General features: G+C 70.0%; 109 protein-coding genes (2 of these 109 only partly in view). 16 read left to right on the forward strand and 93 right to left on the reverse strand.

The window, feature by feature from the left end; all coding sequences use genetic code 11:
* The 3 genes from BM028_RS05805 to BM028_RS05815 all read right to left on the reverse strand — a co-directional run.
* On the reverse strand, positions 1–1,276 hold the 5' portion of the coding sequence (locus tag BM028_RS05805) for a pyridoxal phosphate-dependent decarboxylase family protein (protein ID WP_254789469.1). Its footprint begins 158 nt before the window's first position; 1,276 of the gene's 1,434 nt are visible here — the first part of the coding sequence; it begins with the start codon at positions 1,274–1,276; the stop codon falls past the left edge of the window.
* 113 nt (positions 1,277–1,389) lie between these two features.
* A complete protein-coding gene (locus tag BM028_RS05810; protein WP_070417725.1) occupies positions 1,390–3,855 on the reverse strand; it encodes an ATP-dependent helicase in 2,466 nt (821 codons plus the stop codon).
* A 12-nt stretch (positions 3,856–3,867) separates the two neighbouring features.
* Positions 3,868–4,878, reverse strand: a complete 1,011-nt coding sequence (locus BM028_RS05815) for a glycerophosphodiester phosphodiesterase family protein (protein WP_071294783.1) — start codon at positions 4,876–4,878, stop codon at positions 3,868–3,870.
* A 59-nt stretch (positions 4,879–4,937) separates the two neighbouring features.
* Between BM028_RS05815 and BM028_RS05820 the strand changes: the two genes are divergently transcribed.
* On the forward strand, positions 4,938–5,450 hold the full coding sequence (locus tag BM028_RS05820) for a hypothetical protein (RefSeq protein WP_092385235.1): 513 nt from the start codon (positions 4,938–4,940) through the stop codon (positions 5,448–5,450).
* A 209-nt stretch (positions 5,451–5,659) separates the two neighbouring features.
* Complete coding sequence (locus BM028_RS05825; protein WP_070417722.1) at positions 5,660–6,523, forward strand: Bax inhibitor-1/YccA family protein; 864 nt, start codon at positions 5,660–5,662, stop codon at positions 6,521–6,523.
* Between the two features lie 309 nt (positions 6,524–6,832).
* On the opposite strand, the gene guaA is transcribed toward BM028_RS05825, so the two are convergent.
* The 5 genes from guaA to BM028_RS05850 are packed head-to-tail and all read right to left on the reverse strand — an operon-like array spanning position 6,833 to position 11,640.
* Positions 6,833–8,425: a glutamine-hydrolyzing GMP synthase gene (gene guaA, locus BM028_RS05830; protein ID WP_092385237.1), complete on the reverse strand. Its 1,593-nt coding sequence runs from the start codon at positions 8,423–8,425 to the stop codon at positions 6,833–6,835.
* The gene (locus BM028_RS05835) at positions 8,422–8,868 is read right to left on the reverse strand and encodes a DUF3817 domain-containing protein (RefSeq protein ID WP_070417720.1); all 447 of its coding nucleotides are present in this window, start codon (positions 8,866–8,868) and stop codon (positions 8,422–8,424) included. Before BM028_RS05835 ends, guaA begins: the two co-directional genes overlap by 4 nt.
* A 10-nt stretch (positions 8,869–8,878) precedes the next feature.
* Positions 8,879–9,658, reverse strand: a complete 780-nt coding sequence (locus BM028_RS05840) for an SURF1 family cytochrome oxidase biogenesis protein (protein WP_071294786.1) — start codon at positions 9,656–9,658, stop codon at positions 8,879–8,881.
* Between the two features lie 5 nt (positions 9,659–9,663).
* Entirely contained in the window at positions 9,664–11,106 is a 1,443-nt protein-coding gene (locus BM028_RS05845; protein ID WP_092385239.1) for a cation:proton antiporter, read from the reverse strand.
* Positions 11,107–11,109: 3 nt separating this feature from the next.
* Positions 11,110–11,640 carry a cation:proton antiporter regulatory subunit gene (locus tag BM028_RS05850; RefSeq protein ID WP_022906983.1) on the reverse strand — a complete coding sequence of 177 codons (531 nt, stop codon included), beginning with the start codon at positions 11,638–11,640 and terminating at the stop codon, positions 11,110–11,112.
* A 99-nt stretch (positions 11,641–11,739) separates the two neighbouring features.
* Between BM028_RS05850 and BM028_RS05855 the strand changes: the two genes are divergently transcribed.
* Complete coding sequence (locus BM028_RS05855; RefSeq protein ID WP_092385241.1) at positions 11,740–12,252, forward strand: hypothetical protein; 513 nt, start codon at positions 11,740–11,742, stop codon at positions 12,250–12,252.
* 54 nt (positions 12,253–12,306) lie between these two features.
* Here the strand turns inward: BM028_RS05855 and BM028_RS05860 are convergent, their stop codons facing one another.
* The 7 genes from BM028_RS05860 to BM028_RS05885 all read right to left on the reverse strand — a co-directional run bounded on the left by BM028_RS05860 (position 12,307) and on the right by BM028_RS05885 (position 19,866).
* Positions 12,307–14,196 (reverse strand): glycerol-3-phosphate dehydrogenase/oxidase, encoded by a 1,890-nt coding sequence (locus BM028_RS05860; RefSeq protein WP_071294789.1) that lies wholly within the window; start codon positions 14,194–14,196, stop codon positions 12,307–12,309.
* A 60-nt stretch (positions 14,197–14,256) separates the two neighbouring features.
* Positions 14,257–15,378, reverse strand: coding sequence for a GuaB3 family IMP dehydrogenase-related protein (locus BM028_RS05865; protein WP_071294790.1), 1,122 nt, complete (start codon positions 15,376–15,378; stop codon positions 14,257–14,259).
* A gap of 66 nt (positions 15,379–15,444) precedes the next feature.
* On the reverse strand, positions 15,445–15,630 hold the full coding sequence (locus tag BM028_RS18185; protein ID WP_139199221.1) for a hypothetical protein: 186 nt from the start codon (positions 15,628–15,630) through the stop codon (positions 15,445–15,447).
* 187 nt (positions 15,631–15,817) lie between these two features.
* Positions 15,818–16,639 carry an ABC transporter ATP-binding protein gene (locus tag BM028_RS05870; protein WP_070417715.1) on the reverse strand — a complete coding sequence of 274 codons (822 nt, stop codon included), beginning with the start codon at positions 16,637–16,639 and terminating at the stop codon, positions 15,818–15,820.
* Positions 16,636–17,523 (reverse strand): ABC transporter ATP-binding protein, encoded by an 888-nt coding sequence (locus BM028_RS05875; RefSeq protein WP_092385243.1) that lies wholly within the window; start codon positions 17,521–17,523, stop codon positions 16,636–16,638. The genes BM028_RS05870 and BM028_RS05875 overlap by 4 nt, the downstream gene beginning before the upstream one ends.
* Positions 17,516–18,502: a branched-chain amino acid ABC transporter permease gene (locus tag BM028_RS05880; RefSeq protein WP_070417713.1), complete on the reverse strand. Its 987-nt coding sequence runs from the start codon at positions 18,500–18,502 to the stop codon at positions 17,516–17,518. The genes BM028_RS05875 and BM028_RS05880 overlap by 8 nt, the downstream gene beginning before the upstream one ends.
* A gap of 11 nt (positions 18,503–18,513) precedes the next feature.
* Positions 18,514–19,866, reverse strand: coding sequence for a branched-chain amino acid ABC transporter permease (locus tag BM028_RS05885; RefSeq protein ID WP_092385245.1), 1,353 nt, complete (start codon positions 19,864–19,866; stop codon positions 18,514–18,516).
* Positions 19,867–20,221: 355 nt separating this feature from the next.
* On the opposite strand from BM028_RS05885, the gene guaB reads away from it, so the two are divergent.
* The 3 genes from guaB (at position 20,222) to BM028_RS05900 (ending at position 23,754) form a co-directional block, all read left to right on the forward strand.
* Complete coding sequence (guaB, locus tag BM028_RS05890) at positions 20,222–21,724, forward strand: IMP dehydrogenase (RefSeq protein ID WP_070417711.1); 1,503 nt, start codon at positions 20,222–20,224, stop codon at positions 21,722–21,724.
* Positions 21,725–21,802: 78 nt separating this feature from the next.
* Entirely contained in the window at positions 21,803–22,186 is a 384-nt protein-coding gene (locus BM028_RS05895; protein WP_092385247.1) for a VOC family protein, read from the forward strand.
* A gap of 233 nt (positions 22,187–22,419) precedes the next feature.
* The gene (locus BM028_RS05900) at positions 22,420–23,754 is read left to right on the forward strand and encodes an ABC transporter substrate-binding protein (RefSeq protein WP_071294794.1); all 1,335 of its coding nucleotides are present in this window, start codon (positions 22,420–22,422) and stop codon (positions 23,752–23,754) included.
* 210 nt (positions 23,755–23,964) lie between these two features.
* Here BM028_RS05900 and rarD read toward each other — a convergent pair whose 3' ends face one another.
* The gene (gene rarD, locus BM028_RS05905; protein ID WP_092385249.1) at positions 23,965–24,927 is read right to left on the reverse strand and encodes an EamA family transporter RarD; all 963 of its coding nucleotides are present in this window, start codon (positions 24,925–24,927) and stop codon (positions 23,965–23,967) included.
* A gap of 133 nt (positions 24,928–25,060) precedes the next feature.
* The gene (gene groES / locus BM028_RS05910) at positions 25,061–25,357 is read right to left on the reverse strand and encodes a co-chaperone GroES (RefSeq protein WP_017885484.1); all 297 of its coding nucleotides are present in this window, start codon (positions 25,355–25,357) and stop codon (positions 25,061–25,063) included.
* 163 nt (positions 25,358–25,520) lie between these two features.
* Here groES and BM028_RS05915 point away from each other — a divergent pair, with 163 nt between their 5' ends.
* Entirely contained in the window at positions 25,521–26,723 is a 1,203-nt protein-coding gene (locus BM028_RS05915) for a class I SAM-dependent methyltransferase (protein WP_092385251.1), read from the forward strand.
* 126 nt (positions 26,724–26,849) lie between these two features.
* On the opposite strand, the gene BM028_RS05920 is transcribed toward BM028_RS05915, so the two are convergent.
* The 4 genes from BM028_RS05920 to tsaB form a co-directional block, all read right to left on the reverse strand.
* Positions 26,850–27,572 (reverse strand): DUF4190 domain-containing protein, encoded by a 723-nt coding sequence (locus BM028_RS05920; protein WP_071294739.1) that lies wholly within the window; start codon positions 27,570–27,572, stop codon positions 26,850–26,852.
* A gap of 123 nt (positions 27,573–27,695) precedes the next feature.
* The gene (gene tsaD / locus BM028_RS05925; RefSeq protein WP_092385255.1) at positions 27,696–28,745 is read right to left on the reverse strand and encodes a tRNA (adenosine(37)-N6)-threonylcarbamoyltransferase complex transferase subunit TsaD; all 1,050 of its coding nucleotides are present in this window, start codon (positions 28,743–28,745) and stop codon (positions 27,696–27,698) included.
* The gene (rimI, locus tag BM028_RS05930) at positions 28,738–29,304 is read right to left on the reverse strand and encodes a ribosomal protein S18-alanine N-acetyltransferase (RefSeq protein ID WP_254789420.1); all 567 of its coding nucleotides are present in this window, start codon (positions 29,302–29,304) and stop codon (positions 28,738–28,740) included. Before rimI ends, tsaD begins: the two co-directional genes overlap by 8 nt.
* Entirely contained in the window at positions 29,301–29,927 is a 627-nt protein-coding gene (gene tsaB / locus BM028_RS05935) for a tRNA (adenosine(37)-N6)-threonylcarbamoyltransferase complex dimerization subunit type 1 TsaB (protein WP_092385257.1), read from the reverse strand. The genes rimI and tsaB overlap by 4 nt, the downstream gene beginning before the upstream one ends.
* Positions 29,928–30,013: 86 nt before the next feature.
* Here tsaB and BM028_RS05940 point away from each other — a divergent pair, with 86 nt between their 5' ends.
* The gene (locus tag BM028_RS05940) at positions 30,014–32,203 is read left to right on the forward strand and encodes a hypothetical protein (protein ID WP_092385259.1); all 2,190 of its coding nucleotides are present in this window, start codon (positions 30,014–30,016) and stop codon (positions 32,201–32,203) included.
* An 88-nt stretch (positions 32,204–32,291) separates the two neighbouring features.
* Positions 32,292–33,236, forward strand: a complete 945-nt coding sequence (gene coaA, locus BM028_RS05945) for a type I pantothenate kinase (protein ID WP_092385261.1) — start codon at positions 32,292–32,294, stop codon at positions 33,234–33,236.
* Positions 33,237–33,539: 303 nt separating this feature from the next.
* On the opposite strand, the gene glmM is transcribed toward coaA, so the two are convergent.
* The 10 genes from glmM to truA form a co-directional block, all read right to left on the reverse strand.
* The gene (glmM, locus tag BM028_RS05950) at positions 33,540–34,913 is read right to left on the reverse strand and encodes a phosphoglucosamine mutase (RefSeq protein ID WP_070417698.1); all 1,374 of its coding nucleotides are present in this window, start codon (positions 34,911–34,913) and stop codon (positions 33,540–33,542) included.
* Positions 34,914–34,935: 22 nt separating this feature from the next.
* A complete protein-coding gene (gene rpsI, locus BM028_RS05955) occupies positions 34,936–35,421 on the reverse strand; it encodes a 30S ribosomal protein S9 (RefSeq protein ID WP_022906971.1) in 486 nt (161 codons plus the stop codon).
* Between the two features lie 38 nt (positions 35,422–35,459).
* Positions 35,460–35,906, reverse strand: coding sequence for a 50S ribosomal protein L13 (gene rplM, locus BM028_RS05960; RefSeq protein WP_022906970.1), 447 nt, complete (start codon positions 35,904–35,906; stop codon positions 35,460–35,462).
* Between the two features lie 237 nt (positions 35,907–36,143).
* Positions 36,144–38,849 carry an ExeM/NucH family extracellular endonuclease gene (locus BM028_RS05965; RefSeq protein WP_092385263.1) on the reverse strand — a complete coding sequence of 902 codons (2,706 nt, stop codon included), beginning with the start codon at positions 38,847–38,849 and terminating at the stop codon, positions 36,144–36,146.
* A 106-nt stretch (positions 38,850–38,955) separates the two neighbouring features.
* A complete protein-coding gene (locus BM028_RS05970) occupies positions 38,956–39,702 on the reverse strand; it encodes an MBL fold metallo-hydrolase (RefSeq protein ID WP_092385265.1) in 747 nt (248 codons plus the stop codon).
* A 39-nt stretch (positions 39,703–39,741) separates the two neighbouring features.
* Positions 39,742–40,005 carry a hypothetical protein gene (locus BM028_RS05975; RefSeq protein WP_092385267.1) on the reverse strand — a complete coding sequence of 88 codons (264 nt, stop codon included), beginning with the start codon at positions 40,003–40,005 and terminating at the stop codon, positions 39,742–39,744.
* The gene (locus BM028_RS05980) at positions 40,002–40,649 is read right to left on the reverse strand and encodes a hypothetical protein (protein WP_092385269.1); all 648 of its coding nucleotides are present in this window, start codon (positions 40,647–40,649) and stop codon (positions 40,002–40,004) included. Before BM028_RS05980 ends, BM028_RS05975 begins: the two co-directional genes overlap by 4 nt.
* A 59-nt stretch (positions 40,650–40,708) precedes the next feature.
* Entirely contained in the window at positions 40,709–41,578 is an 870-nt protein-coding gene (locus BM028_RS05985; RefSeq protein WP_092385271.1) for an ABC transporter ATP-binding protein, read from the reverse strand.
* A 16-nt stretch (positions 41,579–41,594) separates the two neighbouring features.
* The gene (locus BM028_RS05990) at positions 41,595–41,855 is read right to left on the reverse strand and encodes a hypothetical protein (RefSeq protein WP_092385273.1); all 261 of its coding nucleotides are present in this window, start codon (positions 41,853–41,855) and stop codon (positions 41,595–41,597) included.
* Positions 41,856–42,145: 290 nt separating this feature from the next.
* Positions 42,146–43,033: a tRNA pseudouridine(38-40) synthase TruA gene (gene truA / locus BM028_RS05995; protein ID WP_254789422.1), complete on the reverse strand. Its 888-nt coding sequence runs from the start codon at positions 43,031–43,033 to the stop codon at positions 42,146–42,148.
* A gap of 161 nt (positions 43,034–43,194) precedes the next feature.
* Between truA and BM028_RS06000 the strand changes: the two genes are divergently transcribed.
* The gene (locus tag BM028_RS06000) at positions 43,195–44,184 is read left to right on the forward strand and encodes an ATP-binding cassette domain-containing protein (RefSeq protein ID WP_092385275.1); all 990 of its coding nucleotides are present in this window, start codon (positions 43,195–43,197) and stop codon (positions 44,182–44,184) included.
* Entirely contained in the window at positions 44,181–45,011 is an 831-nt protein-coding gene (locus BM028_RS06005) for an ABC transporter permease (protein ID WP_092385277.1), read from the forward strand. The genes BM028_RS06000 and BM028_RS06005 overlap by 4 nt, the downstream gene beginning before the upstream one ends.
* On the opposite strand, the gene BM028_RS06010 is transcribed toward BM028_RS06005, so the two are convergent.
* The 10 genes from BM028_RS06010 to infA all read right to left on the reverse strand — a co-directional run bounded on the left by BM028_RS06010 (position 44,993) and on the right by infA (position 53,645).
* Positions 44,993–48,202 (reverse strand): AfsR/SARP family transcriptional regulator, encoded by a 3,210-nt coding sequence (locus BM028_RS06010; RefSeq protein WP_092385279.1) that lies wholly within the window; start codon positions 48,200–48,202, stop codon positions 44,993–44,995. The genes BM028_RS06005 and BM028_RS06010 overlap by 19 nt on opposite strands.
* A 40-nt stretch (positions 48,203–48,242) precedes the next feature.
* On the reverse strand, positions 48,243–48,731 hold the full coding sequence (locus tag BM028_RS06015; protein ID WP_092385281.1) for an SRPBCC family protein: 489 nt from the start codon (positions 48,729–48,731) through the stop codon (positions 48,243–48,245).
* Position 48,732: 1 nt separating this feature from the next.
* Complete coding sequence (locus BM028_RS06020; RefSeq protein WP_092385283.1) at positions 48,733–49,089, reverse strand: ArsR/SmtB family transcription factor; 357 nt, start codon at positions 49,087–49,089, stop codon at positions 48,733–48,735.
* 38 nt (positions 49,090–49,127) lie between these two features.
* Complete coding sequence (locus BM028_RS06025; RefSeq protein ID WP_092385285.1) at positions 49,128–50,246, reverse strand: FUSC family protein; 1,119 nt, start codon at positions 50,244–50,246, stop codon at positions 49,128–49,130.
* A 208-nt stretch (positions 50,247–50,454) separates the two neighbouring features.
* On the reverse strand, positions 50,455–51,021 hold the full coding sequence (rplQ, locus tag BM028_RS06030) for a 50S ribosomal protein L17 (RefSeq protein WP_070417691.1): 567 nt from the start codon (positions 51,019–51,021) through the stop codon (positions 50,455–50,457).
* Positions 51,022–51,087: 66 nt separating this feature from the next.
* Positions 51,088–52,083, reverse strand: a complete 996-nt coding sequence (locus BM028_RS06035) for a DNA-directed RNA polymerase subunit alpha (RefSeq protein WP_022906362.1) — start codon at positions 52,081–52,083, stop codon at positions 51,088–51,090.
* 208 nt (positions 52,084–52,291) lie between these two features.
* Positions 52,292–52,690, reverse strand: coding sequence for a 30S ribosomal protein S11 (rpsK, locus tag BM028_RS06040; RefSeq protein ID WP_017885507.1), 399 nt, complete (start codon positions 52,688–52,690; stop codon positions 52,292–52,294).
* A 9-nt stretch (positions 52,691–52,699) separates the two neighbouring features.
* Entirely contained in the window at positions 52,700–53,074 is a 375-nt protein-coding gene (rpsM, locus tag BM028_RS06045) for a 30S ribosomal protein S13 (protein ID WP_058728274.1), read from the reverse strand.
* Between the two features lie 162 nt (positions 53,075–53,236).
* Entirely contained in the window at positions 53,237–53,353 is a 117-nt protein-coding gene (gene rpmJ / locus BM028_RS06050; protein WP_022903266.1) for a 50S ribosomal protein L36, read from the reverse strand.
* A gap of 70 nt (positions 53,354–53,423) precedes the next feature.
* Positions 53,424–53,645 carry a translation initiation factor IF-1 gene (gene infA, locus BM028_RS06055; RefSeq protein WP_017885509.1) on the reverse strand — a complete coding sequence of 74 codons (222 nt, stop codon included), beginning with the start codon at positions 53,643–53,645 and terminating at the stop codon, positions 53,424–53,426.
* Between the two features lie 288 nt (positions 53,646–53,933).
* Here infA and BM028_RS06060 point away from each other — a divergent pair, with 288 nt between their 5' ends.
* Positions 53,934–55,250: an LCP family protein gene (locus BM028_RS06060; protein ID WP_092385287.1), complete on the forward strand. Its 1,317-nt coding sequence runs from the start codon at positions 53,934–53,936 to the stop codon at positions 55,248–55,250.
* 229 nt (positions 55,251–55,479) lie between these two features.
* Here BM028_RS06060 and map read toward each other — a convergent pair whose 3' ends face one another.
* The 26 genes from map to BM028_RS06190 form a co-directional block, all read right to left on the reverse strand.
* The gene (gene map, locus BM028_RS06065; RefSeq protein ID WP_070419353.1) at positions 55,480–56,259 is read right to left on the reverse strand and encodes a type I methionyl aminopeptidase; all 780 of its coding nucleotides are present in this window, start codon (positions 56,257–56,259) and stop codon (positions 55,480–55,482) included.
* Between the two features lie 61 nt (positions 56,260–56,320).
* Complete coding sequence (locus BM028_RS06070) at positions 56,321–56,911, reverse strand: adenylate kinase (protein ID WP_070417689.1); 591 nt, start codon at positions 56,909–56,911, stop codon at positions 56,321–56,323.
* Positions 56,908–58,230: a preprotein translocase subunit SecY gene (gene secY / locus BM028_RS06075; RefSeq protein ID WP_022906357.1), complete on the reverse strand. Its 1,323-nt coding sequence runs from the start codon at positions 58,228–58,230 to the stop codon at positions 56,908–56,910. The genes BM028_RS06070 and secY overlap by 4 nt, the downstream gene beginning before the upstream one ends.
* A 146-nt stretch (positions 58,231–58,376) precedes the next feature.
* Complete coding sequence (gene rplO, locus BM028_RS06080) at positions 58,377–58,841, reverse strand: 50S ribosomal protein L15 (protein ID WP_022906356.1); 465 nt, start codon at positions 58,839–58,841, stop codon at positions 58,377–58,379.
* The gene (rpmD, locus tag BM028_RS06085) at positions 58,838–59,023 is read right to left on the reverse strand and encodes a 50S ribosomal protein L30 (RefSeq protein ID WP_022906355.1); all 186 of its coding nucleotides are present in this window, start codon (positions 59,021–59,023) and stop codon (positions 58,838–58,840) included. The genes rplO and rpmD overlap by 4 nt, the downstream gene beginning before the upstream one ends.
* On the reverse strand, positions 59,023–59,823 hold the full coding sequence (rpsE, locus tag BM028_RS06090) for a 30S ribosomal protein S5 (RefSeq protein ID WP_070417687.1): 801 nt from the start codon (positions 59,821–59,823) through the stop codon (positions 59,023–59,025). The genes rpmD and rpsE overlap by 1 nt, the downstream gene beginning before the upstream one ends.
* Complete coding sequence (gene rplR / locus BM028_RS06095) at positions 59,820–60,194, reverse strand: 50S ribosomal protein L18 (RefSeq protein ID WP_031261773.1); 375 nt, start codon at positions 60,192–60,194, stop codon at positions 59,820–59,822. Before rplR ends, rpsE begins: the two co-directional genes overlap by 4 nt.
* Before the next feature lie 2 nt (positions 60,195–60,196).
* The gene (gene rplF / locus BM028_RS06100; RefSeq protein WP_031261772.1) at positions 60,197–60,733 is read right to left on the reverse strand and encodes a 50S ribosomal protein L6; all 537 of its coding nucleotides are present in this window, start codon (positions 60,731–60,733) and stop codon (positions 60,197–60,199) included.
* Between the two features lie 6 nt (positions 60,734–60,739).
* Complete coding sequence (rpsH, locus tag BM028_RS06105) at positions 60,740–61,138, reverse strand: 30S ribosomal protein S8 (protein WP_022906351.1); 399 nt, start codon at positions 61,136–61,138, stop codon at positions 60,740–60,742.
* A 153-nt stretch (positions 61,139–61,291) separates the two neighbouring features.
* Positions 61,292–61,882 (reverse strand): 50S ribosomal protein L5, encoded by a 591-nt coding sequence (rplE, locus tag BM028_RS06110; RefSeq protein WP_022906350.1) that lies wholly within the window; start codon positions 61,880–61,882, stop codon positions 61,292–61,294.
* Positions 61,882–62,241: a 50S ribosomal protein L24 gene (gene rplX, locus BM028_RS06115; protein ID WP_022906349.1), complete on the reverse strand. Its 360-nt coding sequence runs from the start codon at positions 62,239–62,241 to the stop codon at positions 61,882–61,884. Before rplX ends, rplE begins: the two co-directional genes overlap by 1 nt.
* A 3-nt stretch (positions 62,242–62,244) precedes the next feature.
* Positions 62,245–62,613: a 50S ribosomal protein L14 gene (gene rplN / locus BM028_RS06120; RefSeq protein ID WP_017885523.1), complete on the reverse strand. Its 369-nt coding sequence runs from the start codon at positions 62,611–62,613 to the stop codon at positions 62,245–62,247.
* Between the two features lie 31 nt (positions 62,614–62,644).
* Positions 62,645–62,929 (reverse strand): 30S ribosomal protein S17, encoded by a 285-nt coding sequence (gene rpsQ, locus BM028_RS06125; protein ID WP_022906348.1) that lies wholly within the window; start codon positions 62,927–62,929, stop codon positions 62,645–62,647.
* The gene (gene rpmC, locus BM028_RS18850; protein WP_022906347.1) at positions 62,929–63,249 is read right to left on the reverse strand and encodes a 50S ribosomal protein L29; all 321 of its coding nucleotides are present in this window, start codon (positions 63,247–63,249) and stop codon (positions 62,929–62,931) included. The genes rpsQ and rpmC overlap by 1 nt, the downstream gene beginning before the upstream one ends.
* Positions 63,249–63,668 (reverse strand): 50S ribosomal protein L16, encoded by a 420-nt coding sequence (gene rplP, locus BM028_RS06135; RefSeq protein ID WP_022906346.1) that lies wholly within the window; start codon positions 63,666–63,668, stop codon positions 63,249–63,251. Before rplP ends, rpmC begins: the two co-directional genes overlap by 1 nt.
* 2 nt (positions 63,669–63,670) lie before the next feature.
* Positions 63,671–64,468, reverse strand: coding sequence for a 30S ribosomal protein S3 (gene rpsC, locus BM028_RS06140; RefSeq protein WP_022906345.1), 798 nt, complete (start codon positions 64,466–64,468; stop codon positions 63,671–63,673).
* On the reverse strand, positions 64,468–64,860 hold the full coding sequence (gene rplV / locus BM028_RS06145; protein ID WP_022906344.1) for a 50S ribosomal protein L22: 393 nt from the start codon (positions 64,858–64,860) through the stop codon (positions 64,468–64,470). Before rplV ends, rpsC begins: the two co-directional genes overlap by 1 nt.
* 25 nt (positions 64,861–64,885) lie before the next feature.
* Positions 64,886–65,167 (reverse strand): 30S ribosomal protein S19, encoded by a 282-nt coding sequence (rpsS, locus tag BM028_RS06150; RefSeq protein ID WP_022906343.1) that lies wholly within the window; start codon positions 65,165–65,167, stop codon positions 64,886–64,888.
* 11 nt (positions 65,168–65,178) lie between these two features.
* The gene (rplB, locus tag BM028_RS06155) at positions 65,179–66,018 is read right to left on the reverse strand and encodes a 50S ribosomal protein L2 (RefSeq protein WP_070417686.1); all 840 of its coding nucleotides are present in this window, start codon (positions 66,016–66,018) and stop codon (positions 65,179–65,181) included.
* An 18-nt stretch (positions 66,019–66,036) separates the two neighbouring features.
* Positions 66,037–66,336: a 50S ribosomal protein L23 gene (rplW, locus tag BM028_RS06160; RefSeq protein ID WP_022903283.1), complete on the reverse strand. Its 300-nt coding sequence runs from the start codon at positions 66,334–66,336 to the stop codon at positions 66,037–66,039.
* A complete protein-coding gene (gene rplD, locus BM028_RS06165; protein WP_070417685.1) occupies positions 66,333–66,992 on the reverse strand; it encodes a 50S ribosomal protein L4 in 660 nt (219 codons plus the stop codon). Before rplD ends, rplW begins: the two co-directional genes overlap by 4 nt.
* Before the next feature lie 2 nt (positions 66,993–66,994).
* A complete protein-coding gene (gene rplC, locus BM028_RS06170) occupies positions 66,995–67,648 on the reverse strand; it encodes a 50S ribosomal protein L3 (protein ID WP_070417684.1) in 654 nt (217 codons plus the stop codon).
* Positions 67,649–67,661: 13 nt separating this feature from the next.
* Positions 67,662–67,970 (reverse strand): 30S ribosomal protein S10, encoded by a 309-nt coding sequence (gene rpsJ, locus BM028_RS06175; protein ID WP_022903286.1) that lies wholly within the window; start codon positions 67,968–67,970, stop codon positions 67,662–67,664.
* Between the two features lie 521 nt (positions 67,971–68,491).
* On the reverse strand, positions 68,492–69,304 hold the full coding sequence (locus BM028_RS06180; protein ID WP_070417683.1) for a DarT ssDNA thymidine ADP-ribosyltransferase family protein: 813 nt from the start codon (positions 69,302–69,304) through the stop codon (positions 68,492–68,494).
* 80 nt (positions 69,305–69,384) lie between these two features.
* Entirely contained in the window at positions 69,385–70,362 is a 978-nt protein-coding gene (locus tag BM028_RS06185; RefSeq protein WP_071295234.1) for a DNA topoisomerase IB, read from the reverse strand.
* Between the two features lie 95 nt (positions 70,363–70,457).
* Positions 70,458–79,064 carry an isopeptide-forming domain-containing fimbrial protein gene (locus tag BM028_RS06190; protein WP_139219761.1) on the reverse strand — a complete coding sequence of 2,869 codons (8,607 nt, stop codon included), beginning with the start codon at positions 79,062–79,064 and terminating at the stop codon, positions 70,458–70,460.
* A gap of 253 nt (positions 79,065–79,317) precedes the next feature.
* Here BM028_RS06190 and BM028_RS06195 point away from each other — a divergent pair, with 253 nt between their 5' ends.
* Complete coding sequence (locus BM028_RS06195; RefSeq protein WP_092385291.1) at positions 79,318–79,884, forward strand: GNAT family N-acetyltransferase; 567 nt, start codon at positions 79,318–79,320, stop codon at positions 79,882–79,884.
* A 98-nt stretch (positions 79,885–79,982) separates the two neighbouring features.
* On the opposite strand, the gene BM028_RS06200 is transcribed toward BM028_RS06195, so the two are convergent.
* From BM028_RS06200 to BM028_RS06295, 20 genes are all read right to left on the reverse strand, one after another.
* On the reverse strand, positions 79,983–80,240 hold the full coding sequence (locus BM028_RS06200) for a DUF6079 domain-containing protein (protein WP_071295208.1): 258 nt from the start codon (positions 80,238–80,240) through the stop codon (positions 79,983–79,985).
* Between the two features lie 178 nt (positions 80,241–80,418).
* Positions 80,419–81,606, reverse strand: a complete 1,188-nt coding sequence (gene tuf, locus BM028_RS06205) for an elongation factor Tu (protein WP_070417678.1) — start codon at positions 81,604–81,606, stop codon at positions 80,419–80,421.
* 134 nt (positions 81,607–81,740) lie between these two features.
* Positions 81,741–83,855 carry an elongation factor G gene (gene fusA, locus BM028_RS06210; protein WP_070417677.1) on the reverse strand — a complete coding sequence of 705 codons (2,115 nt, stop codon included), beginning with the start codon at positions 83,853–83,855 and terminating at the stop codon, positions 81,741–81,743.
* A gap of 87 nt (positions 83,856–83,942) precedes the next feature.
* Complete coding sequence (gene rpsG, locus BM028_RS06215; protein WP_022903294.1) at positions 83,943–84,413, reverse strand: 30S ribosomal protein S7; 471 nt, start codon at positions 84,411–84,413, stop codon at positions 83,943–83,945.
* Positions 84,414–84,417: 4 nt separating this feature from the next.
* The gene (rpsL, locus tag BM028_RS06220; RefSeq protein WP_017885540.1) at positions 84,418–84,786 is read right to left on the reverse strand and encodes a 30S ribosomal protein S12; all 369 of its coding nucleotides are present in this window, start codon (positions 84,784–84,786) and stop codon (positions 84,418–84,420) included.
* A gap of 418 nt (positions 84,787–85,204) precedes the next feature.
* Positions 85,205–86,341 (reverse strand): hypothetical protein, encoded by a 1,137-nt coding sequence (locus BM028_RS06225; protein WP_092385293.1) that lies wholly within the window; start codon positions 86,339–86,341, stop codon positions 85,205–85,207.
* Positions 86,342–86,375: 34 nt separating this feature from the next.
* Positions 86,376–86,834 (reverse strand): DUF6121 family protein, encoded by a 459-nt coding sequence (locus BM028_RS06230; RefSeq protein WP_092385295.1) that lies wholly within the window; start codon positions 86,832–86,834, stop codon positions 86,376–86,378.
* 25 nt (positions 86,835–86,859) lie between these two features.
* Positions 86,860–87,549 (reverse strand): CBU_0592 family membrane protein, encoded by a 690-nt coding sequence (locus tag BM028_RS06235; protein ID WP_139219762.1) that lies wholly within the window; start codon positions 87,547–87,549, stop codon positions 86,860–86,862.
* A gap of 176 nt (positions 87,550–87,725) precedes the next feature.
* Complete coding sequence (pilO, locus tag BM028_RS06240) at positions 87,726–88,418, reverse strand: type 4a pilus biogenesis protein PilO (protein WP_071295206.1); 693 nt, start codon at positions 88,416–88,418, stop codon at positions 87,726–87,728.
* The gene (locus tag BM028_RS06245) at positions 88,415–89,152 is read right to left on the reverse strand and encodes a hypothetical protein (RefSeq protein ID WP_083295164.1); all 738 of its coding nucleotides are present in this window, start codon (positions 89,150–89,152) and stop codon (positions 88,415–88,417) included. Before BM028_RS06245 ends, pilO begins: the two co-directional genes overlap by 4 nt.
* Positions 89,149–90,201, reverse strand: coding sequence for a type IV pilus assembly protein PilM (gene pilM, locus BM028_RS06250; protein ID WP_092385299.1), 1,053 nt, complete (start codon positions 90,199–90,201; stop codon positions 89,149–89,151). The genes BM028_RS06245 and pilM overlap by 4 nt, the downstream gene beginning before the upstream one ends.
* Before the next feature lie 39 nt (positions 90,202–90,240).
* Positions 90,241–91,116, reverse strand: coding sequence for a prepilin peptidase (locus BM028_RS06255; RefSeq protein ID WP_254789424.1), 876 nt, complete (start codon positions 91,114–91,116; stop codon positions 90,241–90,243).
* On the reverse strand, positions 91,083–92,912 hold the full coding sequence (locus BM028_RS06260; protein ID WP_139219763.1) for a hypothetical protein: 1,830 nt from the start codon (positions 92,910–92,912) through the stop codon (positions 91,083–91,085). Before BM028_RS06260 ends, BM028_RS06255 begins: the two co-directional genes overlap by 34 nt.
* 47 nt (positions 92,913–92,959) lie before the next feature.
* The gene (locus BM028_RS06265; RefSeq protein ID WP_071295204.1) at positions 92,960–93,664 is read right to left on the reverse strand and encodes a PulJ/GspJ family protein; all 705 of its coding nucleotides are present in this window, start codon (positions 93,662–93,664) and stop codon (positions 92,960–92,962) included.
* Positions 93,661–95,124: a prepilin-type N-terminal cleavage/methylation domain-containing protein gene (locus BM028_RS06270; protein WP_139219764.1), complete on the reverse strand. Its 1,464-nt coding sequence runs from the start codon at positions 95,122–95,124 to the stop codon at positions 93,661–93,663. Before BM028_RS06270 ends, BM028_RS06265 begins: the two co-directional genes overlap by 4 nt.
* A gap of 80 nt (positions 95,125–95,204) precedes the next feature.
* A complete protein-coding gene (locus BM028_RS18855) occupies positions 95,205–95,654 on the reverse strand; it encodes a type II secretion system protein (RefSeq protein ID WP_092385304.1) in 450 nt (149 codons plus the stop codon).
* Positions 95,655–95,846: 192 nt separating this feature from the next.
* Positions 95,847–97,070 (reverse strand): type II secretion system F family protein, encoded by a 1,224-nt coding sequence (locus tag BM028_RS06280; protein WP_083403275.1) that lies wholly within the window; start codon positions 97,068–97,070, stop codon positions 95,847–95,849.
* Positions 97,070–98,740, reverse strand: coding sequence for a PilT/PilU family type 4a pilus ATPase (locus tag BM028_RS06285; RefSeq protein WP_092385306.1), 1,671 nt, complete (start codon positions 98,738–98,740; stop codon positions 97,070–97,072). The genes BM028_RS06280 and BM028_RS06285 overlap by 1 nt, the downstream gene beginning before the upstream one ends.
* A gap of 16 nt (positions 98,741–98,756) precedes the next feature.
* Complete coding sequence (locus BM028_RS06290; protein WP_071295202.1) at positions 98,757–100,427, reverse strand: GspE/PulE family protein; 1,671 nt, start codon at positions 100,425–100,427, stop codon at positions 98,757–98,759.
* A gap of 208 nt (positions 100,428–100,635) precedes the next feature.
* Positions 100,636–101,658: a GNAT family N-acetyltransferase gene (locus BM028_RS06295; protein ID WP_139219765.1), complete on the reverse strand. Its 1,023-nt coding sequence runs from the start codon at positions 101,656–101,658 to the stop codon at positions 100,636–100,638.
* Between the two features lie 79 nt (positions 101,659–101,737).
* Here BM028_RS06295 and BM028_RS06300 point away from each other — a divergent pair, with 79 nt between their 5' ends.
* Positions 101,738–102,133 (forward strand): VOC family protein, encoded by a 396-nt coding sequence (locus BM028_RS06300; RefSeq protein WP_071295200.1) that lies wholly within the window; start codon positions 101,738–101,740, stop codon positions 102,131–102,133.
* Positions 102,134–102,203: 70 nt separating this feature from the next.
* Here the strand turns inward: BM028_RS06300 and rpoC are convergent, their stop codons facing one another.
* From rpoC to BM028_RS06330, 6 genes are all read right to left on the reverse strand, one after another.
* A complete protein-coding gene (gene rpoC, locus BM028_RS06305; RefSeq protein ID WP_070417663.1) occupies positions 102,204–106,085 on the reverse strand; it encodes a DNA-directed RNA polymerase subunit beta' in 3,882 nt (1,293 codons plus the stop codon).
* A gap of 42 nt (positions 106,086–106,127) precedes the next feature.
* Positions 106,128–109,616 (reverse strand): DNA-directed RNA polymerase subunit beta, encoded by a 3,489-nt coding sequence (gene rpoB / locus BM028_RS06310; RefSeq protein ID WP_070417662.1) that lies wholly within the window; start codon positions 109,614–109,616, stop codon positions 106,128–106,130.
* A 390-nt stretch (positions 109,617–110,006) separates the two neighbouring features.
* Entirely contained in the window at positions 110,007–110,534 is a 528-nt protein-coding gene (locus BM028_RS06315; RefSeq protein WP_092385312.1) for a hypothetical protein, read from the reverse strand.
* 349 nt (positions 110,535–110,883) lie between these two features.
* Entirely contained in the window at positions 110,884–111,543 is a 660-nt protein-coding gene (locus BM028_RS06320; protein ID WP_070417660.1) for a response regulator transcription factor, read from the reverse strand.
* Positions 111,540–112,745 (reverse strand): sensor histidine kinase, encoded by a 1,206-nt coding sequence (locus BM028_RS06325; RefSeq protein WP_092385314.1) that lies wholly within the window; start codon positions 112,743–112,745, stop codon positions 111,540–111,542. The genes BM028_RS06320 and BM028_RS06325 overlap by 4 nt, the downstream gene beginning before the upstream one ends.
* A complete protein-coding gene (locus BM028_RS06330; protein ID WP_092385316.1) occupies positions 112,742–113,251 on the reverse strand; it encodes a hypothetical protein in 510 nt (169 codons plus the stop codon). Before BM028_RS06330 ends, BM028_RS06325 begins: the two co-directional genes overlap by 4 nt.
* A 133-nt stretch (positions 113,252–113,384) precedes the next feature.
* Here BM028_RS06330 and BM028_RS06335 point away from each other — a divergent pair, with 133 nt between their 5' ends.
* Together BM028_RS06335 and BM028_RS06340 are read left to right on the forward strand one after the other, a co-directional pair.
* The gene (locus BM028_RS06335) at positions 113,385–114,227 is read left to right on the forward strand and encodes a spermidine synthase (protein ID WP_092385318.1); all 843 of its coding nucleotides are present in this window, start codon (positions 113,385–113,387) and stop codon (positions 114,225–114,227) included.
* A 126-nt stretch (positions 114,228–114,353) separates the two neighbouring features.
* Positions 114,354–114,895, forward strand: partial view of a hypothetical protein gene (locus tag BM028_RS06340; protein WP_092385320.1) — the 5' portion only. 214 nt of this gene lie beyond the right edge of the window; the window shows 542 of its 756 coding nt (coding positions 1–542); it begins with the start codon at positions 114,354–114,356; its stop codon lies beyond the right edge, outside the window.

A 114,895-nucleotide genomic window follows, 5' to 3' on the forward strand; every position in this document is an offset into this window, starting at 1 on the left:
TGAGCACCCGCCCCTCGGCGAGGAGGGCCGCCCGGATCGGAGCCACCAGTGCGTCGGCGTCCGCGTCGGTCACGCCGGCGGGCTGCCACCGGAACAGCACGGTGCTGAGCTGCGTCGGCGCGACGAGCACGAGGTCCGGGTGCTCGTCGACGATCGCGTGCGTCGCCGCCGCGAGGTCGATCACCGCGTCGAACGCCCGCCCGACGGCCTCGGCGCCGGACGCTCGGAGGGTCGCCCAGAGCTTCAACGCGTCGAACCGCCTGGTGGTCTGCAGGGACTTGTCGACCTGGTTCGGCTCGGCGGCGTCCTCGGGGTTGAGGTAGTCCGCGTACCAGGCCGTGCGGCGGAGGTCGGCGGGGTCGCGGACGACCAGGGCGCTCGACGACACCGGCTGGAAGAACGACTTGTGCAGGTCGGCGGTCACGCTCCGCGCACGCTCGATCCCGTCGAGCAGGTGCCGACGGGTCGGGGACACGAGCAGGCCGCAGCCGTACGCGGCGTCGACGTGGAGCCAGACGTCCTCGAGGTCGCACACGTCGGCGATCGGCTCGAGCGGGTCGATCACGCCGCGGTCGGTGGTGCCCGCCGTGGCGACGACGGCCATCGGGGTGCGGCCGGCCGTGCGGGCCGCGGCGATCGCCTCGGCGAGGGCCGCGGGACGCATCCGGCCGGCCTGGTCGGTGGGGACGTCGACGACCGCGTCGTCGGGGAGGCCGAGGAGCCGGGCGGACTTGCGGACGCTGAAGTGGGACTCGGCGGTGGCGAAGACGGTGAGCATCGGGGCCGTCGCGGCCGTCGCAGCCGTCGCTGCCTCTCGCGCCAGCAGCAGCGCCTGCAGGTTCGACTGGGACCCGCCCGAGGTGAACACCCCGTCACCGCCCGCGAACCCGATGCGCCCGGCGAGCCACGCCACCACGTGCCGCTCGATGTCGGTCCCGATCCGCGACTGGTCCCAGGTGTCCACCGAGGTGTTCACGGCGGCGAGCACCGACTCCGCCGCGACCGCGGGCAGCGCGACGGGGCAGTTGAGGTGGGCGAGGTACGCCGGGTCGTGGAACCAGACGGCCTCGCGGACGAACAGGTCGTCGAGCTCGGCGAGCGCCCGGTCCGTCCCGAGGGGTTCCGCGTCGAGGTCGACGGCGGCGACACGGGCCCGGAGTTCGTCCGCGGCGGTGTCGGTCGTCGGTCGGTCGACGTCGGAGATGCGGTCCGCGAGCCGGTCGACCGTCGTGGTGACGGTGGTCCGGTAGCGCTCGGCGTTGGCAGAGGTCAACAATTCGATGAGGGCTGTCACGTTAGGTAAGGCTAACCTCACCTCGCGGCGATTGTCACGCACGACAGCGCGCCGCCCGACATGGCCGGGCGCGTCGGCGTCAGGGGCTCAGCGCCTCAGAGCTTCTCGATGGGCGCGATCTTGATGAGGAGCTTCTTGCGGCCCGCGGAGTCGAACGCGATCTCGGCGATGCGCTTGGCTCCGATGCCGGTCACGGCCGAGACCGTCCCCTCGCCGAAGTCGACGTGCTTGATGCGGTCGCCGGCCACGAGCTCCATGTCGCCGTTGTCGCGGACCTGCCCGGACACGCGGTTCGCCCATTCGGTCTTCGGACGGGTCTTCTGCGCTGCGGCCGCCCGGTCGTACGAGCCACCGCCCCAGCCGCCACCGCCGCGGTACCCGCCGCCAGCGCCGCCGCCCGAGCCGCCGATCCCGCCGCCCCGTCGGGCGTTGAGGGCCCGGGGTTCGGTCCCGCCGCGGCTGTTCGCCATGCCGGGAGACTGCTTCCACTCGATGAGCCCCTCGGGGATCTCCTGCAGGAAGCGGGACGGCATCGCCACGTTGACGTCACCGAACTGCGCGCGGGTCATCGCGAGCGACAGGAAGAGGGACTTCTTGGCGCGGGTGATCCCCACGTAGAAGAGCCGGCGTTCCTCGGACGGGCCACCCGGCTCGTTCGCCGACATCCGGTGCGGCAGCAGGTCTTCCTCGACGCCGGTGAGGAACACCGCGTCGTACTCGAGCCCCTTCGCCGTGTGCAGGGTCATGAGCGACACCGTTCCCGACGAGTCGTCGAGCTCGTCCGCCGCGGCGACGAGGGAGACCTCGGTCAGGAAGTCGGACAGCGTGCCCTCGGGGTTGTTCTTCTGGAACTCCCGCGTCACCGCGACGAGCTCGTCGATGTTGTCCGCACGGGCGGCGTCCTGCGCGTCGGGCGACTTCCGGAGGTTCTCGAGCAGCCCCGAGCCGTCGAGCAGCTGCGTGAGGGTGTCCACGACCGGCTGGGTACCGGCGCGGGACGAGACGTCGTCGAGCAGGGCGGCGAAGGCCGTGATCGCGTTGCGCACCTTCGGCCCGAACCCGAGTTCGTCGGCGTGCCGGAGGGCGTCCCGCATCGTCGTCTCGTGCTCGTCGGCGTAGCGCTGCAGGGTGGTCTCGGTGACCGCGCCGATGCCGCGCTTCGGGACGTTGAGGACCCGTCGGAGTGCCATCGGGTCGGCCGGGTTGGCGACGGTGATCAGGTACGCCATGGCGTCCTTGATCTCGGCGCGCTCGTAGAACTTCGTGCCGCCGAGGACCCGGTACGGGATCGCCGCCCGGATGAAGATCTCCTCCAGCGCACGGGTCTGCGAGTTCGTCCGGTAGAAGACGGCCATGTCGCGGTAGGACATGCCGTCCTCGTGCAGGCGCTGGATCTCGTCGGCGACGAACTGGGCCTCGTCGTGCCCGGTGTAGCCCGTGAACCCGACGATCTTGTCGCCCGCGCCGACGTCCGTGAACAGGTTCTTCGCCTGCCGGTCGAAGTTGTTCGCGATGACGGCGTTCGCGGCGTCGAGGATGTTCTGCGTCGACCGGTAGTTCTGCTCGAGCAGGACGACCTTCGAGTTCGGGAAGTCCCGCTCGAACTCGACGATGTTGCGGATGTCCGCCCCGCGGAAGGCGTAGATGGACTGGTCGGAGTCGCCGACGACGGTCAGCGACGCCGGGGCGATCGACCCGTCGGCCTCGCGCATGCGGGCCACGTGCTGCCCGGCGTCCTCGAGCTTGTCCACCTGCTCGACCGGGACCGGCCGCGTGAGCTCGCGGATGAGGGCGTACTGCGCGTGGTTGGTGTCCTGGTACTCGTCGACGAGGATGAACCGGAACCGGCGCTGGTAGAGCGCGGCGACCTCGGGGAAGGCGCGGAAGAGGAACACCGTCTGGCCGATGAGGTCGTCGAAGTCGAACGCGTTCGCCCGGCGCAGCTCGTTCGTGTACCGCCGGAAGACCTCGGTGAACATGACCTCTTGCGGGTCGTTCGCGTTGATGTTCCGGGCGTAGGAGTCGATGTCCTGCAGCTCGTTCTTGAGCTTCGAGATCTTCGAGGCCGCAGCGCCGACGGTCAGCCCGAGCGAGTCCGCCTCGAGCTCCTTGATGATCCGCTTGAGCAGGGCCTTCGAGTCGGCGGAGTCGTAGATCGTGAACGACTGCGCGAAGCCGAAGCGCTCGGCCTCGCGCCGGAGGATCCGCACGCACGCCGAGTGGAAGGTGGAGATCCACATCCCCTCGGACGCCTGCCCGACCAGCGCCCGCACGCGCTCGCGCATCTCGGCCGCGGCCTTGTTCGTGAAGGTGATCGCCAGGATCTGCGACGGCCAGGCTTCTCGGTTGGCGAGCAGCAGGGCGATGCGGCGGGTCAGCACGCTCGTCTTGCCGGAGCCCGCGCCCGCCACGATGAGCAGGGACTCGCCGCGGTACTCGACGGCTTCCTTCTGCTGGGGGTTCAGACCCGCGGTGAAGGGGTCGTCGTAGGCGCGGTCACCGGCGCCGGAACCGTCAGCACGGCCGGGCGTCGAGTCGAAGGGGTCGAGCACGATCGTCATGTCCGGGACAGTCTAGGCCGGGCCTCCGACAGCCGAGCGGGCGAGCACGGCCAGGTCGGTGTGGTCGGCGAAGACCCCGTCGACGCCGGTGCGGACGACCGAGGTGAACCACCGCTCCCAGTCGCCGAACGCCGCGACCTCGCCGCCGCGACGCAACGGCGCCGGCAGGAACCGGTTCTCCGGCCGCAGCGTCCACGTGTACACGGCGAGCCCGGCTTCGTGCGCGCGGTCGACGACGGCGCTCCGCACGGGTGCCGGATCCTCGAGCGCGACGCTGTCCACCCCGGCCATCAGCGTCCCCAGGTCGACGCTGATGCCGTGGAACTCCGTCGCGAACGCCGTGAGCGCGTCGTCGGACCGCTCGGCCGCGTACGTGGGAGCCAACGACCCGTGGGACGCGACCTCGTCCGCCGCGCTGCCCCGCGCCTCCTGGAGGTAGACGAGCCGCCCGCCGGTCCCGCGCTCCCGGAGGTCCCGCAGCACGCCCTTCTCGAAGCTCTCGACGGTGAGGCGCTCGTCCCCGCGCCACCCGGTCTCGGCGAGGACCCCGTCGAGGAGCTGCCCCATCGGGAAGCCGGCGCGGTCGAAGAAGTCGGCGTGCTTGACCTCCGCGACGAGTCCGACCGGCCGTGGAGCCGCGTCGAGGATCGCGAGCAGGTCCTCGAGGCGGAGGACCGGCTCCTCGCCGTCGTGCTCCGCCGACCCCGGTCGCAGGGCGGGGAGGCGCTCGCGGGTCCGCAGCGTCCGCAGCTCGGCCCACGTGAAGTCCTCGGTGAACCAGCCCGTCGTCTTCTGCCCGTCGACCGTCTTCGTCGTGCGCAGGTGCCGGAACTCGGGGTGGTCTGCGACGTCGGTCGTGCCGGAGACCTCGTTCTCGTGCCGCAGCACCAGCACGCCGTCCTTCGTGGGCACGAGGTCCGGCTCGATCGCGTCGGCACCGAGTTCGATCGCGAGCTCGTAGGCGCTCCGCGAGTGCTCGGGACGGTAGCCGGACGCGCCGCGGTGGGCGATCACCAGGGTCATGGCCCCGACACTACGGCCACATCCGGCGCGCGGCGTCCCGGGGCCGGTAGGTTCACGGCATGGGGCTCGCCCGGGGGTGGAAGCGGAGCAGCGTCGCCGCGGCGACGGTGCTGGTCGGCGTCGCGGCGTGGGTCGTGCCGGCCTCCGGATCGGCGCCCCTGCACCTCGCCGAGGGCGGGGGCGAGGTCTGCACGGAGGGTCGCACGGACGCCACCGTCGGCATCGCGATGCTCGACCACCCGACGGGCGACCCGATCGTCGTCAGCGCGGTGTCCGGCCCGGGGGACGGCGTGCGCATCGTCGACGCGTTCGTGGTCCGGTACCCGAACGGTGCGTCGGACCCGCTCCGGTACGGGACGGACGAGTGGCCGGTCCCCGCACGCTGGGGCGAGCCGGAACCGGCGCTCGGCGCGTCGGTCGCCGCGGGCGATGCCGCCGACCTCGTCGTGCACGTCCGCCGCGATGCGCGCGACGGCGGCACGGTGGGTCCGGTGCGGGTCGCGTACACGCAGGGCGCGCGGCTGTGGTCGGAGACGACCGGTACCGAGGTCTCGCTGCGCGCGCACTGCTGATCCAGGAGGCGCGGTGCCGGTCCACCCCGACCCTCGCCGTGAGCGGTCGGCGGGCTCCGGGCCGGTTCGGGGCGCGCACGCAGCGCACGACCGTAGGCTGCGCTCGTCGGGTCCCCACGGGGCCGCTTCCGCTCGCCGCGAATCCTCAGCCTTCCGCGACCGAGCCCACCTAGGCTGAGAGGACTCGAATCTCCAAGGAAGAGGACACCATGGCCTTCAAGCCCGGTTTCGACCAGTCCCCCGCCTTCAACAACCAGGGGCCCAACACCTGGGGTGGGCGCGGCGCTGGTCAGCAGCAGGCCGGCTGGGGACAGACCCCGCAGCAGGCACAGGGCGGGATGACCCCCGAGCAGCTGCAGTACATGTACGACCGCCCGGCGGCGAGCACGGTCGACACGGACCGCATGTCGTACGAGGACACCATCGTCAAGACGCTGCTCGCGTTCGGCGTGCTCGTCGTGGGTGCCGTGGCCGGCTGGAACGCACCGATGATCGTCTGGATCATCGGCGCCGTCGCCGGGTTCGTGCTGGCGCTCGTCAACATGTTCAAGAAGAAGCCGTCGCCCGGGCTCGTCCTGGCGTACTCCTTCGCCCAGGGACTGTTCGTCGGTGGCATCTCGCACTACTACCAGAACGCGTTCGGCGGCATCGTCGTGCAGGCCGTGTTCGGCACGCTCGGTGTCTTCGCCGTGACGCTCGCGCTGTTCGCCTCCGGCAAGGTCCGCGCGACGCCGAAGGCCACGCGCTTCTTCCTCGTCGCGATGGTCGGGTACCTGGTGTTCTCGCTCATCAACCTGGTCCTCATGTGGACCGGCGTGACGCAGACCGCGTTCGGTGCCCTCGGGTTCGAGATCTTCGGCATCCCGCTCGGCGTGATCATCGGCATCCTCGTCGTGGTCATGGCGGCGTACTCGCTGATCCTCGACTTCGACCAGATCCAGACCGGCGTCCGTCGTGGCGCTCCCCGGATCTACGCGTGGACGGCGGCGTTCGGGCTCATCGTCACGATCGTGTGGCTGTACCTCGAGATCCTGCGCATCCTCGCCATCGTCGCGAGCAGCCAGCGCAACTAGTACTCGGCACGACCCGAAGGGCCCCGGCGAACACGCCGGGGCCCTTCGTCGTTCCCGGGCCTTCCGATCCTGCTCCCGGTCCTGGCCCCGCTCGGCCGCCTGGTGTGGTCGCCGAGCGTCGTCGCCGATCGTCGTCGCCGAGCGTCGTCACCGAGCGGGCAGGACACGCCGCGGGTGGTGCGCCGAGCGGGCGGAACGCGTCGGTCGGTGGCGCCGAGCGGGACGGAAACGGCCCGTTCGCGAGCAGGGCCCCCGGACGCAGGACGGCCCGGCACGCAGGACGCGTGCCGGGCCGTCAGCGCGGGAGGACTACTCCCACTCGATCGTCCCCGGCGGCTTCGACGTGACGTCGAGCACGACCCGGTTCACGTCGGGCACCTCGTTCGTGATGCGGTTCGAGATCTTCGCGAGGGTGTCGTACGGCAGGCGCGTCCAGTCGGCGGTCATGGCGTCTTCCGACGAGACCGGACGGAGCACGATGGGGTGGCCGTACGTGCGACCGTCGCCCTGGACGCCCACGGAACGGACATCGGCGAGCAGGACGACCGGGCACTGCCAGATCTCCTCGTCCAGGCCGGCCGCGGTGAGCTCTTCGCGGGCGATCTTGTCGGCCGCGCGGAGCAGCTCGAGGCGGTCCTTCGTGACCTCGCCGACGATGCGGATGCCGAGGCCCGGACCGGGGAACGGCTGGCGACCGACGATGACCTCGGGCAGACCGAGCTCGCGACCGACCGCGCGGACCTCGTCCTTGAACAGGGTGCGGAGCGGCTCGACGAGCTCGAACGTCATGTCGTCGGGGAGACCGCCGACGTTGTGGTGCGACTTGATGTTCGCCGTACCCGAGCCACCGCCGGACTCGACGACGTCCGGGTAGAGCGTGCCCTGCACGAGGAACTTGACCTCGCCGGCGTCCGATCCCTCGGCCGACTCGGCGCGGGCCTCGAGCACGAGGGCCTCGGCCGCGGCCTCGAAGGTGCGGATGAACTCGCGCCCGATGATCTTGCGCTTCTGCTCCGGGTCGCTCACGCCGGCGAGGGCGTCGAGGAACTGCTGCTCGGCGTCGATCGTGATGAGCCGCACACCGGTGGAGGCGACGTAGTCCTCTTCCACCTGCTTGCGCTCGTCGGCGCGGAGGAGCCCGTGGTCGACGAAGACGCACGTGAGCTGGTCGCCGACGGCCTTGTGCACGAGCGCCGCGGCGACGGCGGAGTCGACGCCGCCGGAGAGTCCGGCGATGACCCGGGCGGAACCGACCTGAGCGCGGATGCGTTCGACCTGCTCCTCGATCACGTTCGCGGAGTTCCAGTCGCCGGGGAGCCCGGCGGCACGGTGCAGGAAGTTCTCGAGCACGGCCTGGCCGTACACCGAGTGCTTGACCTCGGGGTGCCACTGCACGCCGTAGAGCTTGCGCTCGTCGGAGGCGAACGCGGCGACGGGGGTCGAGGCGCTGGACGCGAGGACCTCGAAGCCCTCGGGTGCCTTCGCCACGGAGTCGCCGTGCGACATCCAGGTCACCTGGGACTCCGGCTGATCGCCGAGGAGCGTGCTCGTGCCGGGCGAGAGCGTGACGTCGGTCGCGCCGTACTCGCGCAGCCCGGTGTTCGCCACCTCGCCACCGAGCGCGGTCGCCATGGCCTGGAAGCCGTAGCAGATGCCGAGCACGGGGACGCCGAGGTCGAGGATGTCGCCGTCGAGCGCGGGCGCTCCGGTCTCGTACACGGACGACGGGCCGCCGGACAGCACGATGGCCGCGGGGTCCTTCGCACGGACCTCGTCCGCCGTGATCGAGTGCGGGACGATCTCGCTGTAGACGTTCGCTTCACGGACCCGACGCGCGATGAGCTGCGCGTACTGGGCACCGAAGTCGACGACGAGGACGGGACGCTGTTCGGTCTCGCTCACCGAGCGGCCTCCTTCTCACGCTGCTGGGCAGCGGTCAGCTCGTGGTAGGTGTCCATGGCGATCTTCTGCATGCGGTGCTCGACCACGAACGACATGAACGGGATGATGCCCCCGAGGGCGATGAGCAGGAAGCGGATCGGCTTCCAGCGCATGATGCTCCACAGACGGAAGTCGGTGAAGAGGTAGAGCACGTACAGCCAGCCGTGGGCGATGAGGATGCCGATCGACAGGTTGAAGGTGCCGGGCTCCTTGCCCGCCGTGCCCTCCGGCACGAAGAACGCACCGCCGCCGAGCTGCATCTCGAGGTGCAGCGGCGTGTACTTGATGACCATCTCGACCACCAGGGCGAGCAGCAGCACGCCGGTGATGTACGCCGAGACGCGGTACCACTTCACCGCGCCCGGGATCTTCGGGATGTCGCGGGTACGGACGGTCAGAGCCATATCGGCCATCCTACCGTCGGTCGACGAGGGCACCGTCGACGCTGAGTGCGGCCTCACGCCGCTCTTCTTCCTCACGCTCCCAGGCGTCCTTCACGAACCGGTACCAGAGGAAGACGGCGAACCCGGCGAACACGACCCACTCGATCGCGTAGAACAGGTTGAGCCAGTCGAACTGGACCTCGCGCGAGGGCGCCCGGTCGGCGATGGTGCCGAGGTCGGCCGCCTTCGCCGTGGTGCCGTCGGCGACGACGTACCCGAGGTACATCCGGTCGTCGAACGCCTTCCACGTGTTCACGAACCGGGCCGGCGCGACCGCCGAGTACTCGCCCTTGTCGTAGGTGTCCTGGTCGGGCGATTCGGCCGGGTAGTAGCGCCCCTCGACCGTGAGCCGCGTGCCGTCCGCCAGACGGTCACCACCGGCGACGGCGGCGGACCGCTGGTCGGACCATCCGATCACCACCGGGAGGCTCGCCCCGCTCGTGTCGTCCACCAGGTGTCCGACGGTCTGGTACGTCCCGCCACCGGTCCGGCCGGTCAGGACGGTGGTGTCACCGGCGACGAACGTCCCCGTGACCGTCACCTTCTGCCCGGCCATCTTCTCGGTCGCGGGCTGCATCGGCCCGGTCACGGCGTCGAGGCTCTTCCGGTTCTCGGTCGTCGCGGGGAGGGGTGTGCCGTTGGCGATGCTCCGCTCGAGCTGCCACTTGCCCAGCCCGGCGAACACCGCCGCGAGCACGAGCGCCAGCAACAGCAGCGCGATCCACCTCGGTCGTCGGGCTACGGCCCACATCTGTATCAGTACTCCGGATCGCGCTGGCGGACCGGGCGCTCGGGGCGCTCGGCGGGGGTCTCGACCGACGACGTCCGGGGCTCGGACACCGTCTCCGGAGACTCATTCTCCCGCTCTTGGCTGCCAGCGGCCTCCACCAGGGCGAACTCCTCGGCGAACTGGCGGTCGCGCTCCGCCCGACGAGCGGCAGCGGCGGCGTCCGACTCGGCCTCTGCCGCCTCGGCCGCGGCAGCCGCTGCGACCGCTCGACGGCCGCCGAGACGGGTCCGCAGGCGTGCCAGACGGGCCGGGCGGATCACGAGCCGACCGATGCGGTCCGAATTGACCGCGAGCAACGGCCCGAGGATCGCCATGACGAGGACGTACAGGCCCGCGAAGGCGGTGATGCGGGCTTCGAGCCCTGCAGCGGCCGAGAGCGTCGCGAGGATCAGCGCGAACTCGCCGCGGTTCACCAGGATGACGGCGGTGTTGATCCCCTGCTGGACATTGAAGCCGTTCATGCGCGCGACGAGCTGTCCCGCGATGGCGTTCAGCGCGACGGTCATGCCGATCGCACCGAGCACCGGCCAGAGCACCTCGCCGAAGGTCGACAGGTCGAGCCCGAGGCCGAAGTTCACGAAGAAGAACGCCGCGAACACGTCGCGCATCGGCAGGGCGAGCTGCTCGATGCGGTCGCGGTAGCGCGTGGCGCCGCAGAGCAGGCCGATCACGAACGCCCCGATCGCGTCCGTGACACCGAGCAGGTCGCCGATGCCGCCGAACATGACCGCGAGGCCGAAGAACAGCACGGTGAACAGCTCGTCGTCACGGGTCGCGAAGATCCGGGACACCCACTTGCCGGCGAACCGGGCCAGCGTGAACATCACGATGAGGAACCCGAACGCGAGCGCGAGCTTGCCGACGACACCCCACACGTTCGTGTCGCCGGAGAGGACCACCGAGACGATCGCGAGGTAGATCGCGATGAAGACGTCCTCGATCACGGTGACGCCGAGGATCATCGGGGTCTCGTCGTTCGCCAGGCGACGGAGCTCGATGAGGAGCTTCGTCACGATCGCGCTCGACGAGGTCGCCGTCATGCCGGCGATGATGAGGGCTTCGCGGGTGCCCCACCCGAGCGAGAACCCGAAGGCGAACCCGACGCCCATGTTGATGGCGACGTACGTGCCACCGGACACCAGGAGCTTGCCGGCGTTGCCGTAGAACTCTTCCTGGTCGAACTCCAACCCGAGGTTGAACAGCAGCAGGATGAGCCCGAACGTCGCGATCAGCTCGATCGTGTGCGACTCGACGTTCAGCCCGATCCACGGGGTGTGGGGACTCGCGATGAGCCCCACGACCATGTAGATCGGGATCGCGGGCAGTCCGATCGTCTTGCCGAGTCGTCCGAGGACGTAGGCGATGATGAAGAGGATGCCGATGGTGAGGAGCTCACCACCCAGGTGCACGGGCTAGCTCCTCGGCGGGGCCTCGGCCGCAGCGGCCGCAAGCTCTCCGCTGCGGTAGAACGAGAACGCCTTCGCGACCTTCTCGGGTGCACCGGCGACGACGATGGTGTCGCCCGGGAACACGACGAAGTCGGACGACGGGGCCGGGTTGGCGCTGTCACCACGGACGACCGCCACGACGGTCAGGCCGATGAAGCCCGAGTCATGCAGGTCGCCGAGGGGCTTGCCGGCGATGGCGTCGTCGTAGTCGACCGAGAACCAGTCGATGCTGAGGCCCGGGATCTCGTCGAGCTTGTCGAGACCCTCGGTGATGCGCGTGCCGCCGAGGAGTTCGGCGAGCGTGTGCGCCTCGTCCTCACTGAGGCGCAGCGACACCTTCTCCGACTTGTCGGCGCCGTCCGAGACGTCGGCGAAGGAGATGAGGTCGGAGTGACCCGACCGGTGCGTGATGACACCGCACTTGCCACCGTCGTCGGTGTAGAAGCTGTGCAGCACGCCGACTCCGGGGAGTTTGACGCGATGGACGTCGACCATGATGGCTCCCTTTTCGAGTACCCCGATGATAACCACCGCGATGGTCCGTCCATTCCGTTCCGCTACAGTCCGGTGGACGGGGACGACAGGGGGAACGCTGTGGACGAGCAGGACAGGACCAACCGGCTGGTGGCCGGCACCGGGATCGCGGTGGTGGCACTCTACGCCGCACTGCTCGCCGTCCAGGCACTCGTGCTCGATCCACTCGCGGCCGTGCCGGGCGCCTCGCTCGGCGAGGTCCACGGGCACCTGGAGCGCCAGGGCTTCGCGGTCGGCACCGACATCGCCGTCGTCGTCGGGATCGCCGTCGTCGGCGTCGCCCTGGCGATCGGCCTCGCCACCTCGCTCGTCGTCACCCGCGCACGGCCGTACGTCACGGCCGCGGTCCTGCTCGGGGTGGTCGCGCTCGGCGGTCCGATGACCTGGTGGAGCGGCTTCTGGCTCGGCATGGACGTCGCCGACGCGTACGGCGTCGGCGGTGGAGCGCACACCGCCTGGGCCGGTGTCCTCCTCGTCACCAGCGCGATCGCGCTGGCCGCGATCCCGTTCGTCCTCGTGGTCGGCCAGGCGATCAGTGCTCGCCGGACCACGCACCGGTCGCGCGCTGCCTGACGGAGCCGACCCGCGCCTCCAGGCAGTCGAGAGCCAGGAGGCACGGGGCGCGTCCTACTCGGGCTCGCTCGTCTTCTCGCCGACCACCTGCTCGTCGGACGCCTTGGCGCCCTCCGCGCCGCTCGACCGGCCACCGCCGACCACCACGTCGTCCTCGTCGAAGCCGAACGCGATGTCCGGCGCCTCGAGCCGCACGCGGTCCGCCGAGGCGTCGTCGGGCTGCAGCTGCGACTCGCGTTCCGCGGCGACGCGCTTGAGGTAGTTCGAGACCTCGTTCTCGGTGGTCTCCTGGTCCCAGCCGAGCACGTCCGCCATGAGCTTCGCGGCGACGGGGGCCGCCGACTCACCGCGGTCCCACGCCTCGATCGAGATGCGGGTGCGGCGGGCGAGGACGTCCTCGAGGTGCAGGGCGCCCTCGTGCGAGGCCGCGTAGACGACCTCGGCGCCGATGTAGTCGTCGGCACCGGGGAGCGGCTCGGCGAGGGACGGGTCCTGCTTCACGAGCCGGAGCACCTCGGTCGCGAGCGTGCCGTAGCGGTTCAGCAGGTGCTCGATGCGGACCTTGTGCACGCCGAAGCTCCGCGCGGTGCGGCCGCGACGGTTCCAGGCGGCCGGGTAGCCCTCGGCACCGAGCAGCGGGATGTCCTCGGTGGTCGAGCCCGGGATCTTCCCGTCCATCGCCGCGACGGCCTCGTCGATGGCGTCCTTGCCCATCACGCGGTACGTGGTCCACTTGCCGCCGGCGACGACCACGAGCCCGGGGACCGTGTGCGCGACGACGTGCTCGCGGCTGAGCTTCGACGTCTGGTCGGACTCCCCCGCGAGCAGCGGCCGGAGTCCGGCGTACACGCCCTCGACGTCCTCACGCGTGAGCGGGACCGCGAGGACCTTGTTGACGTGCTCGAGGATGTAGTCGATGTCCGCCGCGGTCGCCGCCGGGTGCGCCTTGTCGAGGTACCAGTCGGTGTCCGTCGTGCCGACCAGCCAGTGCCGGCCCCACGGGATCACGAAGAGCACGCTCTTCTCGGTGCGGAGGATCATGCCCGTGTTCGACTGGAAGCGGTCGCGTGGGATGACCAGGTGCACGCCCTTCGACGCCCGCACCTTGAACTGCCCACGGGTCCCGACCATCGCCTGGGTGTCGTCCGTCCAGACGCCCGTCGCGTTGACGACCTGCTTGGCCCGGATGTCGAACTTCTCGCCCGTCTGGATGTCGTGCGCGTGCGCCCCCACGACCCGCTCGCCGACCTTGATGAAGCCCTCGATGCGCACGCGGCTCGCGGCGGAGGCGCCGTACGACGCCGCCGTGCGCACGAGCGACGCGACGTACCGGGCGTCGTCGACCTGGGCGTCGTAGTACGTCATGCCGCCGACGAAGGCGTCCTTCTTGAGGCCGGGCATGTTCTTGAGGACCTGGCTCCGGCTGAGGTGCCGGTGGTGCGGGACCCCCGGCGGCCGACCACCGGACCAGCTGAAGACGTCGTACATCGCCATGCCGATGCCGATGTAGAAGCGCTCCCACACGCGGTGGTTGAGCGGGTAGAGGAAGCGGACGGGCTTCACGAGGTGCGGGGCGATGCGCTGCAGCAGGAGGCCGCGTTCGATCAGTGCCTCGCGGACGAGCGCGAAGTTCAGCTGCTCGAGGTAGCGGATGCCGCCGTGGACGAGCTTCGACGAGCGGCTCGAGGTCCCCGAGCCCCAGTCGCGGGCCTCGACGATGCCGACGCTGAGGCCACGGGTGACGGCGTCGAGTGCGCTGCCGCCACCGACGATGCCACCGCCGACGACCAGGACGTCGAGCTCCTTGGTCTTCAGGGTCTCGATGGCGGCCGCGCGTTCGTCGGGGCCGAGCTTCGCCGACGGGTCGAACCCCACCCCCGGGGCGGCGGTCTCGGGCCGGGCGGGCCGGGTCGCGCTGGACGTGCTCGTGCTGGTCTTCGCCATCGTCGCCTCCGTGTCACGGTGACGCCGGGCGTCACCCGCGCCGGAGTGCGGGTGCCACCGTCAGTTCCGGTGGTACGGCGCCACGACCACTTCTACTCGCTGGAACTCCTTGACGTCGGAGTATCCGGTCGTGGCCATCGATCGACGCAGGGCGCCGACGATGTTCGCGCGGCCGTCCCACGTCGGGGTGGGGCCGTTCAGGACGTTCTCGAGCGGGGCGATCGTGCCGACCTCGACCCGGCGGCCGCGCGGCAGCTCAGGGTGGTGCGCCTCGGCGCCCCAGTGGAACCCGCCGCCGGGGGCCTCGGTCGCGCGGGCCAGTGCGGTGCCGAGCATCACGGCGTCGGCGCCCATCGCGATGGCCTTGACGACGTCGCCGGCGGTGTCGAGCCCGCCGTCGGCGATGACGTGCACGTAGCGGCCGCCGGACTCGTCCATGTAGTCACGGCGAGCGCCCGCGATGTCCGCGACCGCCGTGGCCATCGGGGCGTGGATGCCGAGGGCGGCCCGCGTGGTCGATGCCGCGCCGCCACCGAAGCCGACGAGCACACCAGCGGCACCGGTGCGCATGAGGTGCAGGGCCGCCGTGTAGGTCGAGGCGCCGCCCACGATCACCGGGACGTCGAGCTCGTAGATGAACTTCTTGAGGTTGAGCGGCTCGGTGTTCTGCGAGACGTGCTCGGCCGAGACCGTCGTGCCGCGGATGACGAAGAGGTCGACACCGGCGTCGACGACGGTCTGCGAGAACTCCTGCGTGCGCTGGGGGCTGAGCGACCCGGCGACCGGGACACCGGCGGCGCGGATCTCGGCCAGGCGCGCGGTGATCAGCTCGGCCTTGACCGGCTCGGAGTAGATCTCCTGCATGCGCTTCGTGACGTTGCCGTCGGTGAGCGCCTTGATCTCGTCGAAGTAGGGCGTCGGGTCCTCGTAGCGGGTCCAGAGGCCCTCGAGGTCGAGGACGCCGAGCATGCCGAGCCGGCCCATCTGGATGACCGTCGCGGGCGAGGCGACGGAGTCCATCGGGGCCGAGAGGATCGGCGACTCGAACGTGAACGCGTCGATCGACCACTGCACGCTCACGTCACGCGGGTCACGCGTGCGCCGCGAGGGGACCACCGCGATGTCGTCGAACGCGTACGCCCGACGTCCGCGCTTGCCAGCACCGATCTCGACTTCACTCACCCGGCAAGCCTAGCGGTCGTGTCCCCCGGGTGACACGGGCGCGACGGGCAGGGCGCGCGGCGGACGTCAGCGCGTCCGGCGTGCGCGGCGCCTGCGGAGCGTCCGCAGGACGAGCCCGAGCAGCAGCGCGAGCACCACCAGCACGCCGACCAGCGCCGCGGCGACCTTCACGAGCAGCGCCGCCCCGACGAAGAGCACGGCGAACACCAGCCACACGAGGGCGTCGAGCACGAGGGGGCCGGGAGTCCGCACGCGACCGACGATAGCGACCCGGCGGGGGCGGGTCGCGCCTCCTGGCCGACGACGCGCCGTCCCGGCGACGTGGGCCGCGCACCGGTCCGCATGAGGAGCGGGGCCGTGCGGCGCTGAGCGTCCACGCACGACCCCACTCGGTGCGGGTACCGCCCCCACAGCGGCACCCACGGTCGACACCGCTCGCTCAGCGCGCGGAGTCGACGTCCTTGGCGAGCGTCCCCAGGTACAGCTCGATGACCTTCGGGTCGTCGGCGAGCTCCTTCCCGGTGCCCGAGTACGCGTTCTTCCCCTGGTCGAGCACGTACCCACGATCGCAGATCTGCAGACAGCGTCGCGCGTTCTGCTCCACCATGACGATCGACACACCGGCCTTGTTGATCCGACGTGTGCGGATGAACGTCTCGTCCTGGCGCACGGGCGACAGCCCCGCGGAGGGTTCGTCGAGCAGCAGCACCTTCGGGTCCATCATGAGCGCCCGGGCCATCGCGACCGACTGCCGCTCACCGCCGGACAGCGATCCGGCACGCTGGCCCTTCCGCTGGCCGAGGACGGGGAACAGGTCGTAGATGACCTCGAGCCGCTCGGCGAACTTCCGGGGCCGCAGGTACAGCCCCATCTGCAGGTTCTCCTCGATCGAGAGCGAGGGGAAGACGTTGTTCGTCTGCGGGACGAAGCCCACGCCGGCCTGCACGAGCTTGTTCGCCTTGAGGTTGGTGATGTCCTCGCCCTGCAGGGTGACCGAGCCCTCGCGGATGGACACGAGGCCGAACAGGGCCTTGAGGAGCGTCGACTTGCCGGCACCGTTCGGCCCGATGATCCCGATGAGCTCGCCCGGGTAGCAGTCGAGGTCGCAGCCGTTCAGGATGTTCACCCCCGGCAGGTAGCCGGCGACGAGGTTCTTCGCGCTGAGCACGGGCTCGCGTTCCAGCGTGGCCGCCGGAGCGGCGGTCGCCGGCGACGGACTGGAGGCGCTGCTCGCGTTCGTGGGCTCGCTTGCGTCGGTCATCGGGTCGCCTCCTGCTCGTCTTCTTCCGCTACTTCCTCGGCGAGTTCCTCGTAGGTCTCCTCGTTGAGGAGCGAGTCGTCACCGAGGTCGGTGTCGTGGTGCGCACCGAGGTACGCGTCGATGACCGCACGGTCGTCCATCACCGTGTCGGCCGGGCCCTCGGCGACGACCTTGCCCTCGGCCATCACGACGACCCAGTCCGAGATGTGGCGGACCATGTGCATGTCGTGCTCGACGAAGAGCACGGTCATGCCGTCGTCGCGCAGGGACTGAATGTGCCCGAGCAGCGACTGGGTCAGCGCCGGGTTCACGCCGGCCATCGGCTCGTCGAGCATGATCATCGTCGGGTCGGACATGAGCGCCCGAGCCATCTCGAGGAGCTTGCGCTGCCCGCCGGACAGCGAGCCCGCGTAGTCGTCGGCCTTCGTGTCGAGCTTGAAGCGGGCGAGGAGGTCCTCGGCCTTCGCCGTGATCTCGCGCTCCCGCTTCCGCCAGAGCGCCGGGACGAGGCCGACGAAGAAGTTCTCGCCGGGCTGGTCGCGGGCGCCGAGGAGCATGTTCTGCATCACGGTGAGGCGGCTGAGCGCCTTCGTGAGCTGGAACGTGCGGACCATGCCCTTGTTCGCGATGTGGGTGGCGCTGGTCTTCTGCAGGGTGTTGCCGTCGAACCGGGTCGTCGCGCCGGGGCTCGGCTTGTCGAACCCGGTGAGCAGGTTGAAGAACGTCGTCTTGCCGGCGCCGTTCGGGCCGATGAGGGCGGTGATGGATCCCCGCTGGACCTCGAGGTGGTCGACGTCGACCGCGGTCATGCCGCCGAAGCGACGGGTGACGTCGTCGACGACCAGGATCGGGTCGTTCTTGGGGTGGGCGTACGGCTCAGACACTGAACGTCAACTCCTTCTTGTTGCCCAGGAGGCCCTGTGGACGGAACACGATGAGGAGCATGAGCGCGACGCCGACGAGCACGTAGGAGAACTGCTCGGCCTGCTGCGCGTTCATGATCGAGTTCGGGATGAAGTCACCGGCGAGGGTGCGGATCGCGAGTCGGACGACGAAGAAGAGCACGGCGCCGAGCACCGGTCCGAACACCGTCGCCGCACCGCCGAGGATGAGCGCCGTCCAGATGAAGAACGTCATCGAGCGACCCATCGCGTCCGGTTGCACCGAACTCGGCAGGACGTAGATGATCCCGGCCAGGGCCCCGAGCGCACCGCCGAACACGAGCGCCTGCATCTTGTACGAGTAGACGTTCTTGCCGAGGGAGCGGACGGCGTCCTCGTCCTCGCGGATGGCCTTCACGACACGGCCCCAGGGGCTCCGCATGAGCAGGAACAGCACGAGCGTGAACAGGGCGACGAGCCCCCACGCCGCGATCCGGATCCACCAGCCGTTGACGCCGTTGTTCGAGTACGTGAACCACAGGATCGTGGTGGTGCCGTCGGGGAGCGGGCTGAGCGCGTTGAACGGGTCGCGGTAGCTCGACCCGGTGATGCCGTTCGAGCCGCCGGTCGTCGTGGTGAGCAGGCTCGACCGTCCCACCATGCGGATGATCTCGGCGCCGGAGATCGTCACGATCGCCAGGTAGTCGCCGCGCAGCCGCAGGGTCGGGATGCCGAGGATGATCGCGAACACGATCGACACGAGCAACGCGACCAGGACGGCCATCACGAACGGCAGTCCGTTGGTGATCGAGATCGCGAAGCCGTAGGCGCCGAGCAGCAGGAACGCCGCCTGGCCCATGTTGACCAGTCCGGTGAGTCCGAAGTGGACGTTGAGGCCGATCGCGGCGAGCGCGAACGCCGCCGTGGTCGGGGCGAGTGCTTCCTGCGTGAGGGAGGACAGCAGGTTGAGGATGTAGTCCATGGCGGCGCTCCTTAGCCGATCCGCTCGGCGCGGCCGAAGATGCCCTGCGGCCGGAACAGCAGGATGAGGATGAGGATCACGAGGGCGGTGGCGTACTTGAAGTCACCGGGCAGCACGAGGTTCGTGAGCTCCACGACGACGCCGATGATCATCGAGCCGACGAGTGCGCCGTAGGCGGTCCCGAGGCCACCGAGCGTGACCGAGGCGAACATGAGCAGCAGCAGCTGCAGGCCGGTCTGCCAGTTCACGCCGTTGAGCACGAGGCCGAGCATCACGCCGGAGAGCCCCGCGAGGCCGGCGGCGAGCGTCCACACGAACCGGATGACCCGGTCGACGTCGATGCCGGACGCGCTGGCCAGTGCCGGGTTGTCCGACACCGCGCGGGTCGCACGGCCGAAGCGCGTCTTCGCGAGGAACAGACCGGTCGCGACGAGGACGACGAGCGCGATGCCCATCGCCACGTACGACTGCACCGTGAGCGTGACCCCGGCGAACCGGACCGTCTCGGGGTTGCCCTGCTGGATGCGGACGGTCGAGGCGCCGAAGAAGTACTGGAACGCGTACTGCGCGGCGATCGACAACCCGATCGTCACGATCATGAGCTGCGTCAGGCTGATGCGCTTGCGCCGCAACGGCCGCCAGATGCCGGCGTCCTGCAGGTACCCGGTCGCCGCGCACAGCAGCGTGACCACCACCCCCGTCAGCCAGATGTTCCACCCGAGCTGGTTCGCGAAGAGGTAGGCGAGCAACCCGCCGAGGGTGACCTGCTCACCGTGCGAGAAGCTCGACAGGCCGGTCGTGCCGTAGATGAGCGAGAGGCCCACCGACGCCAGCGCGATGAGGAGCCCGAGCCGGATGCCGGACGCGAACTGCTGCCAGGCGCGCTGGGGCGTGACGCTCGTCGCGTCGTCGTTCGTGACGACGCCCTGCTGGTCGGACAGCTGGAAGATCTGCCCGACGTTCGCGTTGAGGCTCGCCGACACGGTGCGCTTCGCGTCCGCCGCGTTCGTCAGGTACTGGCCCTTGGGCAGCGTGTCCTGGTCGACGCTCACGGTGTAGCTGCCCGCCTCGGTCACGCTCACCGACCAGCGCCCGGCGTCGGACGTCGTCGCGGTCTGCGCGAAGCCACCCGGCCCGGCGACGTCGACGTCGACGCCCGGGACCGGTTCGCGGTCCGAGTCGGTGATCGTGCCCTGGATGCAGCCGTTCGTCGGGCTGACCGTGCACGGCTGGGTGCTGGCGGGTGCGGTGCTCGCGGACGCGGATGCGCTCGCGGTCGGGGCCGAGGTGGCGCCGATCGCCGGCAGCGTCACCGCCCAGTCGATCAGGAAGGTCGCCATGAACGCGAGCACGAGGACGGCCATGATGACCGGTCGCTTTCGTCCAGGGCGGAGGCGGAACCTGCGCAGCAGTGCAGGTCCCGGCGGAGTGATGGATCCCACGGAAGAGCCTCTCGTTCGGATGACGAGGACGCTAGGGGGATTGTGTGACACCCGTGTTTCCATCACGTTCCCTGTGTGATTCGTGCCGCAACTGTGACGTTGTGGAGGAAGGACGGACGGAGGTCCCGGGACGGGGCCGCACCGCGCCTCCTGGCTGCTCACGGGTGTCCACGGGGCGGAATGCGGAAGAGCGCCTGCGCGTTACCATGGTCTATCCGGAACCCGCCGCAGCGTTCCCGGTGTCTCGACCACTTCACCTCGCCCACGAAGGGGACCCATGGACCAGCCGGATCCGTTCGGATTCATCGGACTCACGTACGACGACGTCATGCTCCTGCCGGGGTACACCGACGTCATCCCGAGCGAGGCGTCGACCGCGTCCCGGCTCACCAAGCGCATCACGGTCAACGTCCCGCTGCTCTCCGCGGCGATGGACACCGTGACCGAGGCACGCATGGCGATCGCCATGGCCCGACAGGGCGGCATCGGGATCCTGCACCGCAACATGTCGATCGCCGACCAGGCGGCCGCGGTCGACAAGGTCAAGCGCAGCGAGTCGGGCATGATCACCAACCCGGTGACCACCAGCCCGGACGCCACCGTGGCCGAGGTCGACGCGCTCTGCGGACAGTTCCGCGTCTCCGGCCTGCCGGTGGTCGAGGGTGACGGCACCCTCGTCGGCATCATCACCAACCGCGACATGCGGTTCGTGGCGCCGTTCGAGCAGCAGACCACGCTCGTGCGCGACGTCATGACGAAGGCCCCGCTCATCACGGCCCCGGTCGGCATCGACCCGGACGACGCCGTCGCGATCTTCGCCGAGCACAAGATCGAGAAGCTCCCCCTCGTCGACGAGGACGGCAAGCTCCGCGGTCTCATCACCGTCAAGGACTTCGACAAGAGCGAGAAGTACCCGGACGCCACGAAGGACGACGCCGGACGCCTGCGCGTCGGCGCCGCGATCGGCTTCTTCGGCGACGCCTGGGAGCGCGCGACCGCGCTGCGCGAGGCCGGCGTGGACGTCCTCGTCGTCGACACCGCCAACGGCCACAGCGCCGGCGTGCTCGACATGGTCCGCCGTCTCAAGGCTGACCCGGCGTTCGCCGCGGTGGACGTCATCGGCGGGCAGGCCGCCACGCGCGAGGGCGCCCAGGCGCTCATCGACGCGGGTGTCGACGCCGTGAAGGTCGGCGTCGGCCCGGGATCGATCTGCACGACGCGCGTCGTCGCGGGTGTCGGCGTCCCGCAGGTCACCGCCGTGTACGAGGCCTCCCTCGCCGCGCGTGAGGCCGGCGTGCCGGTCATCGCCGACGGCGGGCTGCAGTACTCGGGCGACATCGCGAAGGCCCTCGTGGCCGGCGCCGACACCGTGATGCTCGGCTCGCTCCTCGCCGGCACCGACGAGTCGCCCGGTGACCTGGTGTTCGTCAACGGCAAGCAGTTCAAGGCCTACCGCGGGATGGGCTCCCTCGGCGCCCTGCAGACCCGCGGCAAGAAGACCTCGTACTCGAAGGACCGCTACTTCCAGGCCGACGTCCCCTCGGACGACAAGCTCGTGCCGGAGGGCATCGAGGGCCAGGTCCCGTACCGCGGCTCGGTGGCGAACGTCGTCTACCAGCTCGTCGGCGGCCTGCGGCAGTCGATGTTCTACGTCGGCGGCCGGACCGTCCCGGAGCTCAAGGCCCGCGGCAAGTTCGTCCGGATCACCCCGGCCGGGCTCAAGGAGTCGCACCCGCACGACGTGCAGATGGTCGTCGAGGCGCCGAACTACAGCCGCTGACCCGACCAGCACCCTCGAACGCCCCTGCTCCCGGACGGAGCGGGGGCGTTCGTCGTCGGTCGGCAGTAGGGTCGCGGCATGGTCAGCGCCGTGTCCCACACCTCGATCGACTGCCGTGACGCCTACACGCTCGCAGAGTGGTGGAAGCAGGTCCTCGGCTACGTCGACGTCGCCGACGACCCGAACGCGCCCGGGCACGAGGAGTGCATGATCGTCGCTCCCGACGGCTCGCACCACGTGCTCTTCATCGAGGTGCCGGAAGCGAAGGCCGTGAAGAACCGCATCCACTTCGACCTGCGGCCGACCGACCGGACCCGCGACGAAGAAGTCGTCCGGCTGCGGGGCATCGGCGCGCTCGAACTGGCCGACCGACGCACGGCGACCGGCGGCTGGGTGGTGTTCGCCGATCCCGAGGGGAACGAGTTCTGCGTCCTCCGGTCCCAGGCCGAGCTCGACGCCTGACTCCGGCCAGCCCCCACCCGGGCGGCCGGCGTCCCTGTCCGGACTGCGCGGGTCCGGTCGACCGCGCCCGGGCGCCCGGCTCGAGACCCGCGGGTTTCCGCAGACCTCGCGTCACGGCTGGGTAACGAAACACTTTGCGTACCGCCCCGTCACGCGGCTGAAACACCGTGACCCTACGTTCTCTCACATCCCCAGCGGGACCTGAGGTTCCGCGCAGAGAAAGGGCTCCACGGATGATCAGAACCACCCGTGCCACCACGGCACTGGCAGTGGCAGGAGCGGCGGCGCTCCTCCTCGCCGCCTGTTCCACCACCAGCGGCGGCACCTCACCGTCCTCCTCCGCGTCGGGAGGCGCGAAGAAGGACCCCGCCGCGAGCTGCAAGGCCCCCGACACCCCGGGCACCGACGCGCTGAAGATCGGCACGATCCTCCCGCTCACCGGTTCGCTCGCCTACCTGAACCCGCCCGCGGAGTCCGGTGTGGGACTCGCGGTGCAGGACATCAACGCGGCCGGCGGTGTGCTCGACAAGGACGTCACCATCGACCCCGCCACCGACTCCGGTGACAGCAACGACATGACGGTGTCGAGCTCCGCGGCGACGAAGCTCGTGAACGCGAAGGTCCCGGTCGCGATCGGCGCCGAGTCCTCCAGCGTCACGCTCAACGTCATCGACCAGCTCACGAGCAACTGCATCGTGGAGATCTCCCCCGCGAACACCGCCTCGGACCTGTCCGGCTACTCGTCGTACTACTACCGGACCGCTCCGCCGGACTCGGTGCAGGGTTCGGCGCTCGGCCAGCTCGTCACGGGTGACGGCAACGCCAAGGTCGCGTTCCTCGTCTTCAACGACACCTACGGCACCGGCCTCCGCAACACCGTGCAGAAGGCGATCGAGGACTCGGGCGGATCCGTCGTCTACGGCGGCAAGGGCAAGGGCCAGGAGTTCCCGCCCGGCCAGACGACCTTCTCCTCCGAGGTGACCGCTGCGCTCGCCACGAAGCCGGACGCCATCGTCGTCCTGGCCTTCGACGAGACGAAGTCGATCATCCCGGAGCTGAAGTCGCAGGACGCCGACATGTCGAAGATCTACATGTCCGACGGCAACACCGCGGACTACTCGAAGGACTTCGACAAGGGCACGCTGACCGGCGCGCAGGGCACCATCCCCGGTGCCTCGCCGAAGGACGAGTTCAAGGCCCAGCTGTCCGCCTACTACAAGAAGTCGTCGGGCAAGGACCTCGCCGACTACTCGTACGCGGCTGAGTCGTACGACGCCACCGTCCTCGCCGCGCTGGCCGCGGTGAAGGGCAAGGGCACGGACTCCGGCACCATCCAGGCCAACATGGCCGCGGTGTCCGGTGCCGACGGCGGCACGGAGTGCTCGACGTTCAAGGACTGCGTCGCCCTGCTCGACAAGGGTGAGGACATCCACTACACGGGTCCGTCGGGCATCGGTCCGTTCGACGACAACAACGACCCGTCGAGCGCCTACATCGGCATCTACAAGTTCGACGGCGACAACAAGCCCGTCTACCAGAGCGCGATCCAGGGCTCGGTCAAGAAGTAGTCGGCAGCACCAGATCGACAGCGCCTCGCGGCCCGGCCGCGGGGCGCTGTCGCGTGCGGCGGCGGCGACGACGGCGTGCCGAGACTCGGCTGCGCGGACAGTTCCGTGGCGGACACGGCGCGAAACTGTCCGCCGGGCCGAGACTCGGGGCCCGGCGGGCGGGCCGGCAGGCGGACAGGACACGGGCCCTGGAGGCGCGGCTCGGCCCGGTCAGACCGGCTCGGCCGCGGTGGGCGCCACCGCCCGGCGCCGCGATGCCCGAGCGGCCAGGAACGAGTCGGCCGTCAGGATGACCAGGGCGAGCCAGACGATCCCGAAGCCGAACCACCGGGCACCCGACATCGGCTCGTGCTGCACGACCACCCCGACGAGCAGCTGCATCACCGGCGCGAGGTACTGCGTCAGCCCGAGCGTGGACAGACTCACCCGACGGGCGGACGACGCGAACAGCAGCAGTGGCACGGCCGTCGCGGGCCCGGTCAGCACCGTCACGAGGACGTGCACCCAGCCCTCGCTCGTGAACGTCACCCCGCCGCCGAGGCCGGTCGTGCCGAGGACCACCAGGGCGACCACGGCGATCGGCAGCAGCCACACGGTCTCGATCGTCAGGCCGCTCAGGGCGTCCACCGTGCCACCGACCCGCTTCTTCACGAGCCCGTACAGGCCGAACGAGAACGCCAGCACGAGGGAAATCCACGGCATCTGTCCGTAGCCCACCGCGATCACGACGACGGCCACGATGCTGATGCCGACGGCGGTCCACTGCAGCGGACGCAGGCGTTCGCGGAGCACCACGACACCGAGCGCGATCGTCACGAGCGGGTTGATGAAGTACCCGAGCGCCGCCTCGACCGTGTGGCCCGTGGTCGTCGCCGCGACGTACACGGTCCAGTTCACCAGGATGAGCACGGCCGCGAGGCCCATCACGAGCATCACCCGACGCTGGGCCATCAGGGTGCGGGTCCGGAGCCAGGAGCGGGTGACGGCGATCGCGATCGCGCAGAACACCAGCCCGAAGACGATCCGCCAGGCGACGATCTCGAACGCGCCGGCGGGGGCCATCGCCGCGAAGAGCAACGGCATGAGTCCCCACAGCCCGTACGCGATGATCGCCTGCACGACGCCGACGGATGCCTCGCTGCGGGCCGGGCGCGCCGGGGACGGTTCACTCACGGAACCATCCTAGGAACGGGCACCGACGGTGCGGGGCCGAGCCGCGCCTCCTGGGCCCGCCGACCCCGGCGCGGAACGCGAGAACGCCCCGCCCGGCCGGAGCCGAACGGGGCGTTCGCGATGTGTACTGGACTCAGTGCACGATGACCGCGAGGACATCGCGCGCCGAGAGGACGAGGAGGTCCTCGCCCGAGTACTTGACCTCGGTGCCGCCGTACTTCGAGTAGATGACCTTGTCACCCACGGCGACGTCCAGCGGGACGCGGTTGCCGTTGTCGTCGATACGACCCGGGCCCACGGCGACGACCTCGCCCTCCTGGGGCTTCTCCTTCGCGGTGTCCGGGATGACCAGACCGGAAGCGGTGGTCTGCTCCGCCTCGACCTGGCGGATGACGATGCGATCCTCGAGCGGCTTGATGCTGACGGCCACGGTGACCTCTTCTTTCTCGGTACTGACTCGGTACAGATGAAAACCGTGTTGGCACTACGCACAGGAGAGTGCCAACCGCCCCAACTCTAGGGCGTCGTTGGCACTCGGTCAATCCGAGTGCCAACGTCCGACCGGGCTCTCGGCGACCTGGGAGGATCGTCGGGTGGAAGCCGCCGATCTCGCCCAGTTGCTGACCCCCGAGGGGATGGCCCTGCTCGACCGTACCCCGGCCGTGTCCGACGGTGGTGAGATCGTCCGGGTCGTCTCACGACTGCGCTCCGAAGGACACGATCCGGGCCTCGTCGCGGCGGTCCTGACGCAGGCGAAGCTCCGGCAGAAGGCCCGTGGGAAATTCGGCGACTTCGCCTCCCGCATGCTCTTCACCGAGGCCGGCCTCGAGCAGGCGACCCGTCTGCAGGTCGCCGCGCAGCACGCCGGACGCTTCGCCGCCGCGGGGCTCACCCGGGTCGCCGACCTCGGGTGCGGCATCGGCGGGGACGCGATGGCGATGGCGGCGCTCGACCTCGAGGTCACCGCGGTCGACCGTGACGAGGTCACCGCGGCCGTCGCGACGCACAACCTCTCGCTCTGGGACTCCGCCCGGGTGGAGCTCGGCGACGCCGCTTCGTTCGACCTGTCCCGCGTCGACGGGGTCTGGATGGACCCGGCGCGCCGGACCTCCGGCCACGCGAACACGAAGCGCCTCGGCGACCCGGACGACTGGTCCCCCTCGCTCGACACCGTGTTCGCCGCCGCCACGACGACCCCGACGGGTGTGAAGCTCGGGCCGGGGGTCGACCGCGACCTCATCCCGGACACGGCCGAGGCGCAGTGGACCTCCGTGGACCGCGAGGTCGTCGAGCTCGCCCTCTGGTTCGGCCCCCTCGCCCGTCCCGGTGTCCGCCGTGCCGCGACCGTCATCGGGGCGCACGGGATCGCTGAGCTCACGGGCGACGCCGACGCCGCGGACGTCGAGGTCGGCGCGCTCGGCGCGTACCTGTACGAGCCGGACGGGGCGGTCATCCGTGCGCGGCTCATCGGCGACCTCGCCCGGTCGCTCGACGGCCGGATGCTCTCCGACGGCATCGCGTACGTCACCTCGGACCGGGCCGTCACGACACCGTTCGCGCAGGGCTTCCGGGTGCTCGACACGATGCCGCTCGACGTGAAGCAGCTCGCCGCGCGGCTCGCGGCGGACGACATCGGGACCGTCGAGATCAAGAAGCGCGGGGTCGACGTGGACCCGGCGCAGTTCCGGAAGCGGTTGCGCTTGCGCGGACGGGGGCGCGTCACGCTCGTGCTCACCCGTCTGGAGGGACGGCACACCGCGATCCTGTGCGAGCGGCTGGGGGACGTGGCCGGCTAGGCCGCGGGGCGGGCGCGCGGGCGGCGCGGGCGCGCTCGCGCTCTGCACAACGAAAGTCACCCCGAACCGCGGCGATCCGTGGTTCGGGGTGACTTTCGTTGTGCGAGCGGGTCGCCGGGGTTCCGGTCAGCCGATGAAGGCGCCGGACCCGTAGTCGTCGTAGTTCGAGTACGAGCTCCCCATCGAGGCGAACGCGAACAGCCCGATGATCCAGAGGATCCAGACACCGGTCATCACCCAGCCGGCGATGACACCGGTGAGCGCCAGGGCGCGCCCGCTCTCACCGGTCTGCTTGATGCGGCCGAGTGCGAGGTGGCCGAGGATCGCGCCGGCGGGACCGAGCAAGATCGCCATGAAGAACAGCGGGATCGCGCCGAGGCCGAACACGATGGACAGGATCGCCAGCGTGTTGGTCTTCGGACGCTGCGCGTAGGGCTGGTAGCCCGCGGCCGCGTAGGGGTTCTGCTGGCCCGGAGCGGCGTACGGGTTCTGCTGGCCGGGGGCCGCGTACGGGTTCTGCGGCGCGGCGTAGGGGTTCTGCTGCTGCTGCGCGCCGTAGGGGTTCTGCGGCTGCTGCGCGGCGTACGGGTTCTGCGGCTGCTGCGGCGCCGCGTACGGGTTCTGCGGTGCGGCGTAGGGGTTCGAACCCTGCGGGGCGCCGTAACCCGGGTGCGCCTGCTGTCCGGACTGCCCCCACGGGTCGTTCGGCGCTGCCGCCGGTGCCTCGGGAGCGGACGCGCCGTACTGCTGCGGCTGCCCGGACTCGGGCTGGGCCGCACTCGACGGCACCGACGATGCGTTGCTGTCCGGCGTCTCGCCCGGCTTCGGCCACTGGTTCTGATCGGACACCGTCCACCCCTCTCGGCGCCACGGTCGTCGGCGCCTCACGTGAATCCTCCCACAGACACTCCCCTGCGGGCCGGACGCGAGCACGGCGCAGACCGGACGCGGAACGGCGTCGGCCCGCGAGCGTCAGACCTGGACGGTCGTCACCGGCAGCGTCGAGTCCGCCGCGATCCCGAGGTCGCTCGGCGCGTGCCCCTCGGCGACGAGCCGGGCGCCGATCGCCGCGATCATCGCCCCGTTGTCCGTGCAGAGGTCGAACGGCGGGATCCGGAGCTCGACACCGGCCGCAGCACAGCGCTCCTCGGCGACGGCCCGCAGCCGGGCGTTCGCCACGACGCCGCCGCCGAGCAGGAGCCGGTGCACCCCGGTGTCCTCGCACGCACGCAGCGCCTTCGTCAGGAGTACGTCGACCACGGCCTCGCGGAAGCTGGCGGCGACGTCGGCCACGGGGACCTCGCGCCCCTCGTCACGGCAGCGCTCGACCCACCGGGCGACGGCGGTCTTCAGTCCGGAGAACGAGAAGTCGTAGCGGTGCGCGGCCATGTCCTTCGGCAGTGTCAAGCCGCGGGGGAAACGGATCGCGGTGGGGTCGCCGTCCGCCGCGGCCTTGTCGATCTGCGGGCCGCCCGGGTACGGCAGCCCCAGGAGCCGCGCGACCTTGTCGAACGCCTCGCCCGCGGCGTCGTCGATCGTCTCGCCGAGCAGTTCCACGTCGCCGACGAGGTCCTGCACGAGCAGCAGCGACGTGTGCCCGCCGGACACCAGGAGCGCCACCGTCGGCAGGTCGATCTCGGACCCGTCCGACCGGAGGACATCGGCGCCGACGTGCCCGACCAGGTGGTTCACGCCGTACAACGGCTTACCCGTCGCCACTGCGAGGGCCTTCGCGGCGCCGACCCCGACCATGAGCGCCCCGGCGAGGCCCGGCCCCGCGGTCACCGCGACGGCGTCGAGCTCGTCGAGGGTGACGCCGGCCTGCTCGAGCGCAGCGGTCAGCGTCGGGGTCATCGCCTCGAGGTGGGCCCGTGCGGCGACCTCGGGGACGACCCCGCCGTACCGCGCGTGCTCCTCCATGCTCGACGCGATGACGTTCGCGAGCAGGGTGTTGCCGCGCACGATCCCGACGCCGGTCTCGTCGCAGCTCGTCTCGATGCCGAGCACGAGTGGTTCAGCCATCGAGGGCCTCCTGTCCGATGGGGCCGACGCCGGACGGGCCGACGCCGGACGGACCGACGCCGGACGGCCCGATGCCGGGAGCCGTCGCGAGCGCCGCCCGCATCACCCACGCGTCCACACCGTCGGGCTGGTAGTAGCGGGGGCGGACGGCGATCCGCTCGAACCCGAACGCCGTGTACATCGCCTGGGCCACGGGGTTGTCGGCCCGCACCTCGAGGAAGACCTCGTGCACGCCACGCCGCCGCGCCTCGTCGAGGAGCTCGGTGAAGAGCACCCGACCGAGGCCCTTCCCCCGCTGCTCTGCCGCGACCGCGATCGTCTGGACGTCCGCCACGGGGTTGCCCGCCAACGAGGAGAGCCCGGCGTACCCGACGATCGTCGGCGCCCCGCCCTCGGTCGTCTCGACGACGACGTAGTACCCGTGCGGCGAGTACAGCTCGCCGGACATCTGCGACGCCGACCAGGCATCGGTCGGGAACGACGCGTGCTCCAGCCACATCACGTCGTCGAGGTCCTGCGGGTGGGCGCGCCGCAGGCGCAGCCCGTCAGGCAGCGTCACTGCTTCACCCGCTTGGGCGCACCCGGCATCGTGACGTCCGGATCGCGGAGGTAGAGAGGCGCGTCCTCGGCGAAGGGCGCGCCGGAGGTGAGCCGGTCTGCGGCGAGCGCGCCGAGCCTCCAGGCCGGGATGGACAGGGCCGTCACGCGGTCCCAGCCCACGGCGTCGGGCCAGGAGGCGCGGATCGCCTCGTCGAGGTCCGCCGGCTTGGCGAGTCCGGGACCCGCGACGCGCGTGCCGGTCTGGTCGTACGCGCTCCAGTAGACCTCGCGCCGACGCGCGTCCGTCAGGACGACGAACGGACCGGGTCCGTCCTGGTCGGCCGCGACCGCGTCGTGGCTGACCAGCGGGAAGAAGGGGACGCCGCGTGCCGCGGCGAAGGTGCGGGCTGCGGCGATGCCGACGCGGAGGCCGGTGAACGGCCCCGGCCCCATGCCGGCGACGACGCCCGAGACGTCGGCGGGGGTGATGCCGGCCTCGTCGAGGACCTCGGCGAGGAACGGGCCGATGACCTCGGCGTGGCGGCGGCTGTCCTCGGTGCTGCGGGTCGCGAGGGCCTGACCACTGCCCGGGTCGACGACGGCGACCGAGGTTCCGGCGGAGGTGTCGATCGCGAGCAGCACGGTCCCATCGTATGACTCACAGCAGTGCTGTCTCAGCATGAGCGATCTAGCATATGTTGCATTTCAGTTAATTGCGAAGGATGTTCATGAAGAAGCGCTCCACCCTCACCGCCTGCGTCATCGCAACCCTCGGCACGTCGATCGCGATCGCTCCCGCCACCGTGGCGATGGCCGCTCCGGCTTCCACGTCGTCGTCCTCGACCGCGGCGTTCGGCAACGGGTTCCGCATCACCTCGTCCACCGACTACGAACGAGGGACGGACCTGACCATCACCGGGACGGGTGCCAAGGCGCACCAGGACGTCTCGCTGTGGGTCGACGGCAACCTCGAGCTCTCCGTGGCCGCGGACGACGAAGGCGACTGGGAGTTCACCGTCCCCGGTCGGTTCACCACCGTGGACAGTCTGACCTACCAGTTCCGCAGCGGCCTCCAGAACCCGATCACCGAGACCTTCACGGCAGCCGACGGTCCGGTCCTCGGAGGGTTCAAGCTCACCTCCGCGACCACCTACGAGCGCGGGGAAGACCTGGTCATCGCCGGCCGGGGCGCGATCCCCCACCAGAGCGTCACGATGTTCGAGAACGGCAACCTCGCGCTCTCCGTCGCCGCGGGTGCCGAGGGCGAGTGGGCGTTCACCGTCCCCGGTCGACTCACCACGGCGGACAGCCTGACGTACGAGTTCCGCGCTGGGTACGACAAGTCGTTCACGCAGAAGTTCACCGCGGAGGACGGCCAGATCATCCCGTCGTTCGCCCTGACCTCGGGCACGACCTACGAGCGCGGCGAGGACCTGGTCATCACCGGCAAGGGCGCCAGCGCCCACCGAGACGTCACGCTGTGGGCCGGCAAGAACCCGGCCTTCTCCGGGCAGGCCGACGCGGACGGGAACTGGCAGGTCACCGTTCCGGGCCGCGTCACCGGTGCGGACGAGCTCGAGTTCGAGTTCCGCAGCAATCTCCAGGAGCCCTTCACCCAGAAGTTCACCGCGTCCGACGGCATCGTCACGCCGCACATCACGATCACCTCGGCGACCGAGTACGAGCGCGGCAAGGCGTTCACCATCGCCGGGACAACCACGCAGCAGGTCACCGCGATCCAGGTGCGGGCCGGCTCGGACATCCCGTTCTCCCCCCTGGTGGACGCTGCGGGCAACTGGTCCTTCACCATCCCCGCGGGCGCGCCGATCCTCGACGAAGACTCGTTCGACTTCCGCTTCGTCGCCCGTGACAAGTCCCTCGAGCAGACGTTCACCGCGGCCGACGGGCTCATCACGCCGAAGATCACCATCACCTCGGCCACCGAGTACGAGCGTGGCGAGCAGTTCACCGTGACCGGCACGACCACCCGCCGCGTGAACAGCATCCTCGTCCGCTCGGAGGGCAAGGTCATCGGCGGACCGGTCGTCGACGAGGCCGGCGAGTGGTCCTTCACCACCCCGGAGAAGTTCAACGGTGTCGACGAGGACTCGTTCGACCTCACGTTCGTCGCCGGCAAGGACGAGCTGACCGAGACGTTCACGGCCGCCCAGGCTGCGGCGAATGAGGTCACGGTGGCGACCAAGACGTTCGTGCAGGGTGAGAAGCAGCGCATCGAGGGCACGGCGGCACCGAAGGCCCGCGTCGACGTCTACTCCGGGTCGAAGTACCTCATGAACGTCGTAGCCGGCGAGGACGGCACGTGGTCGTACACGACCGGTGGCGCGATCACCGGTGACTCGTTCACGCGGACGCTCAAGTCCGCGGGCGCGAAGGACCTCACGTTCACGCTGACCGCGGCCGAGCAGATCTCGGTCACCACGAAGACGTTCGTGCAGGGGCAGAAGCAGCGCATCGAGGGCACGGCAGCGCCGAAGGCCCGCGTCGACGTCTACTCCGGGTCGAAGTACCTGATGCACGTGACTGCCGGTGAGGACGGCACGTGGTCGTACACGACCGGCGCAGCGATCACCGGTGACACGTTCACGCGGACGCTCAAGTCCGCGGGCGCGAAGGACCTCACGTTCACCCTGAACGCCGCCGAGCAGGAGCAGACGACGCCGATCACGGTCGCGACCACGACCTTCGTGCAGGGTCAGAAGCAGCTGATCGAGGGCACCGCGGAGCCGAAGGCCCGCGTCGACATCTACTCCGGGTCGAAGTACCTCATGAACGTGACCGCCGACGAGGCGGGGAAGTGGTCCTACACGACCGGCGCCGCCATCACCGGCGACACGTTCACGCGGACCCTCAAGTCCGCGGGAGCGAAGGACGTCACCTTCACCCTGAACGCGCAGTAGGCGCGCCGACAGCACGGATCGGGAGGCGCGGATCACGCGAGCCGGTCGGCTCACGTGATCCGCGCCTCCCGTCTGTACGCTCGTTCCCATGCCGATCCCGGAGACCACCGTCGCGCACCCGACCCCCTTCGTGGAGATCCCGCGTGGCGAGTGGTCGCAGCTCGCTCCGAAGGAGCACCTGTCCCTCACCGAGACCGAGATCGTGCAGCTGCGCGGTCTCGGTGACCGCCTCGACATGCAGGAGGTGCAGGAGGTCTACCTGCCGCTGTCCCGCCTGCTGACGCTCTACGCGGCGGGCGCACGGAACCTGCACGCGTCGACGTCGGCCTTCCTGGGTGACCGAGCCGGGCGGACGCCGTTCGTGATCGGTGTCGCCGGGTCGGTCGCCGTCGGCAAGTCGACCGTCGCACGACTGCTCCGCGAGCTGACGAAGCGCTGGCCGGACACCCCGCGCGTGGAGCTCGTGACCACCGACGGGTTCCTCTACTCCAACGCCGAGCTCGAGCGGCGCGGGATCATGGACCGCAAGGGCTTCCCGGAGTCCTACGACCGCCGGGCCCTGCTGCGCTTCGTCAGCCAGGTGAAGAGCGGCGCGACCGAGGTCCGAGCGCCGTACTACTCGCACCTCGTGTACGACATCGTGCCCGACGCCGAGATCGTGGTGCGACAGCCGGACATCCTCATCGTCGAGGGCCTGAACGTGCTCGCGCCGCCGGTGCACGGGCGGCTGGCGCTGTCCGACCTCTTCGACTTCACGATCTACGTCGACGCGAAGACGAAGGACATCGAGGCCTGGTACGTCGACCGGTTCCTCGCGCTGCAGGAAGAGGCCTTCGCGAGCCCGGACTCGTTCTTCCACCGGTTCGCCTCGCTCTCCCGGTCGGATGCCGTGCGGACGGCGACCGAGGTGTGGCGGGCGATCAACGAGCCGAACCTCATCGAGAACGTGCTGCCGACGCGCTCCCGGGCGACCCTCGTGTTGAAGAAGGCGGCGGACCACAAGGTGTCGTCGGTGTTGCTCCGCAAGATCTGACGCGCGGGGCGCCGCGGGGCGCGGGGCGGGGCGGCCGACGCCGCGGCGCCGCGGGGCGCCGCCGGCGGCGGGCGGGAACGACGAACCACGAATCCGACGTGGAACCGGGCGCGGGGGCTGGTGCGATGTCGCATCCGTGGTTCGACGCGGCTCGGCCGGTGCGGCCGACGCCGCGGCCGCCGCCGCGGGGCGGCTCGAGCTGCCGCCGCACAAGCAAAGTCCGTCGGAACCACGCATCTGCGTGGTTCCGACGGACTTTGGTTGTGCGAGCGCGCCGAGCGCGCGCCAGCGCGCGCCGCGCGCCTAGGCCGCGTCGAGCGCCAGGCGCTCGCGCACCACGGCCGCGAGCTCCTCGGCGATCCGCTCGGCATCGGCCTGGGAGGCCGCCTCGACCATGACCCGCACGACGGGCTCGGTACCGGACGGCCGGAGCAGCACGCGCCCCGCGTCGCCGAGTGCGGCGGTCGCAGCGGCGACAGCGTCCTGCACGCCCTGGTCGGCCAGGCCGTGCCGGTCCACCCCGCGCACGTTCACGAGCACCTGCGGGAACACCGTCATGCACGACGCGAGCTGCTCGAGCGTCTTGCCCGTCCGGGCCATCTCGGCGACGAGGTGCAACCCGGTGAGGATGCCGTCGCCGGTGGTCGCGAACTCGTTGAAGATGATGTGGCCGGACTGCTCGCCACCGAGCGAGTACCCGCCCTCGGTCATCTTCTCGAGGACGTAGCGGTCGCCGACACCGGTCTCGAGCATCGTGATGCCCGCGTCCGCCATGGCCCGCTTCAGCCCGAGGTTCGACATGACCGTCGCGACGAGGGTGTCGGACGCCAGGCGCCCGCGCTCCTGCAGCGACAGCGCGAGGATCGCCATGATCTGGTCGCCGTCGATCGCGTTGCCGGCGGCGTCGACCGCGAGGCAGCGGTCCGCGTCACCGTCGTGGGCGATGCCGACGTCCGCACCGTGCGAGAGCACCGCGCGGGCGAGGTTGTCGATGTGGGTGGAACCGACACCGTCGTTGATGTTCATGCCGTCCGGGTCGGCACCGATCAGGGTCACGCGGGCCCCGGCGTTGACGAACACCTCGGGCGAGACACCCGCGGCGGCGCCGTTCGCGCAGTCGAGCACGACGTGGATGCCGTCGAGCCGGTGCGGCAGCGTGCCGAGCAGGTGGACGACGTAGCGGTCCTCGGCGTCGGCGAACCGGGTGATCCGGCCGACGTCGCCACCGGTGGGGGTCGGTGCGGAGTGGTCGTGCATGGCCGCTTCGATGCGGTCCTCGACCTCGTCCGGGAGCTTCCGGCCGCCCGTGGCGAAGAACTTGATCCCGTTGTCGGGAGCGGGGTTGTGCGACGCGGAGATCATCACGCCGAAGTCGGCGTCGATGTCCGCGACGAGGAACGCCGCAGCGGGGGTGGGGATGACCCCGGCGTCGAGTACGTCGACGCCGGCGGAGGCGAGCCCGGCCGCGACCGCGGCACCGAGGAACTCGCCGGAGACGCGCGGGTCGCGCGCGAGGACCGCACGAGGGCGCGGTCGACCGGACGCCCGGCGGGCGTCCGCGTGGTGTCCGTGTGTGAGGACGGCCGCGCTCGCCTGGGCAAGACCCAGTGCGAGCGCGGCCGTCAGCTCGCCGTTGGCGAGACCACGAACCCCGTCGGTACCGAACAGACGCGGCATTGCGATCTTCAGCCGGTGACGACTAGCGCTTCGAGAACTGCGAAGCCTTGCGGGCCTTCTTGAGACCGGCCTTCTTGCGCTCGATGACGCGGGCGTCACGGGTGAGGAAGCCGGCCTTCTTGAGGGTGGCGCGGTTGTTCTCGCGGTCGATCTCGTTCAGCGAACGGGCGATGGCGAGACGGAGCGCACCAGCCTGACCCGAGGGGCCACCACCGGTGATGCGGGCGACGACGTCGTAGGCGCCGAGCAGCTCGAGCACCTTGAACGGGTCGTTGATGAGCTGCTGGTGCAGCTTGTTCGGGAAGTAGTCCTCGAGCGAACGGCCGTTCACGACGAACGAGCCGGAGCCCGGGACGAGACGGACGCGTGCGATGGCCTCCTTGCGGCGCCCGACGGCACCGCCCGAGACGTTGAGGATCTGACGGGGAGCGGCCTCGGAAGCGGCGGGTGCGCTCTCCGTGGTGAAGCTCTCCGGGGTCTGGTCGAGGGAGTCAGCGATCTGAGCCATGAGTTTTACCTAGTCCTTGGAAGTCGTCGTGGCCGGAACTACTGTGCGACCTGGTCGAAGGTGTACGCCTTGGGCTGCTGCGCCGAGTGCGGGTGCTCCGCGCCGGCGTAGACCTTCAGCTTCTTGAGCTGCTCGCGACCGAGGGTGTTCTTCGGGAGCATGCCGCGGATCGCCTTCTCGACGGCGCGGGTCGGGTGCTTCTCGAGCATCTCCGGGTAGGAGGTCGCCGTGAGGCCGCCCGGGTACCCCGAGTGGCGGTAGTAGACCTTCTTCGCGAGCTTCGAACCGGTCAGGGCGACCTTGTCGGCGTTCACGATGATGACGTAGTCACCCATGTCCATGTGCTGGGCGAAGGTGGCCTTGTGCTTGCCGCGCAGGAGCGCCGCGGCGTGGGTGGCGAGGCGGCCGAGGACGACGTCGGTCGCGTCGATGACGATCCAGTCGTGCTGGACGTCTGCCGGCTTCGGGGAGAACGTACGAGTCACAGTGGTGCTGCTTTCGTGTCGAGGTGAGGAGTCCGTGAATCCCGCTCCGGTGGGTGTTCACGAGGGAGAACCCGTGTGAACGGCCCGGTGGAGGGCTCATCTGACTGTCCGGCGCACAGAGCGCGCAGACCAAGGTGAGAGCCTACCCGACGCACGTGACGGCGGTCAAACGGAGACAGGACGGACGGGAGGCGCGGTGCCGGCCGGCACCGCGCCTCCCTTCCGGTGCAGCGAACGTCAGCCGAAGAGGCTCCGCAACCACGCGAGCAGGGCGGCGAGCGCCGCCAGCGCGTCCGCGACCGGACCGCCGTGACCCGGGTTCCCGCCGTGTCCGGGGTCGCCGCCGTGGCCGGGGTTCCCGCCTCCCGGGGTGCCGACGCCCGGCAGGTCGATGCCCACCACGACCGGGTCGTGGTCGCTCGCCCGGTACACGTCGTCCTGGTACAGGTCCGTGACGTTGTAGTCGTACCGGCTGTACTCGAGGCCCACCGACTCGACCGAGTTGATGTTCCAGATGTCCACGCCGGTGACGGTCTCCAGCGCAGCATGGGACGCGAACACGTGGTCGAGCGACCCGCTCAGTCCGCTGAAGACGTACGACCACTCGGACGCGTCCTCGGTCGGGCCGAGGTCCGTGTAGCCGGCGTCCTCGAGGGCGACGACCGGGTCCTCCTCGCTGTAGGCGTTGAAGTCGCCGAGCATGAACACCTTGTCGGTCCGCGCCTGGCGCTGCATCGAGGTCGAGAACGTCACGAGCGCCTTCGCCTGCTCGACGCGCGAGTGGTTCGACGCACCCTGCCCGTCGCCCTGGTCGGCGTCGACGCCCTCGCCGGAGCCCTTCGACTTGAAGTGGTTCGCGATGACCAGGAAGGTGTCCTTCGCCGAGGGCTTCTGCGCACCCGTGCCCTTGCCGGGCTTCGCGACGACCGGGGCGAAGGCCTGCGCGAGCGGCTGGCGGGCGTTCGTGAACGCCGTCGAGTCGGTGAGGATCGTCGACGAGCCGACGGGCTGCACGCGGTCCTTCTTGTAGATGAGCGCGAGGCGGATGACGTCCTCGCTCGACGGGAGCTTCGACGGGGACTTCGCGTACGCCCAGGTGTCCTTGCCGGTCGCGGCGTTCACCGCGGCCACGAGGGTCGCCACGGCCGCGTCACGGTCCTGGCCGAAGCGCGCCGAGTTCTCGATCTCCTCGAGGGAGACGACGTCGGCGCCGAGGCCGTTGATCGCCTTGACGATCTTCACCTGCTGGCGGGCGAGGTCGTCGGCGTTCGCGGCACCGCGGGCGTCGCAGCCGCCCCGGACGGTCACGGGGTCGCCGTCGCGGTCGGTGTAGTAGGTGCAGCCGGTGAGCTGGTCGCCGGTCGTCGGGAAGTAGTTCAGGACGTTGAACCCGGCGAGGCGGATGTCACCGCCGACGTTCTCCGGGGCTGCGGTGCGGACGTCCGAGAACGACGCCGGCAGGTCGGCAGCCGGGGTGGCGCCGGTGATCGGCGACGTCGGCTGGAACTTCCACGAGTCGTTCCGGTAGTCGAGGACGACCGGCTCGCGGAAGGTCGCCGCGGCACCGACCGTGACCGGGCCCTGCGTGAGCCACGACACCGGGATCGACTGGTTCGCCGCGCTGAGGAAGTTCGTGCTCGCACCGTCGTCGAGGACGACCTTGCGCGCCGCGTTGTCCGCGGTCACGGCGGCGGCCTCGGCACTGCCCGGACGGGCGACCTCGGTCGGCTGGAGCAGGCGCTGCTTCCCCGATGCCAGCACGACCTCGCCGTACTGGTTCGTCGTGTAGTTGTCCGCGACGGTGTAGTCGCCCTGCGGCGCCACGAGCATGCTCTCGAGCGACTCACGCTGTGCGTCGGTGCGCGGGAAGGTCAGCGTGGCCGGGACCGGCTGGACGACCCCCGCGGCGGGGAGCTTCGTCAGGCCGGACGCGGTGGGCACGGTCAGCTCGGTCAGGCCGTTGAACTCGGACACCGTGCCGGTGAGGCGCACCGCGTCCCCGATCGCCACGCTGCCGACGGTCGCCGACGAGTAGACGAAGACGGCGTCGGAGGCGGTGTGCTTCCCGAGGTCGAGCGCGCCGCCGGTGCCGGCGGTCTGGACCGTGTAGCCGTTGAAGCCGCCGGTGGCGTACACCGCGGTGACGACGCCGTCGGTCGTGACGGTCTTCCCGGCGTACGGCGAGGCGTCGCCGGTGCCCTGGAGCTGCGCGATCGTGACCCGTTCGGCCGGGGTCGTGCCGCCGTCACCGGGGTCGGTGGGGTCCGTGGGGTCGGTCGGGTCCGTCGGCTGCGTGGTCTCGCCCGCGGCGTTCTCCGGCGTGACGGTCGTCGTCACCCGGAAGTCGGCGGCGTTCGAGTCGGTGTCGGTCGTGCCCTGACGGGTGAGCGCGTCCGGGACGGCGTTCGCCGTGCCGGTCGGTGCGACCGCGGTCTCGAAGGTGTTCGACGTGCCGTAGCCGAGCAGGTCGACGACGCCGGGGGTGCCCGTCGTCACGGCGCCGGCGGGGAGCGTCAGCGCCGTCGCCTGGTCGGCGAGGACGAGGGTGCCGGTCGACCCGGAGGGGTTCAGCCCGGTGACGGCGTCCGGCTCGGGCAGGGCCTCGCCGTTCGTGCCGTTCGAGCCCATCTGCACGAGGTAGGTGCCGTGCGCCGGCACGGAGCCGGCGAGCTTGCCGACCGAGGGCGCTCCGGTACCGGTCGCCGCGCGGTACTGCACCGACCAGCCGTCGACGCTGACGGGGCTGTCGGTGGGGTTGCCGAGTTCGACGAACTTGTTCGTGAAGGGCTGGTTCGCGCTGCCGCCCTTGAGGTAGGCCTCGGCGATGACGAGCCCGGTGCCCTGGGCGTTCGCGCTGGCCGAGGAGACGGAGACGAGCGGAGCGGCGACGAGCGCGGCTGCAGCGGTGGCGCACAGCAGAGTGCGCCCGACGGATCTGTGCATGGTCGCACGCTACCGATCTGCGGGGCCCCTCAGGTTTCCGGCGGGTGAACGATCCGTTCCACCCCTGATCGGGGTGCAGCCGACGGCGGTGCGGGATGCCCGGGGATCAGGACCCGATCGGCCGCCAGGCGGACCCGACGCGGTGCACGGCCGGCCCGTGTCCGGGGAGCAGGACGTCCGGGATCGGCAGCGCCCGCGCGGACTCGAGCGCTCGTTCCTGGTCGGCCGTGAAGAACGATGTGATCATGCGCGGCCGCGGCTCCCACGACGACGGCTGCGTGTCGTGCCGGCTGACGACGGCGTCCCCGGTGACGATCGCGTTCGCGGCGGGCAGCAGGTAGGCCGTGGACCCGTCGGTGTGCCCGGTGGCCGGCAGCGGTGCGATCGCCCGGCCGACGAAGTCCGCACCGGTGAACGCGCGGGCGGTCGGCACCGCGGTGGGTCGCAGCGCGTCGGAGCGCACTGCGCGGGCGAGCCACCGGAGGACCCGGGGCGCGGCCAGTCGTCCACCGATCTCGGCCGGCGTCACCTGCTGCCGCGCGGGCCCGCGCACGTTGTCGAGCTCGTCGGCGTGGGCGAGCACCTCGACGTGCGGGTACCGCTCGAGGATGCCGGGGATGCCGCCGACGTGGTCGACGTGCCCGTGCGTGACGTACACCCGGCGCAGGTCGTCGAGCTCGTGGCCGGCGTACCGCACGGTGTCGAGCACGAGGTCGGTGTCGGCCGGGTAGCCGGCGTCGATCAGTGCGACACCGTCCTCCTCGGCGAGGACCACCCAGTTCGAGACGGGCCCCTCGACGAACACCACCCCGGGTGCGACGGACACGACGGAGCGGGGTTCGCGGGAGGTCATCCCCCGACGGTACCGCCGAGCGGGCGTGCTCCTGGTCGATCAGCCTGCGACGAGTTCCTTGACGAGTCGGAAGAGGAGCACGCCGCCGGTCGCCGCGTACCACCCGATCAGCGAGTTCCGCTTGGCGGCCAACGCCAGTGATCCCCCTGCCGCACCGACCCCGAGCAGCAGGGCCGGCCAGCGGATCCACGGGTCCTGGTGCGAGACACCGGCGACCAGAGCTCCGATCGTCGCGAGGATCACCAGCACGATGATCGCGGTTCGTCGACGACCGGCGGCCTTCGCCGGGCGCTCCTGGGTCATGCTTCCACCGTGCGTGTTCTGAGGTATCCGCCGACGCACGGGACTGCGATCCAGACGAGACCGGAGGTGACCGCCGGCAGTACGCGTGACTCGCCGAGAACGCCGCCCTGCACCGCGCTGAAACGAATCCATGCGGTCCACGCGCCGGCGAATGACAATGCCACGTCCGCCACGAGCACGATGAGCACGACGCTCACCAGCGCCAGGGGGAGCGAGCGCACGGAGGCCCCGATCCCGAACGCCATGGCCGCGGACGACAGTGTCAGCGCTGCCACCTGCCCGATCGGCGCTCCGATCGAGGCCGAGTTCAGGTGGCCCCCGAGGGACACCGCTGCGACCACGCCGACCGCGGCTACGACGAGCGACAGGAGCACGACGCCGGCCACCAGGCAGGCGCAGGCCGCGGCTCGCGCTCCGTAGATCGTGCCGCGAGGGAGCCCGGTGAGGATCCCGTCGCGCTCTCCTCCGGCGCGTCCGTCTCCGACACCGCACACTGCCCCGATGACGGCCGAGACGAGGGCCCCTGGCAAGCTCACCGTGATGATGACCTCTCCGGCATCGAACGAGCCGTTCCGGAGCACGAGCGAGACGCTCGAGATCGCGCACAGGACGACGAGGAGCACGATGGCGCCGTAGCCGATCATGGCTCCTCGAGTGTCCAAGCGTTTGCGCAGTTCGAGGCGGACGTGCTGGGAAGCGCTGATCATCGACCGACCTCCGCGATGTGCTCTCCCGCTGAGGCTTCTGCGTAGATCATCTCGAGATCCACAGAGGCCGGGACGATCGAGCGGACGTCGATGTCGTGACGGACCGCCACTCGCACTCCCTCGGCGACCGCGCAGCCAGCAAGGATCCGGTCGCCGCGGCGTTCCGCCGTCTCTCCGGTCGCGGTCAGCGCGTCGATCATCCTCGTCGTGTCGGACACTTCGATGATGCATCCGCTGGACGCCTGGAGGTTCATCGACTGCACGCAAGCGATGCGACCACTGCTCATGACGACGGCGACGTCGATCATGGACTCGAGTTCGGTCAGCAGATGGCTCGAGATCACCACGACAGCGCCGCGCGCGCGCAGGCGGCGCACGGTCTCACGCACCCAGACGATCCCGTTCGGATCGAGGCCGTTCATCGGCTCGTCGAGCAGCACGACGACTGGATCCCCGAGGAGCGCAACCGCGATCCCGAGGCGCATCTTCATCCCGAGGGACAACGCCCCGACGCGCCTTCGCGCCACCCGTTCGAGCCCGGAGGACTGCAGCGCTGCTGCGACGTCGCTCCGCGGCGCTCCCACGTAGGCGGCCCGCAGACACAGTGTCTCCCGGACGGTGCGGCCAGGATGGAGCCCGTTCTCGGCAAGGACGGCGCCGATGACGACCGACTGCCCTCCGGCAACGCTGATGGTCCCCGTCGACGGTCTCACGAGCCCCGCGATCGCGGCCATCAGCGACGTCTTCCCCGCACCGTTCGGACCGACGAGGCCGTACGTCATGGCAGGAGCGAACTGGATCGTGATGTCGTCGAGCCGCGGCCGTCCGCGACCGCGCACCCCCACGTTGCACAGATCGATCGTCATGATGCCTTCCTGCAGCTCAGAAGAAGTAGTTCCAGAGAGCGTCGAAGAGCTGCTGGATCGTCATCGTCGCGATCGCGTTGATCGCGGCCTTGATCCAACCGGCGACCCCCGCCCACCACCTCTTGAACGCGGCCGAGCCCTTCTTCACGGCGTTCTTCATCGGGGTGATCAACGACGGTGCGTTCCGCTTGACCCAGTTGATGATCGGACCGATCGGGACCCCGTTGGTGGAGGCCCCATCCGTGCCGATGGGCGCGCCGGTCGTCGGGCCACCCACGGGTCCACCTGTCGTGGTGCCCCCGGTCGCGCTGACGAAGCTTGCCGAACTGACACTCGAACTGGACGCCGTCACGGGCGCTGCCGACGCAGCTGTCGCTCCGGCGGTTCCCATCAGCGTGCCGACGACGATCGCCCCGATCACCCTTGCTGTACCGATCCGATTCACTGCCATCCCCTTGTGTGGTGCGGCGCGGGCATCGTTGCCGCGCGGTGCCACTCTGGCAGTCAGGATGTCAACGTTCAAATTTCAGTGTGCGATATCAATTCGGCGAGCGAGCATGGATCCGCTCACTCGCGTCGCGCGCGGGTCTGCGACGCCCGCGCCGCGAGGTCGTCGTCCGCCGGGTACCCGACCTCGGTCAGGGTGAGGCCCTTCGCCGGCGCGACCGTGAACTCGCTCGTCCGGGCCTCGGCGACCCGCAGCTCCTCGAGCCGGTCGGCGCCGAACCGGCCCTCTCCGACGGCGATCGTCGCCCCCACCATCGCGCGCACCATCGAGTGGCAGAAGGCGTCGGCCTGGAGGCGCGCCACCAGCACGCCGTCCGGCTCGCGGTCCCAGCGGAACTCCTGCAACGTCCGGATGGTCGTCGCCCCCTCGCGCGGCTTGCAGAACGTCGCGAAGTCGTGCAGCCCCAGCAGCCGCAGCGCACCGCGCTCCATCGCCGCCGGGTCCAACCGCGTCGGGTGCCAGACCGTGTGCCCCCGTCGACGTGGATCGCGCGGGGCGTCGGCGTCCGCGATCCGGTACGAGTAGCGGCGCCACAGCGGCGAGAACCGGGCGTCGAACCCCTCCGGCGCGACCGAGGCCCGGGTGACGACGACGTCCCCCTCCGGCGCCGCGATGCCGTTCACGCGCTTGACGAGCCCGTCCAGCGGCGAGCGCCCCGACCCCCGCTTGGCGGCCAGCGCGTCCCACTGCGCCGACGTGAGGTCGAGGTGGGCGACCTGCCCGGTGGCGTGCACGCCCGCGTCGGTGCGCCCGGCGACGGTGAGCAGCGGCGGCTCGCCCCACCGGGTGAAGACGGTGGCGAGCGCGGCCTCGAGCGCGCCCTGCACGGTCCGGAGACCCGGCTGCCGGGCCCACCCGGAGAACGCGGCACCGTCGTACGCGATGTCCAACCGCAGCCGCACGCCGCCACCGTCACCGCCGCCCTGCGGGCCCGCCGTCTCGTCCACCAGGCCACCGTACCGGGGCCGGACCGCGCCTCCTGGCCCCCGTGCTGACACGCGCCCCGCCCCGGTGTCAGTGCCACGTCAGTGGCGCGTGAGCGGGCCGCGGCACCATCGTCCTCGACATCGACGAACCACGTCGGGTCACCACGAAAGGACCTGCGCGAATGACCACCACACCGCTCGCGGTCGAGGCCACCGGCCTCGTGAAGACCTTCGGGACGAACCGCGCAGTGGACGGTGTCGACCTCCGCGTGGAGGCCGGCACGGTCTACGGCGTGCTCGGCCCCAACGGCGCCGGCAAGACCACCACCATCTCCATGCTCGCGACGCTGCTCAAGGCGGACGCCGGCGAGGCCCGCATCTTCGGGCGGGACGTCCGCCGTGAGGCGCAGGCCGTCCGCTCCCTCATCGGCGTGACCGGCCAGTACGCGAGCGTCGACGAGACGCTCAGCGCGACCGAGAACCTCGTCATCTTCTCGCGACTGCTCGGCCTGGGCCGCGCCGAGTCGAAGCGGAAGGCCGCCGAGCTGCTCGAGCGCTTCGGGCTGACCGAGGCTGCGTCGCGTCCGTTGAAGAACTTCTCCGGCGGCATGCGTCGGCGTCTCGACCTCGCCGCGAGCCTCATCGCACAGCCGCCGCTACTGTTCCTCGACGAGCCCACGACGGGTCTCGACCCGCGCACCCGCGCCCAGATGTGGGACACGATCCGGGAGCTCGTCGCGACCGGCTCCACGGTCCTGCTGACGACGCAGTACCTCGACGAGGCCGACCAGCTGGCCGACCGCATCGCCGTGATCGACCACGGCCGCGTCGTCGCCGAGGGCACGGGCGACGAGCTGAAGGCGTCCATCGGGTCGAGCTCGCTCCAGCTCCGGCTGGCCGACCCGCTCCGACTCGACGCCGCCCGCGCCATCGTGCGGAACAGCCTCGGCGTCGACGCGGTGGCCAGCCCCGAGGGCTCGCGCCTCACCGCGCCGATGTCCGATCCGGACCGCGTGACCGACCTGCTCGTGTCGTTCCGTGACGCCGGCATCTCCCTCGCCGAGATGAGCGTGCAGAAGCCGACGCTCGACGAGGTGTTCCTGACCATCACGGGTGCCCCGGCCTCCACCGACGACGACACCACGCGCGAGCTCGAAGGGAGCATCGCATGACCACCATCGCCCCCACCCCCACCTCGGCGCCGCGGGTCGCCCCTCGCCCCGGCATCGGCGGCTCCGGACTCGGCGCGACCGTCCGACAGTCCTTCACGATGGCGTACCGCGGCCTGGTGAAGGTCCGTCGCACGCCCGAGCAGCTGTTCGACGTGACGCTCATGCCGATCGTCTTCACCGTGATGTTCACGTACATCTTCGGCGGCGCGATCGCCGGCGACGTGTCCAGCTACCTGCCCGTCATCATCCCCGGCATCCTCGTGCAGACGAACATCACGTCCTCGATCGTCACCGGTGTCCAGCTCCGCGAGGACATGGACAAGGGCGTGTTCGACCGCTTCAAGTCCCTGCCGATCGCCCGCATCGCGCCGCTCGCCGGTGCGCTGCTCGCCGACACGGTCCGGTACGCGATCGCCACCGCCATCACGTTCACGGTCGGCATCATCATGGGCCTCCGTCCCGAGGGCGGTGCCGCGGCGGTCGTGCTGGCCGGCGTGCTCGTCATCGTCGTCGCCTGGTCGATCAGCTGGATCTTCGCCTACTTCGGCGTGATCGCCCGCACCGCGTCGAGCGTCTCCGGCATCGCCAACCTGGTGCTCTTCCCGCTGACGTTCCTGTCGAACGCGTTCGTCCCCACGGACACCCTGCCCGGCTGGCTGCGCTGGTTCACCGAGGTCAACCCGATCTCGCACCTCATCACCGCGGTCCGCGAGCTGATCAACCACGGCGCCGTCACCGGTGACCTCTGGATCAGCCTGCTCGGTGCCGCCGTGGTGGTCGCCGTGTTCGCGCCGCTGACGGTCCGCGCCTACATGCGGAAGGCGTAGCGGAGGTCCTCCAGCAGCGTCCTCGCCCGCGCGACGGCCTCGGTCCGGTCCCATCCGGCCGAGGCCGTCTCGGCATCCGCGACGCGGGCCGCGCCGAGCGCGTCGACGAGGAGCGGCCGGAGCCGTCCGTGGGCGAGCACCGCGAAGTCCTGCCGTGTGCCGAACCGCATCGCGGCGCCCCAGCACCGGGCCGCCTCGGCCGGACGGTCGCTGCGCGCCGCCGCGACCGCGAGTCCCGCCAGCGTCGTGCCGATGACGGGCAGGTCGAGCCACCACGGGTGGACGCGGATCATCACGAGTGCGGCCTTCCGGATGCGGCGAGCGACCGCGCGCTCGTCGGCCTGGAGGCGCGGTGCGGCTCCGTCGGGCGCGCCGAGCGCCGCCTCGTCGACCGCTGCGATCCGCGCCGCGCCCGCCATCACGGTCCAGTGCGGTGTCGCCTTCCGGTGCGGCAACACCCAGTCCCACGCCGCCGTGTACTGCGCTGCAGCGGCGTCGAGGTCGCCCTCGAACCGGAGGCACTCCGCGCCGATCGCGACGGCGAGCACGCCGATCTGGGAGCGGTCGCCGTCGAAGCCGCCGCGCCCCGAGACCGGTCGGTGCTGCAGCTCGGCGGCGATCGACCGGGCGGTGTCCACGGCGCCGGTCGCGGCCGAGCAGAGCCCGACGGTCCAGCCGATCTCGTACAGGTCGTCCTCGGCGCCGAAGCGCTCGAGCTGCTCACGGGCGCGGTCGGCGTTCGCGAGGGCGTCCGCGTACCGGCCGGTCTGGGCGAGGAGCTGCGTCATGGTGACGGCCACGGTGCCGATCGTCCACGCGTCGGCGGCGCGCTCCGCGAGGGTCTGCGCCCGGGTGGCGTACCGGAGGGCCGCCGCGAACTCGCCGTCGTTCTCGGCGAGGGGCGCGCTGAGCATGTTGGCGGTGCCGGCCACGCCCTCGTCGGGGTCGTCGCGGAGGCGCGCGAGGAGCGCGGTGCCCGCCGCCGGACGCCCGAGCGTCAGGAGCAGGGCCGCCTGTGCGTCGAGCACCGGGAACCCCGTCGTCCCGACGCGGCGGAGGCGCCGGAGCGTGGAGATCGCCCACGCGGCGGTCCGGCGGTCGTCGAACGCCGAGGACGCCCCGGCGACGACGAGTCCGACGTGCACCGCGGCGACGTCCTCGGCCGCGGGCGGACCCGAGCGCAGCACCGCGACCACGTCGGACGCGATCGCGGTGACCTCGCCGTGGGCACCCCGGAGCGTCCAGTAGGCCCCGAGGGCGGCGAAGACGTGCGCGGTCGCCGAGGCGTCGTCGGCGCGGAGGCTCCAGCGGAGCAGGGTCACGAGATTGTCGGCCTCGCGCTGGACCTCGTGGAAGCGGTCGAGCTGCTCCGGGCCGGTGAGCGTGAAGAGGTTCCTGGCGGCGGCGAAGTCCCGCCCCCAGCGGATCATCGCCGTGCGCACCGCCTCGGTGGTGCCGCGTTCGTCGAGCCGTGCGGCCCCGAACTCGCGGACGGTCTCGAGCAGGCGGTAGCGGACCGGCTCCCCCTCGACCTCGACGAGCTGCACGAGGGACTGCTCGACGAGTTCGGCGAGGTCGTCGAGCGCATCGTCCCGGCGGTCCGGCGCGGCCACGGCCTCGACGGCGTCGACCGCCAGGCCGTCCGGGAACAGTGCCAGGCGGGTCAGGAGGTCCTGCGCGCCCGCGTCGAGCAGGCGCCAGCTCCACTCGATGACCGCCAGGAGCGTGCGGTGCCGCTCCGGGGCGCTGCGGTCGCCGCCGCGGAGCAGCGCGAACCGGTCGTCGAGCCGGCGCTCGATCTCGTCGATGCTCATCCCCCGGATCCGCGCCGCGGCCAGCTCGATCGCGAGCGGCGACCCGTCGAGCCGCGTGCAGATGCGGCGGACGGTGTCCACGGGCAGCACGGCCCCGGGTCGGGCGGCCCGGGCGCGCTCGGTGAACAGCCGGACCGCGGCGCCGTCGGCCTCGACCGGGAGGGGCGCGAGGGGCGCCACGACCTCGCCGGCGATCGCGAGCGGTGCGCGCGAGGTCGTGAGGATCCGGAGGTCGGGGATGCTCGCGAGCAGGTCGGCGGCGAACCCGGCGACGTCACCGACGAGGTGCTCGCAGTTGTCCAGGACGAGGACCGTCGGGGCCTCCCCGAGCGCCCGCCCCACCCGCGCGCGCAGGTCGGCGACGACGACCTCCCGCAGCGCCCGGGCGGAGCGGAACTCGGCCACCCCGAGCAGGGCACCGAGCGCGGGGACGACGTCCTCGGCGGTGGCGATCGGCGCGAGCTCGAACACCACCACGCCGGTGGTCGGCGGCACACCGGCGGCGACGGCCTGCGCGAGGCGGGTCTTGCCGAGCCCACCCGCACCGAGGATCGTGACCAGCCGGTTGCGGGACAGGAGGTCCGTGACGGCGGCGAGGTCCTCCTGCCGCCCGACGAGCGTGTTCGGCGCGGCCCGCAGCCCGACCCGACGAGCACGACCGGAGTCGGCGGCGGACCGGCGGAGCAGATCGGCGTTCAGCCGCACCAGGTCGGCCGAGGGGTCCGCGCCGAGCTCGTCCGCGAGGCGGTCGCGATGCGTCGCGAACGCGGCGAGCGCCTCGGCGTTCCGGCCGGCGGCGACCAGCGCGCGCATGCACCCGGCGACGGCGACCTCGTCGAACGGGTTCGCCTCGGACTCGGCGAGCCACAGCGCTGCCGCTCCCGCCGCGTCCCCGCGGTCGAGGAGGAGTTCGCCCAGCCGGCGTCGGAGCGCACGGCGGGCAGTGGCCGCGCGGTCGGCGAGCGCGGCGCCGAGGTCCCCGTCGACGTCTGCGCCGGGGTCGCCCCGCCAGCCGTCGAGCGCTGCCCGGACCACCGCGACGTCCTCGCTGGCGGCCGCGCGCTCGGCGGCCGTCAGGTCGACCGAGCCGGGGTCGACCCCGAGTGCGTACCCGGTGCTGGTCGACACGACGACGCCGTCGGCCGTGCTGCGCCGGAGCCGGGAGACGAGGGTCTGCAGCGCCGCCCGGGCACCCCGCGGCTGGTCGTCGCCCCAGAGCTCGTCGATGAGCGCCTCGGTCGTCACGGCGTGTCCGCGCGCGAGCACCAGCGCGACGAGGAACGACCGCGAAAGGGCACCGGGCACCGCCGTCGGCGCTCCCGTCGGATCCGCGACGGTCACTGGCCCGAGGACGGCGACGCGCGGCAGTTCAGACACGGTACGAGTCTACGGACGACCGCACGCGTCCGGCCCGGGATCACGTGACCGGGTACCGCCGCCGGAGTTCGGCGTAGCGCGCGTCCCAGTCGAAGGCCGCGATGCCGTCGAGGTCCCCGGCGAGGTCGAGTTCGAGCAGCTCGAGGTACGTGTGCCACCCCGGTGCGTAGTCCCGGCCGCCGACACGGTCGTGCTCGAGCCGGAGGGCGGCACCGTCCTCGACCGGCTCGACCGTGACGGTGATCGTCGTCTCGTGCTCGTCGCGGGCGTGCCAGGTGGTCGTGAACGTGCGCGGAGCGTCGCACGCCGTGACGGTCCCCTCGGTGAAGACCGTGCCGTCGTCGTACCGCGCGAGCCAGCGGCCGCCGAGGTGGAAGTCGCCCTCGTACGGGGCCATCCAGCGCGACAGCCGTTCGGGGTCGGTGATCGCGTCCCAGAGGTCCTCGACGGTCGTCGGGTAGGTCTGGGCGAAGCGGATGAGGTACCCGCCGGAGGGCGAGTCCTCGACGGTGCCGTCGGTGGTGCGCATGTCAGTGCTCCTCGTGGTGGACGTCGGCGGGGGCACCCGGAGCACGTCGGGCCCGGGCGATCTCGGTCGTGAGGGCGTCGAGGCGCTGCCGCCAGAGGGCGCGGTACCGTTCGACGGCGCGGTCGAGTTCCTCGACGGCGCGGGGTTCCAGTCGGTAGACGCGTGCGGTCCCCCGTGGTGCCGCCGTGGCGAACCCGGCGTCGCGCAGGACGCGCAGGTGCCTGGAGACCGCGGGTTGGGAGATGCCGAACTCGGCCCTGATGACGTCGGTCAGCGCACCGGCCGTCCGGTCCCCCTCGGCGAGGAGTTCCGTGAGCCGGCGTCGGACGGGGTCACCGAGGACGTCGAACGCGTGCACGTCGACACTCTATAACTGCAGTGTTATGAAGTCGAGGGTCAGCCGCGGGCGTTCCGGAAGGCGGACGGCCCCGTGCGGGTGTCCAGGTCGTTCGTCGCCCGGCGCTCGGACTCCACGATGCCGCGCATCGCCACGAGTGCGGCGGACGTGACCGCGACGTGCGACGGGTTCTCGCGCGATGCGTCCAGCGCCCGCTCGACCTCGGCGATCGCGTCGTCGCCCGCCTCTTCGGGGCACTCGCCGCGGACCATGCACGCGAGCTCGCGGAGGGCCGTCGCGAGCGGCTCGGCGAACTCGGGGTCCGGTCGCCCGAGCCCCTCCGACACCGGACCCGACCGGGCGACGAGCTCGGTGAGGTCCGTCGTGTACCAGGCGACCCGCTCGAGGGCACGGAAGCGGGCACCGTCCTGCTCGAGCCGTGCCCGGGACCCACGGAGTGCTCCGCGCGGGTTCAGCCGGCGGCTCTCGTGCGCGATCGACACCCGGGAGCGGACGTCGGCGATGGCACGGTCCAGTCGGTCCTGCTGACGGTCCCAGGCCTTCTCGTCGCGCTCGCCCCCTGCGAGGACCTCGGCGAGCCCGTCCAGGTGGTCCGCGAGCACCTGGTTGACCGCGTCGATCCGGTGCTCGGCGTCCCAGAAGCGCAGGGGCGGGAAGACGAGGAAGTTCACCAGCAGGCCCACCACGACCCCGACGGCCATCTGCACGAGGTACCCGAGCGAGTACCCCTCGGCGTGGGCGCCACCGACGAGCAGGACGAAGAGCGCGGCGGTGGACACCCAGGAGCTGCCCTCGCCGAGGACGCGGAACCCGCCCACGAGCACCCCGATGCCCACCGCCAGCGCGATCGCCAGGAAACCAGGGTCACCGACCCACATCGTGAACCCGGCGATGACGATGCCGAGCGCGATGCCGACGAGCGTCTGGACCCCGCTCCGGATGCCCGCGAACACCGTCGTCTGCATCGCCACGACGGCACCGAGCGGTGCGTAGTACGGGTACTCCGCCGCGACCCCGGGCATGTGTCGCGCGATGAACCACGCGAGCACGGCTGCGACGGCCGCCTTCCCGGCGTGGAGCAGGCGCGGTTGCGTCCCGGAGGTCCGGCTCCACCGCCAGACCCGGGTCCCCACACCCGCGATGTGCTCGAACTGCATCGGTCCCTCTCGTCGTGTCGGCCGGTCACGATACGGTGCCGCGCCTGTGAGACGGAGCCGGTCCGCGTTCTGCGGCTCGGCCGCCTGCGGGCCAGGAGGAACGTGGCGGGCCCGCACCGCGCCTCCAGGCCGCCGTCCGGTCACCCCCAGGACGCGACGAAGCCCCCGCAACGCGTGTTGCGGGGGCTTCGTCGTGGTGGGGCTGTGACTACTTGTCGTCCGACTTCTCGGCGGCGTCGGCCTCGACCTCGGCAGCTGCCTCGGTCTCGGTCTCCTCGGCGACGGGAGCGGACTCCTCGGTGGTCTCGGTCTCTTCGACCGGGGCCTCGTCGGTGGTGTCCTCGGCGGCGGGCTCCTCGACCGGAGCAGCAGCGGCCGGGGCCGCGTCGCGCTTGACCGGGGCCGGCGTGCTCGACACCGGCTCGAGGACGAGCTCGATCGACGCGAGGGGAGCGTTGTCGCCCTTGCGGAAACCGAGCTTCGTGATGCGGGTGTAGCCGCCCTGACGGTCCTCGACCTGCGGGGCGATCTCGGTGAACAGCGTGTGCACGACGGACTTGTCGCGCAGGATGCTGATCACGCGACGACGCGCGTGCAGGTCGCCACGCTTCGCGAACGTGATGAGACGCTCGGCGACGGGACGGAGGCGCTTGGCCTTCGTCTCGGTGGTCGTGATGCGACCGTGCGTGAAGAGGGCGTTGGCGAGGTTGCTCAGGAGCAGGCGCTCGTGGGCGGGGCCGCCACCGAGGCGGGGGCCCTTGGTGGGCTTCGGCATGTCAGTTCTCCAGTGGTGAAAGTGTTGCGCGCTGCGTCAGCTGCGCGCGTGCGCGTCAGCGCGAGGTCAGTTGTTGGACTCGTCCTCGTCGTACCCGCTGTAGAAGTGGGCGCCGTCGAATCCGGGGACGGTGTCCTTGAGGGACAGGCCGAGCTCGGTGAGCTTGTCCTTGACCTCGTCCACCGACTTCTGACCGAAGTTGCGGATGTTCATGAGCTGCGTCTCCGACAGGGCGACGAGCTCGGACACCGTGTTGATGCCCTCCCGCTTGAGGCAGTTGTAGCTGCGGACCGACAGGTCCAGGTCCTCGATCGGGGTCTGCAGCTCGTTCGAGAGCACAGCGTCGACCGGCGCGGGGCCGATCTCGATGCCCTCGGCCGCGGTGTTGAGCTCGCGGGCGAGCCCGAACAGCTCGACGAGCGTCCGACCGGCCGACGCGATGGCGTCGCGCGGCGTGATGGCCGGCTTCGACTCGACGTCGACGACCAGGCGGTCGAAGTCCGTGCGCTCACCGGCACGCGTCGCCTCGACGCGGTAGGTGACCTTGAGGACCGGCGAGTAGATCGAGTCGATCGGGATCTGACCGGCCTCGCTGAACTCCGAACGGTTCTGCGTCGCCGAGACGTAGCCACGGCCACGCTCGATCGTCAGCTCGAGCTCGAAGCGCGCGGTGTCGTTCAGGGTCGCGATGACGAGGTCCGGGTTGTGGATCTCGACGCCGGCCGGAGCGGAGATGTCCGCTGCGGTGACCTGACCGGCACCCTGCTTGCGCAGGTACGCCGTGATCGGCTCGTCGTGCTCGCTGGAGACGACCAGGCTCTTGATGTTGAGGATGATCTCGGTGACGTCTTCCTTGACACCGGGAACGGTGCTGAACTCGTGGAGGACGCCGTCGATGCGGATGCTGGTGACAGCCGCGCCGGGGATCGAGGAGAGGAGCGTGCGGCGCAGCGAGTTGCCGAGGGTGTAACCGAAGCCCGGCTCGAGCGGCTCGATGACGAAGCGCGAGCGGAACTCGGAGATCGTCTCCTCGGTCAGGGTGGGGCGCTGTGCAATGAGCACTGTGGGATTCCTTTCGGCGGAGTGTCCGCTATATGACACTCGGCGGTACGACGGGGCCGACCGGGCCCCGACGGGTCTGTTGAGTTGTGATCACGCGCACGCGCTTGCCAGGACGGCACGGCCTGCGCGATCGAACGACCAGGAATGGCCGCGGGCCCTGCTCGCTCCCGTCAGGGGACGAGCAGGGCGCGGCCGGTTGCTCCTCGCGTCAGACGCGACGGCGCTTGGGCGGGCGGCACCCGTTGTGCGCCTGCGGCGTGACGTCGTTGATCGAACCCACCTCGAGGCCAGCGGCCTGGAGCGAGCGGATCGCGGTCTCGCGGCCCGAACCCGGACCCTTCACGAAGACGTCGACCTTCTTGACGCCGTGCTCCTGCGCCTGACGCGCAGCGGACTCGGCGGCGAGCTGCGCCGCGAACGGCGTCGACTTGCGCGAACCCTTGAAGCCCACGGCACCCGAGGACGCCCAGCTGAGGACGGCACCCGACGGGTCGGTGATGCTGACGATCGTGTTGTTGAACGTGCTCTTGATGTGGGCCTGGCCCACGGCGACGTTCTTCTTCTCCTTGCGGCGCGGCTTGCGCGCGGCAGTCTTGGGGGTAGCCATCGGGGTCTCCTATCGAGCCTTCTTCTTGCCTGCCACGGTGCGCTTCGGTCCCTTGCGGGTACGCGCGTTGGTCTTGGTGCGCTGACCGCGCACCGGGAGACCACGACGGTGGCGAAGACCCTCGTAGCTACCGATCTCGACCTTGCGGCGGATGTCGGCTGCGACCTCACGGCGGAGGTCACCCTCCACCTTGAAGTTGCCCTCGATGAAGTCACGGAGGGCGACGAGCTGGTCGTCGGTCAGGTCCTTGACGCGGATGTCACCGGAGATACCGGTCTCGGCGAGGGCCTGGACCGCGCGGGTACGGCCGACGCCGTAGATGTACGTGAGTGCGATCTCCACGCGCTTCTCGCGCGGGATGTCGACGCCTGCTAGACGTGCCATGTGATGGCTGCTCCTGTTGTCGATGGAGGTGTGGAGCAGTACCGGTGCTCGGGCCTCCGACCCGAGGTGTCCCCGCTCGCGCGGATCTTGGTACTGCGTTCGATGTTGAGTTGTGGATCCTGCTCGCAGCCGCCCGAGGGCGATCGCGTCAGGCAGCCGGGACTAGCCCTGGCGCTGCTTGTGACGCGGGTTGCTCTTGCAGATCACCATGACGCGGCCCTTGCGGCGAATGACACGGCAGTGCTCGCAGATGGGCTTGACGCTGGGGTTGACCTTCATTGTTCTTTCCTCGTGCTCGCTGGCTTCGTGCTCGGCAGGGTTGCCGGGCCGTTCCTTTCCAGCTCGCGGATCACTTGTAGCGGTAGACGATCCGGCCGCGGGTCAGGTCGTACGGGCTCAGCTCCACGATCACGCGGTCCTCGGGGAGGATGCGGATGTAGTGCTGGCGCATCTTCCCGGAGATGTGCGCAAGGACCTTGTGTCCGTTGGTCAGCTCAACGCGGAACATCGCGTTGGGCAGAGCTTCGAGCACCGAGCCCTCGATCTCGATGACGCCGTCTTTCTTGGCCATAGCCTCACTGTCGCTTGGTTGGATTACCGGTGTGATCCCCGAGCCGGTCTGCGGGTCGGGCGCCACGCCCAATGGGCATGACACACCAAAGATCGATCCTATGTGGTAAACCCAGGATTGCCAAGTGGAGACGGCGAAGTCCCCACGTCTGGGGCTTCACAGCGCTGTCTGAGCGTTCCACAGTGGTTTGACGGCGCGCTCCGGGGTCCCGTTGGTCACCGGCCCCTAGCGTGGCCGTCGCCCCCGCCCGTGCAGACCGCGCCGCACGGACCACCGAACGGAGACCACGTGCCCGACGCCACCCGACGCCCGTTCGCCCGCCACGGCCGCCTCCCCCGCCGCCGCGGATGGGGCACGCTCGCGTCGATCGTGGCGTCCACCCTCGCCGTCGTCCTCGTGAGCGGGACGAGCGTCGCCGCCATCGCGGGTGCGCAGCTCGCCACGGCGCCGAGGACGGTCAAGCTCAGCACGGACGACCAGAGCACCGCGCAGACGGCCGACATCACGGCCATCAAGGGCGGTGCGAACATCCTGCTCATCGGCAGCGACACCCGCATCGGACAGTTCGACTCGGACGAGGACGTCGAGGGCGCCCGCAACGACGTCACGATGCTCATCCACATCTCGCAGGACCACACCCAGCTGACCGCGGTGAGCTTCCCGCGCGACCTGATGGTGCCGATCCCGGCGTGCACGAACCCCGAGAGCGGGACCACGTACCCGGCGGCCACGTCCGCGCAGTTCAACACGGCACTCGGGAACGGCGGTGTCTCGTGCGTCGTCGACACCGTCGAGAACCTCACCGGCCTGAGCATCCCGTACGCCGGGCTCATCACGTTCGACGGCGTCATCGAGATGTCGAACGCCCTCGGCGGCGTGGACGTGTGCGTCGCGGACCCGATCAACGACTCCTACACGAACCTGCACCTGACGGCCGGCTCGCACAAGCTCGAGGGCACGGACGCGCTCGCGTTCCTCCGCACCCGGCACGGCGTCGGCGACGGGAGCGACCTCGCGCGCATCAGCTCGCAGCAGGTGTTCCTGTCGGCCCTGCTGCGCAAGGTCACCTCGGACGGGACGCTCTCGAACCCGATCACGCTCTACAAGCTCGCCGGCGCCGCGCTGTCGAACATGACGCTGTCCGACGGCCTCGCCCAGGCGCGCACGCTCGTCGGACTGGCCGGGGCCCTGCGCGGGATGAGCACGGCGAACATGCTGTTCGTGCAGTACCCGGTCGCGGACGACCCCGAGGACAGCGCACGCGTGATCGTCGACCAGGACGCCGCACACACCCTCAACGTCGCGCTGCAGAACGACCAGAAGACCTCGCTGAGCGACTCGAGCACGGGGCGTGCGTCGGAGGAGTCCTCCGGGTCGAGCGGGACGGCGACCGCTGCTCCGTCCACGGGGACCTCGACCGGGACATCGTCGGCCGGTGGGTCCTCGGCCGAGACGTCCTCGGGGACCGCGGCCGGCACCGGCACGGCGTCCGGATCGGCGTCCGGCACCGCCACGAGCGCCGCGACCGGTTCGGCGACGCCGCTGCCCTCGTCGATCACCGGACAGAGCGCGTCTGAGGAGACCTGCTCCGTCGGCAACGACTGAGACCGGCGCGCTGCGCCCGTCGCACGGCGTGCGCGGGTGCGCACGCTGACGACGAGTGCACGTGGTCCACACGGCGCAGACGTCGTGGACGTGCGCAGGTGCGGACCGGAGGCGCGTGGCGGGGCCGCACCGCGCCTCCTGGCCGTCCGACGGGACCGGACGCGACGGCGCTCACGCGCCGGGTCAGGCAGTGCCGCCTGCGGGAGACGCGACCGACGGGAGGCGCGACCTACGGGATCGGGACCGGCGTCACACCCAGCGGGGCGAGGCCCGCAGCACCGCCGTCGGCCGCCGTCAGCACCCAGATGCCGTCGGCGTGCACCGCGATGCTGTGCTCCCAGTGCGCCGCGTCGGAACCGTCGAGCGTGCGGACGGTCCAGTCGTCGTCGTCCGTCGAGCTGTCGATCGTGCCGGCCGTGACCATCGGCTCGATCGCGACCACGAGTCCGGGCTTGACCGCCGGACCGGCACCGCGGACGCGGTAGTTGAAGACGGGCGGGTCCTCGTGCATCGAGCGGCCGATGCCGTGGCCGGTGTAGTCCTCGACGATGCCCCACGCGCCGGTCTCGTCGATGGCGTCCTCGATGACGGCGCCGACCTCGTGCAGGTGCTTCGCGTGCGCGAGCGCAGCGATGCCGTGCCAGAGCGCGCGCTCGGTGGTGTCCGAGAGCGTCTGCCGGGCCGCACTGACACCGGCGTCACCACCCGGGACGACGACCGTGAAGGCACTGTCACCGTTCCAGCCGTCGACCTCGGCACCGGCGTCGACCGACACGACGTCACCGGGCTGGAGCACACGCTCCCCCGGGATCCCGTGCACGATCTCGTCGTTCACCGACACGCAGAGCGTGTGCCGGTAGCCCGGGACGAGCTGGAAGTTCGGGATGCCGCCGCCGTCACGGATGACCCGCTCGGCGATCGCGTCGAGCTCGCCCGTGGTGATGCCCGGACGGATCGCGTCGCGGACCGCCGCCAGTGCGTCGTGGGTCAGCAGACCCGGACGCACCATGGCGCGGAGCTCGTCCGGCGTCTTGTAGATCGAGGGCTTGCGGAACCGCACCACGCTGGCGTCAGACGCCCGCGGTCAGCCCACGCGACGACAGCGCGGCCTGGATCCGGTCGCCGACCTCGTCGATGCCACCGAGGCCGTCGACGTCGACGACGAGCCCACGCTCGCCGTACGCCGCCACGATCGGAGCGGTCTGCTCGGTGTAGACCTGCTGCCGACGACGGATGGTCTCCTCGTTGTCGTCGCTGCGGCCCTGTTCCTCGGCGCGCTTCAGGAGGCGGCCGACGAGCTCGTCCTGGTCAGCGACGAGCTGCACGACCGCGTCGATGCCGGTGCCCTGCTCGGCGAGGAGCGCGTCGAGGTACTCGACCTGCCCGACCGTGCGGGGGTAGCCGTCGAGCAGGAAGCCGTTCTCGGCGTCGGCCTCGTGCAGGCGCGACTTCACGAGCTCGTTCGTGAGCGAGTCGGGGACGTAGTCGCCCGCGTCCATGATCGCCTTCGCCTGGACGCCGAGCGGGGTGCCCTCTGCGACGTTCTTGCGGAAGATGTCACCCGTCGAGACGGCGGGGATCCCGAACGCGTCGGCGATGCGACCGGCCTGGGTGCCCTTCCCGGCTCCGGGAGGTCCGACGATGATGAGACGTGCGCTCAACGGAGAAGCCCTTCGTAGTGACGCTGCTGCAGCTGCGAGTCGATCTGCTTCACGGTCTCGAGGCCGACACCCACGATGATGAGGATGCTCGCGCCGCCGAACGGGAAGTTCTGGTTCGCACCGAAGAACGCCAGCGCCGCCAGCGGGATCAGGGCGATGAGACCGAGGTACAGGGAGCCGGGCAACGTCACCCGGGTGAGAACGTAGTCGAGGTACTCGGCCGTCGGACGACCGGCCCGGATGCCCGGGATGAAGCCGCCGTACTTCTTCATGTTGTCGGCGACCTCTTCGGGGTTGAAGGTGATCGCGACGTAGAAGTACGTGAATCCGACGATGAGCAGGAAGTACAGGACCATGTAGAACCAGTTGTCACCCGAGGTCAGGTTGTTCTGGATCCAGGTCACCCACGCCGCCGGCTCGCTGCCGTCGGAGGGCTGGTTGAACTGCGCGACCAGGGCCGGCAGGTACAGCAGCGACGAGGCGAAGATGACGGGCACGACGCCGGCCATGTTCACCTTGATCGGGATGTACGTGTTGTTGCCGCCGTAGGTGCGGCGACCGACCATGCGCTTGGCGTACTGCACGGGGATGCGCCGCTGCGACTGCTCGACGAACACGACGGCCATCATGATGACCAGGCCGACGAGGATGACGAACAGGAACAGCTCGAAGCCGTTCGACTGCTCGATCGCCCAGAGCGCCGAGGGGAACTGCGCCGCGATGGACGTGAAGATGAGGAGCGACATGCCGTTGCCGATGCCGCGCTCGGTGACGAGCTCGCCCATCCACATGATGAGGCCGGTACCGGCGGTCAGGGTGACGACCATGAGCATGATCGCGTACCAGCTGTCGTTCGAGATGATCGACGAGCAGGAGGCCGAGGCGTTGGTGCCGAACAGGGCACCGGAGCGGGCGACCGTGATCAGAGTGGTGGACTGCAGCACGCCGAGCGCGATGGTGAGGTAGCGCGTGTACTGCGTCAGCTTCGCCTGACCGGACTGCCCCTCCTTGTAGAGGGCGTCGAAGTGCGGGATGACCACGCGGAGCAGCTGCACGATGATCGACGACGTGATGTACGGCATGATGCCGAGCGCGAAGACCGAGAGCTTCAGCAGCGCGCCGCCGGAGAACAGGTTGATCAGGTCGTACAGACCCTGCTGCGACGAAGCGCTGGCGAGACAGGTCTGCACGGATGCGTAGTCGACGAACGGCGCGGGGATGTACGACCCCAGGCGGAACAGCGCGATGATCGCGAGGGTGAAGCCGATCTTCTTGCGAAGATCTGGGGTGCGCATGATGCGCGCGACCGCTCTGAACACGAGGACTCCGAACTTCTGGGACCGGCGGCCCGTCGAGGGGCCGTCACCGGTGTGGTCGGCAGGACCGACCTGGCCGGCGGACGCCGACCACTGTCAAGGAAACCGTAACGGCGGCCCGTGCGCAAACGCACGGGCCGCCGACGGGGTTACTGGGAGACGGTGCCGCCAGCAGCCGCGATCTTCTCGGCGGCGGACGCCGAGACCTTGTCGACCGAGACCGTGAGCTTCACGCTGATGTCACCCTGACCGAGAACCTTGACCTTCTCGTTCTTGCGGACGGCGCCCTTGGCGACCAGGTCCGCGACGGTGACGTCGCCACCGTTGGGGTAGAGCTCCGCGATCTTGTCCAGGTTCACGACCTGGTACTCGACGCGGAACGGGTTCTTGAACCCGCGGAGCTTCGGGGTGCGCATGTGCAGCGGCATCTGCCCACCCTCGAAGCCGACCTTGACCTGGTAACGAGCCTTCTGGCCCTTGGTACCACGGCCGGCGGTCTTGCCCTTGGAGCCCTCACCACGACCGACGCGGGTGCGAGCCTTCTTGGCGCCCTCTGCCGGACGGAGGTGGTGCAGCTTCAGGACCTGCACGCGCTCGTTCTTCTCGTCGCTCATGCGTCGACCTCCTCGACCTTCACGAGGTGCGCGACCGTTGCGACGTACCCGCGGTTCTGGGCGTTGTCCTCACGCAGGACCGTACGGCCGATGCGCTTGAGACCCAGGCTGCGGAGCGTGTCGCGCTGGTACTGCTTCTCGCTGATAACGGACTTCGTCTGCGTGATCTTCAGCATCGCCATCACGCACCTGCCTTCTCGGACGCGGCACGCAGAGCAGCGGCCTCGGCCTGGAGCAGACGGTCCGGGACGACCCGGTCGACGGGGAGACCGCGACGGCTTGCGACCGCACGGGGCTCCTCGAGCTGCTGCAGCGCCGTGACGGTCGCGTGCACGATGTTGATGGTGTTCGACGAACCGAGCGACTTGCTCAGGACGTCGTGGATACCGGCGCACTCGAGGACGGCGCGGACCGGACCACCGGCGATGACACCGGTACCGGCAGCGGCCGGACGGAGGAGCACGACGCCGGCAGCGGCCTCGCCCTGCACCGGGTGCGGGATCGTGTTGCCGACGCGCGGGACGCGGAAGAAGTTCTTCTTCGCTTCCTCGACGCCCTTCGAGATGGCGGTCGGGACCTCGCGGGCCTTGCCGTAGCCGACACCCACGAGACCGTTGCCGTCACCGACGACGACGAGCGCGGTGAAGCTGAAGCGACGACCACCCTTGACGACCTTGGAGACGCGGTTGATGGTCACGACGCGCTCGAGGAACTGGCTGTCGCCACCCCGACCGTTGCGGTCGTTGCCACGGCCGCCACCCTGCTGACGGTCGCGACCGCCACCACGGCGGCCACGGTTGTCGGCGGAGTCGCGGTTGTTCGATGCCGAACCGGCTGCGGTCTCGACGGGGCGCTCGACGACGGGGACCTCGGGCTCCTTGGCCGCGGGGGCCGTGGTGCTCGTGGCCTCGGCCTCGGTCGCCTCAGCGGCCTCGGTCGTTTCGACGTTGGCGTCTTCGTTCGTGTTCGCGATGTCGCTCACAGGTTCAGCCCTCCTTCACGGGCACCATCGGCGATCGCGGCGACGCGACCGGCGTACTTGCTACCACCGCGGTCGAAGACCACGGCCTCGACGCCAGCGGCCTTCGCGCGCTCGGCGAGGAGTTCGCCGACACGACGGGCCTTGGCGGTCTTGTCGCCGTCGAACGTACGGAGGTCGGCCTCCATCGTCGACGCGCTGGCCAGCGTGTGGCCCTTGGCGTCGTCGATGACCTGGACGAACACGTGACGCGCCGAACGGGTGACAGCGAGACGCGGACGGGCCTCGGTGCCGGTGATCTTCTTGCGGAGGCGGTTGTGACGGCGCGCCTTGGCGGCCGACTTGCTCTTGCCTCGTGTCTTGAGGAGACCCATGATCACTTACCTGACTTTCCGGCCTTGCGGCGCACGATCTCGCCGGCGTAGCGGACACCCTTGCCCTTGTAGGGCTCGGGCTTGCGCAGCTTGCGGATGTTTGCAGCGACCTCGCCGACGGACTGCTTGTCGATGCCGTTGACGGTCAGCTTGTTGTTGCCCTCGACGGCGAAGCTGATGCCCGCGGGCGGCTCGACCGTGATCGGGTGGGAGTAGCCGAGCGCGAACTCGACGTTGTTGCCCTTCGCCTGCACGCGGTAACCGGTGCCGACGACCTCGAGGCCCTTGGAGTAGCCCTGGGTCACGCCGACGATGTTGTTCGCGATGAGGGTGCGGGTCAGGCCGTGCAGCGCACGCGAGCTGCGCTCGTCGTCCGGACGGGTGACGAGGACCTGGTTCTCCTCGACCTTGGCCTGGATGGGCTCCGCGACGACGAGCGCGAGCTCGCCCTTCGGGCCCTTGACCGCGACGTTCTGACCATCGATGGAGACGGTCACGCCAGCGGGGATGTCAATGGGAAGACGTCCGATACGAGACATTGTCGATCACCACACGTAGGCGAGGACTTCCCCACCCACGCCCTTCTGCTCGGCTTCACGGTCGGTGAGCAGTCCCGACGAGGTCGAGAGGATCGCCACGCCGAGGCCACCGAGGACCTGGGGGATCTCCGTCGACTTCGCGTAGACCCGGAGACCGGGCTTCGAGACGCGCTTGATGCCGGCGATCGAACGCTCGCGCTCGGGGCCGTACTTCAGGTCGATCGTGAGGGTCTCGCCCACGCGGGCGTCCTCGATCTTCCACTCGCTGATGTACCCCTCGCGCTTGAGGATCTCAGCGATGTTCTTCTTCAGCTTGGAGCTGGGAAGCGAGACGGCGTCGTGGTGCGCCGAGTTCGCGTTCCGCAATCTGGTCAGCATGTCTGCGACCGGATCGGTCATCGTCATGATGGTCGTCCATTCTTCGCCTGGTTTCGACACCCGTTCCACGAATGCCGACCTGAGCGATCGGGTGATCCTGGGGCGATTCCCCTGGATCGGTGTGTTCGTGCGTGCGGGCCGGAGGACGTGAATCCTCCGGCCCGCACCGCCCGAAGTATCTTAGACCGTCTGCTCGGCGGAACGGAACGGGAACCCGAGCTGGCGGAGCAGCGCGCGGCCCTCGTCGTCCGACTTCGCGGTGGTCACGACGGTGATGTCGAAGCCACGCACGCGGTCGATGCGGTCCTGGTCGATCTCGTGGAACACGGACTGCTCCGTGAGACCGAACGTGTAGTTGCCGTTGCCGTCGAACTGCTTGTCGCTGAGACCGCGGAAGTCGCGGATGCGGGGCAGTGCGAGGGTCACGAGACGGTCGATGAACTCCCACGCGCGGTCACCACGGAGGGTGACGTGCGCGCCGATGGCCTGGCCCTCACGCAGCTTGAACTGCGCGATGGACTTGCGGGCCTTCGTGACCTGGGGCTTCTGACCCGTGATCGCCGTGAGGTCCTTGATGGCCCCCTCGATGATCTTCGAGTCGCGAGCGGCCTCACCGACACCGGTGTTCACGACGACCTTGACCAGGCCGGGGACCTGGTTGACGTTCGCGTACCCGAACTGCTCGGTGAGGGCAGCCTTGATCTCGTTCTTGTACTTCTGCTTGAGGCGCGGCTCGACCTTGGTCGCCGGCGCGGCAGTCGTGTCGGTCATCAGAGCTTCTCACCCGACTTCTTGGCGTAGCGGACTCGGACGGTCTTCTTGACGCCGTCCTTCTCCACCTCTTCGTTGCGGAAACCGACGCGGGTCGGCTTCTTGGTCTTCGGGTCGACGATGGCGACGTTCGACACGTGGATCGGAGCCTCGTGCTGCTCGATGCCACCGGTCTTCGAGCCGCGCTGCGTCTGGCCGACGCGGACGTGCTTCGTGACGAAGTTCACGCCCTCGACGACGACGCGGTTCTTGTCCTTGAGGACCTCGATGACCTTGCCCTGCTTGCCACGGTCACCGCCGCGCTCCTGCTTGGCACCCGTGATGACCTGGACCAGGTCACCCTTCTTGATGTTCGCCATGGCTTACAGCACCTCCGGCGCGAGCGAGATGATCTTCATGAACTTCTTGTCACGGAGCTCGCGACCGACCGGACCGAAGATGCGCGTGCCGCGCGGGTCGCCGTCAGCCTTGAGGATCACTGCCGCGTTCTCGTCGAACTTGATGTAGGAGCCGTCCTGACGACGGGTCTCCTTCTTGGTGCGAACGATGACCGCCTTGACGACGTCACCCTTCTTCACGTTGCCGCCGGGGATGGCGTCCTTCACCGTGGCGACGATGACGTCACCGAGACCGGCGTAGCGACGACCCGAGCCACCGAGCACGCGGATGGTCAAGATCTCCTTGGCACCCGTGTTGTCGGCGACCTTGAGGCGGGATTCCTGCTGAATCACTGCTGTCTCCTATTCCGAAGCAGGCCGGGGCCTACTTGGCCTTCTCGAGGATCTCGACCAGGCGCCAGCGCTTGGAAGCGCTGAGGGGACGGGTCTCGCTGATCACGACGAGGTCGCCGACACCAGCGGTGCCGAGCTCGTCGTGGGCCTTCACCTTGGACGTGCGACGGATGATCTTGCCGTAGAGCGCGTGCTTCACGCGGTCCTCAACCTCGACCACGATGGTCTTGTCCATCTTGTCGCTCGTGACGTAGCCACGACGCGTCTTGCGGTAGCCGCGAGCGGAGGCGGCGGAGGTCTTCTCTTCGTTCGCCATTACTTCTCCTCGGCGGTCTCGGCCTCGGCCGACTCAGCCGGCTTCTCAGCCTTCTTGGTCGTCTTCTTGGCCTTGGGGGCGGTCTCGACGGGCGCGGGAGTGGCACGGATGCCGAGCTCGCGCTCGCGGAGGACGGTGTAGATGCGAGCGATGTCGCGCTTGACGGCACGGAGACGACCGTGGCTCTCCAGCTGGCCGGTGGCCGACTGGAAGCGGAGGTTGAAGAGCTCCTCCTTGGCCTTCTTCAGTTCGTCAGCAAGACGCTCGTTCTCGAACGTGTCGAGCTCCGTCGGACGGAGCTCCTTGGAACCGATCGCCATTATGCGTCGCCCTCCTCGCGCTTGATGATGCGTGCCTTGAGGGGCAGCTTGTGGATTGCACGGGTCAGCGCCTCACGGGCGATGTCCTCGTTGACGCCGGAGAGCTCGAAGAGCACACGGCCCGGCTTGACGTTGGCGACCCACCACTCGGGGGAACCCTTACCGGAACCCATGCGGGTCTCGGCGGGCTTCTTCGTGAGCGGACGGTCCGGGTAGATGTTGATCCACACCTTGCCGCCACGCTTGATGTGACGCGTCATGGCGATACGAGCGGACTCGATCTGACGGTTGGTCACGTAAGCGGGCGTCAGCGCCTGGATGCCGTAGTCACCGAACGACACCTTGGTGCCACCGGTGGCCTGGCCCGAACGCTTCGGGTGGTGCTGCTTGCGGTGCTTGACTCGACGGGGAATAAGCATGGTTACGCCTCAACTCCTGCGCCGGCCGGCGCGTCCTGCGGGGCCTGCTGCTGACGGCCGCCACGGTCGCCGCCACGGCGGTCGCCGCGCTCGCCACGGGGGCCGCCACGACGCTCCGGGCGCGACGAACGCTGGTTCGCCTGCTCGCGAGCGAGCTCCTTGTTCGTGATGTCGCCCTTGTAGATCCAGACCTTCACGCCGATGCGGCCGAACGTGGTCCGGGCCTCGTAGAAGCCGTAGTCGATGTTCGCGCGGAGCGTGTGCAGGGGCACGCGGCCCTCGCGGTAGAACTCCGAGCGCGACATCTCGGCGCCGCCGAGACGACCCGACACCTGGATGCGGACACCCTTGGCGCCGGCGCGCTGTGCACCCTGCAGGCCCTTGCGCATGGCGCGACGGAACGCGACACGAGCGGAGAGCTGCTCGGCGATGCCCTGCGCGACGAGCTGGGCCTCGGTCTCGGGGTTCTTGACCTCGAGGATGTTGAGCTGGATTTGCTTCTTGGTGAGCTTCTCGAGCTCGCCACGGACGCGCTCCGCCTCGGCGCCACGGCGACCGATGACGATGCCCGGACGCGCGGTGTGGATGTCCACGCGGACGCGGTCACGGGTGCGCTCGAGCTCGATGCGGGCGACGCCGGCGCGGTCGAGGGTCTTCTTCAGGTACTCGCGCACCTTGATGTCCTCGGCCACGTAGTCGGCGTAGCGCTGACCCGGCTTCGTGCTGTCGGTGAACCAGTGCGAGACGTGGTCCGTCGTGATCCCGAGACGGAAGCCGTACGGGTTGACCTTCTGGCCCATTACTTGCTCGCCTTCTTGCTCGTCGCGGCAGCCTCGACCTCATCCGGCGTCGCGAGGACGACCGTGATGTGGCTGGTGCGCTTGTTGATGCGGAAGGCGCGGCCCTGGGCGCGCGGCTGGAACCGCTTCAGGGTCGTACCTTCGTCGACGAAGACGCGGCTCACGTAGAGGTCGCGCTCGTCGAGGAAGCTGTTCGTCGAGTCCGCCTTGACCCGTGCGTTCGCGATCGCCGAGGCGACCAGCTTGTACACGGGCTCCGAAGCGCCCTGGGGGGCGAACTTCAGGATGGCGAGGGCCTCGTGGGCCTGCTTGCCGCGGATCAGCTCGATGACGCGACGGGCCTTCTGAGGCGTGACGCGGATGTGTCGCACGCGTGCGATCGACTCCACCATTTCGTTCCTCCTCTGCGTCGCCGCCTTAGCGGCGACGGCCCTTCTTGTCGTCCTTCACGTGACCACGGAAGGTGCGGGTCGGCGCGAACTCGCCGAGCTTGTGACCGACCATCGACTCGGTGACGAACACCGGGATGTGCTTGCGGCCGTCGTGCACGGCGATCGTGTGCCCGAGCATGTTCGGGATGATCATCGAGCGACGCGACCAGGTGCGGATCACGTTCTTGGTGTTGGCCTCGTTCTGCGTGACGACCTTGCGGAGCAGGTGCTCGTCGACGAAGGGGCCCTTCTTCAGACTGCGTGGCATCTTCTGAACTCCTACTTGCGCTTCTTGCCGGCGTTACGGCGACGGACGATGAGCTTGTCGCTCGGCTTGTTCGGCTTGCGCGTGCGACCCTCGGCCTGACCCCACGGGCTGACCGGGTGACGGCCACCGGAGGTCTTGCCCTCGCCACCACCGTGCGGGTGGTCGACCGGGTTCATCGCGACACCACGCACGGTCGGGCGGACGCCCTTCCAGCGCATGCGGCCGGCCTTGCCCCAGTTGATGTTCGACTGCTCGGCGTTGCCGACCTCGCCGATCGTGGCGCGGCAGCGTGCGTCGACGTTGCGGACCTCGCCCGACGGCAGACGGAGCTGCGCGTAGGGGCCGTCCTTGGCGACGAGACGCACCGAGGCGCCGGCGGAACGCGCGAGCTTGGCGCCGCCACCGGGGCGGAGCTCGATCGCGTGCACGACGGTACCCACGGGGATGTTGCGCAGCGGCAGGTTGTTGCCCGGCTTGATGTCCGCGCCGGCGCCCTGCTCGATGACGTCGCCCTGCTTGAGCTTGTTCGGCGCGATGATGTAGCGCTTCGTGCCGTCCACGTAGTGCAGGAGCGCGATGCGCGCCGTGCGGTTCGGGTCGTACTCGATGTGCGCGACCTTGGCGTCGATGCCGTCCTTGTCGTGACGACGGAAGTCGATCACGCGGTACTGACGCTTGTGGCCACCACCGATGTGACGGGTGGTGATGCGGCCGGAGCTGTTGCGGCCACCGGTCTTCGGCAGCGGACGAAGCAGCGACTTCTCCGGCGTCGAACGGGTGATCTCAGCGAAGTCGGCGACCGACGAGCCGCGACGACCGGGGGTCGTCGGCTTGTAGTTACGAATAGCCATGATTTATCCCTCTGGTCCTCAGCCGACAGCCGTGAAGATGTCGATCGAACCGGACTTGAGCGTCACGATGGCACGCTTGGTGTCCTTGCGCTTGCCCATGCCGAAGCGCGTGCGACGGGTCTTGCCCGGACGGTTCAGCGTGTTGATGCTCGCGACCTTGACGTCGAAGATCTTCTCGATGGCGAGCTTGATCTCGGTCTTGTTCGAACGGGGGTCCACGATGAACGTGTACTTGCCCTGGTCGATCAGGCCGTAGCTCTTCTCCGAGACGACCGGCGAGATGATGATGTCGCGCGGGTCCTTGTTGAAGCCGCTCATGCGGAGATCTCCTTCGCGGTCTTCGACGCGATGAAGGCGTCGAGTGCGCTCTTGCTGAAGACGAGCGCGTCGGCCTTGAGCACGTCGTAGGCGTTGAGCTGGCCGTACGAGAGCGCGTGGACGTTCGGCAGGTTGCGGATCGACTTGAGCGTGAGCTCGTCGTCCTGCTCGAGCACGACGAGCACGTGCTTGACGGGCGCGACCTTCTCGATGAGCGTGCGGGCGGTCTTGGTCGACGGCACCTCGGCCGCGACGAAGCCCTCCACAGCGGAGATGCGGCCACCGCGGGCGCGGTCCGAGAGCGAGCCGAGCAGAGCAGCGGCGATCATCTTCTTCGGGGTGCGCTGCGAGTAGTCGCGCGGGGTCGGTCCGTGGACGACGCCACCGCCGGTGTGCTCCGGAGCGCGGACCGAACCCTGACGGGAGCGGCCGGTGCCCTTCTGCTTGAACGGCTTGCGACCAGCACCGCGGACCTCGCCGCGGTTCTTGGTCTTGTGGGTGCCCTGACGCGCGGCTGCGAGCTGCGCGGTGACGACCTGGTGGATCAGCGGGACGTTGGTCTCGACGTCGAAGAGCTCGGCGGGGAGCTCGACGGTGCCGGACTTGACGCCCGATGCGTCGAGGACGTCGATCGTGGTTGCGGTCGTGGTGGCCATGATCACTTACCCTTCACGGCGGTGCGGACGAAGACGGAGCGACCGCGAGCACCGGGGATCGCGCCCTTGACGAGCAGCAGACCCTTCTCGGCGTCGACGGCGTGCACCGTGAGGTTGAGGACGGTCACACGCTCGCCACCCATGCGACCCGCCATGCGCATGCCCTTGAAGACACGCGACGGGGTCGACGAAGCACCGATCGAACCGGGCTTGCGGTGGTTGCGGTGGGCACCGTGCGAAGCGGACACACCGGCGAAGCCGTGGCGCTTCATGACACCGGCGAAGCCCTTGCCCTTGGAGGTGCCGACGACGTCGACCTTCTGGCCCGCCTCGAACGTGTCGACGGTGAGCTCCTGGCCGAGCGTGTACTCAGCGGAGTCGTTGGTGCGGATCTCCGTGAGGGTGCGGCGCGGGGTGACCCCGGCTGCCTCGAAGTGGCCGGCGGCCGGCTTGTTGACCTTGCGCGGGTCGATGGCGCCGGCGGCGATCTGGATCGCCTCGTAGCCGTCGCGCTCGACGTTGCGGATCTGGGTGACCACGTTCGGGCCGACCTCGATCACGGTGACGGGGATGAACTTGTTGTTCTCGTCCCACACCTGGGTCATCCCGAGCTTCTTGCCGAGGAGGCCCTTGACGGTCTTGGTTGAGTTCGCCATCAGTCCAGCCCCCTTACAGCTTGATCTCGATGTTGACGTCGGCCGGGAGGTCGAGTCGCATGAGCGAGTCGACGGCCTTCGGCGTCGGGTCGACGATGTCGATGACCCGCTTGTGCGTGCGCTTCTCGAAGTGCTCGCGCGAGTCCTTGTACTTGTGGGGAGAACGGATCACGGTGACCACGTTCTTCTCGGTGGGGAGCGGCACCGGGCCGACCACGGTCGCACCGGCACGGGTCACCGTGTCGACGATCTTCCGGGCCGACGTGTCGATGACCTCGTGGTCGTACGACTTGAGCCGGATGCGGATCTTCTGTCCCGCCATGTGTCTCTTTGTCCTCTCTGCGCCGCGCACCCTCGGGCCGCCTGACGCCGCCGCCACCGTGCATTCCTGCAGGGCTTGGCTGTTTTCTGTGAACCAACCGGCCGCATCCGCTGGGGATGACCGCTGTTCTCGTGTCAACCGCGCGGAGCGACCTGGGCCGTTCAGCGTGGGCATGTCGTCTCCCGCACGCTCTGGGCACAGCAGTGCCCGTCACGCTTGGTGGGGAGTCGATCGTGTTCTGCTGCCTGCGGCCCAACCCAGCCCTGCTGGACAGGGGGGTTGTGCACTGCCAGAGCAGTGATCCTGCGCACGCGAACGCGCGCGGAATTTCGGAACCGGACAAGTCTCGCATAGGCACGGCATCCGTGCAACCCGGGCGTGTCGCGGATCACGGGCGTGTCGGGATCGGCCCGCTTCCCCGGATCCACGCGGATCGAGGGCCAGGAGGCGCGGGTCGCCCCCGACGCACGACGTGCCCTCCGGAGCCGGTCCGGAGGGCACGTCGCAGGGGTCGGTCGGGGCTACTCCGCGACGACCGGGGGGACGAACCACGGGGGGAAGACCGCGACCCGGGGAGCGTGTCCGCCGTGGTCCTTGAGCACGGCCTTGACCGTCTGGCGGACGCGGTCGTTGGGGACGCCGATGACCGCGACGGCGGAGAACGGCACGCTCGGGCCGGCGAGCAGCTCGAGGCCGAGCATCTCCGGGTCGGTGAAGTCCGTGCGACGGATGAGGTTCGTCGCGGCCTCGGGCCCGACCGCGAACCGGACGTCCTCGGCGTCGGCGTCCTGGTCGGCGACGATGACCGACGCCCCGAATGCCGACACCGGCACGACGAGCATGATGTACTCCGTCGCCCGGGTCCGGCGGGCCGCGTCGGACCACCGCTCGCCCTCGGCGCCGGTGCGCAGCTCGTCCCAGCGGGTCGCGTCGGGCGACAGCGTGAACGGGACGTGCGCGGCGACCGGGGAGCCGTCGGGGGCGTGTGCCTCGGCGCGGGCGGCCCGGGCAGCGGCGGAGGCGACGTCGACGACCGGCGTCACGGCGTCCGACGCGAGGATCGCACCGGACCCCACGATGTCGTCGAGGTTGTCCACGTGCGTCACGTGGTGCGCGCGGAGCGAGGCGAAGTCACGCGCCTCGGGCAGGTCGGGCACCGGGGACCGCAGCGAGGACGCCGGGGTCGCCGCCTGGCCGGGCACGGTCCGGAGCGAGGTGGTGATCCGGGTGCGGCGCGGGGTCGGGGTGGTGGGGAGTTCTGCGGCCTCGCGCTGCCGTGGCGCGCAGATGTCGCAGAGTTCGGTGGGGAATCCGTGGATGCACTCGTCAGTCACGACTGGTGGGGTCCTTCCGTGCCCGGGTGGGGGTGTTCGGGCACGAGGTCCAACGGTACGTCATCCCGGCCCCTTCCCGGTCACTGTCGGTAGAGCAGTGCGCGGACCTCCGACTCGGCCGCGTGCGTGCGGTCGGGGTCGATGGTCTCGCCGTGGTCGTAGGCGTCGAGCAGGCGCGGGTCGATGTAGCTCTGACGGCACACCGTCGGGGTGTTGCCGAGTTCCTCGCTCGCGACCTTCACCGCGTGCGACACCGCCTTCTTCCGTTTCGCCACGGACGACTGCGGTCCCGTCGCCGCGAGGTCGACCGCGGCGGCGACAGTGCCGTGCAGGGTGCGGAAGTCCTTCGCGGTGAACTCGTCACCGGCCCGTTCCTTCACGTACTCGTTGATGTCCTCGGCGGAGAGGGGCTCCCACTCGGCGCCCCGGCGCGCACGGAACGAGAGCAGCCGGGCGTTCGGTCCGCGCCGCTTCATGCCCGCGATGACGGTCGCGAGGTCGGGATCGTGGATCGAGGAGGACCACTCCTGGCCGCTCTTGCCCGGGAAGTCGAGCTCGATGTCGTCGCCGGAGACGTGGGCGTGCGCGCACAGCAGAGTGGACAGGCCACGGCTGCCGTGCTCGGTCGCGTACCGCTCCGACCCGACCCGCAGGGAACCCTGGTCGAGCATCCGGAAGGCCGCCGCGAGGGCACGCTGCCGGTCGGGCTCCGGCCGCCGGAGGTCCATGGTGACCCCGCGTCGTGCGACCGGCAGGGATTCGGCGAGCGCCAGCGCACGGTCGTACTTGATGCGGTCCATCCGTTCGCGCCAGGACGGGTGGTACATGTACTGCCGCCGACCGGCGCCGTCGACGCCGGTCGCGAGCACGTGCCCGTTGTCGTACGGCGAGATCCACACGTCGTCCCACGCGGGCGGGATGACGAGGTCCTCGAGACGCTGACGGACAGCGGCGTCGGTGACGGTGGTGCCGTCCGGGTCGCGGTAGGAGAAGCCACGCCCGCTGCGGACGCGGTGGTAGCCGCGACCGTTGGTCGCGGAGCGGCGGAGACGGGTCACGCTCTCGATGCAACTCGCCACCGCCTGTGACCCGGCCCGGCGACGGACGGGAGGGACGGTGCCAGCCGGCACCGCGCCTCCCGTCCGTCAGGTGGTCACGCTCGGCGACGTCGGCGCGTCACCAGCAGGACGCCACCGGCCGCCATCGCGAGGAGCGCGATCAGCGCACCGATGCCGAGTCCGGCCGCACCCGTGAAGGCGAGCTCGCTCGCCGACTCCGGTGCGTCGCGCACCGGGGCCGGGTCGCTGGCGCGCATCGGGTCCGTCGGGCTGGCGGAACCCGCGACCGGCACCACCTGCGTCGTCGGCGACTCGACCGTGGCGACGTTCGTGATGCGGTCCGGTGCGTCCGTCGCGACCTTCGCCGTGACCTGGAACGCGACCTTCCCGTCCACCGCGAGCGGACCCGTCAGGGTGCAGGTGACGGTCTGCCCGGTGGTGCAGGTCGCCGCCTTCGCGTCGTTCACGCTCACCAGGGTGAGGCCGGCCGGTAGACGGTCCGTGACGACCACGGGGCCCGGGTCCTCGGTGGGGCCGTCGTTGCGCACCGTGATGGTGTACCCGACGGTCTCCCCGCGGACCAGCTGCCCGGTGTGCGTCTTCGTGACCGCCAGGCTCGACGCGGGGTCGACGGCCAGCTCGTCCGAGTCGTCGTTGTCGGCGAGCGTCGTCTCGGTCGTGCTCGTCGCCACGGTCGCGCTCGGCTGCACGCCCGGGTAGGCGGCGGCCGTCGGCGTCTGGTGCACCGTGATCGCCGGGGCGAGCGAGCCCGCCGGCAGCGTGCCCGCGAGGGCGAACGACACCGTGGTCGAGCCGTCGGCGTTCTTCGTGACGGACGTGACGGTCCACGCGGGGTCGGCCTCGGCCCCGACGTACGTCAGGCCCTTCGGCAGCGTGTAGGCCGCGGTGACCGCCGCGGCGTCGGAGAGGCCGACGTTCCGGACCCGGATCGTCTCCGGCAGGTCCTTGCCGATCACCGCGGTGCCGTCGTGCCCGATCGTGATGGCCACGTTCGCCACCTCGTCGACGTCGAGGGGGCTCGTCACCGGCTCGTCGTTCGTCCCGACCGGCGGGGTGGTGCCCTGGCCGGTGATCACCGCGCGGTTCTCGATCGTGCCGGCGGTGTGGCCGGACGCGAGCTTCGTGGTGATCCACAGGCCGGGGGCGTCCGTCCCGGCGACGATCGTCGTCGGGAGCGAGCACGTCACCAGGGTCGGGTCGGTCGTGCCGTCGCAGGTCCACACCGCTCCGTCGCTCGAGGCGCCGGTGAACGTCAGCCCCTCGGGCAGCTGGTCGGTGACGACCGTGGTGGGCTGCTCGTCCGACGGACCCTCGTTGCTGACCTGGAGCAACCAGGTCTGCTCGGCGCCGGCCGTGACGCGCTTCGCGGCCGTCGTCGACCCGGGCTTCTCGACCGGGGTCTTGGTCAGGCGGAGCGCAGCGTGCGTCGTCACCGTGACGTCGTCACCGGCGGTGTCGTTCGTCGGGTCCGTGTCGGGCGTCGCACTCGACACGACCGCGGTGTTGCGGAGCGTGCCGGCCGGAGTGCCGGACGCGATCGAGGCGGTCACGTGGAACACCGTGGTCGCACCGTTCGCGACCACGTCGGTCGACCAGGTGCTCGGATCCGCGCCCTGTTCCCAGGCCGTGTCGTTTGTCGTGACCTTCGTGACCGTCATCCCCGCGGGCGGGGTGTCGGTCCACGTGACGTCCTGCGCGTCCGAGGGGCCGTCGTTCGTCACGGTGACGTCGTAGGTGACGGTCGTGCCGGCGTCGGCGCTCGGGGCGCTCGTGCGCTCCTTCGTGATCGACAGGTCGGCGTGCGTGGTGACGTCGACGGTCGCCTCGTCGTGCGCGGTCGGGCCGGTGGCCGTGACGGGCGCCGCGGTCGCGGTGTTGACGATCGACGACCCGCGGAAGGACGCCGGCACGTGCACGGTCAGGACGATCGTGTTCGGGTCGGTCGCGCCCGCCGCGATCCCGTCGGCGGTCGACAGGGTGAGCACGCCGTCCTGGTTCGACTCGAGCGTCCAGTGCTGCTGGGTCGCCGCGGTCAGCCCGCGGAACTCCACGCCGGCCGGGAGGGTGTCCTGGACGCGGACGCTCGGCGAGGTGCCGTCACCGGCGGGCAGGTCGGACGGGCCGGTCGGGTTCGCGACCGTGATCGTGTAGGTGACGTCCTTCCCGGCGTCGACCGTCTCGACGTCCGCGGTCTTCGTCACCGACAGGCCGGCGGTCTGGGTGGCGTCGCTGCGGCCCTGCGCCTCGGCGGGCGCCGCGTTGTCGGCGGTCACCACGGCCGTGTTCAGCAGGGTGCCGGACATCGACGACGGGGTCGTCACCGTGATGGTGAACGTCGTGCTCTTCCCGGCGGCCAGGGTGCCGTCGAGCGCACAGGTCACGTCGTTCCCGTCGGCGGCGGGTGCGGTGCAGGTCCAGGCGCCGTCCGTCTGGGTGATCGTGTCGGTCGCCTCGTCGACCGGCCCGTCGGCGCTGAGCCGCGTGCCGGACTCGAGCGTGTCCGAGACCCGGACCGTGCGTGCGTCGGCCGTGCCGGTGTTGGTGACCCGGATGGTCCAGTCCGCGGACTCGCCCGCGACCAGGGCCGCGCGGTCGGTCGCGTCCGGCGCGGTCTGCGCCGTCGAGCCGAACGCCTTGGCGATCGTCAGCGAGGTCGTGTCGTCCACGCCGGTGGTCGCCTCCGCGTCGTCGTTCGACGAGGTCGGGTCCGTCGTGCGCGTCGGGTCGACCGCGACGGCCGCGGTGTTCACGATCGACTGCGAGGCGGTGACGTCCGGGTGCACGGTCGCGGTGACGGTGATCGCGCCGGCGGTGGTGCCGTTCGCGAGGCCGTCGCGCGTGCAGGTCACGGTGTCGTCGTCCGTGGCGCAGGTCCACGCGGGGTCGTCCGAGGTCGCACCCACGAGGGTCACCGTGTCGGGCAGCGTGTCCGTGACGGTCACCGTGCCGCGTGCGTCCGAGACGCTCTGGGTCGTCGGGTCGGTGCGGTTCTCGACGGAGAGGTTCCACGAGATCGTCCGGCCGGCCTGCACCGTCCCGGAGGGACCGGTCTTCGTGATCGCGAGGTCGGCGATCGCGACCGGGGTCACGCTCGCGGTGTCGCTGTCGTTCCCGCTCTCCGGGTCGAAGGTCTGGCCCGTGCCCTGGTGGATCGTGGCGGTGTTCCGGACGGCGGTGAGCGGTGCGTTCGCCGGCAGCGTCAGCGCGACGTCGAGCTCGGGGAACGAGTCGCCCGCCGCGACGGTCGCACCGTTGACGCAGGACCACGTGCCGTCGTCCGGCGTGCAGGTCCAACCGCTGCCGGTGAAGGCCAGCGTCGAACCGGTGGCCAGGCCCGTCGGGGCGTCCACGACGGTCGTGCCGTGCGCGGCGTCGGGGCCCGTGTTGGTCACCCGGATGGTCCAGGCCTTCGCGGTGGTGGCACCGGCGACGACCTTCGACGTCGTGGCGGTCTTCGTCAGGGCGAGGTCGGCCGCCGCGATCCGTGCGGTCGCGGTGGCGTCGTCACCGCCGTTCGGGTAGGAGACGAAGGAGCCCTTCGCCGAACCGGTGCCGCCCGATGCGCTCGTCACCGTCGCCGTCACGTGGTTCGTGTGGGCGATCGAGGTGCCGGCGCCGGGGTCCGTCGTCGCACCGGTGCCGGGGACGGCGCGGTAGTGCAGCACGAGGGACCGGTCGGCACCGAGCGCGCCGAGGTCCGCCCACGTGAGGGTCGTCCCGCCGCTGCGCGTCGGGTCGGCCACGGCGGACGCGGCACCGCCGTCACGTGCGACCGTCGCGCTGCCGGACACGTACGACCAGTTCGCCGGCAGGACGTCCTGCACGCGCACCGACGCGGCAGCGCTCCCGGTGTTCGAGAACGTCACGCTGAAGTCCGAGGCGACGCCCACGTAGGACAACCCGCCGATCGTGTCGTTCGACTTCGTCACGGCCACGCGGGGGAACGACGGCGTGACGCTCGCGGTCGCCCGCGCCGCGGCGTAGTCCGCTCCGCCCGAGGCGAGCGAGTGGTAGACGCCGGTCGACGCCGTGTTCACCAGCGGGCTGCCGGAGAGGGTGGCGTCCTCGGCGAGCTTCGCCGTGTAGGTGTGGGTGACCGTCGCGCCGGCTCCGATGACCGCAGTCGGCCACGTGATCCGCCCGCCGCCGCAGTCCGCGTCGGCGGCGATCTCCGCGCCGTCGGCGGTGAGCGACGCGCGGTCGACCGTGATGCCGTCCGGCACGCAGTCGGTGACCGGGGTGCCGTATGCCGGCGAGTCCGAGTTCGTCACGGTCACCCGGTAGGTGATCGTCTGGCCCGGCTCGACGTTCATCGTCGTGGACGTCTGCGAGCCCACCGTCGCGGTCTTCGCGATCGCGAGCGACGGCGCGACGACACTGCCGTTCGCAGCGTTCGACGTGACCGACGCGTCGGTCGGCGCCGCGCCCTTGCTCGTGCGGTTCCACGCGAGGGTGGCGGTGTTCGCGAGCCCCGTGCCCGCGACCTGGTCGGTGCCGACCGTGACCGGGATCGACGTCGTGATCGTCACCGGGTGGTCGATGCCGGTCGGGATGTCCGACAGCCGGACCACGACGGAGGCACCGTCGACCGAGGGGGTCGCGGTCACGGCGTCGTCGGAGCTCGTCGCGGTGGGCGTGCCGGTCGCGGCGGTGCCGGCAGGCAGGACGTCCGTGATCCGGGCGTCGTAGAGCGCGACGTTCGCCGGGATGGTGGTCGTGATCGTGTAGGTCGCGCCGTCACCGGGGCGGACCTGCAGCGCAGCGGTGCCCGACGGGTCCGTGCTGGCCGTGCCGGTCGACGCCCCCGTCCCGGGGTTCCACGTCGGTGCCGTCAGCCGCTTGGTGACGGAGGGACCGGTGACGGTGACGTCGTCCGTGTCGCTCGCGAGCTGCACGTACGAGCTGTTCGCCGTCGCGTAGTCGGTCGTCAGGCTCGACGCCAGCACGCGCGCGGTGTTCCGGTAGGTCTGGCCGGCGGGAGCGTCCTGCTTGACCGTCGCGACGACCGTGATGGTGGCGGAGGCCCCGGCGGCGAGGACGCCGTCGCTCGTCGCGTTCCACACGTGCAGCGTGGTGCCGGTCGGGCAGCTGCCGAACGCTGCGCGCTGCGCGGAGGTCGGGGTGGTCTCGGCCGCCGAGCTCGACGTGAGCGTCAACGCGTCCGGGAAGCAGTCGCCGACGAGGGTGGACCGTGCGTCCGCGCTCGTGGCCGTGTTCGTCGTCCTCAGGGTCCACGTGACGGTGTCGCCACCGGCGACCGTGCGGCCACCGAGGTCGTCGGACTTGTCGATCGCGACGGTCGGGGCCTGCACGGTCACCGTCTTCGACGCGGTCGCGGTGTACGCGGTGACGCCGGAGGGCTTCGAGGTGAAGGTGGCCGTGTTCTTCGGTGCCGCGGTCGTGAAGCCCGTGCCGTCCGACGCCGGGTACGTTCCGACGCCCGCGGTCGCGCGGAGCCCGGTGACGACGACCTCGAACTTCACCGGCGCACCGGTCGTGTTGTCGAACGTGGCCGGGAAGAGGACGGCGCCCGCACCGTTGGCGTTGCCGGTCCCGGTGAGCGTGAACGTCTGCCCGCCGTACGTCCCGGTGACGTCGGTGCCCTGCGCACTCGCCGGCACCGTGATGGTCGTCGCGTCCGGGAAGGTGAGGGTCCACGAGGTGGCAGCCGTCCGGCCGACGCCCGTCGGCAGCGGGTCGGTCAGGGTCGCGTTCGCGGCGCTCGTGCGGTCCGCGATCGTCGCCGAGTACTTGTACCCGAGCGTCTGACCGGGGGCGGCCGCGTCACCGGACAGGTTCGTCAGCGTCGAGTCCGCGACCGCTGCCCCGGACTTCGCGACCGTGACACCGGGGATCGCGACCGAGCGGTTCGCGTCGGCCTGCGGTGCGGTGCCCTGACCGGCCGCGGGGGTGGAGGACGCGGTGGCGTTGGCCCCGCGCTTCGGGATCCACGTGGTCGTGGCACCGGAGTCCGTCGCGGTCGTGAAGGAGACGACGGAGGAGTAGTTGGGGAACGTGGTCCCGACGTAGCCCGGTGACGGGGTCTGGACGTCGTACGTCAGGCTCTTCGTCGTGCTCGCGGCGATCGACGGGATCGTCCAGGTGAGGTACTGCACACCCGTGAACTTGGTCGCCGCCCCGGTGGGCGCCGCACCGCAGGCGCCTTGGTCGGAGATGTTCGTGACCATCGCACAGGTCACCTTCGACGGCAGGGCGTCCCAGACGGTGACGCTGCCGATGGCCGACGTCGTCCCCGTGGCCGGGGTGTTGCCGACGTTCAGCCGGTAGCTGAGCACCTGGCCCTCGGTGGTGGTGGTGGGGTTGGACACCGTGGTCCCGTCCGCTTTGACGATGTCCTTCGCGAGCGTCGCGGTCGGGGTGCCGGCGACCGTGTAGCCGACCGAGGACCGCAGGCTCGTCACGGAGCCCTTCGTGTTCTGCTGCGCGAACTTCATGAGGTTGTCGACGAGGTCGACCTTCGTGCTGCTCGAGCCCTGCGTGCTGATGGTCGCCGCGACGTAGAGGACGAGGCGCACCGCCTGGCCGTCACCGTCGACGTAGGTGCCACTCGCGCCGGACATCGTGTGACCGACCGCGAACGACGCCGTGGTCGCGCTCGAGGACTTCAGCGTGACGTCCGATGCGGGGACGGAGCTCTCCGACCCGTAGGTCCAGTCGGTGCCCTCCGTCCACGTCGCACCGGCCGCGGTGGTACCGACCGGGAGCATGTCGGTGATCGTCGCGTTGCGGCTCTGGACACCGGCCGGGAAGTCCACCTGCAGCCGGAAGCAGACGACGTCGCCGAGCTGGAACGGGGCGGTGGGGGTCGTCGTCTGGTACCCGGTGCGCGTCGTCGCGGTGCAGTCGGCGGAGTTCCGCACGCCGTCGCTCGACGCGCGCGGCAGCACGGACTTCGCGATGCTCGGGGAGTTCGACACGATCGTCGCCGCGGAGTCGTCGACGACCGCCGTCGAGCCGGTGTCACCGTGGACACCGGTCGAGGTCCCCGCGATCCGGACCTTGTTCGTGAAGTCGTCGCCGGCGGCGGTCGGGCCGCCCGCGCCGGTGACCGAGTACTTGTCCCGCATGAGCGCCTTGTACGAGACAGTGACCGAGCCGTCGGTGGCCAGGTCTGCGACGTGGAAGGTCATCGTGAACGTGCCCGCCGCGGCGTCGTAGGCGACCTGGTCGACGGTCCCGTTCGTCATCGGCTGGTTCAGCGCGCTGACGGTGTTCGGGTCGCAGTCCGCGGGGATGGTCCCGGTGGTCTTCGTCCCGGCGGGGAACGCCGGGCAGAGTCCGTCCGGGATCGTGTCGGTCAGCGTGATGCCGGCGGACGACTCGTACTCGCTCGTGCGGATCAGGAGCGAGTACGTGGCCTGCTGGCCCGCGGCGAAGACGTTCCCGTCGACGGGCGTGGTCACGGACTTCGCCACCGCGAGGTCCATCGCCTCGACGGTCATCGACGCCGTCGAGCTCTGCGCCGGCGTCGCCGTTCCGTCGACCTTGCCGGTGTACGTGCCGGCAGCAGTGACCGTGTTCGTCTGGCCGCGGCCGTTCGACGTCGTGTCCGCGGTGTTCTGCCTGGTCGACGCGCCGGTGTTGTTGTCGAGGTTCGCCGTGCTGGCCAGCGCCGCCGTGGTCGGAGCGGCGGGCGTCTGGCTGCCGGTGGCGAAGGTCATGGTGTTCTCGCGCAGCGGCACGGCGGCGAGGTACTGGATCGTCACGGGCGCGTTCGTCAGCTGGCCGAGGTTCCAGACCACCTTCGTGAAGACGGCCGTCCCCTTGCCCGGGACGTTGTTCACGGTCGTGACGCTCTGGGGCGTGAGGCAGTTCGCCGGCGTCAGGGTCCCGGACGCCTTCGCCGCGGTCGCTGCCGTGAGGTCGGGCGCTCCCGCGTACTCCGGCCCGGAGGTCGTGTTGTCGACCGCTCCGCACTGCAGGAACTCGAGGCCCGCCGGCAGGTAGTCCGTGACGGTCACGCCGTTGCTCGGTGCGGTCGAGGTGTTCTGCACCGTCAGCGTGTAGACCGTCGGGTGGTCGTGGACGCCGCGGACCAGCTCGTTCTCCGGGCTGGCCTCGGCCTTCGTGACCTTGATCGCGGCGATCGCGGTCGTGGTCGACTTCGCCGTGGCGGCGTTCGTCGCGTTGGTCGCCGGGGCACCGGTCGTCGGGTCGAACGTCGGCACGTTCCGCGCGTTCCCACTGCCGGCGACCTGGACCGTCCCGGCGAACGACGAACCCACCGGGTAGGTCGTCGTCGAGGGCTGGACCTGGAAGGTGATCGACTTCTCGTCACCCGCGACGAGGTCGGACACGTTCGAGAAGACCAGGAGCAGGCCACCTGCCGTCGGGGTGCTCGTGGTCGGGTCCGGCAGCGCGACGCCCGATGCCTTCGCCGAACCGGCGACGTAGGTCACTCCGGCCGGCAGCAGGTAGGAGTACCCGAGGTTGTACAGCGGTGTGCCGCCCGACGCCGGCGTGCTGTTCGTCGCGGTGAGCGTGACGTTCACCGGGGCCCCGCTCAGCGCCGTGGCCGGAGCCTTCGCAGTGACCGTCACGACCGAGTCCGCCGCCGCGGGCTGCGCGACCGCCAGGACCGCGAGGAGTCCGGCGAGGAGCGCCGTCACGACGAGCATCGCCAGGGCGCGCGGACGGGCGGGGAACAGGGCAGGACGCATCGGGTGTGCTCTCGGGTCGTCGTCGGGCGACGCCGAGCACAGCGCAGCGATGCGGCACCATCCGGGCAGGGATCCCTGGGCGCGCGCGTGGGTGTTCGGGTCACCACGAGAGGCCGGGTCGGCCTCGCGACTCCACGGTATCGAGTCGCGGGAAACCGCAACAACACCCCGAGTGGGGTACATCGCGTCCCACCTTGTGGGGACAACTGCGCCGGTCAACCCAGGAGGCCTCCGGCACGTCTACGCTGCCGCCATGGCGTCGTACACCGTACGTCCTCTCGACGCGTCCACGTGGGACGCCTTCGACGAGCTCTGCCGCACGAGCGACGGCTTCCCGAGCGGCTGCTTCTGCATCGGCTTCCACGACGAGGGGCCGACACGGGACGCCGCGTGCAACCGGGAGCGCAAGCACGCCCGCGTCCTCGCCGGCACCACCCACGCCGCGCTCGTCCTCGACGGGGAGCGGTGCGTCGGCTGGTGCCAGTACGGGCCGGTCTCCGAGGTCGTCCGCATCAAGAACCGTCGCGTGTACGACCGGTCGCAGGTCGGTCCGGATCCGGCCTGGCGCATCGGCTGCACCTACGTCCGCGCCGGCTACCGCCGACAGGGGGTCGCCACCGAGGCGCTCGGCGGTGCGCTCGCGCTCATCGCCGCCGCCGGCGGCGGGACCGTCGAGGGCTACCCGGAACCCGCCGGGACGGTGCCGGCCGGCTTCCTCTTCCACGGCGCGCTCTCGACGTTCGAGCGGTTCGGGTTCGCGCGCCAGCGCACGATCGGCAAACACCGCTGGGTCGTCACCACGACGGTCGAACCGGCCTGACGATCGAACCGGCCTGTCGATCGGGCCGGGCCCGAGACGGCACTGGAGGCGCTGCGCACGTCGTGCGCAGCGCCTCCAGTCCGTCGTCGGCGTCGAACCTACTCGCCGTTGTTGCCGATCTTGTCGTCCAGGTCCTGCGCGGTCTTGTCGATCTGCTCGTCGAACTTGCCGCCCGTGACCTTCTTGATGCCGTCGGCGAGGCCGTGGATGATCTTGTCGGAGACGTCCTCCGCTTTGTCGCTCTGCAGCGCCTCCTCGATCTTGTCCTTGTTCTCGTCCACGAACGCCTTCGCCCGGTCGGTGACCTCCTCCGCCTTGGCGGAGACGTTCTTCTGGATGTCGTCGAAGCCGGCCATGCTGCCTCCCTGCCGGCCGGAGGTGACCCGGCCGCTCGATGGCCGGTCGATCCGGCCGCTTGGCCCACATCGTGCTCCGATCCCCGCGATCTGTCCGCCGAACGCGAGCGAACTCCCGGGAAACGGAAAGCGGGGCCGGACCCGAAGGTCCGACCCCGCTGACGCGTGGTAACCGGAGTTACTTGACGATCTCCTCGACCGTACCGGCGCCGACCGTACGACCACCCTCACGGATGGCGAAACGGAGACCCGGCTCCATGGCGATCGGCTGGATCAGCTCGACGGCCATCGACACGGTGTCGCCGGGCATGACCATCTCGGTGCCCTCGGGCAGCGTGATGACGCCGGTGACGTCCGTGGTGCGGAAGTAGAACTGCGGACGGTAGTTCGCGTAGAACGGGTTGTGACGCCCGCCCTCTTCCTTGGTCAGGATGTAGGCGTTCGCCTTGAACTCGGTGTGCGGCGTGACCGAACCCGGCTTCACGACGACCTGGCCACGCTCCACGTCCTCGCGCTTGAGGCCACGGATGAGCAGACCGGTGTTGTCACCGGCCTCGGCCTTGTCGAGCAGCTTGCGGAACATCTCGATGCCCGTGACCGTGGTCTTCTGCGTCGGGCGGATACCGACGATCTCGACCTCGGAGTTGAGGTCGAGCGTGCCACGCTCGACACGACCGGTGACGACCGTGCCACGACCGGTGATCGTGAAGACGTCCTCGATCGGCATCAGGAACGGCTGGTCGGTGGCGCGCACCGGGTCCGGCACGTGCTCGTCGACCTGGGCCATGAGGTCCTGGACGGACTTGACCCACTTCTCGTCGCCCTCGAGCGCCTTGAGCGCCGAGACCTGCACGACGGGGGCGTCCTCGTCGAACTCCTGCGAGCCGAGGAGCTCACGGACCTCGAGCTCGACGAGCTCCAGGATCTCCTCGTCGTCCACCATGTCGGACTTGTTCAGCGCGACGACGATGTAGGGGACGCCGACCTGGCGGGCGAGCAGCACGTGCTCACGCGTCTGGGGCATCGGACCGTCGGTGGCGGCGACCACGAGGATCGCGCCGTCCATCTGCGCCGCACCCGTGATCATGTTCTTCACGTAGTCAGCGTGACCAGGAGCGTCGACGTGCGCGTAGTGGCGCTTCTCGGTCTGGTACTCGACGTGCGAGATGTTGATCGTGATGCCGCGCTCGCGCTCCTCGGGAGCGTTGTCGATCTGAGCGAAGTCACGGGCCTCGTTGAGGTCCGGGTACTGGTCGTGCAGAACCTTGGTGATCGCCGCCGTGAGCGTGGTCTTGCCGTGGTCGACGTGACCGATGGTTCCGATGTTGACGTGCGGCTTGGTCCGCTCGAACTTGGCCTTGGCCACTGTGGGTCCTCCTCAGGACTCGGAGAGCATGCCCCCGGTTCGTGAACCGTTGGCGTGCAGTGTGTGTCTTTACTGTACTTGGTGGCGAGGGGCCCGTCGCCGGGCACCCCCGCCTGTGGAGAGACGCTGGAGCGTCACTCCCCCGCGTTCTTCGCGATGATCTCCTCGGCGACCTTGGCCGGGACCTGGCTGTAGGTCTCGAAGGTCATCGAGTAGACCGCACGACCAGAGGTCTTCGACCGCAGGTCGCCGACGTAGCCGAACATCTCGGACAGCGGCACGCTCGCGCGGACCACCTTGACGCCCGAGGCGTCCTCCATCGAGGCGATCTGGCCACGACGGGAGTTCAGGTCACCGATGACGTCGCCCATGTACTCCTCCGGAGTACGGACCTCGACGGCCATGATCGGCTCGAGGATCGCCGGACCGGCCTTGCGGGCCGCTTCCTTGTAGGCGATCGAACCGGCGATCTTGAACGCCATCTCGGACGAGTCGACGTCGTGCGCCGCGCCGTCCTTGAGGATGGCCTTCACGCCGACGGTCGGGTACCCGGCCAGGATGCCGACCTGCATGGCGTCCTGGATACCGGCGTCGACCGACGGGATGTACTCACGCGGGACGCGACCACCGGTGACGGCGTTCTCGAACTCGTAGACCTTCTCGGCCGTGACTTCCATCGGCTCGAGGGCGATCTGCACCTTCGCGAACTGGCCGGAACCACCGGTCTGCTTCTTGTGCGTGTAGTCGTAGCGCTCGACGACCTTGGTCAGGGTCTCGCGGTAGGCCACCTGGGGCTTGCCGACCGACGCCTCGACCTTGAACTCGCGCTTCATGCGGTCGACGAGGATGTCGAGGTGGAGCTCGCCCATGCCCTTGATCGTCGTCTGACCGGTCTCGGCGTTGAGCTCGACGCGGAACGTCGGGTCCTCTTCGGCGAGCTTCTGGATGGCCGTGGAGAGCTTCTCCTGGTCGGCCTTCGTGTTCGGCTCGATGGCGACCTCGATGACCGGCTCCGGGAACGTCATCGACTCGAGGACGACCTGGTTGGTCGGGTCGCACAGGGTGTCACCGGTGGTGGTGTCCTTGAGACCGATGACCGCGTAGATGTGGCCGGCGGTCACGTTGTCGACCGGGTTCTCCTTGTTGGAGTGCATCTGGAAGATCTTCCCGATGCGCTCCTTCTTGCCCTTGGTCGAGTTGATGACCTGGGCACCCGACTCGATCGAGCCCGAGTACACGCGGACATAGGTGAGACGACCGAAGAAGGGGTGCACCGCGACCTTGAACGCGAGGGCCGAGAACGGCTCCGACGCGTCGGGCTTGCGGATGATCTCCTTCTCCTCGTCCTTGACGTCGTGGCCGATCATCGGCGGCACGTCGAGCGGGGACGGGAGGTAGTCGATGACGGCGTCGAGCATCGGCTGGACACCGCGGTTCTTGAAGGCCGAGCCGCACAGGACGGGGTAGACCTCGGACGCGATCGTGAGCTTGCGGATCGCAGCCTTGATCTCGTCCTTGGTGAGCTCCTCGCCGCCGAAGTACTTCTCGAGCAGGGCGTCGTCGGTCTCGGCGACGCGCTCGATCAGCTTGGCGCGGTACTCGTCCGCACGGTCCTTGAGGTCCGCGGGGATCTCCTGGACCTCGTACTGGGCGCCCATGGTGACATCACCCTTGGAGTCGCCCGGCCAGACCTTGGCGTGCATCTCGATGAGGTCGACGATCCCGACGAAGTCGTTCTCGGCGCCGATCGGGAGCTGGAGCACGAGGGGCTCCGCGCCGAGGCGGTTGATGATGGTGTCGACCGTGAAGTAGAAGTCGGCGCCCAGCTTGTCCATCTTGTTGACGAAGCAGATGCGCGGGACGTCGTACTTGTCGGCCTGACGCCACACGGTCTCGGACTGGGGCTCGACGCCCTCCTTGCCGTCGAAGACGGCGACCGCACCGTCGAGCACGCGGAGCGAACGCTCCACCTCGACCGTGAAGTCCACGTGACCGGGGGTGTCGATGATGTTGATCTGGTTGTTGTCCCAGAAGCAGGTCGTCGCGGCCGACGTGATCGTGATGCCGCGCTCCTGCTCCTGCGCCATCCAGTCCATCGTGGCAGCGCCGTCGTGGACCTCACCGATCTTGTGCGTGATGCCCGTGTAGAACAGGATGCGCTCGGTCGTCGTGGTCTTGCCGGCATCGATGTGCGCCATGATGCCGATGTTGCGGACCTTGTTCAGGTCGGTGAGCACGTCCTGTGCCACAGGGTTCCTCCGGAAGAGTTGTAGGAGAGGTTGGCGTCCGTGCGGGCGCCGGGGTTCATGACCACCGGCGCCCGGACGGTGCCGGGACTACCAGCGGTAGTGGGCGAAGGCCTTGTTCGACTCGGCCATCTTGTGCGTGTCCTCACGGCGCTTGACCGCGGCACCGAGACCGTTCGACGCGTCGAGGATCTCGTTCATGAGACGCTCGGTCATCGTCTTCTCGCGACGGGCCTTGGCGTACGAGGTCAGCCAGCGGAGCGCGAGGGTGTTCGCGCGGTGCGGCTTGACCTCGACCGGGACCTGGTAGGTCGAGCCACCGACGCGGCGGCTGCGCACCTCGAGGGTGGGACGGACGTTGTCGAGCGCCTTCTTGAGCGTCGCGACGGCGTCCTGCTGGTTCTTGGCGGAAACGCCTTCGAGGGCACCGTAGACGATGCGCTCGGCGAGGCCCTTCTTGCCGTCGAGCAGGATCTTGTTCACGAGCTGCGAGACGATCGGTGCGCCGTAGACCGGGTCTGCGACGACGGGACGCTTGGGGGCGGGACCCTTACGAGGCATTGGCTCAACCCTTCTTCGCGCCGTAGCGGCTACGTGCCTGCTTACGGTTCTTCACGGCCTGCGTGTCGAGCGCACCGCGGATGATCTTGTATCGGACACCGGGGAGGTCCTTCACACGACCGCCGCGCACGAGCACCATCGAGTGCTCCTGGAGGTTGTGGCCCTCACCGGGGATGTAGGCCGTGACCTCGGTGCCGTTCGAGAGCTTGACACGAGCGACCTTGCGCAGTGCCGAGTTCGGCTTCTTCGGGGTGGTGGTGTAGACGCGGGTGCACACACCACGCTGCTGGGGGTTCGCCTTCAGGGCGGGCGCCTTGGTCTTGGTGACCTTCGGCGTACGACCCTTGCGAACCAGCTGCTGAATAGTAGGCAACTGTTCTCCTGGTTCTTCGCTCGTGTTCTCCGGCCGGCGCGGTCCGCCGACTTCCTCGTCCCACGCTGATCACCGCCTGACGGCGGATGACGAGTGGGGGACGGAGTGTTCCGGCCGACCGTTGGTCGGACCGGACTTTTCGGGCACGCCCGAAGGCGCACACCCGGAAGAGATTACCCGCGTAACCCGGCGAAATCAATCCGGGCGCGTCGCCCTGGAGGCGCGTGACGAGTGCCCTGGGCGAACAGGCGTCGCGTGGGTGGTCACGCGGGGCGCGGGGCGCTCCGCCCGGCCGGGCGCGGTGGACCGGACCCACGGCCGCCGGCCGGGCGCGGTGGACCGGACCCACGGCCGCTGGACGGACGTGGCGGGCCGGCACCGCGCCTCCTGGACGCACCGGGGCGCGTCGTGCGCGGCGTCAGGAGCCCGTGTCGGACGAGCCGTTGCCCACCGCCGAGCGGAACGTCGCCCCCGCGTCCGTGAACTCCGTGACGTACCCGCTGGCGTTGACGTTCATCGGTCCGGCGGATGCCGTGCCCACCCCGCCCGGGCCGGAGATGTCCGCCGTGAACGTGGCCCGGCCGAAGGACGTCGTCGTGACGAGCCACCCGTTCGACACCCACCCGCCGATCGACACGGTGGGGCGGGTGTCCAGCGTCCACTTCTGGTTCGTGTACGTGTACGCGGCGTCCTGCCCGTAGGCGTAGAAGCTGCACCCGGCCGGTGCCGCCTCGGTCGAGGCGATGCAGCCGTCGACCCACGCGTCCACCGCCGCCTGGGCGGACCGCTTGCCCGCTGCGGTGAGCTCCGTCGTCATCGAGACGGGGCTCGAGGCGGTGCCCCCGAACCCGGTGACCGTCGCCGTCGCGGCCTTGGCGGAGTACCACTCGCCACCGTCCACCGCGACGTCGTACGTGCCGGGGAGGGCAGTGAGCGTCGCCGTGCCGTCCTTCGACGTGACCACGGACTGCCCCGCCACCGACACCTTCGTGCCCGTGGGGCCGCGCAGGCTGACGTCCACCGCACCGAGCCGCGGTGCCTCGAGCTGCCAGACCGGGAACACGCCCCAGTCGGTGCCCGTCTTGTCGAGCGTGAAGGTGGACGAGACGTCGCGCCCCGCCTGCCGCAGGTAGGCCGTGACCGTGGCGGTGTCGCCGTCCGCACGCGTGGCGGCGATCCGGTACCCCGTGACGCGGTCCTTCGCCTTCGCGTAGGCGGCCTTGGTGAGGAGCAGGTCGCGTTCGTCGTGCTCGATGCCCGCCACGTCGAGCGCGGCGCCCACCCGACCCGCCGTGAGGTCGTCGAGGAAGGCACGGACCGGACGATCGGCGGCGTGCGTCGACGTGCCGACCGAGTAGCCGACCACGCCCGCGACCAGGAGCAGCACGACGGCCGCGCCACCCGCGACGATGCTGACGAGCCGACCGCGACCGAGTCGACGACGGGGCCGGGGCTGCGCTCCGGACGCCCCCGCCGGTGGTGCGTCCCGCGTGCCGCGGATCGAGTCCACGGCCGGGACGGATCCCCATCCGTCGGCCTGGTGCTGGTCGGTCATCGGTCCCCCGTCGTCCTCTGGTGCTGCAGGAAGACTACCGGCGGGCACCGTCATCGCCGGGCTCCGGGCGCACCCCCGACGCGCGCGACTGGGCCCGGGCCGCGGCGATCCCGCCGACGACGCACAGGAGTGCCACGACCACCGAACCGACGACGAACGGGCCGAGTGCGTAGCCGGCCGGGAACACGAGCAGCTCGGTGAGGTCGCTGCGGACCAGGCTGTAGCCGACCGCCCCGACGCCGAGCATCACCAGGTAGCAGGTCGCCGCGGCGACGAGGCCGGTGACGCCGGGGTTGCCCTCGCGGGAGCCGACCGCGGTCGCGAGGAACACCACCACGGCACCGCCGAGCACCATCGCGGGGCCGAGGTACGGGGTGGCGTCGGGCTGGGAGATGACCTCGACGTCGGCGAGGAGGGCCTCGAAGCCGGTCACCGCGATGACGAGCGCGATGAACAGGATCGACGTCATCGTCGCGATCAACCACCGGGACATGCGGTGATCGTATCGCTGGCGGGGCTCAGGCGGGGGTGGCGTCTGCGCGCTGCGGCTCGTTCGCGTGCGTCTGCTGGTCGGCGTGGGTCGGGTCGGCGTGGGCCGGGTCGACGTGGGTCGGGTCGGCGTGGGTCGCCTGGTCGGCGTGCTCCTGCGCTGCGGCGACGAGCGCGAGGGCGATCGTGGCCGTGATGACCGGGATGGACTCGGTCATCGGCGCGGCTGCGGTCGGGGCGTCGGCCGTGCTGGTCGCGTCGGGCGCGCTTGTCGCGTGCGTCGCGTCGGTCGCGTGCGTCGCGTCGGGCGTGGTGGTCGCGTCGCCGTCGGCGTCCGGGCCCTGGAGGCGCGGCGCGGGTGCCACGGCGAGCGTCGCCTCCGCCTCGTGGTCGCGCAGCGCCGGTCCGACGATCGGCAGGACCGCCGTGGTCGCCGGGGGCTCGGTGTGGAGCACCGGCGTCTCGGTCGACGGGGCACCCTGCTTCGCCGCACGACGGGCCTTCGCCATCTTGACGAGCACGACGACCGCGACGATCGCCCAGATGCCGTTCACGATCGCCGACGGGACGGCGTGGTGCGCCGCGACGTTGATCGCCACGGCGAGCCCGCCTACGAGGTTGAACAGCTGGTACACCGGGCCGTTCGGGAGCTTGCCCATCGAGAAGAGCAGGTAACCAGCAAGGACGGTTACGGCTCCGAACCAACCGAGGAACTCCACGATTCCAGCCAACACGCGCGACTCCGGGCACGACGAGGAACGGCCGTTTCGAGCGACCGTTCGAGAGAGGGACGAGCAGCCGCGAGCGCGGGCTCAGGAGCATCGTAAGCACAGCGGGAGGCGGTGCGGAAGAGGGTGCGGCGTGGCGCGTCGGACCCCAGTTGGTGGGGGTCGGGTCAGCCGTTCGTGGCGGGGTCCGCGAGCACGTAGACGTACCCGGAGAGCGACCACGACTGGTCGGCCATCGGGTCGCCGCCCGAGTCGGAACTCGTCGCCGCGACCCCGTTCACGAGGAACAGCCGCTGACCGTTCTGCACGTTCTTCGTGAAGGCGAGTGCCTGGTCGTACGACCCCTTGACGGCCGCCGTCACGGGCACGACCACGAAGTTCGCGCTCGTGATCTGGGCGTCGCTGTGCGGGGCCGGCGCCTCGGGCGTCGCTGCGGCTGTCGGCGCTGCCGACGCGGACGCCGTCGACGACGGTGACGCACTCGCGGACGGGGCCGGTTCCGCCGCGGCCACTGGGGCGTACGCCTTGGGGTCACCGATGGTGATCGACGTGACCGTGACGCCGCTGGCTGCGCCGGCGCCGTTCAGCTGGTTCAGCAGCGAGGCGGTGTCGGTCGAGGACGGAACCGAGGCCCGCAGGGCAGCCAGCTCGGCCTTCGTCGCGTCGAGCGACGTGTACGCCTCCTCGAGTCGGTGGAGTTCGGCGCGGTTCCGGGCGTTCGTCGCGTCGATGTCGGCCTGCTGGGCGCTGTTGTCGGACGCCTGTGCGAGTTGCGGCTGTGCGCCGAGGAACCATCCGCCCGCGAGGACGGCCAGCGTCGCGGCCAACGCGATGATGAGGGAGAGACGGTTCTTGTTCACTTCGATCCGTCCTTCGTGTACTTGCCGTCGAACGCCTTCGCGCCGAGGTGCGCCTGGATGGTCGCCGAGTACTGCCCCGTGTCCTCCTCGAGCGCGACCGACGTGATCGTCGAGTCGACGTAGCCACGGAGCTGCGAGAGGCGTGCGGTCCAGTCCGGGACCGAGGGGATGCTCGGGCTCTGGATCGTCAGCTGCATCGTCGCTGCTCGTGACCCCTGCAGCGGGACGGTCGACTGCGCGAAGGACTCGGTGGAGTCCGCCGAGTCGATCGTCATCGCGGTGATGGAGACGCCGGCGGGGAGCACCGACTTCAGCTGCGCGAGTGTCGAGCTCCAGTCGATCTCGGTGGAGCCGCCGACGGACTGGGCGGCCTCGAGCAGGGCCGTGTCGTTCTCGGCCGAACGGACCTCCGAGTAGCGCTGCTGCTGCTGCAGGAGCGAGGTGGTCTCGTTCTGCGCGGACAGGTACGACTGCGCCGTGTCGAGCTGGTGCACGTACGCGCCGCCGGAGCCCAGGGCCGCGACCGCGGCGGCGACGATCACGCCGAGCCAGGCGCGCCGCGCGATGGCCCGTTCGCGGCGCTCCGTGTGGACCTCGGGCGGGAGGAGGTCGACGCGCGGCTCACGCCCCGCGATCGAGGTGGACGCCGTCGTGCGCGGGCCGCGCGGAGCGCGACCCCGTCCGGGTCCGGTGGTGTCCTCGGGCGCTGCGGCCCGGACGTCGGTGGCGGTCATGCTGCTCGACTCCCCACTGCCAGCCCGTAGGCGACGGCGATCGCGTCCTCGTGGTCCGTCACGTCCTGCACCGGGATCGACCGCGCGAGGTCGACCCCCGCGAAGGCCGAGCCGCGCTGCACCGGGAGGTGGGTGTGCGCGGCGAGCGCCTCGGGGAGGCCGACGAGGCGAGCGCCACCGCCCACGAGGACGATGCGCTCGACGTGGTCGCCCGGGCGCGTGTTGACGAAGTAGCTGATCGTGTTCCGGAGGCTCGCGATGAGCTCCGTGACGGCGTCGGCGATGACCGACACGGCGCGCGCGTCGTCCGGCGTGCGAGCGCCCGTACCGATGCCGAGGTGCCGCTTCACGACCTCGGCCTGTCCGAACTCGATGTCGAGCGCTGCCGCGAGCGTCTTGGTGACGTCGTTCCCGCCCGTCGGGATGATGCGGACGAACTGGGGGACGCCGTCGCTCACGAGGACGACGGTCGTCGTGTCGGCGCCGAGCTGGACCAGCGCCGTGGTGCCGTGCAGCCCCGGCCGGCCCACGAGGACGCGGGTCAGGGCGAAGGGGATGAGGTCGACGCCGACCGGGTTGAGGCCAGCGAGCTGCGCGGCCTTGACGTTCGCGAGCACCGCGTCCTTGATCGCCGCGACGAGCAGGCCGTGCACGACGGGACCGTTGTCGCTCATCGCCTCGGCGGTCGGGTAGAAGTCGAGGATCGCGTCGACGACGGGAACGGGGAGCATGTCCTGCACCTGGAACGGCAGGCTCTCGCGGATCTGCGCCAACGGTGCGGCCGGGACGGTCAGGTCGCGGGAGAGCACGCGTTGGTTGCCCATGCCGAGCACGACGTCCTTCGAGCGGAACCGGCCGATGGACCACAGGGAACGCAGTGCCGACGCGACCGTGTTGGGCTCGAGCACCTCGCCACGGCTGACGGCGTCCGGTGGGGTCGGGACCTCGGCGAACCGCAGGACGGTCGGGCGTGCGCGGTCGGCGTTCGCGACCTCGACCGCGCGGATCGAGGATCCCGCGATGTCGATGCCCACGATGCTCTTGCCCATGTTGCTGCTTTCGTCGAGGAGTGGTCGGTGGAGGATGCGTCAGGCGAGTCCGAGGACCCCGAGGTAGGCGGTCCAGAGAGCGTGTCCGAAGACGATGCCGATCCACGCGCCGATCAGCATCGACGGCCCGAACGGCACGCCACCGCGCCATCGCGCACGTCGTGTGGTGACCAGCGCGATCGCGACGGTACCTCCGACCACGAAGGCGCCGAAAGCACCCACTGCGAGGGGTCCCCATCCGAGGTACGCGAGGACGAGCCCGAGGACGACGGCGAGTTTCACGTCGCCGAGCCCCATCCCGCCCGGGACCGCGACGGCCAGCGCGAGGTAGGCGCCGCCCAGGACCACCGCCCCGATCCCCGCCCGGCCGAGGGCCGCGAGGTCTCCGCTCAGCACCGAGACGACGACCAGGAGGACGGCGAGGACCACGGCGGACGGGTAGACGATCGCGTTCGGCAGGGTGTGCGTCTCGAGGTCGATCAGCGCGAGGGCGACGGAGACCGCCATGAGGTAGAGCAGAGCCGCGAGGAGGACCGCCTGGGCTGCAGGGACACGGACGGGTCCGATCACCACGGGTCCGGAGACCGCGACGGCCGCGACCGCGACGAACAGCAGTGCGGTCGACAGCTCGACGATCGGGTACCGAGGCGAGATCGGCTCCGCGCAGTCCCGGCACCGTCCGCGCAGGAGCACCCAGGAGAGCACCGGCACGTTGTCCCGACGCCGGATGGCGTGTCCGCACCCGGGGCAGGAGCTCGGCGGCGACACCACCGAGAGGCCGGCGGGGACGCGGTGGACGACGACGTTCAGGAAGGAGCCGACGAGCAGGCCGAGCACGCCGGCGAGGACGACGACGATCGGCAGGACCTCGCCCACGCCGATCACCTGCACGCCCCCGTGCTGGTCGTCGCGCACGAGCCGTCCGCCTTGAACGCCGCCTGCACCTCCACCTGCGTGGTCACGCCGTAGGAGGTCGACACGGGTTGGAGGAACTTCGGCGGCGCAGTGGTCAGCAGGCGCTGGTCGTAGACGTAGTTCTTCGAGAACCCCGTGCTGCCCGTGGTCGCGACGGGTCCACGCCAGTTCTGCGCGATGGAGCCGATGACCTTGAGCACACCCAGCTTCGACCCGATGTCGTAGTTCTGGTTCCAGAACGTCCCCGCGTTGCTCGCGATCGCCGCGCTGATCGTCAGGGACTCGCCGCCGGTCCGGTTGAGGAGTCGGACGCCGCTCTGGTTGCAGCGTGTGGTGTCGGTGACGTTGCCGACGCCCCACTGGTAGACGGTCGGGTAGGAGGTGCAGCGTGCGGGGTTGTAGACCTCGACGGCGTTCTGCCCGACCAGTCCGAGGATGTCGTTCGTCGCGCTGACGTAGGTGATGTCGTCCGTCACCCAGATCGTGCCGGACGACGCGATGGTCATGGCACCGGCGAACGCGCCGCTGACGAACACGTCCCCCGCCGAGCAGCTGTACGTGTCCGACGCCGACCCGGTCTGTGCGTACGAACCCGACGTGCCGCCGTTGATCCACTCGCCGGCGGCCGGGAAGCCCTGCCCGTTGCTGAAGGGCTGGTTCGTCGTGGTCGTCGTGGTCCCGTTCGATCGCACGGTGACCGTCGTCGTGCAGTACGTGTTCGTGTACTTCGAGGGGAACGTGTTCGCCGCCCAGGAGTTGGCGTTGTTCGAGGCGGTCGGCACGTCCTGGACGTACATGAGGTTCGCCGGGAGGGTCGTGATGGTGGCACCGGCAGCGCTCTGCAGGTCCGAGATGGTCCCGCACAGTGCGGCGGACTTCGCGAGGTCGGCTCCCGCCTTGACCTCACCGGTCGACGCGACCACCTGGATCTGCGTCGCCTTGGACCACGGTGACCAGACGGTCATCTTGCCGTTGCCGAGGAACGACACCCGCGTCGGCCCGGTGTAGAGGCAGCCGGGACGAGGGACCGTGGTCGGGGTGTCCGTGCGGGTCTCCTGCGACATGTTCGAGTTCAGCGCGGGGAGCCCGAGGTAGGGCACCGCGGTCGCGGCGCCGCCGTTGAACACGCCGCTGCACGTCCCGCTGGACGGGCGGACGCTCGTGTCGTGCTGCTCGACGGTGCCGTTGAACACCGTCGAGCAGGCCGCGGTGAACACGTCGTTCGTCCGGATGGGACCGTTCAGGACGTCGGTCCCGGCGAACTGCACCGACTGGCACTTCGTCCCGCTCTGCCACTGGTACATGGTGGTGCAGGAGCTGCCGGAGATCGCCGGGTTCGACGATTCGTAGTTCGTGAAGTAGAGGTAGTTGATGAAGCCGTCGCCCTTGAGGTTGGCGACCAGGGACCGCACGCTGCCGCCCGACTTGCCGGTCACGCGGACCTTCAGGACGCCCTTCGAGGAGTAGTTCGAGTTGTCGACCTCGTACCGGTACCACTGGTCCGTCGACCCGACGACCCCGGCCCACTTCGAGAAGGCGTCGTTGCCGTTCTGTCCGCTGAAGGTCGATCCGCTGTCCTTGCTGAACTGCGCGGCTGCGTTGCCGTAGAGGGCGTACCCGTTGTCGTTCGAGAGCTTCGACTGGTAGTCGGCGAGCCCCGCGTACGCGGCGGCGATCGCGTTCTGGAAGTTGCGGTCGGTCGCCGACTTCACGGCGCCGGACGTCGACACGGCGATCATGGTCGCGACGAGCAGCATCATGACGGTGCCGAAGATGAGCACGTTGGCGAGGATCATGCCCCGCTCGTCGCGCTGGGCCCGGTCCAGGAGTGCGTGGATCCGCCTCACGGGGTCCCTCCGGTGTTCGTCCCGTAGACCACGTTGAAGAGGTACAGGGTGTTCTGGATGTGGGTGTTCCCGGACAGGCCGGCCGTCGACGAGCCGAGCTCGAGGTTCACGCGCACGGCACGGACGTTCCCGAGCTGCGTCGCGGCGAGCGTGCCGTCCGACTGCGTCGGGACGGTGGTGCCGTTGGCCCCGAGGTACTCGAACAGCGGGTCGCCGTCGACCGTGGGGGACGCGACGGGTCCACCCACGACGACGCTGCGCGTCGGCGTCTGCGAGGTGGCGGGGAACGTCCAGAAGCCGTTGTTGGCGGTGCCGTCCCACTGGTCCAGGACGATCCGCTTGGCAGCGTTGACGGAGTACCGGATCTGGACGGGCTTGTCGGTGCTGTTGCCGTCCAGGTTGATGTAGGCGTAGAAGGTCGTCCGTGTCGGCGCGGCTTCCGTCAGCGCCGCGGCGTAGCTGCCGTCCGCCTTGGGCAACAGGCTCGCCGCGTGGACGTACCGGGTCAGCGAGTTCATGACGATCGACGCCGACCGTGCGTTCTGGTCGGACGTGGTGTTCGTCGAACCGGCCCGGAGCGTGGCGGTGAAGAAGCCGCCGACGGCGACGAGGATGACCATCGCCACGCTCACCGCGACCAGCAGCTCGGAGAGCGTGACGCCCGACTGATCGGCGTGCATCCGACGGAGGGCCCCGGTCACGACGTCTGCCCTCGGGGGTCGAGCGTGAGCGTGTTGTCGTAGCTGATGACCACGAGCGCGCTCTTCTGGTTCACGCGGCCGCTCGTGACCGCGTTCACGTTGGAGGCGTTCGAGGCGATCTCGTTCTTGGTCGTCGCGCCGAAGGACGTCCCCGAGTAGAGGGTCCAGGTCCCGAAGGGCAGGGCGATCGTCGCCGTGTCCGCTGACGAGAGCGGGAACTTCATCGTCATGCCGGCGGAGCACCCCGGGTCACCGGCAGCGGGGTTCGAGGACGACACCGCGGTCACGTAGCGGCTCTTGACCCCCTTCACCGTTGCGACGCCCATCATCACGGACGCCGAGGACGGCACCCCCGGTGACGTCTCGATCGTCCCCGGTGCCGAGCCGACCGCCCCCGAGGGATTCGGTGTCGACCATGCCGACGGGTTCGGGCTGAGACAGCTCGAGGACGACGCCGAGCTGTTCGAGTACGGACCCGCGTAGACGGTGTAGCCCGAGGTGAACGGGAACACCGGCAGGCTCGGCGTCGAGGCGGACGTGACGGCGAGCGAGGTGCTGGTGACGTCCCACGGCTTGACCGTGTCGAGGCCGCCGACCGTCGAGGAGAGCACCGTCACCATGTTCGTGGGGAGCGTCGCGTTGTAGCCCTTCGCGTACTGCAGCGTCAGCTGGCTCGCGCGGTCGTACACGAACGGCACCGGTGAGCTCGCGCCGGCGGAGACGGTGATCGGCGACTGGGAGGACGGCTGCGCCTGGTTCGTGTCGATGCCACCGGTGGTGTTCGCGGTGACCGTGTAGTCGCCCGGTACCACGTTGACCGCGTAGGAGCAGCCCTGTGCGTCGGTCGGCTGGACCGCTGTGGTGAGCGCGGAGCCACCGCCGCCGGAGACCGGCGTGACCGTGATGCCGACGCCCGCGTACGGGGCGCCGGCCGCCGTCGCGACCGAGATGATCAGCGTGCCGTACCCGGGGTCGGTCACGGCGTCGCTCGGCGCGATGGCGGAGGTCACCGAGGTGGAACTCGTCCCACCGCTGCGCGGGCTGGGCCAGCTCACGGTTTCGACGATGCTCTTGTAGGCCAGCTTGCCGGTCGACGACCCGCACGCGCCGGTCGCACCGTCGCTCTGCACCCACGAGACTGCTCGGTCGATCTTGTACTCGACGTTGCCGACCGTCTTCGTGTTGTCGGCCCCCGCCTTGCTGATCACCTTGAAGATCCCCGCGGTCGACGCCGCGGCGGTCTGCCGGAGGGTGTCGATGTCCTGCGACGCCAGCGCCACCGCGGTCTCTCGGCCACGGGTCGTCTGGGTGAGCTGCAGGGTGTTCGCGATGCCGTAGGCGATGCCCACCGACATCACCGCGAACACCATCATCGCGACCATGACCTCGATGATCGAGAAGCCGGCCTCGGCGTCGCGCTCGTCGCGCGGGCTGAGGGCGTCCCGCAGTCGTTGGATCATGGTCACCTCCTGGTCGGTGTTCGGGTGAGCGAAAGGGCGGCCCGTCCGACGACGGACCGCCCTTCACACGATCAGTTGGTTCAGCAACCGCCGGTCTTGACCGACGTCGACTCCGTGATGCTGAAGGTGTTGTTCGCGGACGACGTCTCCTGGATGCAGAAGGTCGAAGCGCCCGCTGCCGGCGCCGTGCCGTACTTGAGGTCCTTGGTTCCGTCGCTGACGGTGAGTCCGTACTTGCCGAGCTCGGTCGTCGCGGCGAGGAACTTCTGGCCGGTCGTCGAACCGTCCGGCAGCGCGCCCTTCTCGGTCTGGTAGGCGATGACCGCGGTCTTGGCGTTCGCGAGGTCGCTCTTCGCCGCGGAGTCCTTCGCGTTGTTCTGCACGTTGAGGTACACCGGGATGGCGATCGCGGCGAGGATGCCGATGATGATCACGACGACGAGGAGCTCGATGAGCGTGAAGCCCTTCTCGTCCTCTTCGAGGAGTCCCTTGCGGCGAGCCTCGAGCTTGCCCATGAGAGCGAAGTACATGGTGTTTCCATTCTTTCGGGAATGCGATGGGAAGATTGTTCGGGGCGTGCTCGCCGCCGCTGACAAGAGTATTCAGGGCCAATTCCGGGCGGAATCCCGAGAACGGGGGGCAAGTGGGGAGCGAAATACCCCCACTCCCGGGGGCAGTGGGGGTAATTCCTCCCCCGCACGAGGGGTAGCGGAAAGTCGCTCCTACTTGATGAGGGACGTGATCTGGAAGATCGGCAGGTACAGCGCCACGATCATCCCGCCGACCACCACGCCCAGGAACGCGATGAGCAACGGCTCGATGAGGGCGGTCAGGGACTCTGTGGTCGCCTCGACCTCGGCGTCGTAGAAGATCGCGATCTTCTCGAGCATCACCTCGAGCGAACCCGCGTCCTCACCGACCGCCATCATCTGCGAGACCATGCTCGGGAATACTTTCTCATTTGCCAGCGGTGCGGAAATCGATTCACCTTTCCGAACGCTTTCCGCAACCCGTTCGAGTGCTTTCTGCACGACGAAGTTGTTCGAGACCTCACCGACGATCTGCAATGCCTGCAGAATGGGGACGCCGGCCCCGATCATGTTCGAGAAATTGCGTGCGAACCGCGCGATGACGATCTTCTTCGTCAGCGGGCCGAACACCGGCAGACGCATCATCAGCGGGTCACGGACGGCGCGGAAACGATCGGTGTTCTTGTTGGCGCGGAACCAGAGCCACCCGACGACGACCGCGACGGCCAGCACGGGTCCGAGCCACCGCATCGCGTGGGACATCGTCACGAGGATCTGCGTCGGCACCGGCAGCTGCCCGCCGAGGCTCGAGAACATGTCCTGGAAGATCGGCACGATGAAGATGAGCATGATGACGACCGCGAGCAGCGACATCACCAGCACGACGACCGGGTAGGTCATCGCCGACTTGATGGTCGACCGGAGCTTGTGCTCCTTCTCGAAGTTCGTCGCGATGGAGTCCATCGCCTGGTCGAGGAAGCCGCCGGTCTCACCCGCCCGGATCATGTTGATCATGATCGGCGGGAAGTCGACCGGGTACTTCGCCACGGCGTCGGAGAAGGAGACACCGCGCTCGACGTCGTCCCGGACCTTCCCGAGGATCACCTTGAGCTTCTTGTTCTCCGTCTGGTCGGCGAGGATCGACAGCGCGCGGAGCAGGGAGAGCCCCGACGTCAGCATGGTCGACGCCTGACGCGACATGATCGCCAGGTCCTTGAGCCCCACACCCTTCTCGAACCCCGGGATCTTGATCTCGGTCTGCAGTCCGGTGCCGGGCTTCGCCTCGGTGATGGCGATCGGTGAGACGCCCATGCCCCGCAGACGCTGGACGACCGCTCCTTCGGAGGACGCGTCGAGCCGTCCCTTGACGAGCTTCCCGGCGCCGTCGCGCCCCCGGTAGTCGTAGGCGAGCGACATCAGTGGCCTCCTGAGTACTTGTCGCCGAAGTCGATCTCGGACGCGGCGATCGCGGCGGCCGAGGAGTCGGACGGGGACTCGACGCGCTGCACGAGGCGGTCGAAGCCCTCGTGGTCGTGCACCTTCTCCATCGCGGCAGCCCGCGTGACGGTGCCGACGTTGACGAGCTCGGCAAGGTCCTGGTCCATCGTGTGCATCCCCATGTCACGTCCGGCCTGCATCGCGGAGGTGATCTGGTACGTCTTGCCCTCGCGCACGAGGTTCCCGATGGCCGGGGTGGTCCTCATGATCTCGGTGGCGACGACCCGGCCGGCACCGTTGGCCTTCGGCACGAGCGTCTGGCAGACGACACCCTCGAGCGTCGAGGCGAGCTGCGTCCGGATCTGCCCCTGCTGGTGCGGCGGGAAGACGTCGATGACGCGGTCGATCGTGCCGGGAGCGCTCTGGGTGTGCAGGGTGGCGAACACGAGGTGGCCGGTCTCGGCCGCGGTCAAGGCGACGGAGATCGTCTCGAGGTCGCGGAGCTCGCCGATCAGGATGACGTCCGGGTCCTGGCGCAGCACGTGCTTCAGGGCGGCGGCGAACGAGTGCGTGTCGGCCCCGACCTCGCGCTGGTTGATGATCGCCTTCTTGTGGTCGTGCATGAACTCGATCGGATCCTCGACCGTCACGATGTGGTCGGCCCGGGTCTCGTTGACGAGGTCGATGAGCGCGGCGAGCGTGGTCGACTTGCCGGAACCGGTCGGCCCGGTCACGAGCACGAGTCCGCGCGGCAGCTTGGCGAACTCCCCCACGTGCTCGGGGATGCCGAGCTGCTTGAGGGTCTTGATCTTGGTCGGGATGATGCGGAAGGCCGCGCCCCAGTTCCCGCGCTGTTGGTAGTAGTTCACGCGGAAGCGGTACTCGGGCGACAGCGAGTACGCGAAGTCGAGTTCCTGCTCGTGGTCGAACTGCCCGGCCTGCTCGACCGAGAGCAGGGTCTTGAGGGCGGCGATCACCTTGTTCCGCGCCCACGGCCCACCGGGGACCGCCGGCCGCAGGGATCCGTCGACGCGCACGGTCGGGGCCGCGTCCGCGGTGAGGTGGAGGTCCGACGCACCCTGGTAGACGACCTGGGCGAGCGCGGTGATGAGGTCGGGGTCGGCGACCTCACGCGCGTGGCGGGTGAAGTTGATCTCGTCGTGGCCGGCGGGCGCCGGCACGTGGGTGGCCGCGACGTGGGCGACGGTCGGGAGGATCGTGGTCGGTTCCGCAGGCACGACCGGCAGGTGCTGGGTCACCGCGTCGGCGTAGCCGTAGGACGCGGTCGACGGCGGGACGGCTGCGGACGGCGTCGCGGGGCGGGCGTGCGGCTGCGCGACCGGCACGGCGACGGGGTCGCCGGACGGCGCCGGCCAGGACCCGCTCGGGACGGACGCGGAGGGTGCGGCGGCACCGGCGACGGGCGCAGCCGGAGCCGGCCACGCTGTGTCACCCGACAGGTCGTAGACCGGCGCGGCCGAGGCGGGGGCGATCTGCGCCTCCACGGCCGGCGACGTCGGCTGCTGCGCCGCTGCGGCCGCGAGCCGGGCGGCGCGGCGACCGCCGACCTCGTTGCCGGGACGTCCAGGGTGCCACCCCGCGACCGGCTCGTCGCCGGGAACGGAGATGTCGTAGACGGAATCGGTCATCGTTCCACTCCCACGCCTACGCGACCACGCGCAGGATCTCGTCGATGCTCGTCATGCCGAGCTTGACCTTCTCCCACCCGTCCTGGCGGAGGGTGAGCATGCCCTGCTGCTGGGCGACGCGGCCGATCTCGGCGCTCGAGGCACGCGAGACGGCGAGGCGCTCGATCTCCTCGGTCACGGTCATGACCTCGTGCAGGGCGATGCGGCCGCGGTACCCGGTGTTCGAGCAGACGGCGCAGCCGACCGGGCCGAAGAACTCCGGCACGGCGGTGTCCTCGGTGCCTACGAAGCCGAGCGCCACGAGCTGCGCCGGCGTGTACTGCGCCGGGGCCTTGCAGCGGTCGCAGAGCCGTCGTGCCAGACGCTGGGCGACCACGGAGTCGAGTGCGGACCCGACGAGGAACGGCTCGATGTCCATCTCCGTCAGTCGCGTGACGGCCGACGGGGCGTCGTTCGTGTGCAGCGTGGACAGCACGAGGTGACCGGTGAGCGAGGCCTCGATCGCGATCTGCGCGGTCTCGTGGTCGCGGATCTCGCCGAGGAGCACGACGTCGGGGTCGGACCGGAGGATCGACCGCAGGGCCGACGCGAACGTGAGTCCGGCCTTCGGGTTGACCTGCACCTGGTTGATGCCGGCCATCCGGTACTCGACCGGGTCCTCGACGGTGATGACGTTGATCTCGGGACGGGCGACCGCGTTGAGGGTCGTGTAGAGCGTCGTCGACTTGCCGGACCCGGTGGGACCGGTGACGAGGATCATGCCGTACGGCTTCGAGTAGGAGCGCTGGTACGCCTGGAAGTTCTGCTCGAGCAGGTTGAGGTCCTTGAGGGACATCGACGTGTTCGTGTTGTCGAGGATCCGCATGACGACCTTCTCGCCCCACACGGTGGGGAGCGTCGCGACGCGGAGGTCGATCTGCCGGCCACCGTGGCGCACCGACATGCGGCCGTCCTGCGGCTTCCGACGCTCGGCGATGTCGATGTCGCTCATGATCTTGAGCCGGCTGATGACGCCGTTCTGGATGTTCTTCGGCGCCGGGGCCATCTCGTGCAGCACGCCGTCGATGCGGTAGCGCACCCGGACCTCGTGCTCGCCGGGCTCGATGTGGATGTCGGACGCGTGGTCCTGGATGGCCTGGGACACGAGCAGGTTGACGAACCGGACGATCGGGACGTCGTCGAGCGCGCCGTCGGTGAGGTCGACCTGCTGCTGGGTCTGCGCCGATGCCTCTTCCTCGAGCGAGGAGGTCAGGTCGTTCAGCTCGTCGTCGGCACGCAGGTAGCGGTCGAGCGCTGCGGCGAGGTCGCGCTCGTCGACCTGCAGCGGCTTCACGGGGCGTCCGGAGGCGGTCCGGGCGTCGTCGATCGCCAGCACGTTCGTCGGGTTCACCATCGCGAGGACGAGGACGTCGCCCTCGAACCCGACGCCGAGCACGCCGTGCCGACGGCAGAGGGCCGCCGGGAGCATCGACACCGCGGTGCCGTCGACCGGGTAGTCCGTGAGCGGGACGGTCTTGGAGTTGTTCGACGCAGCGCGCGCGGTGATGTACTGCGCCTCGCTGACGAGGCCCTGGTCGACGAGCGAGCGGATCGAACGGTCGTCGATCTCCTCGTCGCCGGTCATCGAGTCGAGGTGCTCGATCGGCAGGGCTCCGTTGAGGATGAGGATCTCGGACAGCGTGGCCATGAGCTGCGGAGCCTCCTTCGGGTCGCGCGCGGTTCGTGGGGACGAGCGCCGCAGGGGTTCGACGCCCGACCACGCTACGTCCGCACGGAACGGCCACCGCAGTCCCACAACGAGGGGGCGAGGGGGTGTTCGGTGGCCCCAGTGCAGGGGTACCCGCGGGTATCGACACCGCCGACGGCGTGCGCGCCGAGGGCCGCGACGACCCCCGTCAGAGGGTCGTCGACGCGGTGACGTGCACCGGCCCCGGGACGAACCCGAGCCGCTCGTAGATGCGTCCGGCGCCGGTCGGGTTCTCGGCGTCGACGTGCAGGACCGCGGCGGACAGCCCCTCGGCACGCATCCCCTGCAGCGCGGCGTCGAGGACGATCGGCGCGAGTCCCGTCCCTCGTGCCGCCCGCACGGCACCGACCCAGTGCACGTACCCGAAGGACCGGCCGCGAGCGGCGAAGCCGTCCGGATCCACCTCGACGAGCGCGAACGCCACGATCCGGCCCGACGGGTCGACGACGACGCGGCCGAGGTCGAGCCGGGCCGTCGCCGCGGCGAGGAACCCGCGCCAGTCGGACTCGACCATCGGTTGCGATCCCCAGTGGTCGCGGAAGGCGTCGTTCTTCGCGATCCGCAGCGGCTCGACGTCGTCGAGGGCCGCCGCACGCACGACGTACCCGTCCGGCACCGGCGGGACCACGATCTCGGCGCGGTCGCCGAGCACGACCTGCATGTCGACCCACTGGCGGACCGGCTCGAACTCGAAGTGGGCCGCCAGACGGAGCGCACCGGTCCCCTGCGCGGCGCCGACCTCGATCGTCGCCGGCAGGTCGAGGTCGAGCGCGGCGAGTCGCTGCCGCGCGCGCCCGATGAGCCACGCGAGCACACGACGGCCGATGCCCCGGCCGCGCAGTGCGGGGTGGACCGCCCCCTCGAGCACCACGCGAGCGGCGGTGACGCGGGAGGGGACGTCGATGACGATGCCGTACGCCTGCACATGCCCATCAGCATCGACGCCGACGAGGGTGTCCCGAGCGATGTCGAGTCCTTCGGTAGAGAACGTCCGCTCCAGGCTCGCTGTGGAGGGACGAGCGTGTGGGTCATCCACCGCGGCGGCCGCCACGGCGAGGGCGTGCACGGCCGCCAGGTCGTCGCGGTTCGCCGCCCGGAAGGTCAGCCCGGCGATCGGGACCGGGAGCTCGAGGTGGGCCGGGGCGGTGATCCGTTCGCGCAGGGTTGCCATCGGACCAGCCTGCCATCGGTCACGGGCGCGACGGCGGAAAGTGCTCGACGCGCAGCCCTGCTCCGGGACATGATGAGTCATGGACATCACGAGCGTGACCGTGGGGCTGCCCGTCACCGACATCGAGGCGTCCTGCCTCTGGTACGGCGCCGTGTTCGAACGTGCCGAACCGGACCTCGAGCCCGACGAGGGCATCGCCGAGTACGAGGTCGGCGGCATCTGGATCCAGCTCTACGAGGACGCCGACGCCGAGGAGAACCCCGTGAGCGTCCGCTTCGGCGTCGACGACGTCGCCGCCCAGCACGCACGCATCGGCGCACTCGGGATCGACATCGGCCCGGTCGAGTGCGTCGACGGAGCAGTCGACTGGTTCGACGTCCGCGATCCCGACGGCAACGTCCTGAGCCTGTTCTCCCTGGTCGACGAGACCGGCCGGGGCTCCGGACGCGACAACGGGGCGGACCGCGCGGTCTGAGCCGTCACGCCACCAACGGGAACGGCCCCCGCATCCGAGGATGCGGGGGCCGTTCCGGTGGAGCTCAGGCTCAGTTGTAGGTGCCCGGCGTGAAGTCGTCCGACGAGAAGCTGTCGAAGTCGACGAAGCTCAGGTCGGCGTCCGAGAACGACGAGTCGTCCGCGAAGATGCGGTTCGGGTACCGCTCCGCCTTCGCTTCTTCCGTCGCGTTCACGTCCACGTCGCGGTACCGGCTGAGGCCCGTCCCGGCGGGGATGAGCTTACCGATGATGACGTTCTCCTTGAGGCCGACGAGGTGGTCCTGCTTGCCCTCCATGGCCGCCTGCGTGAGCACGCGGGTGGTCTCCTGGAAGGACGCGGCGGAGAGCCACGACTCGGTCGCGAGGGACGCCTTCGTGATGCCCATGACCTCCTGGCGAGCGGAAGCGGTCTTGCGACCCTCCTGCAGCGCCGCACGGTTGAGCTCGTTGTACCGCGAACGGTCCACGAGCTCGCCCGGGAGCAGGTCGGTGTCGCCGTGGTCGACGACGGTGACCTTGCGGAGCATCTGGCGCACGATGACCTCGATGTGCTTGTCGTGGATCGGCACGCCCTGCGAGCCGTACACGTCCTGCACACCGTTGACGAGGTGCTTCTGGACCTCGCGGACACCCTTGACGCGGAGGACTTCCTTCGGGTCGACGGTGCCGGCGATGAACTGCTCGCCGAGCTCGACGTGCTGGCCGTCCTCGATGAGGAGCGTCGCACGCTTCAGCACCGGGTAGATGAACGGCTCGTCACCGTTGTCCGGCGTGAGGATGATGCGACGACCCTTGTCGGTGTCCTCGATCGTGGCGCGGCCGGGGGCCTCGGCGATCGGGGACGCACCCTTGGGGGTACGCGCCTCGAAGAGCTCCGTGACACGCGGCAGACCCTGGGTGATGTCGTCGGCCGAGGCCGAACCACCCGTGTGGAAGGTACGCATCGTCAGCTGGGTACCGGGCTCACCGATGGACTGGGCGGCGATGATGCCGACCGCCTCGCCGATGTCGACGAGGTTGCCCGTGGCGAGCGAACGGCCGTAGCACTTCGCGCAGACACCGACGCTCGACTCGCAGGTCAGGACCGAGCGCACCTTGATGCTCTCGACACCGGCCGCGAGCAGCTTGTCGATGAGGACGTCACCGACGTCCTCGCCGGCCTCGGCGACGACCGTGCCCTTCGCGTCCACGGCCGGGGTGGCCAGGGTGCGGGAGTACACGGTGTTCTCGACGCGCGGGTCGCGCACGAGCTTGCCGTCGGCGCCCACGGTCGCGATCGGGAGCTCGAGGCCCCGGGTCGTGCCGCAGTCGTCCTCGCGGATGATGACGTCCTGCGAGACGTCCACGAGACGACGGGTGAGGTACCCGGAGTCCGCGGTACGGAGCGCGGTGTCGGCAAGACCCTTGCGAGCACCGTGCGTGGCGATGAAGTACTCCGCCACGGTCAGGCCCTCGCGGTACGAGTTGATGATCGGGCGGGCGATGATCTCGCCCTTCGGGTTGTTCACCAGACCACGCATACCGGCGATGTTGCGGACCTGGAGCCAGTTACCACGAGCACCGGACGACACCATGCGGTTGATGGTGTTGTCGACCGGGAAGTTGTCGCGCATCTCCTGCGCGATCTCGTTCGTGGCCTCGGTCCAGATCTTGATCAGGTCGGCGCGACGCTCGGCGTCGGTGATCAGACCCTTGTCGAACTCGCCCTGCACCTTGGCGGCCTGGACCTCGTAGCCCGCGATGATCTCCTTCTTGCGAGGAGGCGTCACGACGTCGGAGAGCGCCACGGTCACACCGGAGCGCGTGCCCCAGTAGAAGCCCGCGTCCTTGATCCGGTCCAGCGCGGCGGCCGTCTCGGTCTTGGAGTAGCGCTCGGCGAGGTCGTTGACGATCGCGGAGAGCACGCCCTTGTCGGTGACCTTCTGGACGAACGGGTAGTTCGCCGGGAGGGTCTCGTTGAAGAGCGCACGGCCGAGGGTCGTCTCGAGCAGCACGGTGTCGCCCTGCTCGTAGCCCTCGGGTGCTTCACCCTCGGCGAAGTGGACGTCCGCCATGCGGATCTTCACGAGCGCGTTGAGGTGCAGCGTGCCCTGGTCCTTCGCGAGGATGGCCTCGGCGACGGAGGAGAACGCACGGCCTTCACCCACGGCGCCCTCGCGGACGGTCGTGAGGTGGTGCAGACCGATGATCATGTCCTGTGCGGGCAGGGTCACCGGACGGCCGTCGGACGGCTTCAGGATGTTGTTCGAGGCGAGCATCAGGATGCGGGCCTCGGCCTGGGCCTCGACCGACAGCGGCAGGTGCACGGCCATCTGGTCACCGTCGAAGTCCGCGTTGAACGCAGCACACACGAGCGGGTGGAGCTGGATGGCCTTGCCCTCGACGAGCTGCGGCTCGAACGCCTGGATGCCCAGACGGTGCAGCGTCGGCGCACGGTTCAGCAGCACGGGGCGCTCGCGGATGATCTCCTCGAGCACGTCCCACACCTGCGGACGCGAACGCTCGACCATGCGCTTGGCCGACTTGATGTTCTGCGCGTGCGACAGGTCGATCAGGCGCTTGATCACGAACGGCTTGAAGAGCTCGAGCGCCATCTGCTTGGGCAGACCGCACTGGTGCAGCTTCAGCTGCGGGCCGACGATGATGACCGAACGGCCCGAGTAGTCGACGCGCTTGCCGAGCAGGTTCTGGCGGAAACGACCCTGCTTGCCCTTGAGCATGTCGCTCAGGGACTTCAGGGCGCGGTTGCCGGTACCCGTGACCGGACGACCACGACGACCGTTGTCGAACAGCGCGTCGACCGCTTCCTGCAGCATGCGCTTCTCGTTGTTCACGATGATCTCGGGGGCACCGAGGTCGAGCAGGCGGCGGAGACGGTTGTTGCGGTTGATCACACGACGGTAGAGGTCGTTGAGGTCACTCGTGGCGAAGCGGCCACCGTCGAGCTGCACCATCGGGCGCAGCTCCGGCGGGATGACCGGCACGACGTCGAGCACCATCGCGGCCGGCGAGTTGCCGGTGGCGAGGAAGGAGCTGACGACGCGCAGACGCTTGATCGCGCGGATCTTCTTCTGGCCCTTGCCCTCGGCGATCTGCAGGCGCAGCGCCTCGGCCTCGGCGGCCAGGTCGAACGCCTCGAGCCGCAGCTTGATCGCCTCGGCGCCCATGTAGGCGTCGAAGTAGATCCCGAAGCGGTCCTGGAGCTCGTGGAAGACGGCGTCCTCGGGCTTGAGGTCGCCCACCTTGAGGTTGCGGAAGTCCTCCCACACGCGCTCGAGGCGGGTGATGTCCTCGTCGAACGACTTGCGGACCTGGGACATCTCCTTCTCGGCGGTGTCCTTGGTGCGGCGCTTGACGTCGGCCTTGGCGCCCTCTTCCTCGAGCGCTGCGAGGTCGTCCTCGAGCTTCTTGAGGCGGTCGGCGATGATCGAGTCGCGCTGCCCCTCGAGGTTCTTGATCTCGAGGCGCATCTCGTTCTCGAGGCCCGGCATGTCGGCGTGACGGCCCTCTTCATCGATGTCGATGATCATGTACGCCGCGAAGTAGATGACCTTCTCGAGGTCCTTCGGCGCCATGTCGAGGAGGTAACCGAGGCGCGACGGGACGCCCTTGAAGTACCAGATGTGCGTGACGGGCGCGGCGAGCTCGATGTGGCCCATGCGCTCACGGCGGACCGAGGACTTGGTGACCTCGACGCCGCAGCGCTCGCAGACGATGCCCTTGAACCGGACACGCTTGTACTTGCCGCAGGCGCACTCCCAATCGCGGGACGGACCGAAGATCTGCTCGCCGAACAGACCGTCCTTCTCGGGCTTGAGTGTGCGGTAGTTGATGGTCTCCGGCTTCTTGACCTCGCCGTACGACCACTGGCGGATGTCCTCGGCCGTGGCGAGACCGATCCGCAGTGCGTCAAATGAAGTTGCTTCGAGCAATGTTCTTCTCTCTAGCTGGATTCGTTACGAGTACGGGCGGGATCAGATGTCGTCGACGGACGACGACTCGAACCGCGAGGAGATGTTGATGCCGAGCTCTTCAGCGGCACGGAAGACCTCGTCGTCCGTGTCGCGGAGGCTGACCGCCTGGCCGTCGGCCGAGAGGACCTCGACGTTCAGGCAGAGCGACTGCATCTCCTTCATGAGGACCTTGAACGACTCCGGGATACCCGGCTCCTGGATGTTCTCGCCCTTGACGATCGCCTCGTAGACCTTCACGCGGCCGAGGATGTCGTCGGACTTGATCGTCAGGAGCTCCTGGAGGGCGTAGGCGGCGCCGTACGCCTCGAGCGCCCACACCTCCATCTCGCCGAAGCGCTGTCCACCGAACTGTGCCTTACCACCCAGCGGCTGCTGCGTGATCATCGAGTACGGACCGGTCGAACGGGCGTGGATCTTGTCGTCGACCAGGTGGTGCAGCTTGAGGATGTACATGTAGCCGACCGACACGGGCTCCGGGAACGGCTCGCCGGAGCGGCCGTCGAAGAGCTGCGCCTTGCCGGACGAACCGATCAGGCGCTCGCCGTCGCGGTTCGGGAGGGTCGAGTCGAGGAGGCCCTCGATCTCACGCTCGTAGGCACCGTCGAACACCGGGGTGGCGACCTTCGTGCCGGGCTCCGCGCTGCGGGCTGCCTCGGGGAGGGCAGAAGCCCACTCCTGGATGCCCTCGACGTTCCAGCCCTGCTTCGCGAGCCACCCGAGGTGGATCTCGAGGACCTGGCCGAAGTTCATGCGGCCGGGGACGCCGAGCGGGTTGAGCACGATGTCGACGGGGGTGCCGTCGGCGAGGAACGGCATGTCCTCGACCGGGAGGATGGTCGAGATGACGCCCTTGTTGCCGTGACGACCGGCGAGCTTGTCACCCGCGGTGATCTTGCGCTTCTGGGCGATGTACACGACCACGCGCTGGTTGACGCCCGAGCCGAGCTCGTCGTCGCCGTCCTGCGAGTCGAACACCTTGACGCCGATGATCGTGCCCTCTTCACCGTGGGGCACCTTGAGCGAGGTGTCGCGGACTTCGCGCGACTTCTCGTTGAAGATGGCGCGGAGGAGGCGCTCTTCGGCGCTGAGCTCGGTCTCGCCCTTCGGCGTGACCTTGCCGACCAGGATGTCGCCGGGGCGGACCTCGGCACCGATGCGGATGATGCCGCGCTCGTCGAGGTCGGCCAGGAGGTCCGGGCTGACGTTCGGGAGGTCGCGGGTGATCTCCTCCTTGCCGAGCTTCGTGTCGCGGGCGTCGACCTCGTACTCCTCGATGTGGATCGAGGAGAGCGTGTCGTCCTTCACGAGGTTCTGCGACAGGATCATCGCGTCCTCGTAGTTGTAGCCCTCCCACGGCATGAACGCGACGAGGAGGTTCTTGCCGAGCGCGAGCTCGCCGTTCTCCGTCGCGGGGCCGTCGGCGATGACCTCGCCCTGCTCCACACGCTCACCGGCCGAGACGACCACGCGGTGGTTGTAGCTCGTGCCCTGGTTCGAGCGGTCGAACTTGCGCAGGTAGTAGGTCTGCGTGCCGCCCTCGTCGAGCTGCAGGGTCACGGCGTCGGCCGAGACCTCGGAGACGACACCGGCCTTGTCCGCGGTGACGACGTCGCCGGCGTCGATGGCGGTGTAGCCCTCCATGCCGGTGCCGACGAGCGGCGACTCGGAGCGGAGCAGCGGGACTGCCTGACGCTGCATGTTCGCACCCATGAGGGCGCGGTTCGCGTCGTCGTGCTCGAGGAACGGGATGAGCGACGTCGCGACCGACACCATCTGGCGCGGGGAGACGTCCATGTAGTCGACCTCGTCCTTGCCGACGAGCTCGACCTCGCCGCCCTTCTTCCGGACGAGCACCTTGTCGTCCTGGAAGTGGAAGGAGTCGGTGAGCGGGGCGTTCGCCTGCGCGACGACGAAGTCGTCCTCTTCCGAGGCCGTGAGGTAGTCGATGGTCGTGGTGACCTGACCGTTCACGACGCGGCGGTACGGCGTCTCGATGAAGCCGAAGGAGTTGATCCGACCGAACGAAGCGAGCGAGCCGATCAGGCCGATGTTCGGGCCTTCCGGGGTCTCGATCGGGCACATGCGGCCGTAGTGCGACGGGTGGACGTCACGGACCTCGACGCCGGCACGCTCACGGGACAGACCACCCGGGCCGAGGGCCGAGAGGCGACGCTTGTGCGTCAGGCCCGCGAGCGGGTTGTTCTGGTCCATGAACTGCGACAGCTGGGACGTCCCGAAGAACTCCTTGATCGCGGCGACGACGGGGCGCACGTTGATCAGGGTCTGCGGGGTGATCGCCTCGATGTCCTGCGTGGTCATGCGCTCGCGGACGACGCGCTCCATGCGGGACAGACCCGTGCGGACCTGGTTCTGGATGAGCTCGCCGACGGCGCGGATGCGACGGTTGCCGAAGTGGTCGATGTCGTCCACGTCGAGGCGCAGCTGCACCGGCTCGCCGTCACGGACACCGTCGAGCGTGGTCTTCTCGGCGTGCAGCGAGACCAGGTACTTGATCGTGCGGACGATGTCCTGCACGGTCAGGACCGAGTCGCTGAGCGGCGCGTCGATGCCGAGCTTGCGGTTGACCTTGTAGCGACCGACCTTCGCGAGGTCGTAGCGCTTCGGGTTGAAGTAGAAGTTGTCGAGGAGCGCACGCGCGGCCTCGGCGGCGACCTGCTCGCCCGGACGCAGCTTGCGGTAGATGTCCTTGAGCGCCTCTTCCTTGGTGAGGATGGCGTCCTTCTCGAGGGTCGACTCGATCGAGGCGAAGCCCTGGAACTCGTCCATGATCTCTTCGCTCGTCATGCCGAGCGCCTTGAGGAACACGGTGACCGACTGCTTGCGCTTGCGGTCGATGCGCACGCCCACCTGGTCGCGCTTGTCGATCTCGAACTCGAGCCAGGCACCACGCGACGGGATCACGCGGGCGGAGTAGATGTCCTTGTCGGAGGTCTTCTCCTGCTGACGCTCGAAGTACACGCCCGGCGAGCGGACGAGCTGCGAGACCACGACACGCTCGGTGCCGTTGATGATGAACGTGCCGCGCTCGGTCATGAGCGGGAAGTCGCCCATGAAGACGGTCTGCGTCTTGATCTCACCGGTCATGTGGTTCATGAACTCGGCGTTGACGTAGAGCGGGGCAGCGTAGGTCTTGCCACGCTCCTTGCACTCGTCGATCGAGTACTTCGGGTCCTCGAGCTCGGGCGACGTGAAGCCGAGCTGCATGGTCTCGCCGAGGTCCTCGATCGGGGAGATCTCCTCGAAGATCTCCTCGAGCCCGGAGTGCAGTGCGAGGTCGGTGCGACCCTGCTCCTGACCTTCGGCGAGGCGGGCCTTCCAGACGTCGTTGCCGACGAGCCAGTCGAAGCTCTCCGTCTGGAGTGCGAGCAGATCAGGAACCGTGAGGGTGTCCGTGATCTTAGCGAACGAGAGTCGCGAGTGGTTGCGACCGTTCTTGGGGTTGGTGGATGCGTTGGGCGCAGCAGCCAAGGGTTTGACCTCCGGTAGGCCCCGTCGGGCCGGTACTGACGAGCAGCACGTAGGTGAGTGGATTGACGCTTCAGCGCACCCCTCGAAGACACGCGATCACGCGACGGCCGGTGAGCTGTGCACGTGTGCGATGATCTGGGTGGACGGGACCCGCCGACATATACGGGACCGGCACCACCAGGGCACGTTCTGGAAGAACGCTGCGTCGACCGCAATATGACGACACGGATGCCAGGGAGCGCGAACTGCCATCATAGGTCGGGCTCGTCGCGGATGTCCAGTCCTGGCTTGACCGAATTCGGCAGTGCCGTGTATAAGCCGGTGGACAGCGTGGGTATTCCCTGCTCCGCAGCCCGGCCACACCCGCCGGCGCAGGACGCGCAACGCCCGTCAGCGCAGGGCGCGGAACGCCGCCTCGGGCTGCCGCGTCCGCACGAACGTGACACGTCCGCGGTCGTCGGTGAACTCGATCCCGAGCCCCGGCGTGAGGATGAGCGCGCGGACGCCGCGTCCGATCCGGAGCCCGATGCCGCCGTACGTCGACGCGTCCGCCTCGACGAGTCGCACGTCGGTGATCCGGTCGCGGGCGATCCGTCGCGCGGGCAGCGGCCGGAAGTGCAGGACGACGTGGGTGTCCGTCACCGTCCACCCCGAGCGGGCGACGAGGAGCAGGAACCCGACCGCGACGCCGACGAGCGCCGGCACCAGCAGCGCCGTCTCCGGAGCGTCGCCCGGCCATCCGAGCACCGCTGCGGTCAGCCCGAGCCCGCCCACCAGCAGGATCGCACCCACCGCACGCATCCAGGTCGGCGCGTGCTCGCGCTCGGTGTGGGTGGACGGACGGGAGGCGCGGGTGGCGACCGCGGGACGGCTCGCGGTGGTGCGGCGGTACGTGGGCACGCTCATGGTGTCGGTCATGCGGGTCGACTCCTCGTGGGATCGGGTCCGTTCGTGCTCATATTTTACATAACGCACGCAATGTATTCAATGGTCGCGGCGGGCGGACCACGGGCGGCGCGCAGGAGAGCGGGGAGCCCGGCGCACGCCGACGGCGCGCGCACGAGGGGCAGTGGGGGTTGCCGGACGGTCGCGCCGCGGTCACGAGCGGGGTGCGGAAGCGCGCGATGTGTGGGGCACTGCGCGGATCGACGCACCGAGGTGACGACCCGGTGAACGGTAGGCGACGACCCTTGGCGTCCGCTGGTGGTGCATGTGCACGCATTCACCTGCGCCGGGTGGACCGGCCGGTCGGGACCGCGGACCCGGGTCAGCGCAGGACGAGGGCGACGGCCTCCGCGCGGGTGCGGACGCCGAGCTTCGTGAACACCTGGTTCACGTAGGACTTCACGGTGGGCACGGTGAGGAAGAGCTCGGCGGCGATCTGCGGGTTCGACCGACCCTCGGCGATGCGCCCGAGCACGTCCGCCTCGCGCGGGGTGAGCGTCGGGAAGCGTGCGCGGAGCGACTCGATCGGGTCCGGCGTCGCGACGGGCGCGGGCCCGGTGCCGCCGGCCAGCTGGGCGACGAGCCGGGCGCCCACGGTGGCGTCGAACGTCGACTGCCCCGACGCCACCGCACGGATCGCCGTCGCGATCTCGCCACGGCCGGCGTCCTTGGTCAGGTACCCGCGCGCGCCGGCCCGCAGCGCGGTCAGGATCGACTCGTCGTCGGCGAACGTGGTGAGGACGAGCACGGCGACCCCGGGGTGCCCCTCGGTGATGCGTGCCGTCGCCGTCGGGCCGTCGACGCCGGGCATCCGGAGGTCCATGAGCACGACGTCCGGGGACTCCCGCTCGACCGCGGCGACCGCCTCGGCGCCGTCCGACGCCTCGCCGACGACCTCGAGGTCGTCCACGAGCGAGAGCACCGTCACCAGCCCGTCGCGCACGATGGCCTGGTCGTCGACGACGAGGACGCGGATGGTCACGGGCGGTCCCCCTCGGCGGCCAGCTCGTCGACCGGCAGGTGCATCGCCACGACGAACTCGTCGTCCGACCGGTCCGCCTCGACCGCAGCGCCGCTGCCGAGCTCCGCGAAGCGTTCGCGCATCCCGAGCAGGCCGTGGCCGCCGCCGGACAGCGGGTTCGCGACCACGACGTCCACGGCGTCGCCGTCCCGGATGACGGACAGGGACACGGGACGGCCGGGGGCGTGCCTGCGGGCGTTGCTGAGCGCCTCCCGGACCACCTGGACCACGGCGGCGCGGTGGGCCGCATCGAGGTCGGTGAGCGCCGTGTCGCCCTGCGTCACGATCTCGCCGCCGAACGACCGGTGCGCGTCGACGAGGGCCGCCAGGCCCGTCGCGGGGTCGGTGGTCGGACGGGAGGCACGGTGCGGGACCGCGGACCGGCCCGCGTCCGCCTCGGCGTCGGTCTCGGCGTCGTCCCGCAGGGCGTGCACCGCACGTCGCGCCTCGGCCAGGCCGTCCGCGGCGAGCGCGCGGGCCTCGGCGGCGCGCTTCGTGGCGTCGTCGACCCGGCCGGCCTCGAGCAGGGCCTCCACCGCGTCGAGCTGGAGCACCAGGCCGCCGAGGGAGTGCGCGAGCACGTCGTGGATGTCCCGGGCGGCGCGGGACCGGTCCGCGAGGAGTTCGGCGCGCTGCTGGTCCCGCTCGGCCTCGCGCGCCCGTTCCGCCGCGATGCGGAACTGCCGCCGGCTGAAGCCGATGAGGACGCCCAGGAGCGTGCCGCCGCTCGTCCCGAGGACGAACTGGACCGAGGCGTGCTCGATCGAGGCGGACACCGCGACGACCACGATCGCGGCGAGTGCGGCGACGGATGCCGCCCAGACCGGGACGCGGAGGTTCGCGCCGAGCAGGACGATCCCGACGATCACGGGGACGATCATGAGCGAGTCCGTCGGCACCACCGTCAGGGTGCCCGCGGCGATCATCAGGACCCCGGCGACGACGAGGAGCCGGGGTGTGCGACCGAACTCGCGGAGCGCCCACGCGGCGAGCGCCACCGCGCCGAGCACCCACACCCACGCGGGGTGCTGCAGGGCGATGCCGTTCTTCACGAACCAGAACGCGACGATCGCGATGCCGAGGGCGTTGAGCCCCCAGGCGGCGCCCGAACGGGACCGGCCTCCGGGGAGGTCGGTCTCGTCCTGGCCGGTCAGCAGGGTCACCGGACCATCATGCCGCGCGGCTGGCGGTCGCCGCGGGGGATGCGGCCGTCGATGACGACGGCGCGTGCGGCGCGGTTCAGCGCGAGGACGAGCAGGATCGTGCCGGTCGACGTGAGCAGGTGCGCGCCGAGGTGGCCGCCGAGCACGTCGAGACCGACGCGGACGGCGATGAGGACGATCCACAGCACCGCGCCGAGCGCACCCGTGCGGGACTGGATCGTGCGGCCCTTGGCGTCCGGGGTGCCGACCGTGCGGAAGCGGGTGATGCTGCCCATGGTCAGGCCGACCCCGATCGTGATGAGCGCCTCGATCCCGAGGAACACCACGTCGGTCGTCGTGATCGTCGCCTTCGTCTGGGCGAGGACGACCACGCCGATGATCGCCATGATGGGCGGCGTGCGCCAGATGCGCGCCGGGTCGAGGTACTGCCAGGTCGCCTGGCGGTACCCGAGGAACGCGACCAGGGCGATGCCGACGAGGATGTTCACGAGGAGCTGGACCGACATGGTGTCCGCCTTCCGAGGAGGTCCGGCGGGCGTCTCCCGGCCGGTGGTACCAGCCTCGATCGACAGCGTCGGCGGGCACACCAACCAGGGGTGGGGACGCGGGTGGTGATCGCGGTGGTGTTCGATTGGTGCCATGGCTGATGCGTTCGACGGGTTCCGGATCGGTGCGGGGTACGCGGTGGTCGAGCCGGACCGGCACCGCCCGGGGTCGTTCACGCTCGTCGTCGACGGGACGCCGCAGTCGCACGTCGACCTCGAGGACCCGACGCACCTGGCGTTCGAGTACATCCGGCGGATCGGGCACGCCATCGACCTGCTCCCGGACGGCCCGGTCACGGCGCTGCACCTCGGCGCCGGGGCCCTGACGCTCCCCCGGTACGTCGCGGTCACGCGGCCGGGCTCCCGGCAGCAGGTCATCGAACTGGAGCGGGACCTCGTCGACCACGTGCGGGACGCGCTGCCCTTCCCCCGCGGGGCCTCGATCCGGGTGCGGTACGGCGACGCCCGCGAGGTCCTCGGCAAGCTCCCCGCCGGACTGCGCGGCACGGTGGACCTGGCCGTGGTGGACGTGTTCGGCGGCTCGCAGATCCCCGCGCACGTGACGAGCATCGAGTTCTACCGCGAGGTCGCGGAGTTCCTGTCGCCCACCGGCATCGTGGCCGTGAACGTGGCGGACGGGGCCGGGCTCGCGTTCGCCCGGGGGCAGGCGTCGACGCTGCAGGCGGTGCTGCCGTCGGTGGCGGCCGTCGCGGACACCGGGATGCTCAAGGGCCGGCGGTTCGGGAACATCGTGCTGCTCGGGTCGCCGACGGACCTGCCCGTGGCGGACATGCCTCGTCGGTACTCCTCCGACCCGATGCCGGCGAAGGTCGTGCACGGGGCGGAGCTGCGGGCGTTCATCGCCGGGGCGCCGATCGTCACCGACCAGACCGCGGTGGCGTCGCCGGAGCCGAACCGGAGCGTCTTCGGCGGCTGACGCGCGACCGTGGGCCGGGCCGACGGTCGCCGTGCGATCGGGCGGATGCCGCGCACGCGGAGGGTCCGCCTGCCAGGATGGGTCTGAACGACCGCGCAGGTGCGCGACCGAGCAAGGGGATCCCTGATGACGAACGACGACCGGAGCAACGAGGACCGGACGGGCGACGGCCAGGCGCCGAGCTGGGGCGGAGCGCCGCAGCAGCCCGCTCCCTCGGCCGACGAACCGCGCTACGGCGAGCGGGTCGACCCCGCTCCCGCCTCCACGCCGCAGTACGGCGAGCCGGCCCCGCAGGCCGACGCGCCGCGCTGGGGCGAACAGGCCCAGCAGTACCAGGCACCGCAGGGCGAGACCCCGCAGTACGGGTCGACCCAGTACGCCGAGCAGCAGGGCCAGTACGGGCAGCCGCAGCACGGGCAGCCCCAGTTTGGCCAGCAGCCCTACGCAGCGGCTCCGGCGAGCGCCGGTGCCCCCTCGTGGCAGGGCTACGAGGAGCCGAAGGCCAAGAAGAAGACCGTCGGTGTCATCGCGTTCGTCGTGGCCGTCGCCGCGCTCGTGGTCGGCATCATCGGCGGCGCGCTGTTCGGTGGCGTCTTCGGCGGCTCCGAGGCGTTCCGCGAGTCCGTGCAGAACGGCGGGGCGACCCCGAGCGAGTCCGACATCATGGC

Source organism: Curtobacterium sp. YR515, assembly GCF_900113095.1.
In the GTDB taxonomy this organism is placed as follows: Bacteria; Actinomycetota; Actinomycetes; order Actinomycetales; family Microbacteriaceae; genus Curtobacterium.

What these genes read in the sequence shown, in the direction of transcription:
- BM028_RS05810 (WP_070417725.1), bottom strand. Translation starts at nt 3,855, where the DNA reads ATGACGATCGTGCTCGACCCCTTCGACTCGACGCCCGGCCGTGCTGAC.
- BM028_RS05815 (WP_071294783.1), bottom strand. Translation starts at nt 4,878, where the DNA reads ATGACCCTGGTGATCGCCCACCGCGGCGCGTCCGGCTACCGTCCCGAG.
- BM028_RS05820 (WP_092385235.1), top strand. Translation starts at nt 4,938, where the DNA reads ATGGGGCTCGCCCGGGGGTGGAAGCGGAGCAGCGTCGCCGCGGCGACG.
- BM028_RS05825 (WP_070417722.1), top strand. Translation starts at nt 5,660, where the DNA reads ATGGCCTTCAAGCCCGGTTTCGACCAGTCCCCCGCCTTCAACAACCAG.
- BM028_RS05835 (WP_070417720.1), bottom strand. Translation starts at nt 8,868, where the DNA reads ATGGCTCTGACCGTCCGTACCCGCGACATCCCGAAGATCCCGGGCGCG.
- BM028_RS05840 (WP_071294786.1), bottom strand. Translation starts at nt 9,658, where the DNA reads ATGTGGGCCGTAGCCCGACGACCGAGGTGGATCGCGCTGCTGTTGCTG.
- BM028_RS05850 (WP_022906983.1), bottom strand. Translation starts at nt 11,640, where the DNA reads ATGGTCGACGTCCATCGCGTCAAACTCCCCGGAGTCGGCGTGCTGCAC.
- BM028_RS05860 (WP_071294789.1), bottom strand. Translation starts at nt 14,196, where the DNA reads ATGGCGAAGACCAGCACGAGCACGTCCAGCGCGACCCGGCCCGCCCGG.
- BM028_RS05870 (WP_070417715.1), bottom strand. Translation starts at nt 16,639, where the DNA reads ATGACCGACGCAAGCGAGCCCACGAACGCGAGCAGCGCCTCCAGTCCG.
- BM028_RS05880 (WP_070417713.1), bottom strand. Translation starts at nt 18,502, where the DNA reads ATGGACTACATCCTCAACCTGCTGTCCTCCCTCACGCAGGAAGCACTC.
- BM028_RS05885 (WP_092385245.1), bottom strand. Translation starts at nt 19,866, where the DNA reads ATGGCCGTCCTCGTGCTCGCGTTCATGGCGACCTTCCTGATCGACTGG.
- guaB (WP_070417711.1), top strand. Translation starts at nt 20,222, where the DNA reads ATGGACCAGCCGGATCCGTTCGGATTCATCGGACTCACGTACGACGAC.
- BM028_RS05895 (WP_092385247.1), top strand. Translation starts at nt 21,803, where the DNA reads ATGGTCAGCGCCGTGTCCCACACCTCGATCGACTGCCGTGACGCCTAC.
- BM028_RS05900 (WP_071294794.1), top strand. Translation starts at nt 22,420, where the DNA reads ATGATCAGAACCACCCGTGCCACCACGGCACTGGCAGTGGCAGGAGCG.
- tsaD (WP_092385255.1), bottom strand. Translation starts at nt 28,745, where the DNA reads ATGGCTGAACCACTCGTGCTCGGCATCGAGACGAGCTGCGACGAGACC.
- BM028_RS05940 (WP_092385259.1), top strand. Translation starts at nt 30,014, where the DNA reads ATGAAGAAGCGCTCCACCCTCACCGCCTGCGTCATCGCAACCCTCGGC.
- coaA (WP_092385261.1), top strand. Translation starts at nt 32,292, where the DNA reads ATGCCGATCCCGGAGACCACCGTCGCGCACCCGACCCCCTTCGTGGAG.
- glmM (WP_070417698.1), bottom strand. Translation starts at nt 34,913, where the DNA reads ATGCCGCGTCTGTTCGGTACCGACGGGGTTCGTGGTCTCGCCAACGGC.
- rpsI (WP_022906971.1), bottom strand. Translation starts at nt 35,421, where the DNA reads ATGGCTCAGATCGCTGACTCCCTCGACCAGACCCCGGAGAGCTTCACC.
- BM028_RS05965 (WP_092385263.1), bottom strand. Translation starts at nt 38,849, where the DNA reads ATGCACAGATCCGTCGGGCGCACTCTGCTGTGCGCCACCGCTGCAGCC.
- BM028_RS05970 (WP_092385265.1), bottom strand. Translation starts at nt 39,702, where the DNA reads ATGACCTCCCGCGAACCCCGCTCCGTCGTGTCCGTCGCACCCGGGGTG.
- BM028_RS05975 (WP_092385267.1), bottom strand. Translation starts at nt 40,005, where the DNA reads ATGACCCAGGAGCGCCCGGCGAAGGCCGCCGGTCGTCGACGAACCGCG.
- BM028_RS05980 (WP_092385269.1), bottom strand. Translation starts at nt 40,649, where the DNA reads ATGATCGGCTACGGCGCCATCGTGCTCCTCGTCGTCCTGTGCGCGATC.
- BM028_RS05985 (WP_092385271.1), bottom strand. Translation starts at nt 41,578, where the DNA reads ATGACGATCGATCTGTGCAACGTGGGGGTGCGCGGTCGCGGACGGCCG.
- BM028_RS06000 (WP_092385275.1), top strand. Translation starts at nt 43,195, where the DNA reads ATGACCACCACACCGCTCGCGGTCGAGGCCACCGGCCTCGTGAAGACC.
- BM028_RS06005 (WP_092385277.1), top strand. Translation starts at nt 44,181, where the DNA reads ATGACCACCATCGCCCCCACCCCCACCTCGGCGCCGCGGGTCGCCCCT.
- BM028_RS06015 (WP_092385281.1), bottom strand. Translation starts at nt 48,731, where the DNA reads ATGCGCACCACCGACGGCACCGTCGAGGACTCGCCCTCCGGCGGGTAC.
- BM028_RS06025 (WP_092385285.1), bottom strand. Translation starts at nt 50,246, where the DNA reads ATGCAGTTCGAGCACATCGCGGGTGTGGGGACCCGGGTCTGGCGGTGG.
- rplQ (WP_070417691.1), bottom strand. Translation starts at nt 51,021, where the DNA reads ATGCCGAAGCCCACCAAGGGCCCCCGCCTCGGTGGCGGCCCCGCCCAC.
- rpsK (WP_017885507.1), bottom strand. Translation starts at nt 52,690, where the DNA reads ATGGCTACCCCCAAGACTGCCGCGCGCAAGCCGCGCCGCAAGGAGAAG.
- rpsM (WP_058728274.1), bottom strand. Translation starts at nt 53,074, where the DNA reads ATGGCACGTCTAGCAGGCGTCGACATCCCGCGCGAGAAGCGCGTGGAG.
- rpmJ (WP_022903266.1), bottom strand. Translation starts at nt 53,353, where the DNA reads ATGAAGGTCAACCCCAGCGTCAAGCCCATCTGCGAGCACTGCCGTGTC.
- infA (WP_017885509.1), bottom strand. Translation starts at nt 53,645, where the DNA reads ATGGCCAAGAAAGACGGCGTCATCGAGATCGAGGGCTCGGTGCTCGAA.
- map (WP_070419353.1), bottom strand. Translation starts at nt 56,259, where the DNA reads ATGGTGCGTCCGGGTCTGCTGACCCACGACGCACTGGCGGCGGTCCGC.
- rplO (WP_022906356.1), bottom strand. Translation starts at nt 58,841, where the DNA reads ATGAGCGACGAGAAGAACGAGCGCGTGCAGGTCCTGAAGCTGCACCAC.
- rpmD (WP_022906355.1), bottom strand. Translation starts at nt 59,023, where the DNA reads ATGGCGATGCTGAAGATCACGCAGACGAAGTCCGTTATCAGCGAGAAG.
- rplR (WP_031261773.1), bottom strand. Translation starts at nt 60,194, where the DNA reads ATGGGTCTCCTCAAGACACGAGGCAAGAGCAAGTCGGCCGCCAAGGCG.
- rplF (WP_031261772.1), bottom strand. Translation starts at nt 60,733, where the DNA reads ATGTCTCGTATCGGACGTCTTCCCATTGACATCCCCGCTGGCGTGACC.
- rpsH (WP_022906351.1), bottom strand. Translation starts at nt 61,138, where the DNA reads ATGACGATGACCGATCCGGTCGCAGACATGCTGACCAGATTGCGGAAC.
- rplE (WP_022906350.1), bottom strand. Translation starts at nt 61,882, where the DNA reads ATGACCGACACGACTGCCGCGCCGGCGACCAAGGTCGAGCCGCGCCTC.
- rplX (WP_022906349.1), bottom strand. Translation starts at nt 62,241, where the DNA reads ATGGCGAACATCAAGAAGGGTGACCTGGTCCAGGTCATCACGGGTGCC.
- rpsQ (WP_022906348.1), bottom strand. Translation starts at nt 62,929, where the DNA reads ATGGCGAACGAAGAGAAGACCTCCGCCGCCTCCGCTCGCGGCTACCGC.
- rpmC (WP_022906347.1), bottom strand. Translation starts at nt 63,249, where the DNA reads ATGGCGATCGGTTCCAAGGAGCTCCGTCCGACGGAGCTCGACACGTTC.
- rplP (WP_022906346.1), bottom strand. Translation starts at nt 63,668, where the DNA reads ATGCTTATTCCCCGTCGAGTCAAGCACCGCAAGCAGCACCACCCGAAG.
- rpsC (WP_022906345.1), bottom strand. Translation starts at nt 64,468, where the DNA reads ATGGGCCAGAAGGTCAACCCGTACGGCTTCCGTCTCGGGATCACGACG.
- rplV (WP_022906344.1), bottom strand. Translation starts at nt 64,860, where the DNA reads ATGGTGGAGTCGATCGCACGCGTGCGACACATCCGCGTCACGCCTCAG.
- rpsS (WP_022906343.1), bottom strand. Translation starts at nt 65,167, where the DNA reads ATGCCACGCAGTCTGAAGAAGGGCCCCTTCGTCGACGAGCACCTGCTC.
- rplB (WP_070417686.1), bottom strand. Translation starts at nt 66,018, where the DNA reads ATGGCTATTCGTAACTACAAGCCGACGACCCCCGGTCGTCGCGGCTCG.
- rplW (WP_022903283.1), bottom strand. Translation starts at nt 66,336, where the DNA reads ATGAGCGGCTTCAACAAGGACCCGCGCGACATCATCATCTCGCCGGTC.
- rplD (WP_070417685.1), bottom strand. Translation starts at nt 66,992, where the DNA reads ATGGCCACCACGACCGCAACCACGATCGACGTCCTCGACGCATCGGGC.
- rplC (WP_070417684.1), bottom strand. Translation starts at nt 67,648, where the DNA reads ATGGCGAACTCAACCAAGACCGTCAAGGGCCTCCTCGGCAAGAAGCTC.
- rpsJ (WP_022903286.1), bottom strand. Translation starts at nt 67,970, where the DNA reads ATGGCGGGACAGAAGATCCGCATCCGGCTCAAGTCGTACGACCACGAG.
- BM028_RS06190 (WP_139219761.1), bottom strand. Translation starts at nt 79,064, where the DNA reads ATGCGTCCTGCCCTGTTCCCCGCCCGTCCGCGCGCCCTGGCGATGCTC.
- BM028_RS06195 (WP_092385291.1), top strand. Translation starts at nt 79,318, where the DNA reads ATGGCGTCGTACACCGTACGTCCTCTCGACGCGTCCACGTGGGACGCC.
- BM028_RS06200 (WP_071295208.1), bottom strand. Translation starts at nt 80,240, where the DNA reads ATGGCCGGCTTCGACGACATCCAGAAGAACGTCTCCGCCAAGGCGGAG.
- rpsG (WP_022903294.1), bottom strand. Translation starts at nt 84,413, where the DNA reads ATGCCTCGTAAGGGTCCCGCCCCCAAGCGTCCCGTCGTCGCAGACCCG.
- BM028_RS06225 (WP_092385293.1), bottom strand. Translation starts at nt 86,341, where the DNA reads ATGACCGACCAGCACCAGGCCGACGGATGGGGATCCGTCCCGGCCGTG.
- BM028_RS06230 (WP_092385295.1), bottom strand. Translation starts at nt 86,834, where the DNA reads ATGTCCCGGTGGTTGATCGCGACGATGACGTCGATCCTGTTCATCGCG.
- BM028_RS06245 (WP_083295164.1), bottom strand. Translation starts at nt 89,152, where the DNA reads ATGACCGCCACCGACGTCCGGGCCGCAGCGCCCGAGGACACCACCGGA.
- pilM (WP_092385299.1), bottom strand. Translation starts at nt 90,201, where the DNA reads ATGGGCAAGAGCATCGTGGGCATCGACATCGCGGGATCCTCGATCCGC.
- BM028_RS06260 (WP_139219763.1), bottom strand. Translation starts at nt 92,912, where the DNA reads ATGATCCTCGCCAACGTGCTCATCTTCGGCACCGTCATGATGCTGCTC.
- BM028_RS06270 (WP_139219764.1), bottom strand. Translation starts at nt 95,124, where the DNA reads ATGATCCAACGACTGCGGGACGCCCTCAGCCCGCGCGACGAGCGCGAC.
- BM028_RS18855 (WP_092385304.1), bottom strand. Translation starts at nt 95,654, where the DNA reads ATGTACTTCGCTCTCATGGGCAAGCTCGAGGCTCGCCGCAAGGGACTC.
- BM028_RS06280 (WP_083403275.1), bottom strand. Translation starts at nt 97,070, where the DNA reads ATGTCGCTCGCCTACGACTACCGGGGGCGCGACGGCGCCGGGAAGCTC.
- BM028_RS06285 (WP_092385306.1), bottom strand. Translation starts at nt 98,740, where the DNA reads ATGACCGATTCCGTCTACGACATCTCCGTTCCCGGCGACGAGCCGGTC.
- BM028_RS06290 (WP_071295202.1), bottom strand. Translation starts at nt 100,427, where the DNA reads ATGGCCACGCTGTCCGAGATCCTCATCCTCAACGGAGCCCTGCCGATC.
- BM028_RS06295 (WP_139219765.1), bottom strand. Translation starts at nt 101,658, where the DNA reads ATGGCAACCCTGCGCGAACGGATCACCGCCCCGGCCCACCTCGAGCTC.
- BM028_RS06300 (WP_071295200.1), top strand. Translation starts at nt 101,738, where the DNA reads ATGGACATCACGAGCGTGACCGTGGGGCTGCCCGTCACCGACATCGAG.
- BM028_RS06315 (WP_092385312.1), bottom strand. Translation starts at nt 110,534, where the DNA reads ATGACCGACACCATGAGCGTGCCCACGTACCGCCGCACCACCGCGAGC.
- BM028_RS06330 (WP_092385316.1), bottom strand. Translation starts at nt 113,251, where the DNA reads ATGTCGGTCCAGCTCCTCGTGAACATCCTCGTCGGCATCGCCCTGGTC.
- BM028_RS06335 (WP_092385318.1), top strand. Translation starts at nt 113,385, where the DNA reads ATGGCTGATGCGTTCGACGGGTTCCGGATCGGTGCGGGGTACGCGGTG.